The organism is Aureimonas ureilytica (assembly GCF_001475935.1).
GTDB lineage: Bacteria > Pseudomonadota > Alphaproteobacteria > Rhizobiales > Rhizobiaceae > Aureimonas > Aureimonas ureilytica_A.
Window position 1 is genome coordinate 115,344 of record NZ_LDQA01000001.1, and the last position, 115,003, is coordinate 230,346.

At 60.8% G+C, this 115,003-nt stretch carries 106 protein-coding genes and 1 tRNA gene (2 of these 107 only partly in view); 46 read left to right on the plus strand and 61 right to left on the minus strand.

Annotated features, from left to right (window positions below; translation table 11 throughout):
• The 7 genes from NS365_RS00510 to sufA form a co-directional block, all read left to right on the plus strand.
• Window positions 1–668, plus strand: partial view of a cysteine desulfurase family protein gene (locus NS365_RS00510; protein ID WP_058598316.1) — the 3' portion only. 505 nt of this gene lie to the left of the window's left edge; only the last 668 of its 1,173 coding nucleotides appear in the window; its start codon lies off the left edge, out of view; it ends in the stop codon at window positions 666–668.
• Between the two features lie 141 nt (window positions 669–809).
• On the plus strand, window positions 810–2,348 hold the full coding sequence (gene sufB / locus NS365_RS00515) for a Fe-S cluster assembly protein SufB (RefSeq protein WP_058598317.1): 1,539 nt from the start codon (window positions 810–812) through the stop codon (window positions 2,346–2,348).
• Between the two features lie 75 nt (window positions 2,349–2,423).
• Window positions 2,424–3,179, plus strand: coding sequence for a Fe-S cluster assembly ATPase SufC (gene sufC, locus NS365_RS00520; protein WP_058598318.1), 756 nt, complete (start codon window positions 2,424–2,426; stop codon window positions 3,177–3,179).
• Window positions 3,179–4,426 carry a Fe-S cluster assembly protein SufD gene (sufD, locus tag NS365_RS00525; protein ID WP_058598319.1) on the plus strand — a complete coding sequence of 416 codons (1,248 nt, stop codon included), beginning with the start codon at window positions 3,179–3,181 and terminating at the stop codon, window positions 4,424–4,426. The genes sufC and sufD overlap by 1 nt, the downstream gene beginning before the upstream one ends.
• 56 nt (window positions 4,427–4,482) lie before the next feature.
• Window positions 4,483–5,736, plus strand: a complete 1,254-nt coding sequence (locus tag NS365_RS00530; RefSeq protein WP_058598320.1) for a cysteine desulfurase — start codon at window positions 4,483–4,485, stop codon at window positions 5,734–5,736.
• An 11-nt stretch (window positions 5,737–5,747) separates the two neighbouring features.
• A complete protein-coding gene (locus NS365_RS00535) occupies window positions 5,748–6,173 on the plus strand; it encodes an SUF system Fe-S cluster assembly protein (RefSeq protein ID WP_082684342.1) in 426 nt (141 codons plus the stop codon).
• Between the two features lie 68 nt (window positions 6,174–6,241).
• The gene (sufA, locus tag NS365_RS00540) at window positions 6,242–6,613 is read left to right on the plus strand and encodes a Fe-S cluster assembly scaffold SufA (protein ID WP_058598321.1); all 372 of its coding nucleotides are present in this window, start codon (window positions 6,242–6,244) and stop codon (window positions 6,611–6,613) included.
• A gap of 83 nt (window positions 6,614–6,696) precedes the next feature.
• Here sufA and NS365_RS00545 read toward each other — a convergent pair whose 3' ends face one another.
• The 3 genes from NS365_RS00545 to parE form a co-directional block, all read right to left on the minus strand.
• Window positions 6,697–8,283, minus strand: coding sequence for a DEAD/DEAH box helicase (locus NS365_RS00545; protein WP_153003603.1), 1,587 nt, complete (start codon window positions 8,281–8,283; stop codon window positions 6,697–6,699).
• A 185-nt stretch (window positions 8,284–8,468) separates the two neighbouring features.
• Entirely contained in the window at window positions 8,469–8,750 is a 282-nt protein-coding gene (locus tag NS365_RS00550) for a hypothetical protein (RefSeq protein ID WP_058598323.1), read from the minus strand.
• 317 nt (window positions 8,751–9,067) lie between these two features.
• The gene (parE, locus tag NS365_RS00555; RefSeq protein WP_058598324.1) at window positions 9,068–11,110 is read right to left on the minus strand and encodes a DNA topoisomerase IV subunit B; all 2,043 of its coding nucleotides are present in this window, start codon (window positions 11,108–11,110) and stop codon (window positions 9,068–9,070) included.
• A gap of 67 nt (window positions 11,111–11,177) precedes the next feature.
• On the opposite strand from parE, the gene NS365_RS00560 reads away from it, so the two are divergent.
• Entirely contained in the window at window positions 11,178–12,200 is a 1,023-nt protein-coding gene (locus NS365_RS00560) for an alpha/beta hydrolase (protein WP_153003589.1), read from the plus strand.
• Between the two features lie 142 nt (window positions 12,201–12,342).
• On the opposite strand, the gene glnA is transcribed toward NS365_RS00560, so the two are convergent.
• Window positions 12,343–13,752 carry a type I glutamate--ammonia ligase gene (glnA, locus tag NS365_RS00565; protein ID WP_058598326.1) on the minus strand — a complete coding sequence of 470 codons (1,410 nt, stop codon included), beginning with the start codon at window positions 13,750–13,752 and terminating at the stop codon, window positions 12,343–12,345.
• A gap of 55 nt (window positions 13,753–13,807) precedes the next feature.
• The gene (locus NS365_RS00570; RefSeq protein ID WP_058598327.1) at window positions 13,808–14,146 is read right to left on the minus strand and encodes a P-II family nitrogen regulator; all 339 of its coding nucleotides are present in this window, start codon (window positions 14,144–14,146) and stop codon (window positions 13,808–13,810) included.
• Window positions 14,147–14,367: 221 nt separating this feature from the next.
• Between NS365_RS00570 and NS365_RS00575 the strand changes: the two genes are divergently transcribed.
• Window positions 14,368–15,870, plus strand: coding sequence for an NAD(P)H-hydrate dehydratase (locus tag NS365_RS00575; RefSeq protein WP_082684327.1), 1,503 nt, complete (start codon window positions 14,368–14,370; stop codon window positions 15,868–15,870).
• Between the two features lies 1 nt (window position 15,871).
• Here NS365_RS00575 and uvrA read toward each other — a convergent pair whose 3' ends face one another.
• Window positions 15,872–18,748, minus strand: coding sequence for an excinuclease ABC subunit UvrA (uvrA, locus tag NS365_RS00580; RefSeq protein WP_058598457.1), 2,877 nt, complete (start codon window positions 18,746–18,748; stop codon window positions 15,872–15,874).
• 324 nt (window positions 18,749–19,072) lie between these two features.
• Between uvrA and ssb the strand changes: the two genes are divergently transcribed.
• Window positions 19,073–19,633, plus strand: a complete 561-nt coding sequence (ssb, locus tag NS365_RS00585) for a single-stranded DNA-binding protein (protein WP_058598329.1) — start codon at window positions 19,073–19,075, stop codon at window positions 19,631–19,633.
• Between the two features lie 58 nt (window positions 19,634–19,691).
• Here the strand turns inward: ssb and NS365_RS00590 are convergent, their stop codons facing one another.
• Entirely contained in the window at window positions 19,692–20,330 is a 639-nt protein-coding gene (locus NS365_RS00590) for a MarC family protein (RefSeq protein WP_058598330.1), read from the minus strand.
• A 320-nt stretch (window positions 20,331–20,650) separates the two neighbouring features.
• Here NS365_RS00590 and gyrA point away from each other — a divergent pair, with 320 nt between their 5' ends.
• Window positions 20,651–23,416, plus strand: a complete 2,766-nt coding sequence (gyrA, locus tag NS365_RS00595; protein WP_058598331.1) for a DNA gyrase subunit A — start codon at window positions 20,651–20,653, stop codon at window positions 23,414–23,416.
• A gap of 26 nt (window positions 23,417–23,442) precedes the next feature.
• Here the strand turns inward: gyrA and NS365_RS25175 are convergent, their stop codons facing one another.
• A complete protein-coding gene (locus NS365_RS25175; RefSeq protein WP_275477498.1) occupies window positions 23,443–23,571 on the minus strand; it encodes a hypothetical protein in 129 nt (42 codons plus the stop codon).
• Window positions 23,572–23,774: 203 nt separating this feature from the next.
• Between NS365_RS25175 and coaD the strand changes: the two genes are divergently transcribed.
• The 13 genes from coaD to mazG all read left to right on the plus strand — a co-directional run bounded on the left by coaD (window position 23,775) and on the right by mazG (window position 36,360).
• Window positions 23,775–24,269 carry a pantetheine-phosphate adenylyltransferase gene (gene coaD, locus NS365_RS00600; protein WP_058598332.1) on the plus strand — a complete coding sequence of 165 codons (495 nt, stop codon included), beginning with the start codon at window positions 23,775–23,777 and terminating at the stop codon, window positions 24,267–24,269.
• Between the two features lie 19 nt (window positions 24,270–24,288).
• Window positions 24,289–24,831: a peptidylprolyl isomerase gene (locus NS365_RS00605; RefSeq protein ID WP_058598333.1), complete on the plus strand. Its 543-nt coding sequence runs from the start codon at window positions 24,289–24,291 to the stop codon at window positions 24,829–24,831.
• 100 nt (window positions 24,832–24,931) lie between these two features.
• A complete protein-coding gene (locus NS365_RS00610) occupies window positions 24,932–25,402 on the plus strand; it encodes a peptidylprolyl isomerase (RefSeq protein ID WP_058598334.1) in 471 nt (156 codons plus the stop codon).
• A gap of 12 nt (window positions 25,403–25,414) precedes the next feature.
• Window positions 25,415–26,497, plus strand: coding sequence for a tRNA preQ1(34) S-adenosylmethionine ribosyltransferase-isomerase QueA (gene queA, locus NS365_RS00615; RefSeq protein ID WP_058598335.1), 1,083 nt, complete (start codon window positions 25,415–25,417; stop codon window positions 26,495–26,497).
• Entirely contained in the window at window positions 26,494–27,633 is a 1,140-nt protein-coding gene (tgt, locus tag NS365_RS00620) for a tRNA guanosine(34) transglycosylase Tgt (protein WP_058598336.1), read from the plus strand. The genes queA and tgt overlap by 4 nt, the downstream gene beginning before the upstream one ends.
• A 217-nt stretch (window positions 27,634–27,850) precedes the next feature.
• Window positions 27,851–29,056 (plus strand): septal ring lytic transglycosylase RlpA family protein, encoded by a 1,206-nt coding sequence (locus NS365_RS25180; RefSeq protein WP_058598337.1) that lies wholly within the window; start codon window positions 27,851–27,853, stop codon window positions 29,054–29,056.
• A 118-nt stretch (window positions 29,057–29,174) separates the two neighbouring features.
• Window positions 29,175–30,332 (plus strand): D-alanyl-D-alanine carboxypeptidase family protein, encoded by a 1,158-nt coding sequence (locus tag NS365_RS00630; protein WP_058598458.1) that lies wholly within the window; start codon window positions 29,175–29,177, stop codon window positions 30,330–30,332.
• Window positions 30,329–31,024: a dTMP kinase gene (gene tmk / locus NS365_RS00635; protein WP_058598338.1), complete on the plus strand. Its 696-nt coding sequence runs from the start codon at window positions 30,329–30,331 to the stop codon at window positions 31,022–31,024. Before NS365_RS00630 ends, tmk begins: the two co-directional genes overlap by 4 nt.
• On the plus strand, window positions 31,024–32,073 hold the full coding sequence (locus NS365_RS00640) for a DNA polymerase III subunit delta' (protein ID WP_058598339.1): 1,050 nt from the start codon (window positions 31,024–31,026) through the stop codon (window positions 32,071–32,073). Before tmk ends, NS365_RS00640 begins: the two co-directional genes overlap by 1 nt.
• Before the next feature lie 87 nt (window positions 32,074–32,160).
• Complete coding sequence (gene metG / locus NS365_RS00645) at window positions 32,161–33,708, plus strand: methionine--tRNA ligase (RefSeq protein WP_058598340.1); 1,548 nt, start codon at window positions 32,161–32,163, stop codon at window positions 33,706–33,708.
• On the plus strand, window positions 33,708–34,505 hold the full coding sequence (locus tag NS365_RS00650) for a TatD family hydrolase (protein ID WP_058598341.1): 798 nt from the start codon (window positions 33,708–33,710) through the stop codon (window positions 34,503–34,505). The genes metG and NS365_RS00650 overlap by 1 nt, the downstream gene beginning before the upstream one ends.
• Before the next feature lie 8 nt (window positions 34,506–34,513).
• Complete coding sequence (locus NS365_RS00655; protein ID WP_058598342.1) at window positions 34,514–35,323, plus strand: MBL fold metallo-hydrolase; 810 nt, start codon at window positions 34,514–34,516, stop codon at window positions 35,321–35,323.
• A gap of 173 nt (window positions 35,324–35,496) precedes the next feature.
• The gene (gene mazG / locus NS365_RS00660) at window positions 35,497–36,360 is read left to right on the plus strand and encodes a nucleoside triphosphate pyrophosphohydrolase (RefSeq protein WP_058598343.1); all 864 of its coding nucleotides are present in this window, start codon (window positions 35,497–35,499) and stop codon (window positions 36,358–36,360) included.
• 75 nt (window positions 36,361–36,435) lie between these two features.
• Here the strand turns inward: mazG and hflX are convergent, their stop codons facing one another.
• The 8 genes from hflX to NS365_RS00700 all read right to left on the minus strand — a co-directional run bounded on the left by hflX (window position 36,436) and on the right by NS365_RS00700 (window position 46,989).
• Window positions 36,436–37,761, minus strand: coding sequence for a GTPase HflX (gene hflX / locus NS365_RS00665; RefSeq protein ID WP_058598459.1), 1,326 nt, complete (start codon window positions 37,759–37,761; stop codon window positions 36,436–36,438).
• A 54-nt stretch (window positions 37,762–37,815) separates the two neighbouring features.
• Entirely contained in the window at window positions 37,816–38,064 is a 249-nt protein-coding gene (hfq, locus tag NS365_RS00670) for an RNA chaperone Hfq (RefSeq protein WP_058598344.1), read from the minus strand.
• A gap of 178 nt (window positions 38,065–38,242) precedes the next feature.
• Window positions 38,243–39,619, minus strand: coding sequence for a Trk system potassium transporter TrkA (trkA, locus tag NS365_RS00675; protein ID WP_058598345.1), 1,377 nt, complete (start codon window positions 39,617–39,619; stop codon window positions 38,243–38,245).
• Between the two features lie 19 nt (window positions 39,620–39,638).
• Window positions 39,639–41,000, minus strand: a complete 1,362-nt coding sequence (locus NS365_RS00680) for a sigma-54-dependent transcriptional regulator (RefSeq protein ID WP_058598346.1) — start codon at window positions 40,998–41,000, stop codon at window positions 39,639–39,641.
• On the minus strand, window positions 41,000–43,252 hold the full coding sequence (locus tag NS365_RS00685; RefSeq protein WP_058598347.1) for a sensor histidine kinase NtrY-like: 2,253 nt from the start codon (window positions 43,250–43,252) through the stop codon (window positions 41,000–41,002). The genes NS365_RS00680 and NS365_RS00685 overlap by 1 nt, the downstream gene beginning before the upstream one ends.
• A 73-nt stretch (window positions 43,253–43,325) precedes the next feature.
• Entirely contained in the window at window positions 43,326–44,774 is a 1,449-nt protein-coding gene (gene ntrC / locus NS365_RS00690) for a nitrogen regulation protein NR(I) (RefSeq protein WP_058598348.1), read from the minus strand.
• On the minus strand, window positions 44,774–45,919 hold the full coding sequence (locus NS365_RS00695; protein ID WP_058598349.1) for a two-component system sensor histidine kinase NtrB: 1,146 nt from the start codon (window positions 45,917–45,919) through the stop codon (window positions 44,774–44,776). Before NS365_RS00695 ends, ntrC begins: the two co-directional genes overlap by 1 nt.
• Window positions 45,920–45,921: 2 nt before the next feature.
• Entirely contained in the window at window positions 45,922–46,989 is a 1,068-nt protein-coding gene (locus tag NS365_RS00700) for a tRNA dihydrouridine synthase (RefSeq protein ID WP_082684328.1), read from the minus strand.
• 151 nt (window positions 46,990–47,140) lie between these two features.
• On the opposite strand from NS365_RS00700, the gene NS365_RS00705 reads away from it, so the two are divergent.
• Complete coding sequence (locus NS365_RS00705; protein ID WP_058598350.1) at window positions 47,141–48,343, plus strand: bifunctional 2-C-methyl-D-erythritol 4-phosphate cytidylyltransferase/2-C-methyl-D-erythritol 2,4-cyclodiphosphate synthase; 1,203 nt, start codon at window positions 47,141–47,143, stop codon at window positions 48,341–48,343.
• Complete coding sequence (locus tag NS365_RS00710; RefSeq protein ID WP_058598351.1) at window positions 48,340–48,852, plus strand: CinA family protein; 513 nt, start codon at window positions 48,340–48,342, stop codon at window positions 48,850–48,852. Before NS365_RS00705 ends, NS365_RS00710 begins: the two co-directional genes overlap by 4 nt.
• Here NS365_RS00710 and NS365_RS00715 read toward each other — a convergent pair.
• From NS365_RS00715 to tpiA, 14 genes are all read right to left on the minus strand, one after another.
• On the minus strand, window positions 48,840–49,313 hold the full coding sequence (locus tag NS365_RS00715; protein WP_058598352.1) for a type II toxin-antitoxin system RatA family toxin: 474 nt from the start codon (window positions 49,311–49,313) through the stop codon (window positions 48,840–48,842). The two genes, NS365_RS00710 and NS365_RS00715, sit on opposite strands and share 13 nt — an antisense overlap.
• A gap of 5 nt (window positions 49,314–49,318) precedes the next feature.
• Window positions 49,319–50,290: a lipoyl synthase gene (lipA, locus tag NS365_RS00720; RefSeq protein WP_058598353.1), complete on the minus strand. Its 972-nt coding sequence runs from the start codon at window positions 50,288–50,290 to the stop codon at window positions 49,319–49,321.
• 42 nt (window positions 50,291–50,332) lie between these two features.
• Window positions 50,333–50,587: a GlsB/YeaQ/YmgE family stress response membrane protein gene (locus NS365_RS00725; protein ID WP_058598354.1), complete on the minus strand. Its 255-nt coding sequence runs from the start codon at window positions 50,585–50,587 to the stop codon at window positions 50,333–50,335.
• A gap of 111 nt (window positions 50,588–50,698) precedes the next feature.
• On the minus strand, window positions 50,699–52,150 hold the full coding sequence (gene lpdA, locus NS365_RS00730) for a dihydrolipoyl dehydrogenase (protein ID WP_058598355.1): 1,452 nt from the start codon (window positions 52,148–52,150) through the stop codon (window positions 50,699–50,701).
• 56 nt (window positions 52,151–52,206) lie between these two features.
• The gene (locus tag NS365_RS00735; RefSeq protein WP_058598356.1) at window positions 52,207–52,842 is read right to left on the minus strand and encodes an SGNH/GDSL hydrolase family protein; all 636 of its coding nucleotides are present in this window, start codon (window positions 52,840–52,842) and stop codon (window positions 52,207–52,209) included.
• A gap of 31 nt (window positions 52,843–52,873) precedes the next feature.
• On the minus strand, window positions 52,874–54,283 hold the full coding sequence (locus NS365_RS00740; protein ID WP_058598357.1) for a pyruvate dehydrogenase complex dihydrolipoamide acetyltransferase: 1,410 nt from the start codon (window positions 54,281–54,283) through the stop codon (window positions 52,874–52,876).
• A 176-nt stretch (window positions 54,284–54,459) separates the two neighbouring features.
• A complete protein-coding gene (locus NS365_RS00745) occupies window positions 54,460–55,869 on the minus strand; it encodes a pyruvate dehydrogenase complex E1 component subunit beta (protein WP_058598358.1) in 1,410 nt (469 codons plus the stop codon).
• Between the two features lie 9 nt (window positions 55,870–55,878).
• Complete coding sequence (gene pdhA, locus NS365_RS00750) at window positions 55,879–56,928, minus strand: pyruvate dehydrogenase (acetyl-transferring) E1 component subunit alpha (RefSeq protein WP_306302761.1); 1,050 nt, start codon at window positions 56,926–56,928, stop codon at window positions 55,879–55,881.
• Window positions 56,929–57,117: 189 nt separating this feature from the next.
• Window positions 57,118–57,438 (minus strand): FtsB family cell division protein, encoded by a 321-nt coding sequence (locus NS365_RS00755; RefSeq protein WP_058598359.1) that lies wholly within the window; start codon window positions 57,436–57,438, stop codon window positions 57,118–57,120.
• Between the two features lie 159 nt (window positions 57,439–57,597).
• Window positions 57,598–58,878 carry a phosphopyruvate hydratase gene (gene eno, locus NS365_RS00760; RefSeq protein ID WP_058598360.1) on the minus strand — a complete coding sequence of 427 codons (1,281 nt, stop codon included), beginning with the start codon at window positions 58,876–58,878 and terminating at the stop codon, window positions 57,598–57,600.
• Window positions 58,879–58,953: 75 nt separating this feature from the next.
• Entirely contained in the window at window positions 58,954–59,787 is an 834-nt protein-coding gene (kdsA, locus tag NS365_RS00765) for a 3-deoxy-8-phosphooctulonate synthase (protein WP_058598361.1), read from the minus strand.
• A gap of 25 nt (window positions 59,788–59,812) precedes the next feature.
• Window positions 59,813–61,441, minus strand: a complete 1,629-nt coding sequence (locus NS365_RS00770; protein ID WP_058598362.1) for a CTP synthase — start codon at window positions 61,439–61,441, stop codon at window positions 59,813–59,815.
• Window positions 61,442–61,546: 105 nt separating this feature from the next.
• Window positions 61,547–62,146, minus strand: coding sequence for a preprotein translocase subunit SecG (gene secG, locus NS365_RS00775; RefSeq protein ID WP_058598363.1), 600 nt, complete (start codon window positions 62,144–62,146; stop codon window positions 61,547–61,549).
• 77 nt (window positions 62,147–62,223) lie between these two features.
• Window positions 62,224–63,003: a triose-phosphate isomerase gene (tpiA, locus tag NS365_RS00780; protein WP_058598364.1), complete on the minus strand. Its 780-nt coding sequence runs from the start codon at window positions 63,001–63,003 to the stop codon at window positions 62,224–62,226.
• Between the two features lie 161 nt (window positions 63,004–63,164).
• Between tpiA and NS365_RS00785 the strand changes: the two genes are divergently transcribed.
• From NS365_RS00785 to lexA, 6 genes are all read left to right on the plus strand, one after another.
• Window positions 63,165–65,039: a peptidyl-prolyl cis-trans isomerase gene (locus NS365_RS00785; protein WP_193753352.1), complete on the plus strand. Its 1,875-nt coding sequence runs from the start codon at window positions 63,165–63,167 to the stop codon at window positions 65,037–65,039.
• A complete protein-coding gene (gene trpD, locus NS365_RS00790; RefSeq protein WP_058598366.1) occupies window positions 65,036–66,067 on the plus strand; it encodes an anthranilate phosphoribosyltransferase in 1,032 nt (343 codons plus the stop codon). The genes NS365_RS00785 and trpD overlap by 4 nt, the downstream gene beginning before the upstream one ends.
• Window positions 66,064–66,873 (plus strand): indole-3-glycerol phosphate synthase TrpC, encoded by an 810-nt coding sequence (gene trpC / locus NS365_RS00795; protein WP_058598367.1) that lies wholly within the window; start codon window positions 66,064–66,066, stop codon window positions 66,871–66,873. The genes trpD and trpC overlap by 4 nt, the downstream gene beginning before the upstream one ends.
• Window positions 66,870–67,352 carry a cyclic pyranopterin monophosphate synthase MoaC gene (moaC, locus tag NS365_RS00800; protein ID WP_058598368.1) on the plus strand — a complete coding sequence of 161 codons (483 nt, stop codon included), beginning with the start codon at window positions 66,870–66,872 and terminating at the stop codon, window positions 67,350–67,352. Before trpC ends, moaC begins: the two co-directional genes overlap by 4 nt.
• The gene (locus tag NS365_RS00805; RefSeq protein ID WP_058598369.1) at window positions 67,349–68,560 is read left to right on the plus strand and encodes a molybdopterin molybdotransferase MoeA; all 1,212 of its coding nucleotides are present in this window, start codon (window positions 67,349–67,351) and stop codon (window positions 68,558–68,560) included. The genes moaC and NS365_RS00805 overlap by 4 nt, the downstream gene beginning before the upstream one ends.
• Before the next feature lie 71 nt (window positions 68,561–68,631).
• Window positions 68,632–69,366 carry a transcriptional repressor LexA gene (lexA, locus tag NS365_RS00810; protein WP_058598370.1) on the plus strand — a complete coding sequence of 245 codons (735 nt, stop codon included), beginning with the start codon at window positions 68,632–68,634 and terminating at the stop codon, window positions 69,364–69,366.
• Here lexA and NS365_RS00815 read toward each other — a convergent pair.
• Entirely contained in the window at window positions 69,347–71,620 is a 2,274-nt protein-coding gene (locus NS365_RS00815; RefSeq protein WP_153003591.1) for a ComEC/Rec2 family competence protein, read from the minus strand. The genes lexA and NS365_RS00815 overlap by 20 nt on opposite strands.
• A 133-nt stretch (window positions 71,621–71,753) precedes the next feature.
• On the opposite strand from NS365_RS00815, the gene gltX reads away from it, so the two are divergent.
• Window positions 71,754–73,178 carry a glutamate--tRNA ligase gene (gltX, locus tag NS365_RS00820; RefSeq protein ID WP_058598372.1) on the plus strand — a complete coding sequence of 475 codons (1,425 nt, stop codon included), beginning with the start codon at window positions 71,754–71,756 and terminating at the stop codon, window positions 73,176–73,178.
• A 285-nt stretch (window positions 73,179–73,463) separates the two neighbouring features.
• Window positions 73,464–74,750, plus strand: coding sequence for a citrate synthase (gene gltA / locus NS365_RS00825; RefSeq protein WP_058598373.1), 1,287 nt, complete (start codon window positions 73,464–73,466; stop codon window positions 74,748–74,750).
• 47 nt (window positions 74,751–74,797) lie between these two features.
• Here gltA and lpxB read toward each other — a convergent pair whose 3' ends face one another.
• The 14 genes from lpxB to NS365_RS00895 all read right to left on the minus strand — a co-directional run bounded on the left by lpxB (window position 74,798) and on the right by NS365_RS00895 (window position 88,925).
• On the minus strand, window positions 74,798–75,973 hold the full coding sequence (lpxB, locus tag NS365_RS00830) for a lipid-A-disaccharide synthase (RefSeq protein WP_058598374.1): 1,176 nt from the start codon (window positions 75,971–75,973) through the stop codon (window positions 74,798–74,800).
• A complete protein-coding gene (locus tag NS365_RS00835; protein ID WP_244496449.1) occupies window positions 75,970–76,854 on the minus strand; it encodes an LpxI family protein in 885 nt (294 codons plus the stop codon). The genes lpxB and NS365_RS00835 overlap by 4 nt, the downstream gene beginning before the upstream one ends.
• Window positions 76,851–77,660, minus strand: coding sequence for an acyl-ACP--UDP-N-acetylglucosamine O-acyltransferase (gene lpxA, locus NS365_RS00840; protein WP_058598375.1), 810 nt, complete (start codon window positions 77,658–77,660; stop codon window positions 76,851–76,853). The genes NS365_RS00835 and lpxA overlap by 4 nt, the downstream gene beginning before the upstream one ends.
• Window positions 77,661–77,663: 3 nt before the next feature.
• A complete protein-coding gene (gene fabZ, locus NS365_RS00845) occupies window positions 77,664–78,131 on the minus strand; it encodes a 3-hydroxyacyl-ACP dehydratase FabZ (RefSeq protein ID WP_058598463.1) in 468 nt (155 codons plus the stop codon).
• The gene (gene lpxD / locus NS365_RS00850; protein WP_058598376.1) at window positions 78,124–79,182 is read right to left on the minus strand and encodes a UDP-3-O-(3-hydroxymyristoyl)glucosamine N-acyltransferase; all 1,059 of its coding nucleotides are present in this window, start codon (window positions 79,180–79,182) and stop codon (window positions 78,124–78,126) included. Before lpxD ends, fabZ begins: the two co-directional genes overlap by 8 nt.
• A gap of 22 nt (window positions 79,183–79,204) precedes the next feature.
• Entirely contained in the window at window positions 79,205–81,649 is a 2,445-nt protein-coding gene (bamA, locus tag NS365_RS00855) for an outer membrane protein assembly factor BamA (RefSeq protein ID WP_058598377.1), read from the minus strand.
• A gap of 200 nt (window positions 81,650–81,849) precedes the next feature.
• Window positions 81,850–82,989, minus strand: coding sequence for an RIP metalloprotease RseP (rseP, locus tag NS365_RS00860; RefSeq protein ID WP_193753357.1), 1,140 nt, complete (start codon window positions 82,987–82,989; stop codon window positions 81,850–81,852).
• An 84-nt stretch (window positions 82,990–83,073) separates the two neighbouring features.
• Window positions 83,074–83,925 (minus strand): phosphatidate cytidylyltransferase, encoded by an 852-nt coding sequence (locus NS365_RS00865; RefSeq protein WP_058598379.1) that lies wholly within the window; start codon window positions 83,923–83,925, stop codon window positions 83,074–83,076.
• Between the two features lie 3 nt (window positions 83,926–83,928).
• The gene (locus NS365_RS00870) at window positions 83,929–84,615 is read right to left on the minus strand and encodes an isoprenyl transferase (protein ID WP_058598464.1); all 687 of its coding nucleotides are present in this window, start codon (window positions 84,613–84,615) and stop codon (window positions 83,929–83,931) included.
• 84 nt (window positions 84,616–84,699) lie between these two features.
• On the minus strand, window positions 84,700–85,257 hold the full coding sequence (frr, locus tag NS365_RS00875) for a ribosome recycling factor (protein WP_058598380.1): 558 nt from the start codon (window positions 85,255–85,257) through the stop codon (window positions 84,700–84,702).
• 32 nt (window positions 85,258–85,289) lie between these two features.
• Window positions 85,290–86,003, minus strand: coding sequence for a UMP kinase (pyrH, locus tag NS365_RS00880; RefSeq protein ID WP_058598381.1), 714 nt, complete (start codon window positions 86,001–86,003; stop codon window positions 85,290–85,292).
• Between the two features lie 105 nt (window positions 86,004–86,108).
• Complete coding sequence (tsf, locus tag NS365_RS00885) at window positions 86,109–87,035, minus strand: translation elongation factor Ts (protein ID WP_058598382.1); 927 nt, start codon at window positions 87,033–87,035, stop codon at window positions 86,109–86,111.
• A 108-nt stretch (window positions 87,036–87,143) separates the two neighbouring features.
• Window positions 87,144–87,932 (minus strand): 30S ribosomal protein S2, encoded by a 789-nt coding sequence (rpsB, locus tag NS365_RS00890; RefSeq protein ID WP_058598383.1) that lies wholly within the window; start codon window positions 87,930–87,932, stop codon window positions 87,144–87,146.
• A 186-nt stretch (window positions 87,933–88,118) separates the two neighbouring features.
• Window positions 88,119–88,925, minus strand: coding sequence for an EipB family protein (locus tag NS365_RS00895; RefSeq protein WP_058598384.1), 807 nt, complete (start codon window positions 88,923–88,925; stop codon window positions 88,119–88,121).
• A gap of 100 nt (window positions 88,926–89,025) precedes the next feature.
• Here NS365_RS00895 and NS365_RS00900 point away from each other — a divergent pair, with 100 nt between their 5' ends.
• The 4 genes from NS365_RS00900 to NS365_RS00915 are packed head-to-tail and all read left to right on the plus strand — an operon-like array spanning window position 89,026 to window position 91,946.
• Window positions 89,026–89,490: a RidA family protein gene (locus NS365_RS00900; protein WP_058598385.1), complete on the plus strand. Its 465-nt coding sequence runs from the start codon at window positions 89,026–89,028 to the stop codon at window positions 89,488–89,490.
• Window positions 89,491–89,495: 5 nt separating this feature from the next.
• Entirely contained in the window at window positions 89,496–90,221 is a 726-nt protein-coding gene (locus NS365_RS00905; protein ID WP_058598386.1) for a glycerophosphodiester phosphodiesterase, read from the plus strand.
• Between the two features lie 23 nt (window positions 90,222–90,244).
• Window positions 90,245–91,462: a GNAT family N-acetyltransferase gene (locus NS365_RS00910; RefSeq protein ID WP_058598387.1), complete on the plus strand. Its 1,218-nt coding sequence runs from the start codon at window positions 90,245–90,247 to the stop codon at window positions 91,460–91,462.
• Window positions 91,463–91,520: 58 nt separating this feature from the next.
• Window positions 91,521–91,946: an HIT family protein gene (locus tag NS365_RS00915; RefSeq protein WP_058598388.1), complete on the plus strand. Its 426-nt coding sequence runs from the start codon at window positions 91,521–91,523 to the stop codon at window positions 91,944–91,946.
• A 4-nt stretch (window positions 91,947–91,950) separates the two neighbouring features.
• Here the strand turns inward: NS365_RS00915 and NS365_RS00920 are convergent, their stop codons facing one another.
• The 5 genes from NS365_RS00920 to NS365_RS00940 all read right to left on the minus strand — a co-directional run bounded on the left by NS365_RS00920 (window position 91,951) and on the right by NS365_RS00940 (window position 96,614).
• Window positions 91,951–92,322: an AzlD domain-containing protein gene (locus NS365_RS00920; RefSeq protein WP_058598389.1), complete on the minus strand. Its 372-nt coding sequence runs from the start codon at window positions 92,320–92,322 to the stop codon at window positions 91,951–91,953.
• Window positions 92,319–93,056 (minus strand): AzlC family ABC transporter permease, encoded by a 738-nt coding sequence (locus NS365_RS00925; RefSeq protein ID WP_058598390.1) that lies wholly within the window; start codon window positions 93,054–93,056, stop codon window positions 92,319–92,321. The genes NS365_RS00920 and NS365_RS00925 overlap by 4 nt, the downstream gene beginning before the upstream one ends.
• Before the next feature lie 73 nt (window positions 93,057–93,129).
• Window positions 93,130–95,646: an ATP-dependent Clp protease ATP-binding subunit ClpA gene (gene clpA, locus NS365_RS00930; protein ID WP_058598391.1), complete on the minus strand. Its 2,517-nt coding sequence runs from the start codon at window positions 95,644–95,646 to the stop codon at window positions 93,130–93,132.
• An 8-nt stretch (window positions 95,647–95,654) separates the two neighbouring features.
• Entirely contained in the window at window positions 95,655–96,023 is a 369-nt protein-coding gene (gene clpS, locus NS365_RS00935; protein ID WP_058598465.1) for an ATP-dependent Clp protease adapter ClpS, read from the minus strand.
• Between the two features lie 231 nt (window positions 96,024–96,254).
• Window positions 96,255–96,614 carry a phasin family protein gene (locus NS365_RS00940; protein WP_058598392.1) on the minus strand — a complete coding sequence of 120 codons (360 nt, stop codon included), beginning with the start codon at window positions 96,612–96,614 and terminating at the stop codon, window positions 96,255–96,257.
• Window positions 96,615–96,922: 308 nt separating this feature from the next.
• Between NS365_RS00940 and NS365_RS00945 the strand changes: the two genes are divergently transcribed.
• Window positions 96,923–98,374, plus strand: coding sequence for a D-alanyl-D-alanine carboxypeptidase (locus NS365_RS00945; RefSeq protein ID WP_058598393.1), 1,452 nt, complete (start codon window positions 96,923–96,925; stop codon window positions 98,372–98,374).
• Window positions 98,375–98,474: 100 nt separating this feature from the next.
• Window positions 98,475–98,759, plus strand: a complete 285-nt coding sequence (locus tag NS365_RS00950; RefSeq protein ID WP_058598394.1) for a hypothetical protein — start codon at window positions 98,475–98,477, stop codon at window positions 98,757–98,759.
• 58 nt (window positions 98,760–98,817) lie between these two features.
• Here the strand turns inward: NS365_RS00950 and NS365_RS00955 are convergent, their stop codons facing one another.
• A complete protein-coding gene (locus tag NS365_RS00955; RefSeq protein WP_058598395.1) occupies window positions 98,818–99,249 on the minus strand; it encodes a DUF1489 family protein in 432 nt (143 codons plus the stop codon).
• A gap of 109 nt (window positions 99,250–99,358) precedes the next feature.
• Between NS365_RS00955 and NS365_RS00960 the strand changes: the two genes are divergently transcribed.
• Together NS365_RS00960 and NS365_RS00965 are read left to right on the plus strand one after the other, a co-directional pair.
• Window positions 99,359–100,072: a DUF599 domain-containing protein gene (locus tag NS365_RS00960; protein ID WP_058598396.1), complete on the plus strand. Its 714-nt coding sequence runs from the start codon at window positions 99,359–99,361 to the stop codon at window positions 100,070–100,072.
• Window positions 100,069–100,332: a DUF3253 domain-containing protein gene (locus NS365_RS00965; RefSeq protein WP_058598397.1), complete on the plus strand. Its 264-nt coding sequence runs from the start codon at window positions 100,069–100,071 to the stop codon at window positions 100,330–100,332. The genes NS365_RS00960 and NS365_RS00965 overlap by 4 nt, the downstream gene beginning before the upstream one ends.
• Here the strand turns inward: NS365_RS00965 and NS365_RS00970 are convergent.
• A complete protein-coding gene (locus NS365_RS00970; RefSeq protein ID WP_058598466.1) occupies window positions 100,302–101,120 on the minus strand; it encodes a YdcF family protein in 819 nt (272 codons plus the stop codon). The genes NS365_RS00965 and NS365_RS00970 overlap by 31 nt on opposite strands.
• Window positions 101,121–101,200: 80 nt before the next feature.
• A complete protein-coding gene (locus NS365_RS00975; protein ID WP_058598398.1) occupies window positions 101,201–102,031 on the minus strand; it encodes an aldo/keto reductase in 831 nt (276 codons plus the stop codon).
• 97 nt (window positions 102,032–102,128) lie between these two features.
• Between NS365_RS00975 and NS365_RS00980 the strand changes: the two genes are divergently transcribed.
• On the plus strand, window positions 102,129–103,082 hold the full coding sequence (locus NS365_RS00980) for a DUF1624 domain-containing protein (RefSeq protein WP_058598399.1): 954 nt from the start codon (window positions 102,129–102,131) through the stop codon (window positions 103,080–103,082).
• A gap of 34 nt (window positions 103,083–103,116) precedes the next feature.
• Here the strand turns inward: NS365_RS00980 and NS365_RS00985 are convergent, their stop codons facing one another.
• From NS365_RS00985 to pcsA, 6 genes are all read right to left on the minus strand, one after another.
• Window positions 103,117–103,509 carry a MerR family transcriptional regulator gene (locus tag NS365_RS00985; RefSeq protein ID WP_058598400.1) on the minus strand — a complete coding sequence of 131 codons (393 nt, stop codon included), beginning with the start codon at window positions 103,507–103,509 and terminating at the stop codon, window positions 103,117–103,119.
• Window positions 103,510–103,636: 127 nt separating this feature from the next.
• Window positions 103,637–104,284 (minus strand): Crp/Fnr family transcriptional regulator, encoded by a 648-nt coding sequence (locus tag NS365_RS00990; RefSeq protein ID WP_193753353.1) that lies wholly within the window; start codon window positions 104,282–104,284, stop codon window positions 103,637–103,639.
• 1,076 nt (window positions 104,285–105,360) lie between these two features.
• A tRNA-Ser gene (locus NS365_RS01000) sits at window positions 105,361–105,450 on the minus strand.
• Window positions 105,451–105,463: 13 nt separating this feature from the next.
• A complete protein-coding gene (locus NS365_RS01005) occupies window positions 105,464–106,708 on the minus strand; it encodes an acyltransferase family protein (RefSeq protein WP_082684333.1) in 1,245 nt (414 codons plus the stop codon).
• A 36-nt stretch (window positions 106,709–106,744) separates the two neighbouring features.
• Window positions 106,745–107,719 carry a quinone oxidoreductase family protein gene (locus NS365_RS01010; protein WP_058598404.1) on the minus strand — a complete coding sequence of 325 codons (975 nt, stop codon included), beginning with the start codon at window positions 107,717–107,719 and terminating at the stop codon, window positions 106,745–106,747.
• A gap of 2 nt (window positions 107,720–107,721) precedes the next feature.
• The gene (gene pcsA / locus NS365_RS01015) at window positions 107,722–108,468 is read right to left on the minus strand and encodes a phosphatidylcholine synthase (protein ID WP_058598405.1); all 747 of its coding nucleotides are present in this window, start codon (window positions 108,466–108,468) and stop codon (window positions 107,722–107,724) included.
• Between the two features lie 133 nt (window positions 108,469–108,601).
• Between pcsA and NS365_RS01020 the strand changes: the two genes are divergently transcribed.
• Both NS365_RS01020 and hspQ read left to right on the plus strand, forming a co-directional pair.
• Window positions 108,602–109,819, plus strand: coding sequence for a UbiH/UbiF family hydroxylase (locus NS365_RS01020; protein ID WP_058598406.1), 1,218 nt, complete (start codon window positions 108,602–108,604; stop codon window positions 109,817–109,819).
• Window positions 109,820–109,909: 90 nt separating this feature from the next.
• Window positions 109,910–110,248, plus strand: a complete 339-nt coding sequence (hspQ, locus tag NS365_RS01025; RefSeq protein WP_058598407.1) for a heat shock protein HspQ — start codon at window positions 109,910–109,912, stop codon at window positions 110,246–110,248.
• A 96-nt stretch (window positions 110,249–110,344) separates the two neighbouring features.
• Here the strand turns inward: hspQ and NS365_RS01030 are convergent, their stop codons facing one another.
• Window positions 110,345–110,896 (minus strand): invasion associated locus B family protein, encoded by a 552-nt coding sequence (locus NS365_RS01030; RefSeq protein WP_374700784.1) that lies wholly within the window; start codon window positions 110,894–110,896, stop codon window positions 110,345–110,347.
• Window positions 110,897–111,155: 259 nt separating this feature from the next.
• Here NS365_RS01030 and NS365_RS01035 point away from each other — a divergent pair, with 259 nt between their 5' ends.
• Entirely contained in the window at window positions 111,156–113,012 is a 1,857-nt protein-coding gene (locus tag NS365_RS01035; protein WP_058598409.1) for an extracellular solute-binding protein, read from the plus strand.
• A gap of 10 nt (window positions 113,013–113,022) precedes the next feature.
• Here NS365_RS01035 and mfd read toward each other — a convergent pair whose 3' ends face one another.
• Window positions 113,023–115,003 carry the 3' portion of a transcription-repair coupling factor gene (gene mfd / locus NS365_RS01040; RefSeq protein WP_058598410.1) on the minus strand. It continues 1,532 nt past the right edge of the window, so the window shows 1,981 of its 3,513 coding nt (coding positions 1,533–3,513); the start codon falls outside the window, past its right edge — the gene reads right to left on this strand; the stop codon is at window positions 113,023–113,025.

Consider the following 115,003-nt stretch of genomic DNA (forward strand, 5'->3'; position numbering starts at 1 on the left):
GCCGGTTCGCGATCCGTCTCGTGATCGATGCGGTACAGATGGCCGGGCGGCTGTCCATCTCGCATTGCTTGGAACATGCGGATGCGGTGATCCTGTCCGCTCATAAGATCGGCGGCCCGAAGGGAACCGGGGCCTTCGTGTTGCGCAGCGACGGGTTTCGCCCGGCTCCTTTGATTCTTGGAGGCGCCCAAGAAAAGCGCCAGCGTGCAGGAACGGAGGCTCTTCCTCTTATCGTGGGTTTCGGCATGGCAGCCGAATTGGCGACGGTACGGGCGCAACGCCACGAAGAGCTTGCGGTTCTCAAGAGCTATCTCCGAGCGCGTTTGGCAACGTTCGATGAGAGCCTTCTCGTCAATCAGGGCGAATTGGCTTTGCCACAGACCTTGTCGCTGCATCACCCCAAGCTGCGGGCCGAGACCGTGCAGATCGCGCTGGATCTCGAAGGCATCGCCGTATCGGCCGGCTCGGCCTGTTCATCGGGAAAGATCGGCGCGAGCCACGTTCTGACCGCGCTCCATCGAGCCGGCGTTCGCATCGATCCTGATGCAGGAGCGATTCGGGTCAGCTTCGGGCTCGAAACGTCCGAGCGCGACATCGAGACATTCGCCGCTGCCTACGAGCGGATTTGGCGACGAAGCGTGACTGGCGGCAACCCGAAAGCCGCCTGAAAACAAACGACGAATCTAATCTGGCTGGGCATCTTCAACTTTTTCCAGCGGATCACCATTTCAACGGTCGTGCGCAATCGATATATGCCGACCGAATAACCGACCACCGGACTTTGAATCCGGCGAGTATGGAGAACGAGCATGCCAGCAGTCCAGGAGACCATTGATCAGGTCCGCCGGATCGACGTCGACCAGTACAAGTACGGCTTCGAGACGCAGATCGAAATGGACGTCGCTCCCAAAGGTCTGACGGAAGATACGATCCGTCTGATCTCCGGCAAGAAGGGCGAGCCGGAGTGGATGCTGGAATGGCGGCTCCAAGCCTTCGAACGCTGGAAGACGATGGAAAGCCCGTCCTGGGCTCGCCTCGATTACCCCGAGATCGACTTTCAGGACATCCATTACTACGCCGCTCCCAAATCCATGTCGGGTCCGGCCTCGCTGGCCGAGGTCGATCCGGAGATCCTGCGGACCTATGAAAAGCTCGGCATCCCGCTGAAGGAACAGGAAATCCTGGCCGGTGTGCGCCGGGCCGACGAGCCGTCCGCGTTCGAAAGCGATGATGACTCCGGGGTGCCGCCGTCGGAGGGCAGTTATGGCGGGCGCGTCGCCGTCGACGCCGTCTTCGACTCCGTTTCGGTCGCCACGACCTTCAAGAAAGAGCTTCAGAAAGCCGGCGTGATCTTCATGCCGATCTCCGAGGCGATCCGCGATCATCCCGATCTCGTGCGCAAATATCTCGGCACGGTCGTTCCGGTGTCGGACAATTTCTTCGCGACGATGAATTCGGCCGTGTTTACGGACGGCTCCTTCGTCTACATTCCGCCGGGCGTGCGCTGCCCGATGGAACTGTCCACCTATTTCCGCATCAACGAGCGTAACACGGGCCAGTTCGAGCGCACGCTGATCATCGCCGACGCCGGCTCCTACGTGTCCTATCTCGAAGGCTGCACGGCGCCGCAGCGCGACGAGAACCAGCTTCATGCGGCCGTTGTCGAACTCGTCGCGCTTGATGACGCGGAGATCAAATACTCGACCGTCCAGAACTGGTATCCCGGTGACAAGGACGGGAAAGGTGGCATCTACAATTTCGTGACTAAGCGTGGCGATTGCCGGGGCACGAACTCGCGCATTTCTTGGACGCAGGTCGAGACAGGATCGGCCATCACCTGGAAGTACCCGTCCTGCATCCTGCGCGGCGACAATTCGCGCGGCGAGTTCTATTCGATCGCGGTGTCGAACGGACGCCAGCAGATCGATTCCGGCACGAAGATGATCCACATCGGCAAGAATACGTCGAGCCGCATCATCTCCAAGGGCATCTCGGCGGGGCATTCCAACAACACCTATCGCGGTCAGGTCACGGCGATGAAGAAGGCGGCGAACGCACGCAACTTCACGCAGTGCGACTCTCTTCTGATTGGCGAGGAGTGCGGCGCGCATACCGTGCCTTACATCGAGGCGAAGAATTCCTCGGCGCAGTTCGAGCATGAAGCGACCACGTCGAAGATTTCAGAGGATCAGCTGTTCTACTGCATGCAGCGAGGCATTCCCGAGGAGGAAGCTGTCGCGCTGATCGTGAATGGCTTCGTAAAGGACGTGATCCAGCAACTGCCCATGGAATTTGCCGTGGAAGCGCAGAAGCTGATCGGCATCTCGCTGGAAGGCAGCGTGGGCTGAGGCTCACGCGCAGGCGCTAACAATTCGAGACGCTGCGCGCTGCGCGGCTCCTTACCACTCATCAGAAGAACGACGATGCTGGAAATCAAGAACCTTCATGCTCGGGTCGCCGAGACCGGAACCGAAATCCTTCGTGGGCTCGACCTGACTGTCGAGTCGGGCGAAGTCGCCGCGATCATGGGACCGAACGGTTCGGGTAAATCGACGCTCTCCTACATCATCGCGGGTCGCGAGGATTACGAAGTTACCGAGGGCGACATCCTCTATAATGGCGAGTCGATCCTGGAGATGGATGCGGCCGAGCGTGCCGCATCCGGCGTGTTCCTCGCCTTCCAGTATCCGCTGGAAATTCCCGGTGTCGCCACGATGACTTTCCTCAAGACGGCGTTGAACTCTCAGCGCAAGGCGCGCGGCGAAGGCGAGTTGACGACGCCGGACTTCCTGCGCCGGGTGAAGGAGTCGGCCGCTGAATTGAAGATCGACATGGACATGCTCAAGCGTCCTCTGAATGTCGGCTTCTCCGGCGGCGAAAAGAAACGGGCCGAAATTTTGCAGATGGCGCTTCTTCAGCCGCATCTCTGCGTCCTCGACGAGACCGATTCCGGCCTTGACATTGATGCGCTGAAGATCGTGGCGGACGGCGTCAATGCGTTGCGCGGCGCGGATCGCTCCTTCCTCGTCATCACCCATTATCAGCGCCTGCTGGACTATATCGTGCCCGACAAGGTGCATGTTCTCTACAAGGGACGCATCATCAAGTCCGGTGACAAGAACCTTGCGCTTCAACTCGAGAACGAAGGTTATGCGCAGATCATCGGCGAGGCGGCCTGATGTCTCTCAGCAAGACGCAGCCGCGCACGGCGGCTGAACTCACTTTGATCGACCGGGCCGAAACGCGATTGTCCAACGAGACCTCGCGGGAAGCTCTGGAGGTTTTGCGCACGGAAGGTCTTCCGAGCCGCCGTGTGGAAGCTTGGCACTACACGGATCTGCGCGCTTTGCTCGGCCGCGTGAATGTTCAGGATGGAGAGCAGAAGCCTGCTCAGCCGTCCTACCTCACGCCTCTTCTGCCGCATTCGCTGGTCGTGGAACTCGATCGTCCCGCGGCCGGAAACGACGTGGCATCCGGGTTGAAGGTTTCCGAAGGCAAGCGCATTGCACCTTGGAACAAGACGGTCAACCATCTCGATCGCGGCATTGATACGATCCGTGTTCTGAACGAGGCGATGGAAGCCAAGGGCGTCGACATCGAGGTCGCGTCGGGCCTCGTTCTGGCGACGCCTGTCGAACTGCGCCCTGAGTCGAACTCCACGGGTGGGCAGAGCTATGCCAACGTCGTGGCGGGTGCTGGGTCGTCCGCGACCTTCGTGGAGCGCGCGCCTCCCGCCTCGGCCGGTGCCGTGTCGACGGCGGTCTATACGCTCGATATCGGCGATGGCGCGGACGTTCTCTGGATCGTCGTTCAGGAAAAGGGCAGCGACGAGAGCCATTTGGGCCAGCTCAACGTCACGCTTCGGGCCGATGCCAAGCTGCGGCTGTTCGTTCTGAACGCGGGCGGCGCGGTTGTGCGTCAGGAAGTCCATGCGGTGACGGAAGGCGAGGGCGCCGACATCAAGATCCGTGGCGTGAACCTTCTGGATGAAGGCCAGCATATCGACGTGACGACCACCTTGAACCACAATGTCGCGCACACGACCTCGACGGAAATTTTCCGGAACGTGGTGCTGGGCGGTCATGGTGTGTTCCAGGGGATGATCCGTGTCGCCAAAGGCGCGCAGAAGACCGACGCCCGGTTGGCCTGCAACACGCTGCTTCTCTCTGACGATGGCGACTTTTCGGCCAAGCCGGAGTTGGAGATCTTCGCGGACGATGTGCAGTGCGGCCACGGCGCGACGGCGGGCGAGATCAATGCCGATCATCTCTTCTATCTCATGAGCCGAGGTATTCCCGAGGCCCGCGCCCGATCGCTTCTGGTAAAGGCTTTCGTTGGAGAAGTGGTGGAAGAGCTCGAAGACGAGACGATCGTCGAGGCGTTGGAAACGCGGATCGACGCTTGGCTCGATAGCAGGCATTCGTAATCAGACCTTCGCTCCGGACCCTCGGAGCGAACTCGTCTCAGGAAGGATCGGCAGCGATGAACGCCCCGTTCAACTCCCAGGACCTCGACCAGCGGCCCTACGACGTCGAAGCGATCAGACGCGACTTTCCTATCCTGTCACGGACCGTCTACGGCAAACCTCTTGTCTATCTCGACAACGGTGCGTCGGCTCAAAAACCGACTGCGATGCTCGAAGCCGTTCATCGCGCCTATAGCGAAGAGTACGCGAACGTGCATCGCGGCCTTCATTTTCTCTCGAACGCCGCAACGGAGGCGTTCGAAGCCTCGCGCGAGACCGTCCGTCATTTCCTGAACGCCTCGTCGGTCGATGAGATCATCTTCACGCGATCGGCGACCGAAGCGATCAACCTCGTGTCCTACGGGTTCGAGCAGGAAATCGGCGAGGGCGATGAGATCGTCCTGACGATCATGGAGCATCACTCGAATCTCGTTCCATGGCACTTCCTGCGAGAGCGTCGGGGCGCCAAGCTCGTGTTCGTACCGGTCGGCGACGACGGCTCCATCTCGATGGATGAGTTCGAGAAGGCGATCGGGCCGCGTACGAAGCTCGTCGCCATAACTCATATGTCGAACGTCTTGGGGACGGTGACGCCGGTCAAGGACGTCTGTGCACTGGCACAGGCACATGGCATCCCGGTTCTGGTGGATGGCAGCCAAGGTGCTGTGCATCTGAACGTCGATGTTCAGGACATCGGCTGCGATTTTTATATCTTCACCGGCCACAAGGTTTACGGCCCCACCGGGATCGGCGTCCTATACGGTCGTGGCGAGCGATTGGACGCCATGCGCCCGTTCAATGGCGGCGGCGAAATGATCATCGAGGTGACGGAGGACAGTGTCACCTACAACGCGCCTCCGCATCGCTTCGAAGCCGGCACACCACCGATCGTTCAAGCGATCGGTCTGGCGGCATCCTTGAACTACATGATGTCGATCGGTCGAGATCGCATCAGCGCGCATGAGCACGACCTTCTCTCCTACGCGACGGATCGGCTCAGCGCGATCAATTCGCTTCGAATTTACGGGAATGCGCCGGGCAAGGGCGGCATCATTTCCTTCGACCTCGAAGGCATTCACTCTCATGATGTGGCCATGCTCATCGACCGCGAGGGCGTGGCCGTTCGAGCGGGAACGCACTGCGCGCAACCGCTCCTCAAGCGGTTTGGTGCGACTTCGACATGCCGGGCTTCCTTCGCGCTCTATAATACGCGCGCCGAAGTCGATAGTTTGGCAGAAGCTCTAGAAAAGGCTCGGCGGTTTTTCGCCTGAGAAATCGGATGATGGAAAACAATCCTCAAACAGCGGCAGACGCTGGCGAGCAGGCGGTCGAGGACGACCGCGCGGAGGCTAATCGGAGCTTGGCCGATCCTGCCTCCACGTCATCAATCCCGGCCGACGAGTTGTCGCGTCTGACTGACGACATTATCTCTTCGCTCAAGACCGTCTACGACCCTGAGATCCCTGCCGACATTTACGAGTTGGGCCTGATCTACAAGATCGACATCGATGACGATCGCAATGTCGCGATCGACATGACTTTGACCGCTCCCGGATGCCCGGTTGCGGGGGAAATGCCGGGCTGGGTGGAAAACGCTGTTGGGAGCGTTGAAGGAATTCAGGCCGTGAAGGTCGAGTTGGTTTTCGATCCGCCTTGGACGCCGGAGCGGATGAGCGAAGAGGCGCAGGTGGCGGTCGGTTGGTACTGACGAAAGCCTGAAATGGTGAAGGGCGATACGACCCTTCGCCATCCAATGAGAACGAAAAGGAATCTCACATGGCGCGCTTTTCCATCATGACCCTGAGTCCCGCAGCCGCAGAACGGGTTCGCGCGCTGGTAAGTGCTTCATCCTCGCCGGCCGACGGCATTCGTGTCGGAGTGAAGAAGGGCGGCTGTGCCGGCATGGAATACACGATCGCTCTGGCGGATGCCGCCAAGCCGGGCGAAGACGTGGTGGAACAGGACGGAGCGAAGGTCTTCGTGGCCCCTGAGGCCGTGCTCTTTTTGCTGGGCACACGCATGGACTACGAAGAAACGATTCTTCGCTCCGGCTTCGTGTTCAACAACCCCAATCAGACCTCCGCTTGTGGTTGCGGCGAATCGGTCGAACTGAAGCCCGCTGACGCGGCGCGTCTTCAGTCCGCTTAAATCCCGTCGATTTGAGATAAAAAACGCAGCGCTCCTTACGGGGCGCTGCGTTTCACATTTGATGTAGGACCGCTTGCGCCTTTTCAGGCGCTTGCGCTCGTGCGGATCAGCATGAAGGCAGGAATATCGTCCCCGAAGCCGACTGGCGTCGGCTCGTCCGCGTTCGATGCGCGTCCTCCGCCACGACGATCGCTCCCTTGGGATGAACCAAATGTGCGACGGCTGCTATCGCGAGGCGTGCGGTCCCGGTCGCGGCGCGACGACAATCTCTCATCAGCGATCACGTCCATATTGGTCTCCAAGCTCTCCAGTGAACGTTCGGCCGCCTTCTCGATATCGAAGTCCGGTTGTTCGATCGAAGCTTCCGTTGTCTCAACGTCTCGCGTGGATCGGTTTCGGCCGCGACTACGACCGGATTTTCCCCGAGACTCGCCGGCACCCCGTTTGCTGCCGCGACGCTCCGAGCGCTCGCCGTCTTCGTCGCCAGCCGATGGTGCGGGCAGTGAAGCGATATCGCCATCAAGCCATTCGATCGACTGCGCGGTCATGGACAGGATCGCATCGAGATATTTTTGATCCGGTTTCGAAACCAGCGTGAAGGCCTTGCCGGAGCGTCCGGCGCGACCGGTACGGCCAATCCGATGGACATAGTCTTCGGCGTGAATGGGGACGTCGAAATTGAAGACGTGGCTCACCATGGGAATGTCGAGACCTCGCGCCGCCACGTCCGAGGCGACGAGGAAGGTGATCTTTCCGTCGCGAAACGCCTGCAGCGTCATCATGCGCGATCTTTGATCCATATCGCCATGCAGGGCGCCGACGGAGAAGCCATGCTTCTCCATCGACCGGAACAACAAGGAGACATCGCGTTTCCGGTTGCAGAAGATGATGGCGTTGGTCAGCTCCTCGCCTTGGCTGCGGATGATCTGGCGCAACGCCTCGCGCTTGGCGTAATCTTCCTTTCGGGTCGCAACCAGACGCTGCTCGATCGTGTTCGCCGTCGAGGCGGGCTTGGCAACTTCCACCCGAACTGGGTTCTGAAGGAACTGATCGGTCAAGCGCGTGATTTCGGGCGGCATGGTGGCCGAGAAAAACAGCGTTTGCCGGGTGAAGGGGATGAGCTTGCAGATGCGCTCGATGTCCGGGATGAAGCCCATGTCGAGCATACGATCGGCTTCGTCGATGACCAGGATCTCGACGCCGGTCATCAGCAATCGGCCGCGCTCGAAATGGTCGAGAAGGCGACCGGGCGTCGCGATCAGAACATCGACACCCCGTTCGAGTTTCTTGTTCTGATCCTCGAAGGACACGCCGCCGATCAAGAGAGCAACGCTCAAGCGCTGGTTGGCGCCATATTTGACGAAGGATTCTTCGACTTGTGCTGCCAGTTCGCGTGTCGGCTCGACAATCACCGTGCGGGGCATTCGAGCGCGCGCACGGCCCTGCTCCAGTAGGGTGAGCATGGGAAGCACGAAAGACGCGGTCTTTCCGGTCCCGGTCTGCGCGATTCCCAGCACGTCGCGTCGAGCGAGCGCGTGAGGAATGGCCTCTGCCTGAATAGGAGTTGGCTGCGAGTAGCCTGCCGCCTCGACAGCGGAAAGAACTTTCGCGCTCAAGCCTAGTTCTGAGAAGTGCATGAGGTCGCTATGTCTTTCTCTTGGCGAGGACATAGCCGAGGCCAGATCCCCACGCATCGGTTCCTTGCGCCATAGGCGCGAGCGGCCAAGTTGTCAAGCGAAGGGCCGTTGTTGCTTGTGGACAGCGGACGGATCTACCTCAACCGGCGAGCAGAACGGACCTGGCAGATTGACGACCAATCTTCCACGTCCGCTGGAGCGTACCGCTCAGTTTGTTCTCAGTTCGAGGCGGGGCCGAAGCGGTAAGGTGTATTGGGCGCGATGAAGAGCTCATACGTATCGGTGACTTCTCCATCGAGCGGCAGAATGTCGAAGAAAAGTGTCAAGTTGCTTTCCTGACCCTCAGCCGGCGGATCGGCTCGGTACCCGACGACGGCGCCTTTCACGTCCGCAATCTCGGTGATCTCCACGGACGAGGACACTCGCGAGCCCTCGGCGGATTGTTCGATCTGCTGGACGAAAAACCTGTTGCCGCCGTCTTCCTTGGCAGGCTGGGTCATCACGGTTCTCCAGACCCCATGTCGTTCACCATCCGTCCAAGGACCGACGAGTTGCACGTCCCCGATCATAGGGTCGAGAGCCGAGATGGCAGCCAGAGCCTTGATATCGGGTCCAGCCTTGCTTTCGGTCGGGGCAGGGGCTTTCGCGTCCGGTTGACCGTCGCTTTTGGGCGCCGTCGGAGCGCCAGCGGCGGGAGTAGGCGCTTCGGGCAACGCGGGAGCCTGAGCCCATGCAAAGCCACCCAACGAAGCCAGAAGCAAGGCCATCGCGACTGACGGGAGGAGGCTCTGTGTTCTACGCATCGTATCAGCCTTCTCTAGATATCGAGATCGTTTGCAAACGCGGCCCGCTCTTGAATGAACCGAAAGCGAGCCTCAGGCTTGTTGCCCATCAGAGCATCGACGACACCCGCCGTTCCCGCCTCGGGCGCCGGATCAGCTTGGACACGCAGGAGCGTTCTGCGCTTGGGATCCATCGTGGTTTCTTTCAACTGGGACGGCAGCATCTCGCCAAGGCCTTTGAACCGGCTGACTTCCACCTTGCCTTTGCCCTTGAACTCTTTCGAGACGATGCGCTCCCTGTCTCGGTCGTCGCGGGCGTAGATCGTTTTACCGCCCTGGCTGAGCTTGTAGAGCGGCGGGACGGCGAGAAAAAGGTGCCCCTCTTGGATCAGCTCGGGCATCTCCTGGAAGAAGAAGGTGATCAGAAGAGACGCGATATGAGCACCATCGACGTCAGCGTCGGTCATGATGATAACGCGTTCGTAGCGCAGATCCGCTTCGCGATACTTGGTCCGCGTTCCGCACCCTAACGCCTGGATCAGATCCGCCAGCTGCTGATTGGCGCCGAGCTTCTCCCGACCCGCCGACGCGACGTTCAGGATTTTTCCGCGCAGAGGCAGAACGGCCTGTCGTGCCCGGTCGCGCGCTTGCTTGGCGGAGCCACCGGCCGAGTCGCCCTCGACGATGAAGATCTCGGCGTTGGCCGCGCCCGACTGCGAACAGTCCGCCAGCTTGCCCGGCAGCCTGAGCTTGCGTGTCGCGGTCTTGCGACTGACTTCCTTTTCCTGCTTGCGCCGCAAACGTTCGTCGGCCCGTTCCACGACCCAATCGATCAACCGGGCCGCATCTTGTGGCGAGGATGCGAGCCAGATGTCGAATGAGTCTCGCAACGTGCTTTCGACGATGCGCTGAGCCTCGGCCGTGGCCAAGCGATCCTTGGTTTGCCCGACGAATTCCGGCTCGCGAATGAAGACCGAGAGCATGGCCGACGCTGTGATCATGACGTCGTCCGCTGTAATCGCGGCCGCGCGCTTGTTGCCGGACAGTTCGGCGAAGGCCTTCAGGCCGCGCAGCAGAACGTTGCGCAGGCCGGTTTCATGCGTACCGCCTTCAGGCGTCGGGATCGTGTTGCAATAGGATCGGACCGTTCCGTCCCCTGCAGTCCAGCACACCGCCCATTCTACGGCGCCGTGACCGGACGCCCGCTCGGTTCGTCCCGAGAATATCTGGTTGGTGATCCGCTGCTCGCCTTCCAGTGAGGCGTCGAGATAATCCTTGAGGCCGCCGGGGAAGTGAAAGACGGCCTTGGCCGGCGTCTTGCTACTCTCGCCGAGAAGAGAGGCGTCGCAGCTCCAGCGAATTTCGACGCCGCCGAAGAGATAGGCCTTCGAGCGCGCCATCCCGAACAGCCGCGTCGGATCGAAGCGTGCACTCTCGCCGAAGATCGCAGGATCCGGGTGGAATCGAACCTTCGTTCCACGCCGATTCTGAACGTCGCCGATCTCCTGAAGGTCAGTCACGGCATGACCGCGAGAGTAGCTCTGGCGATAGAGCTTTCGATTGCGTGCGATCTCGACATCCAACACGTCGGACAAGGCGTTTACGACCGAGACGCCAACGCCATGAAGCCCGCCGGACGTTTCATACACCTTCGAATCAAACTTTCCGCCCGCGTGAAGCGTCGTCATGATAACTTCCAGCGCCGATTTGTCCCGATACTTGGGATGGGGATCGACCGGAATGCCGCGGCCATTGTCGGCGACCGTGAGAAAGCCATCCGCGTCGAGCGAGACGTCGATCACGCTCGCATGGCCTGCGACCGCTTCGTCCATGGAATTGTCGATCACCTCGGCGAAGAGGTGATGCAAAGCCTTCTCGTCGGTGCCGCCGATATACATGCCCGGCCGCCGGCGGACCGGCTCCAGCCCCTCCAGAACCTCGATGTCTGCAGCAGTGTAGTCCTGCGTGGGCTGCGGAAGCGATATAGGGGCAACAGGCTCGGGCTTCGCGCTCCGCGACGAGACACGCCCCGCGGCGCTTGCCTTTGCGGCCGATCCGGCGAACAAATCCTCGCTCATGGGTGATCGGCCCCTCTCTGTGTCAGGGTTGAAGTCACTGGCGGTAGCATGAAAGGGAGGTATCGATTTGTGCGATGTTCTTCAAGTGTTCTCACGCCTGGTTTACAAGCGCCGACAGAGGGCTTTATGGACAAAAGTGCGTCGGTTGTCGAACGCTGACAGGAGACATGACGTGAAGGACCTTCGGCATACGCTTCGGAAGGGCTTGCAGTTATCGGCCATTCTCGCAGCAATCGCTTGTCCCGTGGGGGCAACCAAGGCCTTGGCCGCGCCGCTGATCGATATCTCACCGTTCAAGGACCCACTTTTCGACTACCCGCAGCCTAGCGGCGCCTCCAGGGACGGCACCGTGTTGGACGTTCCGTATTCGGAGGCGCGCGATATCGACCAAAGGGACGAGATCCCGGAGCGCCGTGTTCGATCGCCTTATGTCGAACTCCTGGCGAGAAATCTCTTCGCGGACGAGACCTTGCCAACGCCCGCAGGCCCGCTGCGCTGGATGCGCGTCGGCCAGATCAGCCGGGCCAAAGCGGTGGTTGTCTTCGTTCATGGCCGCAATGGTGATCGACGTCTTGGAATGAATGACTGGACCTTCGGTGGAAATTTTAACCGACTGAAAAACCTGATGGTTCGCGTGGGCGGCGCTTACGTCACGTTCGATGGCGGTGGGCTGGGTGAAGCCGACGCCGCGCGGGGCGCAGCCTTGGTCCGACATATCCGCTTGACCGCGCCCGAGACGAGGATCGTTCTGGCTTGCGGTTCGATGGGGGGAGAATTGTGCTGGAATCTGATGGCGGACAAGACGCTCGCGCCTATGGTCGCGGGGCTGGTCTATCTTGGCTCGAACGGCGACGAAGCGCGGTTCGAGCGGATGAGAAAGGCCTCTGGCGAACCGATCCCGCTTCTGCTCGCGCACGGAACGAGAGACAAAGTCTATCCCTGGGCGCGTCAGAAGGTTTGGTTCGATCAGGTTCGTAAACGCTATCCATCGTATCCGATCCGCATGGTGCTCTTCGATGATGGAAACCACGGAACGCCGATCCGTATGATCGACTGGCGCGACACGTTGAACTGGATTCTGAAGCGCTGACACCCTGCGCGCCGGCTGAGATAGGCGCGGCGAACGAGCGAGTTGTGCTGGATATCTCGAATTCTCAGACAGTCTCGTTTCAAGCAGCCCAAACGAAAAAGGGCTCCGAAAGGAGCCCTTTTCCCTGTCTGATCGCGAAGGATCAGATCGAGTAGTACATGTCGAACTCGACCGGGTGCGGCGTCATTTCGAAACGCAGCACTTCGGTCATCTTCAGCTCGATGAAGGCATCGATCTGATCGTCATCGAAGACGCCGCCGGCCTTCAGGAAGTCGCGATCGGCGTCGAGAGACTCGAGAGCTTCGCGCAGCGAACGGCACACCGTCGGGATCTGCTTCAGCTCTTCGGGCGGCAGGTCGTAGAGATCCTTGTCCATGGCGGCGCCCGGATGAATCTTGTTCTTGATGCCGTCGAGGCCGGCCATCAGCATCGCCGCGAAGGCGAGGTACGGATTGGCCGTCGGGTCGGGGAAGCGAACTTCCACGCGCTTGGCCTTCGGCGACTGGCCGATCGGAATACGGCAGGAGGCCGAACGGTTGCGCGCGGAGTAGGCGAGCAGAACCGGCGCTTCGTAACCCGGAACCAGACGCTTGAACGAGTTGGTCGACGGGTTGGTGAAGGCGTTGATCGCCTTGGCATGCTTGATGATGCCGCCGATGTAGTACAGCGCGTTCTCGGAAAGACCCGCATACTCGTTGCCGGCGAAGGTCGGCTTGCCGCCCTTCCAGATCGACTGGTGCACGTGCATGCCCGAGCCGTTGTCGCCGAAGATCGGCTTCGGCATGAAGGTCGCCGTCTTGCCGTAGGCGTTCGCGACCTGGTGGGTCACGTACTTGTAGATCTGCATGTTGTCGGCGTTCTTCACGAGCGTGTCGAACTTGACGCCGAGCTCATGCTGAGCGGCCGCCACTTCGTGGTGGTGCTTTTCGACCTTCACGCCCATCTCGGCCATGACGGTCAGCATTTCGGAGCGCATGTCCTGGCAGCTGTCGATCGGCGGAACCGGGAAGTAGCCGCCCTTCACGCGCGGACGATGGCCCAGATTGCCCGTCTCGTATTCGCTGTCGTCGTTGGAGGGCAGTTCCGTCGAGTCGAGCTTGAAGCCCGTGTTGTACGGATCGGCCTTGTAGCGAACGTCGTCGAAGATGAAGAACTCAGCTTCCGGCCCGAAATAGGCTGTGTCGCCGATGCCCGACTGCGCGAGATAGGCTTCTGCCTTCTTCGCGATCGAGCGTGGGTCGCGGTTATAGCTCTCGCCCGAAACCGGATCGAGGATGTCGCAGATGATGACCATCGTGGACTGCGCGAAGAACGGGTCCATGTGCGCGGTCTCGGGGTCCGGCATCAGGATCATGTCGGACTCGTTGATGGCCTTCCAGCCGCCGATCGAGGAGCCGTCGAACATCGTGCCTTCGGAGAAGATGTCCTCGTCGATCATCGTCACGTCCATCGTGACGTGCTGCAGCTTGCCGCGCGGGTCGGTGAAGCGCAGGTCGACGAACTTGACGTCGTTGTCCTTGATCTGCTTCAGAATGTCGTTGGCCGAAGTCATACCGGTCCTTCCTCAATGAACGACTGAACTCTGTGGTCGGAAAGCCGTGCGGCTTTCAGATGGCGTCCGTTCCAACTTCGCCGGTGCGGATGCGAACCGCTTCCTCGATGTTGGACACGAAAATCTTGCCGTCGCCGATGCGGCCGGTCTGGGCGGCCTTGCGGATCGCCTCCACGGCGGCCGCAACGGCGTCGTCCGCCAGGACGATCTCGATCTTCACCTTGGGGAGAAAATCCACGACATACTCGGCGCCGCGATAGAGCTCCGTATGCCCTTTCTGGCGTCCGAAGCCCTTGGCCTCGATGACGGTGATACCTTGGAGGCCGACGTCCTGAAGGGCTTCCTTCACCTCATCCAGCTTGAACGGCTTGATGATCGCTTCGACCTTTTTCAACGTCTCACCCCTCCCGTAAGGCGCGTCCCTCATCGAGCGATGAGAGCGAACGCATCGGTTGAACTGGCAGTGTTACGCCACCCGACTCCACTGGACGGGAGCAACTCCTGCCTTATGCGTTCTCTAGCGAATAGGCCGAACCGACGCCACAGCAAAACAGGCTGAAACTGTGGTCCTTCTAGGCAAGGGACTGTGAAATTTTTGTGCAGGATGCATAAATTATGATCAGACGATATGGCGATCCCGACCAGTGCCGCCTTTGGACGCCCGGAGAAATGCAACGAGCGGACCAGAATGCTCTTCGAGAGGGCATTTCATTGAGGTCTCTTGTCGACGAAGCTGGTCGTGCCGTCGCAGCGGAAATCTCGTCCCGCTTCCCCAATGCCAAGCGAGTGGCTGTTCTCGTTGGGCCCGGCAACAATGGGCGTGACGCATTGGTCGCGGCTAGGTATCTGCGCGAGGAAAAGCGGTCGGCGGACCTGTTCGGCACGGCCAACCGTCATGACGAGATCGCGCCGCTGCAGGTCTTTCATGGAGGCAAATATGACCTCGTGTTGGATGGCCTATGGGGTGCCGGCCTGTCTCGTGACGTGGAGGGGGATGCGGAGGATGTTCTTCGCAAGGCCGAAGATTCCGGTCGCCCTATCGTCTCGATCGATATCCCGAGCGGTGTCGATGGTGGAAACGGACAGATACGAGGCTATGCGCCGAAGGTCGATTTGACGGTCACGTTCGTGCGTCGAAAACCGGGTCACTGCTTACTACCGGGCAGAGACCACTGCGGCACGATCGTCGTTGCGCCGATCGGGCTCTCTGAAACTGCGATGAAAGAGGCGGCAGAGCCTTTCGAGCCCGTTTTCGCGAACGAGCCATCTTTATGGCTTCACCATGCGGCGACGCCTCTAACGGCTCATCACAAATACGACCGGGGTCACGCCGTGGTCTTTTCGGGTGGGATGAGTCGGACGGGGGCGGCGCGTTTGGCGGCGCTGTCCGCCCTGCGAGGTGGTGCCGGCTTGGTCACGGTCTTTTCGCCCGCCTCGGCTCTTCTCGTGAATGCGCAGCATCTCACCGGGATCATGCTGAAACGATGCGAAGACGGCGATCTCGATGTGTTGCTGGAGGATAAGCGTCTGAATGCGTTTGTGCTCGGGCCGGGCTTCGGCATAGGCGATCGGGCAAAAGCGATGGCACTGACGGTCCTGAAAGCAGGACGCCGTCTGGTTCTGGATGCCGATGGACTGACGTCCTTTCGCGATCATGCATCGCGGCTATTCGAGGCGGCACGGCAATGTTCTGATAGCGAGCCTCAACTCGTGCTGACACCGCATGATGGCGAGTTCGCGCGCTTATTTCCCGACCTTGCTGGCGACCTTCGCTTGTCGAAGGTCGATCGCGCCCGTCACGCGAGCAGGCGCTCCAACGCCATCGTCGTTCTCAAGGGAGCTGACACGGTGATCGCGGCGCCGGATGGGCGAGCTGCCATCAACGCAACCGGTACGCCCTGGCTCGCAACGGCTGGCACAGGGGATGTGCTTGCGGGCCTCGTGGCCGCGCAACTGGCGCAGAAGCGGCCGAGCTTCGAAGCGGCGTGTCTAGCCGTGTGGATGCATGGAAAGGCCGCCGAGCATTTTGGACCGGGGCTGATTTCAGAAGACCTGCCCCATTGCCTGCCGGCCGTCCACCGCGAAATCGTATCGCTCGCGATGGACAACGCTCACTGATCTACTCCGCCGCTTCGGCCTTGATCGTCGGCTTTCGATCCAAAAGCTCCTTGAGAAAGCGGCCTGTCCAAGAGCGATCGACTTTCACGATGTCTTCCGGCGTGCCGGTGGCGACGATCTCGCCGCCACCGCTGCCGCCTTCCGGGCCGATGTCGATCACCCAATCGGCGGTTTTGATGACCTCGAGATTATGTTCGATGATCACGACCGTGTTTCCCTGATCCACCAGTTCGTGGAGAACTTCCAGCAGCTTGGCGACATCGTGGAAATGCAGGCCGGTGGTCGGCTCGTCCAAGATATAAAGCGTGCGCCCGGTGGCCTTGCGCGAGAGCTCCTTGGCAAGCTTGACGCGCTGCGCTTCGCCGCCGGACAAGGTCGTCGCCTGCTGCCCGACCTTAATATAGGAAAGGCCGACTTCCTTCAGCGTAGCCAGCTTGTCGCGAACCGCCGGTACGGCTGAAAAGAACTCGACGCCTTCCTCCACCGTCATGTCGAGAACGTCGGCGATCGACTTTCCCTTGAACGTCACGTCCAACGTTTCGCGGTTGTAGCGTTTGCCGTGGCAAACGTCGCAGGTCACATAGACATCGGGCAGGAAGTGCATCTCGATCTTGATGACGCCATCGCCTTGGCAGGCCTCACAGCGCCCACCCTTGACGTTGAAGGAAAAGCGTCCGGGCTGGTAACCCCGCGCCTTCGCTTCCGGTAAGCCGGCAAACCAATCGCGGATCGGTGTAAAGGCCCCGGTATAGGTCGCCGGATTGGAACGCGGCGTGCGACCGATCGGTGATTGGTCGATGTCGATGACCTTGTCGAGAAGCTCCAGCCCGTCGATTCGATCATGGTCGGCGGGAACCTCCCGAGCGCCGGCAATCCGCCGTGCCGCCGCTTTGAAGAGCGTTTCGATCAGGAATGTCGACTTTCCGCCGCCCGACACGCCGGTGACACAGGTCATCACGCCCATCGGGACTTCTGCGGTGACGTTCTTGAGATTGTTGCCGCGCGCGCCCACCACTTTCAGCGCTTTCCCCTTTTGGGGTTTACGACGCTTCGCAGGAACGGGGACACCGCGCTCGCCCGACAGATATTGGCCTGTCAGAGAAGCCGGGTTGGCCATGACCTCTTCGGGGGTGCCCGAGGCGATGACCTGTCCGCCATGCACGCCGGCCGCCGGACCGATATCCACGACGTAGTCGGCCAGCCGGATCGCGTCCTCGTCATGCTCGACGACGATCACTGTGTTGCCGATGTCGCGAAGATGCTTGAGCGTGCCGAGTAGCCGCTCATTGTCTCGCTGATGAAGGCCGATGGAAGGCTCGTCCAAGACATAAAGCACGCCCGTCAACCCGGAGCCGATCTGCGACGCCAAGCGGATGCGCTGCGATTCGCCCCCCGAGAGCGTGCCGGACGAGCGAGACAGGGTGAGATATTCGAGCCCGACATCGTTGAGAAAGCGCAGGCGCTCGCGAATCTCCTTGAGAATGCGAACCGCGATTTCGTTCTGCTTCTGCGTCAGATGCTGCGGTAGTTCTTCGAACCAGTCGCGCGCCAGCCGAATGGAAAGGTCCGTGACCTCGGCGATGTGCTGACCATGAATCTTGACCGCGAGAGCCTCGGGCTTCAGGCGCGCGCCGCCGCAAGCCGGGCAGGGCGTTGCGGACATGAAGCGTTCGATCTCTTCCCGCGACCAGGCGGAGTCTGTTTCTTTCCAGCGCCGTTCGAGATTGGGAATGATCCCTTCGAAGGTCTTGGTCGTCGAATAGGACCGCAGCCCATCATTATAAAGAAATTCGATCTTCCGCGTGCCGGTGCCGTATAGAATGGCTTTGCGCGCCTCGGGCGACAGTGCGGACCAGCGGTCCGTCTGCTTGAAGCCGTACTCGCTGCCGAGCGCCTCCAATGTCTGGCCATAATAGGGTGACGTGGATTTCGCCCAAGGCGAGATGGCACCGTTCTTCAGGGTGCGCGTCTCGTCGGGAACGATCAGCTTGGGATCAATCTGCTGTTGTGCGCCCAAGCCGTCGCAGCGTGGGCACGCGCCGAACGGATTATTGAAAGAAAAGAGGCGAGGCTCGATTTCAGGAATGGTGAAGCCGGAGACGGGGCAGGCGAACTTCTCGGAAAACAGGAGCTGACGCGGCTTGCCGTTCTCGTCGACGCCATCGGCAAACTCCGCGACGGCCAAACCTTCGGCCAAAGACAGCGCGGTTTCTAGCGAATCCGCAAGGCGCGCCTTGATGTCGCCTCGCACGACGATGCGATCCACGACCACATCGATGTCGTGCTTGAACTTCTTATCGAGCGAAGGCGCGTCGGCAATATCGTGAAACTCGCCGTCAATGCGGACGCGCTGAAATCCCTTCTTCTGAAGTTCTGCCAGCTCCTTCTTGAACTCGCCTTTCCGCCCTCGAACCATCGGCGCCAGGAGATAGAGGCGGGTGCCTTCCTCCAAAACCATGATGCGATCGACCATCTGGCTGACGGTTTGGCTTTCGATGGGTAGGCCGGTCGCGGGCGAATAGGGAACGCCGATGCGCGCGAACAAGAGGCGCAGATAGTCGTAGATTTCGGTGACCGTGCCGACGGTCGAGCGCGGGTTCTTCGACGTGGTCTTTTGCTCGATGGAAATGGCCGGAGACAACCCGTCGATCTGATCGACATCGGGCTTCTGCATCATTTCGAGGAACTGGCGCGCATAAGCCGACAGGCTTTCGACATAGCGCCGCTGACCTTCGGCATAGATCGTATCGAAGGCGAGCGAGGATTTGCCCGAACCGGACAGGCCGGTCATGACGATGAGCTTGTCACGGGGAATGTCGAGATCGACATTCTTGAGATTGTGCTCGCGCGCACCGCGAATGGAAATAACGTTCTTCATGACGGTCGCTGCACTCTCTCGAATTTCAAGAGCCTGAATGAAAAACCGGCCGGTTTGGTTCGCGTATGCGAGCGCCGGCTTTCCGTTCAAGCCTTCCGCCCATATCGGCATGGGTGGATCGAAATCAAAGTCCATTGCCATGGCCTTGCAAGTCATGGCGCATGTTCGCAATTTGTTCTAGATAAGATCGTCGTGTCCTGCAATCGCATTCGCGCGGGATGGATGATCGGCCATATGAGTTGGGGATCGAATGGTAGCGTGGTAGCCGCGATCGACCCCAGGCTCTAAGGGTAGAATAAACGTGCATCGTAACGGAGAAGAAGAATGGCGGGCAGCGTCAACAAGGTCATCCTCGTCGGAAATCTGGGCGCAGACCCGGAAATCCGGCGGCTGAACTCCGGCGATGCCGTTGCGAACCTTCGCATCGCGACCTCAGAAACATGGCGCGACAAGGCCAGTGGCGAGCGCAAGGAGCGGACCGAGTGGCACAGCGTCGTCATCTTCAACGATGGCCTGGTCAAGGTTGCCGAGCAGTATCTGAAGAAGGGTGCGAAGGTCTATATCGAGGGGCAGTTGCAGACCCGCGCCTGGGACGATCAACAGTCCGGGCAGAAGCGCTATACAACGGAAATCGTGCTGCAGCGATTCCGCGGTGAATTGCAGATGCTTGACGGACGTGGCGAGGGCGGCGGTGGCGGCTCCTTCGAGGGCGGCGGCGGTGGCGGATATGAGCGCGGCGGCTCCAGTGGGGGGTATGATCGTGGTTCGGGCGGCCGGTCCGGCGGCGGTGGTGGTCGAGGCGGCAGTTCCGGCGGTTCAAGCGGTGGCTTTGGCGGCGGCGGCGGGCGTCCGTCGAACGATATGGACGATGAAATCCCGTTTTGATTCTCTTCGGACTTCACCCATTTCCTGTCGAAGCCTAACCGCTTCGACAGGACGGACTTCAACCAATGAGACCGCTTCCTCGAACGAGCGAAACGATTCCATCGGCAACGAACTGAACGGCTAGGGCCGCCAGAAGAACGCCTAAAAGCCGCGTAACGACGGCGCGCCCAGTCTGACCCATGAAGCGATCGAGACGATTGGCGACGGACAAGGTGGCGTAAGTTGCCGCGATGACCGTCGCGATCACCAGAAGAAGGCTGATCTGGCCGGTCGGCCCCGGTAGAGCGCCCGATAGAAGAATGACGGCAGAGATTGCGCCAGGCCCGGCCATCAAGGGGATGGCGAGGGGGACAGCCGCGATCTCGAAGACTTCATGCTCGGTCATGGCCGCTTCGGCGTCCTTTTCCTTTCGTGTCTTGCGCTTCTCGAAAACGAGTTCGAACGCGATCCAGAACAGGAAGAGCCCGCCCGCGACGCGAAAAGCGCCGAGCGAAACGCCCAGGGTTTGCAGGACGGTCACGCCGGCAAAGGCGAAGATCGCTAGAATGGCGAAAGCGATCAGGCAGGCGCGCAGCGCCAACCGCCGACGGTCCGCCATCGAAAGGCCCGGCGTCAACCCAAGGAAGAGCGGCGCCAGACCCAGCGGGTCGATGATCACGAACAGGGTCGCGAAGCCATTTAGAAGCGTTTCCAGCATAATGTCTTCCTGCGGTCTTGGGCTACCGTCGTAAAAGCAGATCGCGATCCGAAGCAACCTGACGTCGTCCGATCGGGCGATCGGAGGGGCATTCATTGGCTTCTCCAAGTGGCAAGCCAAAAGGGATCGCATGCACTCAAGTGCGCTTCGACGCGCCTGTGCAGGCCGGTTTTCAGACAAGGCCAAAAAGCTTTGTCTGACGCGCGAGCTAAGCCTCTGTATCCTAATAGAAAAATCAAAAGGGCGAATTTGCCAATTCGGGCGGCCTCGCGCTATAAGTCTTGTAGATAGAGTTTGGGATAGTGTCCTTGTCCGATAGCATGCAAGAGCAGCCGCCAGAGCGGCCGAACGGCATCGAGCCTGTTTCCATCGTCGAGGAAATGCAGCGATCTTATCTCGATTACGCCATGAGCGTGATCGTGAGCCGCGCGCTCCCGGACGTTCGAGATGGGTTGAAACCTGTCCACCGCCGCGTTCTCTTTGCGATGCACGAGATGGGGCTTGTTCACAACAAGTCTTATCGCAAGTCCGCCGGCGTCGTCGGCGAGGTGATGGGTAAGTTCCACCCGCATGGCGATGCGTCGATCTACGACGCATTGGTGCGGATGGCGCAGGACTTCTCTCTGCGCGCGCCCTTGATCGACGGGCAGGGCAATTTTGGCTCGATCGACGGCGATCCGCCCGCGGCGATGCGCTATACGGAATGCCGCCTGGAGCGCGTTTCGGACGCGATACTGGAAGATATCGACAAGGAAACCGTCGATTTCCAGGAAAACTACGATGGCCGCGAGATGGAGCCGGTCGTGCTTCCGGCTCGTGTTCCCAATCTTCTGCTGAACGGTTCGGGCGGCATCGCGGTCGGCATGGCCACCAACATTCCGCCGCACAATCTGGGCGAACTGATCGACGGCTGCGTGGCGCTGATCGAGAACCCGGCGCTTCAACTCCACGAGTTGATGGAATTCATTCCCGGCCCCGATTTCCCGACCGGGGCGCTCGTGATCGGGCGGGCGGGCATTCTCTCGGCCTACTCAACCGGTCGCGGTTCGATCCTGATGCGCGGCAAGGTGCATGTGGAGCCGATGCGCGGCGACCGCGAGTCCATCGTCATCACCGAGATCCCGTATCAGGTGAACAAGGCGACGATGATCGAGAAGATGGCCGATCTGGTTCGCGACAAGCGAATCGAGGGCGTTTCGGACATCCGCGACGAAAGCGACCGAGAGGGCTATCGGGTCGTTGTGGAACTGAAGCGGGACGCGTCCTCGGATGTCGTTCTGAATCAGCTCTATCGCTTTACGCCGCTTCAGACCACGTTCGGCGCCAATATGGTGGCCTTGAACGGCGGTAAGCCGGAGCAGCTCAACCTTCTGGATATGCTGTCGGCCTTCGTCGCGTTCCGCGAAGAGGTTATCCAGCGGCGCACGAAATACCTCCTGCGCAAGGCGCGCGAGCGCGCGCATGTCTTGGTCGGCTTGGCGATTGCGGTCGCCAATATCGATGAAATCATCAAGCTGATTCGCCATGCACCCGACCCTGCGACGGCGCGTGAGCAGTTGATGACCCGCGAGTGGGAGGCGAAGGACGTCGCGCCGCTCATTCGCCTGATCGATGATCCGCGCCACCGTATCAGCGACGCCGGCACCTATCGCCTGTCGGAAACGCAGGCCCGGGCCATTCTCGATCTTCGCCTGCAGCGCCTGACCGCGCTCGGCCGGGACGAGATCGCGGACGAGCTGAATCAGATCGGCAGCGAAATCCGTGAATATCTCGAAATTCTGTCGTCCCGTGTTCGAGTGCGCGAGATCATCAAGGAAGAACTCGCGGCGGTTCGCGCCGAGTTCGCGACGCCTCGGCGCACCGAATTGCTGGAGGGGGCGGGCGACCTCGAAGATGAGGACCTGATTCCGCGCGAGGATATGGTGGTCACCGTCAGTCATGGTGGCTACATCAAGCGTGTTCCGCTCGTGACGTATCGCGCGCAAAGGCGGGGCGGAAAAGGACGCTCGGGTATGGCGCTGAAGGGTGACGAAGACTCGGTGACCCGAATCTTCGTAGCCAACACGCACACGCCAGTTCTGTTTTTCTCGTCGCGTGGCATCGTCTACAAAGAGAAAGTCTGGCGGTTGCCTCTGGCCACGCCGCAGTCCCGCGGCAAGGCTCTCGTCAACATGCTTCCGCTCGAGAAGGGCGAACGCATCACGTCGATTCTGCCCCTGCCCAATGACGAGCACACGGCGGCGGAACTGAACGTCATGTTCGCGACGACGAAGGGAACAGTTCGGCGAAACAAGCTCGCCGACTTCCTCCAAGTCAACCGCAACGGCAAGATCGCGATGAAGCTGGAAGAGGCGGAGGATGAAATCCTCGCTGTCGCGACCTGCTCCGAGAGTGATGACGTTCTTCTGACGGCCGCCAGCGGTCAGTGTATTCGCTTTTCGGTGCCGGAAGTGCGTGTGTTCGCGGGTCGAAACTCGATCGGCGTGCGGGGCATGAATCTGGCTGAGGGCGATCGTCTGATCTCCATGGCCATTTTGCGCCATGTCGACGCGACCGCGGCGGAACGGGCAGCCTATTTGCGCATGCGCCGCGCCGTGGAAGGCGAGATCGTTTCCAGCGACGGCGTGGTGGACGAGGAGGCAGTCGAGGAGGTGTCCCTGTCGTCCGAAAGGTACGCTTTCCTCAGTGCATCCGAGGAATTCGTGTTGACGCTCAGCGAATTCGGCTTCGGCAAGCGCTCGTCATCCTATGAGTTCAGAACGAGCGGTCGTGGAGGTAAAGGGATTCGCGCAACGGACGTTTCGCGTCTCAGCGACATCGGCCATCTCGTCGCAGCCTTCCCGGTCGAAACAGGAGATCAGATCTTGCTGATTTCGGATCGCGGTCAAATGATCCGTGTTCCCGTCGAGGGGATTCGTGTGGCTGGTCGCGCCACCAAAGGCGTGACCATCTTCAATACGGCTGAGAACGAGCGTGTTGTCTCGGTCGAGCGTATTCCGGATCAAGGCGGGGACGAGGACATCACCTCACCCGAAGTCGACGAAGGCGCGGCCGATACCACCGATCCAGAGGAAGGCGGCGCGTAAGCGCCGTTTTCTTTCCTACCGCGAGATCAACGCAGAATGCGACGCGACCGCGCGGCCACTTTTACCCGCGACTTGTCGGCCTCGTTATGAACAGCCACTGCTGTTGCGGTGACCAGGGAAGCAATCATCGCGAAAGAGAGTGCGAGAACCAGCATCTTCAAATCTCCGAATTCACTGCAGGAACGTAAGGATTTGTTTATTCGTTCCCAAGGGGTGGTGAGCTTTTATGTCTCACTGTTCCCCTTCAAGAGCGGTGCTGTCCTCATCCTGTGGTCGCAATGGTTGGGGAAGTGCGAAACGAGATTGCCGATCGGGAATTCGCCGCAGGGAGTTTGATGAAATGGTTAGCGGAGGGCGAATGCGCCGGATTGCTTTGTTCGCGGGATCGTTCGATCCGTTGACCAACGGTCATCTGGATGTGCTGACACAGGCGTCACGCCTGTTCGATCGGATCGTCGTCTCGATCGGAATTCATCCGGGAAAGGCGCCTTTGTTTTCGGCCGACGAGCGGGCGGCGCTGGTTCGCCGAGCCTTAGAAGCCGAGCGTCTGGATGCAGAGATCGTCGTCAGCTTTTTTCAGGGTCTGACGGTGGACGAGGCACATCGCCATGGTGCCACCGCGCTCCTTCGGGGCATTCGCGATGGCGGTGACCTCGACTACGAGATGCAGCTTGCCGGAATGAACGCCCGACTTGCGCCGGATGTCGGCACCCTCTTCCTGCCCGCATCGATCGAAACGCGGCCCATAACGGCCACATTGGTTCGTCAGATCGCAAGTCTTGGAGGCGATGTTTCGGCTTTCGTTCCGCCTGTCGTCGCCGAGGCTTTACGTGAGAAATTCGTTCGGCACTGATGCCGACATGGAGTTTGGTATGAAGTTGTTTGCCTCGATCGGTCTGGCCGCGATGATGTTGGCCTCGTCGGCCCTGCCCAGTCTCGCGCAGGGCGCCGAGACGATGGTCATCACCACGGACAAGGGTGAAATCGACATCAAGCTCCGCCCCGATCTGGCTCCCAAGCATGTCGAGCAGATCAAGACCTTGGCCAACCAGGGCTTCTATAATGGCGTGGTCTTCCACCGTGTGATCGACGGCTTCATGGCCCAGACCGGCGACCCGACGGGCACCGGCATGGGCGGCTCCAAGCTTCCGGATTTGAAGGCGGAGTTCTCGAAGGAGCCCTTCAAGCGCGGTACGGTCGGGATGGCGCGGGCTCAGAACCCGAATAGCGCGAACTCGCAATTCTTCATCATGCTGGGCGACGGCGACTTCTTGAACGGCCAATACACCGTTGTCGGCGAGGTGACGAAGGGCATGGACGTCGTCGACAAGATCAAGAAGGGCGACGAGGCTCGCAACGGCCAGGTCTCGAACCCGGACAAGATGGAAACCGTGAAGGTCGTCGCGGCTCAGTGATCGTTCCGTCCCCTTGCCAGCGCGCAGGGGATCGGCCAAGGAAGCGTATTGAAATGGCCTGGCAGGTCCAGGCCATTCTTCGTTTGACCAGGAGGAAGGCATGACCTTCGAAAACCCGGAAGACACCCTCGTCCTCGAAACAACGAAAGGCCGCGTCGTGATCAAGCTCCGGCCTGATCTGGCGCCAGGGCACGTCGCACGCGTGAAGGAACTCGCGCGCGAGAAGTTTTACGACGGTGTGGTCTTCCACCGCGTGATCGACGGATTCATGGCTCAGACGGGCGATCCCACGGGCACCGGCACGGGCGGCTCGTCCAAGCCGGACCTCAAGGCGGAATTCTCGGCCGAGCCGCACAAGCGCGGAACGGTTTCGGCTGCGCGTACGGCCAACCCGAACTCGGCCAACTCGCAGTTCTTCATCTGCTTCGAGCGCGCGCCTTGGCTGGATCGTCAGTATTCGGTCTGGGGTGAAGTGATCGAGGGCATGGAAACGGTCGACCAGATCAAGCGTGGCGAGCCGGTTCGTGATCCCGATTCGATCACGACCATGCGCGTTGCGGCCGACCTGTAAGGTTCGGTTCGAATGCGGGTCGATCTATTCGATTTCGACCTCCCGGAAGAGCGGATCGCCCTGCGACCCGCTCTTCCGCGCGAATCGGCGCGCCTCCTCCTTGTTCCCGAACAGGGTCCGCTGAGCGATAAGCGGGTCGGTGATCTGCCCGGTCTGCTTCGGGCAGGCGACGTTCTGGTGTTCAACGACACCAAGGTCATTCCCGCCCGCCTCAACGGCCTTCGTCGCCGGGACGGACTGCCCGAGGGACAGGGTGTCGCCGAGATCGAGGCCACCCTTCATCTTCGTCTCGATGGCGGGCGCTGGAAGGCATTCGTGCGTCCTGCCAAGCGCGTGGCCGTGAGGGATGTCATCCGCTTTCAGGGCGTTGGGCAGGTGATCCTGTCGGGAATGGTCGAAGAGCGAGGCGAGGGCGGCGAAGTTACCCTTGCGTTCGATCGATCGGGTCCAGATCTCGATGCGGCCATCGCCGAGATCGGTCACCTTCCGCTGCCGCCCTATATCGCATCCAAGCGGGGCGAGGACGAGCAGGACCGTACGGACTATCAAACCATCTATGCTCGCCATGATGGGGCGGTGGCTGCGCCGACAGCCGGCTTGCATTTCACGCCTCAACTTATGGAAGCGCTACGGGCGGCAGGCGTTGAGTTCGAGTATGTGACGCTTCATGTCGGGGCAGGGACGTTTCTCCCGGTGAAGGCCGATGATACGTCGGCGCATCGGATGCACCATGAATTCGGTTCGATCGACATCGCCACCGCCGAACGGCTGGCCCGTGCCAAAGCGGAAGGTCGACGGGTTGTGGCTGTCGGTACGACTTCCCTTCGCGTTCTGGAGAGCGCGGCCCAAGGCGGCGTCATCGCGCCCTTCCACGCGACGACAGATATCTTCATTACGCCAGGCTATGCGTTTCGCGCCGTTGATGCGCTTCTGACGAATTTCCACCTCCCGCGATCGACGCTTTTCATGCTCGTGTCCGCTTTCAGTGGTTTGGATCGCATGCGCGATGCCTACCGCCACGCGATCGAGACGGGCTACCGCTTCTATTCCTATGGGGACGCCTGCCTTCTGGAGCGTTCCGAGGCCACCTCATGACCGTCACTGAATTTGGTTTCCGTCTTCTCGCCAAGGACGGCAAGGCGCGTCGCGGCGAGATCAGCATGCCGCGTGGCACGATTCGGACGCCGGCCTTCATGCCCGTCGGCACCGCTGCGACCGTAAAGGCGATGTATCTCGATCAGGTCCGGGAACTCGGCTCGGACATCATCCTCGGCAATACCTATCATCTCATGCTGAGACCGGGTGCGGAGCGCGTGGCTCGGCTGGGTGGCCTGCATGAATTCGCGCGCTGGCCCTATCCGATCCTGACCGACTCCGGCGGCTTCCAGATCATGTCGCTGGCTAGCCTTCGAAAGATGAGTGAGCAAGGCGTGACCTTCCGCTCGCATGTGGACGGTTCGGTCCACGAGCTTAGCCCCGAGCGGTCGATCGAGATCCAGGGGCTTCTCGACGCCGACATTCAGATGCAGCTTGACGAGTGCATCCGTCTACCCGCCGATCGCAACGAGATCGAGCGTGCGATGGAGCTCTCGCTGCGCTGGGCGGAGCGTTCGGCCATCGCCTTCGGCACTCAACCCGGCAAGGCCATGTTCGGCATCGTGCAGGGCGGTGACCAGCCCGATCTTCGAATCCGCTCGGCCGAACGGCTTACGGCCATGAACCTCAAAGGCTACGCGGTTGGTGGGCTGGCGGTCGGCGAGCCGCAGTCGGTGATGTTGGAGACGCTGGACGAGACGCTTCCTTCCTTGCCTGTGGAGAAGCCTCGTTATCTCATGGGCGTGGGCACGCCCGACGATATTCTCCAATCGGTCGCCCGTGGCATCGACATGTTCGACTGCGTCATGCCGACGCGGGCCGGGCGGCATGGTCTGGCTTTCACGAAGGACGGGCGTGTCAATCTCAAGAACGCGCGTCATGCCGAAGACCCAAAGCCGTTGGACGAAACATCGGATTGCCCGGCCACGCGAGACTATTCGCGAGCCTATCTGCACCACCTCGTGCGAGCTGACGAAGCTCTGGCGGGTATGCTCCTGACTTGGAACAATCTTGCCTATTATCAGCGTCTTATGGCCGAGATGCGTGAGGCGATCGAACTGGGCCGCTTCCAGGATTTCGCTGCGGAAACCACGGCAAGATGGTCTCGCGGCGAAGCCGCCCGGAAAGCGGCCTGATCTCTCAGCGATCGAAAATCCGGTTTCGCGTCAGCTCCGCGCTTCACAAAGAGTGGGGATAAGTGGCCCATGCCTGGGGAAAGACGCTACGATTCGCGCCTGGGTATTTTCGACAACTTGATCCTGCTCTTAAATTCTTCGTAAGTTTTTAGCGCGAGGGAATGAAGGACGACACTGGATGCGGCGCGGCGCATCCTTTCGGGGGACACGATATCTGATGGTCAAAGCCGAAGCCACGTCACGCGGCCGACAGGTCTTGTTCGTATCGACGCTTTGCATTTTCGGCCTCGGCCTGTCCGGCTGCCAGTCGACGTCCTCTTCGACGCATTCCACGCAGGAGGAACTGGCGCCCGAGGACGACGCGCCGATCTTCAGTTCGAGCATCTTCGGCGTGAAAGCGAGCCCGCGCGTCACCCGGTCGAAAACCGTTCGCAAGGGTGGTGGGCGCGACCAGACGGGCAAGCCCTACATGGTGAAGGGCAAGTGGTACTACCCGAAGGAAGAGCCGGGCTATTCGAAGTCGGGAACGGCGTCTTGGTACGGCGCCAACTTCCATGGCCGTCTGACGGCCAATGGCGAAGTCTACGACATGTATCATTTGTCGGCGGCTCATCCGACCTTCCCGCTGCCGTCCTATGCCCGCGTCACGAACCGAAAGACGGGGGCGTCCGTCATGGTCCGCGTCAACGATCGCGGTCCTTATGTCCATGATCGCGTAATGGACGTGTCGTCGCGTGCCGCTCAACTGCTCGGCTTCCAGCATGATGGCGTTGCTGATGTGAAGGTCGAATATGTCGGGCGGGCGCCGCTCGAAGGTGACGATACGCCCTATCTCATGGCGTCCTACCATCCTGGAACCGTCAAGCCCGAGGACGCAGGTCTTTCGTCGGGCGTGATGGTCGCGTCGAAAACCGAAAGCTCGATCTGGCCGTCCTTCCTGACCGCGGCTTTCAGCCCTCAAAAAACCGAAGCGCCCCTTGTCGCGTCGACACGCAGCTTGGCGCGCCCTGCCGTCCGCGTCACGCCTAAGGCTGGCGCGCGGGTTTCGACCCCTAAGCCGTCTTCGATCGAGGATCTGATCGATACATACGATTCGAGCACGCCGCCGAGTGTTACACTGCCCAAGATCGCCTTGTCCTACGCCGCCGGCGCCGCTACGGGCTCACGGGCATTGGACGCGATTTCGCATATGACGTCGAAGGTCTCGGCTGCTAACCGTATCGAAATCGGCCGCGTCGATGATATCTCGCAGCTCTTGACGCTCGAGAATGCGGCAGCAGGATATGGCGAGATTGTCGAACAGAAAAGCGCCGAAGGATCGTCCTTCACGATGGTCATGGCCGAAGGGCAGAATGTCGAGATCGGTCTTCGCCGCCTGTGGAGCGCCGGCTTCGAGGATGCCTTCGCTCTGCGAGACGAGTGACATCAGCCGATCGGATCGTAGCGACCGGGTATTGGTTCGGTACATGAGGCAACTCGTGGCCGTTCGCAGGCGGGTTTCGGCATTGAGCCTCTCTCACTCATGCCTGCCGACTCGCTGGATGGGCATATCCCTCGCATTGAGCCTCTTCGGCGCGCCAGCTCAAGCGCAAACCCAGGACGCGCCGTTCTTTACGGATACGGTGGCACGTGGCGCGCTGATCATGGATGTGGAAACGGGCGGCATTCTTCTGGAGAAGAACGCCGATGAGCCGTTTGCGCCCGCGTCCCTTGTCAAGCTCATGACAGCCGACGTAGCTTTGTCAGCGCTCGCGAGCGGTCGGATCAATCCCACTGACGCTTATCCTGTCAGCGATCATGCTTGGCGGACCGGAGGTGCGCCTTCACGCACGGCCACCATGTTTGCCGCCGTGCGATCGAGCGTGCCGGTCGACGCGCTTGTCAAAGGTCTTGTTATCCAAAGCGCGAACGATGCCGCCATCATCCTGGCAGAGGGAATGGACGGCTCGGAAGCGGCCTTCGCTCAGCATATGAACCGTCGGGCCGCCGAATTGGGGCTTTCGAACTCGTACTTCGTCAATGCGACAGGTCTGCCGCAGGAGGGGCAAAAGACGACGACCCGCGACATGGCGCTTTTAGCTCGAAACATTCAGATCAGCTATCCGGAGCCTTACAAGCTCTATGCGCAACCCGAATTCGAATGGAATCGCATCCTTCAGCGCAACCGAAATCCGCTCCTACGCCTCAATATGGGTGCGACCGGTCTGGCGACGGGGTTTGCCGAAGATGAGGGATATTCCATCGTCGCGGCGACGGAGAAGGACGGTCGCAAAACGATCGTCGTCTTGTCGGGTTTAGAAAGTGATGCGGCCCGCACCAAGGAGGCGGCACGTCTTTTCGAATGGACGGCGACGAATTTCGAGCGTCGGTCATTGTTTTCCGCCGGGCAGGTGTTGGGTCAGGCTCAGGTCTTCGGCGGAACGACTGGGTATGTGAATGCCGTTCTGGAGAGCGGCGTAGATCTCTACGTGCCGAGAAAGCGCACCGATCTGGTGACGGCTCGAATCGTCTATGATGCCCCGCTCATGGCACCGCTTTCGAAAGGAACCAGGATCGGCAGCCTGAAGATTTCCATTCAGGGGCGGCAAGTTCTGGAGCGGGACGTGTTTGTGGGGGACGGTGTTGCAGAGGGCGCCTTCAGCGCGCGGGCTGCCAGCGCCGTCAGGGAACTGGCGTTCGGTTGGGTCCGCAGACTATGATGGAGGCCTCCAACGCGATTGGCCGGCAGCCGGGTTTCTTCGTGACATTCGAGGGCGGCGAAGGAAGTGGCAAGACGACCCAGATCTCCCGCTTGGCGGCCTATCTTCGATCGCAAGGCGAGTCCGTTTGCCAGACACGCGAACCGGGCGGAACGCCGGCCGCCGATGTCTTGCGCGACATCATTCTGTCGGGGAGAGTGAAGGAACTCGGTGTCGAGACCGAAGCTCTCCTCTTCGCAGCGGCGCGTCGGGACCATATCGAAGGCGTCATCCTGCCCGCTCTGTCTCGCCAGGAGGTGGTGCTGTGCGATCGATTTCATGACTCCACGCGCGTTTACCAAGGCAGCAAGGCGGGCCTTGAGGCATCGACGCTCAGCGTGATCGAGGCTGCGACGCTGGACGGCGTTCTCCCTGATATGACGGTGATTCTCGACATCCCCGCTGTGAAAGGCTTGGAACGCGCTGCCTTGCGGCGTGGGCAGGAGAAGGCGGACCGGTTCGAGAGCGAGGGAATCGAACTCCACGAGCAAAGGCGCGCCGCGTTTCTCGCGATCGCCGCGCGCGAACCCCATCGCTGCATGGTGGTCGATGCGACGCGGGATATGAACTCGATCGAAGCGGAGATCCGAGCCATCGTCTTAGAACGCCTAGCTCGCAAGCGGCGCGGCTCGACGGCAGGCGGGCCCGTCTGATGTCATTTGCTCCGGTTCCCGGCCATGACGACATCGACGATGTGCCGACGCCCGCCGAGCGTATGAAGCTTCTGGGCCGGCAATCCGAGTGGAAGGAACTGGAAGCCGCCTTGGCATCCGGCCGCATGCATCATGCCTGGCTGTTTCAAGGGCCGGAGGGGGTGGGAAAAGCGACCACGGCTCTCGCCTTCGCCCGCCGCCTGTTGGGCGGGCCGGAGGTCCTATCGGGTCGGTTCGAAGGTGAACCCGAGTTTCTCCCGAACCACCCGATCGTGCGGCAGATCGGGCAGGGTAGCCATCCCAATTTCCTCCATATTCGCCGACCCTCGAACGACAAAGGCGACGGCTTTCGCACCCAAATCACGGTGGATGAGATCCGTCGGCTCAACCATTTTTTTCGCAGCACGGCGGCCGATAGCTGGCGGATCGCTTTGGTCGACCCGGCGGACGACATGAACCGAAATGCCGCCAACGCGCTGCTTAAGATCTTGGAAGAACCACCGGAGCGGTCGATCTTTCTGATCGTCAATCACGTGCCGGGGCGACTTCTGCCGACCATTCGTTCGCGAGCCAGAACCCTTCGCTTCTCGCCTTTGGCGGAAGATGCGGTCCTGCAAGGCCTCTCCGAGACTCTGACGGGCGAAGATGCCTCGTCTCTGGCAACCGCCGCACGGCTTTCCGGTGGCAGTCTTCGAACCGCCTTTCATCAAGTCTTATCGGGCGGCCTCGAGATCGCGGGCGAGATCGATCGACTATACGGGGCGGCTCGCCCCGATTGGCGCCATGTTCAGTCGCTTGCCGAAGCGCTGACGCAGAAGGGGCGCGAAGAAGCGTGGGCTCTAGTGCGGAACGGCTTGTTCGACCGCGTTGCGGCTGAGGCCCGACAGGCTCAGGAATCCGGCGACAGCGGACGGGCCACGGCTCTGGCTGCCTTTTGGCAGAGCGAGTCCGCGCGCTGGCTGGAGGCGGCAGCCTTCAATTTGGATCGCAAGCAAATTTTGATCACGTTCGCTTCGAAATTGGCAGAGGTTCGCGTGCCGAACCGCTGAGGACGCATCACCGTTTTGTTGAGAGGTGGGGCGGGATGGGTTATTGCCCGTTGAGTTTGACCGATTCCAGCAGGCAAGACGATCGATATGGCTGAGACCTTTTATCTGACCACCGCGATCTCTTACCCGAACGGACGTCCGCATATCGGACATGCCTACGAGCTGATCGCAACGGACACGATCGCCAGGTTCAAGCGGCTCGACGGCTACGATGTCCTGTTTCTGACGGGGACGGACGAGCACGGTATCAAGATGCTCCAGACGGCCCGCAATCTGGGAATCGAACCGATCGAACTGGCCACCCGCAATTCGGGCGAGTTTCAGGAGATGGGTCGCCGTGTCGGCAGCTCCAATGACGACTTCATTCGCACGACGGAAGCGCGTCATCGCAAGGCCAGTCAGGCGATCTGGAACCGCATGGTCGATGCGGGGGACATCTACAAGAGTTCCTATGCGGGTTGGTATTCCGTCCGCGACGAAGCCTATTACGCCGAAGACGAAACGCGTCTGACCGAGAGCGGCACGCGCATCGGACCTCAGGGAACGCCGGTCGAATGGGTGGAGGAAGAAAGCTATTTCTTCCGCTTGTCCTCTTTCGGGGATCGTCTGCTGGCGCATTACGACGCGCATCCAGATTTCATTGCTCCCGTGGAGCGGCGCAACGAGATCGTCTCTTTCGTGAAGTCAGGCCTGCGCGATCTCTCGATTTCGCGGACGACGTTCGATTGGGGCATTCCCGTGCCGGGCGACGAGCGGCATGTAATGTATGTGTGGGTCGATGCGCTCACCAACTATCTCACAGCGACCGGCTATCCGGACGAGGGAGAGCGGAGCCGCTTCTGGCCGGCTGACCTCCATGTGATCGGCAAGGATATCGTCCGATTCCATGCGGTTTACTGGCCGGCCTTCCTGATGTCCGCAGGAATCGAACTGCCGAAGCGGATTTTCGTCCACGGCTTCCTGTTCAATCGCGGGGAGAAAATGTCTAAGTCGGTCGGAAACGTCATCGATCCGATCGCTCTGGTCGATGTCTATGGCCTGGACCCGTTCCGCTACTTCCTGCTGCGCGAGGTTCCATTCGGCCAGGACGGCAATTATTCGCACGAGGCGATTGTCGGACGGATGAACTCCGAACTCGCCAACGATCTCGGAAATCTCGCTCAACGCTCGTTGTCGATGATTGCCAAGAATTGCGAGGGTAGGGTGCCCGAGCCTGGCTCGTTCACGGAAGCCGATCACGCCATCCTCAATCAAAGCGGTCAACTGCTTCAGCAATGTCGCGCGGCGGTCGATCGGCAGGAACTGCATACGATGCTGGCGACGATCGTCGCGACCGTTTCGGAAACCAATCGCTATTTCGCCGCGCAAGAGCCGTGGGTCCTGCGCAAGACCGATCCCGCCCGCATGGGAACCGTTCTGTATGTGACGGCCGAAGTGGTGCGTCGCGTCGCCATTCTTCTGCAGCCCGTGATGCCGGACTCCTGTTCCAAGCTTCTCGACCTTCTTGCGGTCGACGCGAAGGAGCGTGGTTTCGAAGCGCTGGATCACGGGACAACCTTGCAAGCTGGGCTGGCCTTGCCGGCCCCCGTCGGCGTTTTCCCTCGGTTCGTCGACGCGGAAGCGGGCATGGCCTGATGTCGCTTCCCTTCCTGGTCGATAGTCACTGCCATCTGGATTTCCCCGAGTTCGAGCCCGAGCGTGATGACATCGTTGCGCGAGCTGGCGCGCAAGGGGTTGGGCTGATGGTGACGATCTCGACTTATATCTCCAAGCTTCCGTCAATCCTTGCCATCGCCGAGCGCTATTCCAACGTGTTCGCATCCGTTGGCACGCATCCTCTCAATGCGGGGAGCGAGCCCGATGTTCCGACGCAGCACATTGTTCGTCTGAGTCAGCATCCCAAAATCGTGGCCATAGGCGAGGCGGGTCTCGACTATTTCTACGATCGCGCGCCTCCTGAAGTTCAGAAGCGGGTTTTCATCCGACATATCGAAGCCGCACGCGAGACTGGTTTGCCGCTCGTGATCCACGCGCGAGACGCCGATGCCGATATGGAAGCGATCCTTTCGCAGCAGAGCGCGATCGGACCGTTTCCCTTCGTCCTCCATTGCTTTTCGTCCACGCGCCGTTTGGCGGAAGTCGGCGTGGACCTCGGAGGATATGTCTCGTTTTCCGGTATCCTGACTTTCAACAAGTCGGACGAAATTCGAGCCATTGCGGCAGATGTTCCGTTGGATCGTCTTTTGGTCGAGACGGATGCGCCATATCTCGCGCCCCCGCCGCACCGCGGTCAGCGCAATGAGCCGGCTTATGTCGCTCACACCGCCCGCAAACTGGCTGATGTGAAAGGCGTATCGGTGGACGACGTGGCGAAGCAGACGACGGATAACTTCTTTCGCTTGTTCAGCCGCGCGCCGGACCTCCGGTCCTAGGAGGCCTCATGTCGGACCTCCTGCGCCTCACCATCCTGGGATGCGGCAGTTCGCCGGGGACACCGCGCATCACCGGGGATTGGGGGGCGTGCGATCCGAGCGAGCCGAGGAACCGGCGGACCCGTTGCGCAGCCATGATCGAGCGGATCGCTCCCAATGGGCGCACGGTCGTGGTGATCGATTGCGGCCCGGATTTTCGCGAGCAGATGCTCCGAGAAAAGGTCCAACGCCTCGACGCGGTGCTCGTCACGCATCCTCATGCCGACCATTTTCATGGCATCGACGATATACGAGGTTTTTTCCTCGATACGGGTCGCCCAATCGATCTTTACGCTGACAAGGCCACTTTCGTCCGACTGAATGAGGCCTTCGGATATTGCTTCCGGACCCCGGACGGGAGCGCTTATCCGCCCATCGTCCAGCATCGAACCATCACCGCACTGGAAGCTTTCTCGGTGCACGGTCCCGGCGGCTCGATCGAATTTCTGCCGTTCGACCAAGAGCATGGTTCGATCACGTCGCTCGGGTTTCGGATCGGTCCGATATCCTATTGCAGCGATGTCAGCCATTTCTCCACAAGCGCCTGCCATGCGATCGAAGGCTCGACACTGCTGGTGATCGACGCGTTGCAATACAAACGGCACCCCAGCCATCTATCGCTCGATCAGGCCCTGGAGTGGGTTCGGCGCCTTGAAGTCGATACGGCGCTGCTGACCCATATGCATACGCCGCTCGATTATCAGACTCTTGTGCGCAACTTGCCGTCGCATGTGAAGCCGGCTTACGACGGGATGCGGCTCGAATTCGCCTTGGATTGATGGGCCCTTGCATCCCATCCGTCCAAGCAGCGAACATGGCTGAAATAGTTCCATAATCCATATTATGAGAACATACTCATGCGCTGTCAGACCGGCCGCGGTGCAAGGTCTGCCCTTGACCTGCGATGTGCTGGAGTTCACCACCCGATCCGAATGTGCCAAGGAGTTGGGGAATGCAGCCGTCACGTGACACGATGCGTCTCGTTGAGATCATGAAGGCTCTGAGGCATCCGGAAACCGGATGCCCGTGGGACATCGAGCAGAGCTTCGACTCGATCATTCCTTATACGATCGAAGAGACATACGAGGTGGTCGATGCGATCGAGCGGCGCGATCCCGACGATTTGAAGGAAGAACTGGGCGACCTCCTGCTTCAGGTCATCTACTACAGCCAATTGGCTGATGAGGCTGGTCTCTTCTCCTACGAGGACGTGGTGGATGGGATCACCCGCAAGATGATCCGCCGGCATCCTCACGTCTTCGGCGATGCCTCGGCGCGCAACGCGCGCTCGGCCAAAGGGCAATGGGAGCGGATCAAGGCCGAGGAGAAGCAGGAGCGCGCCGAGGCTCGCATGCGCCGTCGCGACACCAGGGCCGACACTGAAGCCACATCACAGGATTGGTCGGGAACCGATGAGATCGGCGCCGGTCTTTTATCGAGTATCCCCGGCGCACTGCCATCACTGACCTTGGCGAGAAAGATCCAGGAAAAAGCTGCCACCGTCGGGTTCGACTGGACCACGCCGGAGCCGATCATCGCGAAGCTCCGCGAGGAGACGGCTGAGTTTGAAGCGGCTGCCAATCTGGACGAGAAGCGCGACGAACTGGGCGATCTCCTGTTCACGCTCGTCAATCTGGGCCGACGCTATGACATTGATCCCGACGCAGCTCTGCGTGGCACGGTGTCGAAGTTCCGGTCGAGATTTCGAGTCATGGAACGGGCTGCGGCGAGTCGTGGGATGAGCCTCAGCGACATGTCGCTTAATGAACTGGAGGCGCATTGGGTGGCCGCGAAGGCTGAAGCACACTCTTCGTAGCCATGTCGTAAGTGGAAGATTCGTCGGGATCGACCTTTCAAAACTCGATCCCGACGCTGAGAAAGCGCGATAGCTTCAGTCGATCCGAATGTTGGGATAGCGCGATCCCAGCCGATGAAGGTCGGAACGGGCTTGCCGCGTCAGGTCCAGAACGAGATGAACGCCGCCGTCCTCCAAATCTTCGCGCGCGCGAACAATGGAGTTCTCATAGACCCAAGGCAGAACATTCATGCTGTCCGAGGGAACGTCGAGTTCCAGCACCTCAGCCTTGCCGGCAATACGCCGCTCGATCTCCGCCAAGAGCTGTTCAACGCCCTCGCCCGAAAGCGCCGACACCATATGGATCGACGGGCCTTGTGAATGCGACGTTGCTGTCTGCGTCAGGTGGACGCGAGCCGACTCGTCGAGCCGATCGATCTTGTTCCAGACCTCGATCACGTGATCGGGGTCGTCGGTATCGACATCGAGATCCTTCAGGATTTTCTTGACGTCGCCTGACTGAGCCAGACTGTCGGGGTCGGACATATCGCGGATATGAAGAATGATGTCCGCTTCGATCACCTCTTCCAAGGTCGCTCGAAAGGCCGCCACGAGATGCGTCGGCAGGTCGGAAATGAAACCCACCGTGTCGGACATGATGACTTCCGTTCCATGCGGAAGCGTGATGCGACGAAGCGTTGGGTCCAATGTGGCGAAGAGCAAGTCCTTGGCTAGAACGTCCGCACCCGTGACCTTATTGAACAAGGTCGATTTGCCCGCATTCGTGTAGCCCACCAGGGCGATCACCGGATGCGGTGTCTTCTTGCGCTTGGCACGGTGCAGGGTCCGCGTTTTACGAACCTGCTCCAATTCCTTCTCGAGCTTCTTGATCTTGTCCTGAAGCTGCCGACGATCGGCCTCGATCTGGGTTTCGCCGGGTCCACCGAGAAAGCCGGCACCGCCTCGCTGACGCTCAAGGTGGGTCCAGCTTCGAACGAGCCGCCCACGCTGATAATTCAAATGAGCGAGTTCGACCTGAAGCCGGCCTTCCTTCGTGCGTGCGCGCCGGCCGAAGATCTCGAGGATAAGCCCCGTGCGGTCGAGAACCTTGGCATTCAGTTCTTTCTCGAGATTGCGCTGCTGAACCGGGGTCAGCGGATGATCGACGATCACCAGACCGATCTCCTCGGCGGCGACGAGCCCCTTCAACTCCTCGACCTTGCCTGAGCCGATCAAGGTTGCGGGCTGGGCCTTCGCGACAGGGATGATCCCGCGCGCGACGATCTCAAGATCGATGGCAGCCGCCAAACCTTCCGCTTCGATCAGACGATCCTCGTCCGACCGGCGAATGATGTCGGCGCCTTCCTCAGGCCTGCCCCGCTCCTTGAGCACGGGTACGAACACCCCTGCCCTGGTTGCCACCTGCTTGTGTTCGATCGGCGCCTTGGCGCCCGCCGCTTTGTCGAATTCAGTCAATCAGATCTTCCCGCCGTCTTCGTTGCCATCGTTCATGTTCACTGGCTGCGATGGCATGATCGTAGATATGGCGTGCTTGTAGACGAGTTGCGAGTGCCCATCCCGCCGGAGAAGCACGCAGAAATTATCGAAGGAGGTCACGACACCCGTGAGCTTGACGCCATTCACGAGGAAGATGGTGAGAGAAATCTTTTGTTTGCGAACCGTATTGAGGAAAAGGTCCTGCAAGTTCGGGAGACGTTCTGCCATGAGGTTGATCGCTCTTCTTGGCTTGTCCGATGCTTTGGCGCACCGAAACGTGCTTGTTATCGTTTGACGAACGCGATTGCTGCTACGCGGTCAGTCACTGTCGAACATTCACCTGATTCGTTTCAAGCACATGACAGGACTCCGCGTCGGGAAAGCAGCTGGGAAACGAGATAGCCCACTAAAAAAACTCGAGGCTGACTCGGAAAAACTGCTCCACCTGTCGAACGGCGGTGGATTTGACGAAGATGACGACATGGTCCTTCGCCTGAATTCTCGTTTGGGCGTTCGGTCTGATGAAAATCCCGTTGCGCGACACCGCGCCGATACGCAGTCCATCGGGAAGTTGCAGTTCGTAGAGCGGTCGCCCGACCAGAGGTGAGGTATCGAGCGCTTCTACTTCGATCACCTCCGCCACGCCATTCTGAACCGAATGAACGGCACGAATACGCCCGCGACGCACATGCTGGAGAACGCGGGAGATAGTGACCGATTTCGGGTCGATGACGGCGTCCACGCCAAAGCTTCGGGACAATTCGTGATAGGTGCGCCCGTTCAGAAGAACGAGATTGGACTTGGCACCGAGACGCTTGGCAAGCGCGCTCGACAGGATATTCACCTGATCGTCGTTTGTCAGAGCCACCATCAGGTCCGCATCGGAAATGTCGGCTTCCTGCAGGATGGCTGGATCGAGAGCGCTTCCGTGGAGGACCGTAACGCGTTTGAGTTCGTCGGCCAATCGATGCGCTCGCGTGGCGTCGGCTTCGATCACCCGCAGCCGTTTGGACGTCTTCTGGCGTTCCATGGCGCGCGTGAGCGCAAGCCCGACATTGCCCCCGCCCGCGATGACGATGCGGCCGGCCTCCGGCTCTTCATGCCCGAACAACACGAGTGTTCTTGCCACATTCGCCTGTTCGACCACGACATAAGCCAGATCGCTGGCATACAGCTGGTCGGCCGAGTTCGGAATGAAGAGGTCGCCGTCGCGAAAGATGCCGACCACGGTGGCGCCGAGATCGGGAAAGAGCGCCGAAAGCTGGCCGAGCGGCATGTTGAGGATTGGGCACTCCTCCCGGCATTCGATCGCGAGGAGCGCGACCGTGCCGCTGGCAAAGCGTACGGAATCGAGCGCACCGGGAAGGGCGATGCGGCGCATCACCATCTCGGCGACTTCGATCTCCGGTGAGATGACGACGTCGATCGGCAGCTGGTCGGTCGCAAACAGCGTCTGCCAATGCGGCTGGAGGTAGGGCTGGGATCGGATACGGGCGATCTTGAGCGGCACGTTGAAGATCGAATGCGCCACCTGACAGGCGATCATGTTCACTTCGTCATGCAGCGTCACGGCGATCAGCATATCGGCTTCCGCCGCCCCGGCTTCGGCCAAGACGTCCGGGTAAGCGCCGTGCCCGACAATGCCGCGCGCGTCGATCCGCTCACGCAAAGCATTCACCAGAGTGGGCGACGTGTCGATGACCGACACGTCGTTCTGCTCGGCGGCCAAGCGCTCGGCTATGCCGTATCCGACCTGCCCTGCCCCGCAAATAACGATCCGCACGGTGTGGATGACCCTTGGTTCAGATCCCGAGGGACTTCAGCTTGCGATGGAGAGCCGAGCGTTCCATGCCCACGAACTCCGCCGTGCGTGAGATATTGCCCCCGAAGCGATTGATCTGAGCGACGAGATATTCCTTCTCGAAGACTTCGCGGGCGTCGCGCAGAGGAAGCGCGAGGATGCGTCCATCCGACTGACTGGGGGTTCGCGGCAGCATGTCGCTGACCTCGCGCGGCAGCATATCGGCGGAGATATGATCCGAGTCGTCCTGGCGCGACAGGATCATCAGCCGTTCGATATTGTTGCGCAGCTGGCGGATATTGCCGGGCCAGTCGCTCGACTGGAGCACGGCCAGCGCTTCCGGGCTGAGAGCCTTCGGCTTGATGCCGGTCTGCTCACCGATCTGCTTCATAAAGGCTTCGATCAGCATCGGAATGTCGGCGCGCCGCTCCGCCAGCGGCGGTACCATGATCGGCACGACGGCGAGACGATGAAACAGGTCTTCGCGGAACGAACCCTCGGCGATCAACGACTCGAGATTCTGGGCGGTCGATGAGATGATGCGCACATCGACCTTCACCTTCTTGGTGCCGCCGACGCGCTCGAATGTCTGGTCGGTCAGAACCCGCAGAATCTTGTTCTGCGTCTCGCGCGGCATATCGCCGATCTCGTCCAGGTAGAGAACGCCGTTATGCGCCTCCTCCAGCGCCCCGATCTTGCGCTCGACACCCGGCGGTGTGTCCGTGCCGAACAGCTCGATTTCCATCCGCTCCGGCGTGATCGCCGCCGCGTTCAAAACCACGAAGGGGCCCTTGGCCCGGCTGCTGGCAGCGTGAATGGCGCGCGCCACCATCTCCTTGCCGGAACCGGAAGACCCCAGAATCATGACGCGACTATTGGTCGGGGCGACGCGGTCGATGGTCTGCCGCAACTGGTTCATGGGTTGCGACTTGCCGATCAGTTCCGCCGAGTCGGACGAGCGACGCCGCAATTCCAGAATTTCCCGCTTCAGCTTCGAGGTTTCGAGCGCGCGTTCGGCCACGAGAACCAGACGGTCTGCTTTGAACGGCTTTTCGATATAGTCGTAGGCGCCCCGACGAATAGCGGACACGGCGGTTTCAATATTGCCATGGCCCGAAATCATCACGACCGGAATCTCGGGATGCTGAGCTTTGATCGCATCCAGCATGTCGAGCCCGTCGAGCCGGCTGCCCTGAAGCCAGATATCGAGGAAGATGAGACGCGGAGCACGGTCGGCGATGGCTTGGAGCGCCATGTCGGAATTGCTAGCCGTGCGCGTCTCGTGCCCTTCGTCTTCCAGAATACCGGCGACGAGTTCGCGGATATCGGCTTCGTCATCAACGACCAGGATGTCCGATGCCATCAGTGTTCACCATTCGTCTGATTGGATGGGAGGCCAGATCGCGTGTCCTGGCCATTGTTTGGTGTATGGGAGGAAGCCGGAAGGCGGATGCGAACCAAGGCGCCCTGCCGGTCGTCCGGCAGGTCATCCAGATCGATCGTACCGCCGTGCTCCTCGATGATCTTTCGAACGATCGCGAGGCCGAGGCCGGTGCCCTTTTCTCGCGTCGTCATATAGGGCTCCAAAAGCCGTTCTCGATTCTCTTTCGGGAAACCTTTCCCGTTGTCCTCGATCTCGATCACATGCATCTCGCCGCCCGGCGTTGCGCGAATTTCGATCCGGCCTCGATGGTTCTCCAGAGTCTCCATGGCTTCGACCGCATTCTTCACGAGATTGCCGAAGGCCTGCGAGAGAAGGCGCACATCGAAGGAACCTAGGAGCGGCTGATCGCCAAAACGGTTCTCGAAGACAATCCCGTGCTCACCCATTTCACGCATGAAGACGGCTTCGCGCAACGCCTCGCGCAGATCCTTGTCCTCCAGCTTGGGCTTCGGCATCCGAGCGAAGGTCGAGAATTCATCCACCATGCGCCCGATGTCGGACACCTGACGGATGATCGTGTCGATGCAACGATCGAACACTTCACGATCGCCTTCGATCGTCTTTCCGTAGCGCCGTCGAATACGCTCGGCCGAGAGCTGAATCGGCGTCAGCGGGTTCTTGATCTCGTGCGCGATCCGGCGCGCCACATCGGCCCACGCCGAGGAGCGCTGAGCATCCACGAGATCGGTGATGTCATCCAGAGTCACGACGCTGCGCTGACTTCCCTCGCCGCTTTCCTCCGACGTAACGCGGATGGTGAGAACACGCTCGCGATCCTTGGCGCGAAGCGTCACCTGCTCTTGGTGCTCGCGATGGCGCGAATGCTTGGCTGCTTCGTACACCGCATGGATCATCGGAAAGCGAGCCGCCAGAGACGTCCCGACCGCCTCGGCCGAAGACGTAGCGAGGATGCGCTCTGCGGACGGGTTCAACATGCTGATCGATCCGTCCGCGTCCACGCCCAGGACGCCAGCCGTGACGCCGGACAGAACGGCTTCCGTGAACCGGCGGCGCTCGTCGATCACATCCTTGGCGCTGAGCAGTTCGCTCCGCTGGCTTCGAAGCTGGCGGATCATATTGTTGAACGTGTTCGACAGGGAGCCGACATCGCCGTCCGAGGTTCGAACCGGCACCGAAACCTCGAGATTGCCTTCGCTGACCTCGTCCGCCGCGCCGATCAAGAGTCTGATCGGGCGCACGAGGCGATCCGCGACGCCGATGCCGGTCCAAATGGCCGATAACAAGACGATCAGCGTGATGCCGAGATAAAGCAGCGCGAAAGCGATCTGTAGGTTGAAGCGATTTTTCTCCAGGCCGGAATATTCGGCGGTGCGTTCTTCCATGAGACGCAGAGCGGCGATCACATCCGGGTCCACCACGCGAACCGTATAAAGGAAGACGTCCCCGAAGCCGCGCAGCCGCGTCACGGCCCCGACGAGGTTCGTGACGCCAGGAGGAATGAACACGAGGCTGCCTTGCGCTGCCTGTTCCAGCGCGTCGGTCGGTGGCACCGGCAGCGGCCGCTCGACGGGAATGTCGGCTCTCAGAAACGGCGTTCCGTCGGCATGGAGAAGCTGCGCGCCGAGAAGCGAGCGCCCTCGTGCCTGCTCGGTCATGAGATCGGCAAATCCCCTGCGATCGAGATCGAAGAGTTGTCGCTGAGCGCCGAGATCATAGGCCATCGAGAGCGTCGAGCCCTGCAGATTGCGGGCGTTCTCGTTGACATAGGCTCGCGCCACGCTGGTGGAGGACTCCACGATGGTGCGGGTTCGAATCTCGAACCAGCGGTCGAGACCGAGATCCAACGTAATGCCCGCGACGATCGCAACGAGTAGCGCAGGGATCGCCGCGACGATCGAAAACAGGATGACGATGCGCACATGGAGGCGCGAGGCGGCTTTTCCGGTGCGCCGGGCTCGCGTCATGCGCAGAACCTCCCGCCCGATCAACCCGCACAGAAGCAGCACGAAGAGGCCGTTCACGAGCGAGGCGATGCGGACCACCGTGTCCGTCGGCGCGATCGATGTCAGCCCCATCAGGACAACGAACGAGATCGCGCCGGTGATCAGCGCACCGGCTACGGCCAGGATGCCGGGGATCAGCATGAAGCGCCGACGCTCGCCGAGCGCCGGCAGCTCCACGTCATTGGGGATCGGATATGCCGCCATCATGCCACCACCTTAAACGGAAGTGACGGAGTTGCAACATATTGTGGCCGAAATGCAACGAAATTTCGATGGAATTTTAACGAATGGATCGAACGATCGAGATGTCGAGGTCGCGGATCTTCTTCCGCAGCGTGTTTCGATTGACGCCGAGGAGGTCCGCCGCCTTCACCTGATTGCCCCTTGTCGCAGCGAGCGCGGCCGCAATCAAGGGATACTCGACCTCTCGCAAGATCCGCCCGTGAAGCCCTGGCGGCGGGAGATCGTTGCCATAGGACGAGAAATAGTCGGCCAAGTATTTTTCGACCGACGCCGACAGGTCGATGGGTTTGCTGGCATCCGCGTCGCCGCCGAGAGACTTGGCGTGATCGTTCGAAAGCTCATGCTCGATCAGTTCGGCCGTGATTTCGTCCTGCGGATAAAGCGCGCAAAGACGGCGAACGAGGTTTTCCAGCTCGCGCACGTTGCCTGGCCAGGAGTAACGCCGCATCACATCGAGCGCGCCGGAGGTCAGCGTCTTTCGAGCCAGCCCCTCCTTCTGCACCATGGCAAAGAAATGGTTGGCCAGATCGCTGAGATCCTCGATCCGCTCGCGCAGCGGCGGCAGGCGAAGCGGAACGACATTGAGGCGATAGAACAGATCTTCGCGGAACAGGCCACGTTGGATGAGCTGCCTCAAATCCTTGTTGGTAGCGGCGACGATCCGAACATCGGTCGCGATCGGCGTGCGCCCGCCCACCACGGTATATTCGCCCTGTTGGAGGACGCGCAGAAGCCGCGTCTGCGCCTCCATCGGCATGTCGCCGATTTCGTCCAGAAACAGCGTGCCGCCTTCTGCCTGTTCGAAGCGGCCGCTGGTGCGGGTCTGCGCGCCGGTGAACGCGCCCTTCTCGTGGCCGAAGAGCTCGGACTCGATGAGGTCGCGTGGGATGGCCGCCATGTTGATGGCGACAAACGGGCCTTTCCTGCGACGGCCGTAGTCGTGAAGCGCGCGCGCCACCAGTTCCTTGCCGGTGCCGGATTCGCCCGTGATCGTCACAGTCAGATCCGTCTGCATCATGCGAGCGAGCGCACGGTAGATTTCCTGCATGGCGGGCGAGCGGCCGACGAGCGGGATGGTTTCGCCATTGTCGTCCGGGTTCGCCATTCGGGCCGGGTTCTTCGGCTCGGCCAAGGCACGTCGAACGATCGAGATGAGTTCCGTCAGATCGAAGGGTTTGGGAATGTAATCATAGGCCCCTTTCTCCGAGGCCTTGATGGCGGTCATGAACGTGTTCTGTGCACTCATGACGATGACCGGCAGGTCCGGCCGCGTGTTCTTCATCTTCGGAAGAGCATCGAAGACGCTGCCGTCCGGCATGAGAACGTCGGTGATCACGAGATCGCCGTCGCCGGCGCTGACCCAGCGCCAGAGGGTCGCGATGTTCGAGGTGACGCGGACCTCGAACCCGGCACGCATCAAGGCTTGGGAGATCACGGTTCGGATTGCGGCATCGTCATCCGCAACGAGAATTTGCGAGGTGGCCATTATCGCGTCCGTCTTCCCGTGGTCCGATTTGATGAGCTGTCAGTGATGTTCGAGTCGATCCAGGCAGGCATCAAAATTCGAAAGCTCGTATGCCCCGTATGGGATTCGCATTCGATAACGCCGCCATGATCACCGACGATCTTGGCGACCAATGCGAGCCCGAGGCCTGTTCCGCTTGGTTTGGTCGTCACGAACGGATCGAAAATGTGCTCGCGAATATCGTCGGGCACGCCGACACCATTGTCTTCGACGATGAATTCCAGCGGCAGGGTCACCCGCGACTTCGTGCCCGGCACCGAGAGACGCACGCCTGGCCGGAACGCGGTGGACAGCTTGATCTCGCCCCCTTCTCGGCCCGCCACGGCTTCGCTGGCATTTTTCAGTAGGTTGATGAAAACCTGAATCAGCTGGTCGCGATTAGCGTAAACCGGAGGCAGCGACGGATCGTAGGTCTCTTGGATTCGAATGCCGCGTGCGAACCCGCTTTTGGCCAGCGTTTTGACGTGTTCCAACACCGAATGGATGTTGACCGCTGACCGCTCGATCGGCCTTTGATCCGAGAAGACCTCCATCCGATCCACAAGTTTGACGATCCGGTCGCTTTCTTCTTGGATCAGACGCGTCAGGACGCGATCGTCGTCATTGGCGGAGGATTCGAGAAGCTGCGCCGCTCCCTTGATGCCTGACAAGGGATTGCGAATTTCGTGCGCCAGCATGGCTGCAAGCCCCGTCACCGTCCGCGCCGCCGAGCGATGTGTCAGTTGTCTGTCCATCTTGTCGGCGATCGATCGAAGCTGGACCATCACCACGACATGCCCTGGCTTCTCGCCGAGGCTCGAAACATAGACATCCACCAGCCGCTCGCCGCCCAGGCGAGGCGAGGAAACGTCCACACGGTATTCGCTGATGCGGGAATCGTGCTCGCGGACCTGATCGATCAATCCGAAAATCGGGCTGTCGTGCGGGATGAAGTGTCCGAGATCGCGCTTGGTCAGACTTGCCGAACTGGCCGAGAAGAACTGTTCGGCGTCCGAATTGACGAAGACGAATCCATTCGTCGGTCCCAGCACGAACACAGGATGCGGCAGGGCATTCAGAATGCCCATCTCGTTGGAGGAGAACGACGCACTCGCGTTGGTGGTCATGGTCACGCCGCTTTCCGCAGGGTACGAAGATCCGGGTCGGCATCGCCGATCGTGAGGCCGGCCAATAAATGTTGCAGTCCGCTGAGCACATGAGAGGGTTCGGTCTCGCGCAGCAGTAGGGCCTTTTGCGCATCGAAGGTTCCTATACGATCCAGATACCAGCCCAGATGCTTGCGGGCGTGGCGTAGCCCCGCCGCTGCGCCGTAATGCGAAAGCATCGCTTCGTAGTGGCTGCAGATAAGATCAGCCAAGCCGTGGCTCGCCAAGTCGGCCGGCGCACAACCAGCTAGATAGGCGGGGAACCAAGGGCGTCCGCAGACACCGCGTCCGATCATGACGGCATCCGCTCCGCTCTGCGCCAGCATGATGGGATGATCCATGCGGCTGACGAGATCGCCATTGGCGATGACGGGAATTGTCACAGCCTCTTTCACCTCGGAAATGGCGAACCAGTCGGCTCGGCCCTCGTAGAACTGATCCCGCGTCCGCCCATGGACCGTTACCCATGCAACACCCGCCATTTGAGCGCGCGCGGCGAGTTCCGGCGCGTTCAGAGACTGCCGATCCCATCCCAGACGCATCTTGAGACTGACCGGCACCCGCCCTGCCCCTTCCAACGTCGCCTCGATCAGGCGAAGAGCATGGTCGAGATCGCGCATCAAGGCCGAGCCTGACGCACCGCCGACCACCTTTTTGGCCGGACATCCCATATTGATGTCGATCAGTTCGGCACCCTCTGCGGCTGCAAGTTGTGCAGCCAGACGCATGGCATTCGCCTCACGCCCCGCCAGTTGGATGGCATGGCACCCTTCACCATCCGGGGCCATGCGCAGACGGCTATCTTCGTGCCCTTTGATCAGTTCCCCGCTCGCGATCATTTCGGAGAAGGCCAGCTTCAACCCGAACGATCGAACGAGACGGCGGAACGGCATGTCCGTGATGCCGGACAAAGGCGCTAGAACGACACGCGTGAATGCATCCGCCCCGCCGGAAAGGCGCGCGAGGAGGTGAGAATGAGCGGCATCGCTGTCATAAGCGGCAGCCGCAACGTTTGGCGCGTTTTCCATCATTGTTTCTGTACCATATCCGGGCATGCTTAAAAGACAAGCACACCTACGTTGACATGCACATATAATGTTGCGCTGCACGTATGCGCGGAGCGCACCCCCCTTGCAACTTGTCCTTCTTGCGATAATCCCCTTACGAGGTAGGGGGTCTTTGATGGATCAGAGCAAGACGGCCGTGGTGATCGTGGCCGCTGGCAGGGGTGAGCGAGCCGGACAGTCGGCCGAGGGCCCCAAGCAATATCGGCGGATCGGCGGCCGGCCGGTCCTGCAATGGACCGTGGAAGCCTTCCTACGATTCCCGATGTTTCAGCACATCGTGGTTCTGATCCACCCGGACGATGTGGATCGAGCTCGGGATTGTCTTGCGTCTTACGGGGATCGGGTCCGTCTCGTAGAAGGCAGCATCACACGGCAAGCCTCCGTGTTGAAAGGCTTGGAAGCTCTACGCGAGGCGGCGCCGCACGTCGTTTTGGTTCATGATGGGGTGCGCCCTTTCGTATCTGAGCGCGTGATTGCCTCCGTTCTGGATGCCGTCACGGAACGAGGCGGAGCGATCCCCTCGGTTCCGGTCACAGATACGATCAAGCGGATGGGCGATCGCGGCTTGATCGCCAACACGGTCGATCGGCGCGAACTTTTCGCCGCGCAGACGCCGCAGGGCTTTCCCTTCGGCCTGATCCTGGGCGCGCATGAGGCGGCGGTTCAGCAGACGGCTCTTTCCTTCACCGACGATGCCTCGCTGTTCGAATGGCTTGGCCATCCCGTGGCGCTGGTGCCCGGCGAGATCGGAAATGTGAAACTGACCCTGGCGGAAGACATCGTCGCGGCCGACAACAAGCTTAAAGGAACTTCCGGCATGATCGATGTCCGCACCGGTAATGGCTACGACGTGCATCAACTCGTCGAAGGCGATCACGTCACCCTCTGCGGCGTCCGTATTCCGCACGATCAGTCGCTTCTAGGACATTCCGATGCGGATGTCGGTTTGCATGCCTTGACGGATGCGCTGCTTGCGACCTGCGGAGCGGGTGACATCGGCACCCATTTCCCGCCGAGCGATCCCCAATGGAAAGGCGCTGCTTCGACGCTGTTCCTCCAGCACGCGGTCGAGATCGTCCGCGCCAAGGGCGGCCGTGTCTGCAACGTCGATATCACCTTGATCGCGGAAGCACCAAAGGTCGGTCCGCATCGCGCCGCCATGGTCGCCTGCATTTCGGAGGTCACCGGATTGGATAATGAGCGCGTTTCGATCAAGGCGACGACGAACGAGATGCTAGGCTTTATCGGCCGGCGCGAAGGCATCGCGGCGATCGCGACAGCCAGCGTCGTTTACGGCGAGGCAGAGGAACGGTCATGATCGATGACGCCGTTCGCCACCGCGCCGTTGCCGTCATCGAACAGGCCACGGCTCGGTCATGGACTGTGACTGCAGCCGAGTCATGCACCGGCGGCCTCGTAGCGTCCGCTCTCACGTCAATCCCGGGATCGTCGGAAGCTTTCGGCTGGGGTTTCGTCACCTATTCCAATCTCGCGAAGCAAAAGCTTCTTGGCGTATCGGCGCTGGATCTCGAACGCTACGGCGCGGTGTCGGAGGTGGTGGCACGGGCGATGGCCGAAGGCGCGCTGTCTGCCTCAAGCGCTGATCTGGCTGTCGCCATCACAGGGATTGCGGGGCCGGGCGGTGGTTCTCCGAACAAAGCCGTTGGGCTCGTACATTTCGCGGTCTCGACGCAAGCTCGAACCCGTCATCATGTCGAGCAGTTCGGTGATCTAGGACGCGACCGAGTGCGCGACGGCGCTGTCATCGTCGCGCTCGATCTTCTTCTCGAGGCTCTTTCCCGCACCGAGCGCGATCAAGCGGGTTGATCGCTCGCTGCGGGATTCGACTTGTAAATCTCGTCCGCGCGTTCTTTGAAGGCCGACGAAAACCGCCGAAAGGCGAAATCGAACATGGAACCCATCAGGAGTCCGAGCGTGCGGCTCTTGAACTCGTAATCGATGAAGAAGACGACCTCGCAGCCATCAGGATGGTCTCGAAACATCCAGCGGTTTTCGAGATACCGAAATGGCCCATCGACATATTTCACGTCGATTTCACGCTCCGCCGGCTTCAGCAGAACCTGCGACGTAAACGTCTCGCGGACCATCTTGTACGCGACCGTCATATCCGCGATCAGCAACATCTTCTCATCACGCTCTTTTCTGGAGCGCACGACAAGGCGTTGGCAGAGCGGCAGAAACTCGGGATAGCGCTCGACATCCGACACGAGGTCGAACATCTGGCGAGGCGTATGCCGGACGATCTGGCTGTTTTCGAACTTAGGCATGAAATTTAAGCTGCGGCCTGCTTGGCCAAGCGCGCCGCCTTCAGCCTTTCGAAATCCTCACCCGCATGGTGAGAGGACCGCGTCAGAGGGCTGGACGCCACCAGAAGGAAGCCTTTCGTTTTCCCAACGGTCTCGAACGAGGTGAATTCCTCCGGCGTGACATAGCGGATCACGGGATGATGCTTGCGTGTCGGCTGGAGATATTGGCCAATCGTCATGAAATCGACGTCCGCCGTCCTAAGATCGTCCATCAGCTGAAGAATTTCGTTCCGCTCTTCGCCCAGCCCGACCATGATGCCCGATTTCGTGAAGATCGTCGGATCGAGTTCCTTGACGCGCTGCAGCAGGCGGATCGAATGGAAATAGCGAGCGCCCGGACGCACAGTCAGATAATTGCGCGGCACCGTTTCGAGGTTGTGGTTGAAGACATCGGGCTTCGCCTCGACCACGCGCTCCAGCGCTCCCGGCTTTCTTAAAAAATCGGGAGTCAGGATTTCGATTGTCGTGCCCGGTGCCGCCGCGCGGATTGCGCGAATGGTCTGCACGAAATGCTCGGCGCCGCCATCGGGAAGATCGTCGCGATCCACCGACGTGATCACAACATGGGAGAGCCCCATTTTCGCCACGGCGCGTCCGACACTTGCCGGCTCCTCCGGGTCGAGAGCGTGCGGAAGTCCGGTAGCGACGTTGCAGAAGGAACACGCTCGCGTGCAAATTCCGCCCATGATCATGAAGGTGGCGTGCTTCTTCTCCCAACATCCACCGATATTGGGGCACCCCGCTTCCTCGCAGACGGTGACGAGTCTGTTGGATTTGACGAGTTCGCGCGTCTCGAAATAGCCGGGGGAAACGGGCGCCTTGACGCGAATCCAATCGGGCTTCGGCAGCACCTCCGTATCGGGACGGTGGGCCTTTTCGGGGTGTCGTGGCCGAGGCGCCGCCTCAGCCACTGTGCGCGTGTCGAGAATGGTGACCATGAGCCTTATCTAAGACAGGCCACCTTCGGACGCAACGAGACCTTAGGCTCGGCCGCGGATCGCGCGCCAGAGGAAGATCAGGATGCAGGCGCCGACGATGGCGACGATGAGCTGCGTGAGCCAGTTCGGATTGGTGTAGACGCCGAGCAGGCCAAGGATGAAGTTGAGGAACAGGGCACCCACGATACCCAGAATGATGTTGGTCAGAAGGCCGACATTGGCCTTCATGATTTTTTCCGCGATCCACCCCGCCAAACCGCCGAGGATGATCGACATGATGATTCCAACGCCGTTCATACAGAAACTCCTTCCAAGCCTGCGGCCATCTGGCTCGCCCAAAGTGTAGATGGGCGAAATTGTGGCTGGTCAAGGCGGGATGGAGTTTCAAAACGGCGTCGGAGCGACCGATCACATGTGGATGACGCGTCCATAAGCGTCGAGAACGCTCTCATGCATCATTTCCGAGAGCGTGGGATGCGGGAACACCGTATGCATCAGGTCTTCTTCGGTGGTCTCCAGACCCATGGCGACAACGAACCCCTGGATCAGTTCCGTCACTTCCGCTCCCACCATGTGCGCGCCGAGAAGCTCGCCGGTCTTGGCGTCGAAAACGGTTTTGACCATGCCTTCCGGCTCGCCCAGAGCAATGGCCTTGCCGTTGGCGATGAACCGGAATCGACCGACCTTTACCTCGCGGCCGTTTTCCTTGGCTTTGGCTTCTGTCAGCCCCACCGACGCGACCTGTGGCTGGCAGTAGGTGCAGCCGGGGATCTGCTCACGCTTCATCGGATGGACATGGAGCCCCTTGATCGCTTCGACGCAGATCGTGCCTTCATGCTCGGCCTTGTGCGCCAGCATCGGCGCACCTGCGACGTCGCCGATCGCGTAAACGCCTTCGATATTGGTTCGGCCGACCGCATCGATCTTGATGATGCCGCGCTCCACGGCAACGCCGATCGCTTCGAGGTTCAGACCTTCGGTATTCCCCTGAACACCAACGGCCGAAATCAGCCGCTCGGCCTTCAGCACCTGGCTCTTGCCGCCCTGCTCGACCGTCACTTCCACGCCGTCGCCGGTCTTGGCGACCTTCGCGACCTTCGCATCGGACAGAATCTTCAGACCCTGCTTCTCGAACTGCTTGCGCGCGACCGCTGCGATCTCCGCGTCTTCAACGGGCAGAATCTGCGGAAGCAGTTCGACCACCGTCACGTCCGCTCCCATGGTCCGGTAGAAGGACGCGAACTCGATCCCGATCGCACCGGATCCCATCACGATCAGCGATTTCGGCATGGAAGCCGGCTTCATCGCCTCGAAATAGGTCCAGATGCGGTCGCCATCCGGCTCAATGCCCGGAAGCACGCGCGGGCGCGCGCCGGTCGCGATGATCACATGTTTGGCCTTGTACGTCCCATGGCCGAGCACGCCCTTCGGAACCGGGTTCTGCGGCTGGACAGCCGGCTTGGTCGGCTCGCCGACCTCGACCTCGACCGGACCACCCTTCCCGGCCTTGCTGATCTTGGCCTGACCCCAGATGATGTCGATCTTGTTCTTCTTCATGAGCATGGCGACGCCGCCGTTCAATTGGGCGGACACGCCCCGCGAACGCTTCACCACGGCATCCATTTCGAAGGTCGGCTTTTCGATCTTCAGGCCGTAGTTCGAGCCATGCTCGGCATAGTGGAAGATTTCGGCGGAGCGCAGGAGCGCTTTGGTCGGGATACAACCCCAGTTCAGGCAGATGCCGCCCATATGTTCGCGCTCGACAACGGCCGTCTTGAAGCCGAGTTGCGCGGCACGAATGGCTGCAACGTAGCCGCCCGGACCACCACCGATAATGAGGATGTCGTAGCTCTCGGCCATCGGAACGGCTCCTTCTGAGACAAGGACGACGCGCCCGAAATGGCGCGAGACTATTTCTAGAAACGGGACTTCAAGGCTGATGCCAAGGCAAAGCCTAGTGTGCGGGTGTTTTCTGCGTCGAGATGAACGCCATCCAAGGGGGTGGCCATGCAATGATCTGAAGCTGCCAGATGAGCGCATTGCTCCTGCTGCGCAACGCGAGCATAGGCGGATTTGAGCTGCCTCGACTCTTCGATCGCGCCGCCGAACATCTGATGAAAGTCCGGGTCCTGCGTTGGCACCAAGGCTGGTGGGGAGACGATCAACACATCGGGGATAGCGAAGCCCATCGTCGATCGGAACTCACGAACCACAGCGATGAGGCGCTGGATACCGGCGGCAGCCTGAAAAGCCGTTCCGCCGCCGGTGTGACGCTTCAGATCATTGGTGCCCAGCGCGAGAATCACGACGTCGATCGGCTCATGGGAGGCCAGCATGGTCGGTAAAATTCGCGCGCCGTTGCGATCCGCAGCCGCTAGATGGTCGTCATACGCCGTGGTTCGGCCGTTCAGGCCTTCGGGAATGATCCTGACGTCATCGCCCAATTGGTGGGCGATGACGGATGGCCAGCGATCAGCATAGGCATGGCGGCCAGGCCCCTCGGCGTCATAGCCCCATGTGAGGGAGTCGCCGTAGCATAGAATCGTCTTCATGCCTGCGCGTATCCCTCCCGAAGCTAAGTCGTTAGACCAACATGCTCATCGGGTTTTCGATGAACTGCTTGAACGCCGAAATCAATTCGGCGCCGAGCGCACCATCCACAGCCCGATGATCCGTGGAGAGAGTCACCGTCATGACGTTGGCGACCGAGATCGCCCCGTTCTTCACCACAGCGCGCTCCTCGCCCGCACCGACCGCGAGGATCGTGGCATGAGGCGGGTTGATGACGGCGGAAAATTCCTTGATTCCGAACATACCAAGATTCGACACGGCGGTCGTGCCGCCCTGATACTCTTCCGGCTTGAGCTTGCGGCTGCGAGCGCGCTTGGCGAGATCCTTCATCTCGTTGGAGATGGCGGACAAGGTCTTTTCCTCGGCGCGACGAATGATCGGCGTGATCAGACCGCCATCGATGGATACGGCCACACCGACATCGGCGTGCTTGTGCTTTAGCATCGCGCTATCGGTCCAGGACACGTTGGCGTCCGGCACCGCTGTCAGCGCGCAGGCCATGGCCTTGATGACCATGTCGTTGACCGAGAGCTTATAGGCCGGGCGCTCGCCCGCCTCACCCTTGATGGTCGGGGCTGCCGTATTGAGCTGCTTGCGCAGCGCGAGCAGCGCGTCGAGTTCGCAATCCACCGAAAGGTAGAAATGCGGCACCGTCTGCTTGGATTCCACGAGGCGCTTGGCGATGGTCTTACGCATTCCGTCATGCGGAATCTTCTCGTAAGAGCCTTCTGCGAAGAGCTTGAGCGTGGCGTCGTCGTTGGGGGCTTTCGCAGCCGGGGCCGGCGCGGCGACGGAAGCGCCGGCAATGGCCTGCGCCTGCGGCTTGTTCTCGGCGGCCGGCTTGGGGCTTTGCGCCGCGCGTTCGACGTCGAGCTTGATGATGCGGCCATGCGGGCCCGAACCGGAGACAGCTCCAAGATCGACGCCCTGCTCCTTTGCGATACGGCGGGCCAAAGGTGAAGCTAACACACGTGTTCCCTTCGAGGCCGAAGCCGAACCGGCCTGACCGCCTTCGCTCGATGTCGCGGTTTCTGGTGCGCGCTCATAGCCGCGCTGGGAGGCATCCTTCGCGGACGCTTCCGAACCTACCGCGACATTGTCGGCCGCTGGCGACGATGCTGCCGGCTTGGAGGCGGAGGCGGCAGCACCGTTGCCGGTCTCGGCTGCCGACGCGTCCTCGCCGTCCGCTGTCAGAATGGCAATGATCGCGTTGACCTTGACGCCTTCCGTGCCGGCAGGAACGAGGATCTTGGTCACCGTGCCTTCGTCCACAGCCTCGACTTCCATCGTGGCCTTATCGGTCTCGATTTCGGCGATGACGTCTCCGGACGAGACCTTATCGCCTTCCTTGACCAGCCACTTGGCGAGATTGCCTTCTTCCATGGTCGGCGAGAGCGCCGGCATCGTCACGTTGATCGGCATCTGCCCGGATCTCCTCAATCGCCCTCATGGTGGGGCTTCGAATTCGTCTTACGCTGTGCGGGCGGCGAGCGATCTCAAGCCTTGCACGACCCGCGCCGCGCGGCAGGAGACAGCGCGGACGCTGTCTCCTCTTTTTTCGAAAGGCTTCCTCGAAATGGAGGAAGCTCAGCTTGATGTCAGCGGTAGCAGACGGCCTTGACCGCCTCGACGACGTCCTTTGCCGAGGGAAGCGCGAGCTTTTCCAGATTGGCGGCGTAAGGCATCGGAACGTCCTTGCCGCAGACCTTGAGCACCGGCGCGTCGAGATAGTCGAAGGCGCGGACCATCAGCTGCGAGGCGATCTCGGAGCCGATCGAGCTCTGCGGCCAGCCTTCTTCGACGGTCACGCAACGGTTTGTCTTCTTCACCGAGCGGACGATCGCATCGACATCCATCGGACGAATGGTGCGAAGGTCGATGACCTCAGCGTCGATCCCTTCCTTCGCCAACTGCTCGGCGGCCGCGACCGCATAGGTCATGCCAATACCGAAGGAGACGATCGTGACGTCTTTGCCCTTGCGGTGGATGCGAGCCTTGCCGATCGGGACAGTCCAATCCTCGACCTGCGGCACTTCGAAGGAGTGGCCGTAGAGAATCTCGTTCTCGAGGAAGATGACGGGATTGGGATCGCGGATGGCCGACTTCAGAAGCCCCTTCGCGTCCGCCGCTGAATAGGGCTGCACGACCTTGAGGCCCGGAATATGGCTGTACCAGGCGGCGTAGTCCTGGCTGTGCTGCGCGGCGACGCGCGCCGCCGCGCCGTTCGGCCCACGGAACACGATCGGGCAGCCCATCTGACCGCCGGCCATATAGAGCGTCTTGGCCGCCGAGTTGATGATCTGGTCGATCGCCTGCATGGCAAAGTTGAACGTCATGAACTCGACGATCGGACGCAGACCTGCCATGCCCGCACCCACGGCCATGCCCGCAAAGCCATGTTCCGTGATCGGCGTGTCGACTACGCGACGCGCGCCGAACTCGTCGAGAAGACCTTGGCTGATCTTGTAGGCGCCTTGATATTCCGCGACTTCCTCACCTAGGAGGAAGACGGTCTCGTCGCGGCGCATTTCTTCTGCCATGGCCTCGCGGAGCGCTTCGCGCACCGTCTTGGTTTCCATGGTCGTTCCGACCGGAACTTCTTCCGCGAAGTCGCCATCGGCGTCTTCGGCCGTGGGGTGCGACAGGCTCTGGGCCGGAACGGCAGCCGGCTTCGACTTCTCGGCGTCGGTCGCCTCGGGCTTGGCTTCCTGCGGCGCGCTGGCAGCGGCTGGGGCCGAAGCCTTGCCGATGTCGGATGCGCTTTCGCCTTCACCCAGTAGGATCGCGATCGGCGCGTTCACCTTCACGCCTTCCGTGCCGGCGGCGACGAGGATCTTGCCGATCGTCCCCTCGTCCACGGCCTCGACTTCCATCGTGGCTTTGTCGGTTTCGATCTCGGCGATCACGTCGCCCGGAGAGACGCTGTCGCCCTCCTGCTTGACCCACTTCGAGAGAGTGCCCTCTTCCATGGTCGGCGAAAGGGCGGGCATCAGAATTTCGGTCGGCATGGCGCCCTCTTACTTCGCGGCCTGCGGAATTTCGTCGGCGTAAATATCGGTCCAGAGTTCCGACACATCGGGCTCGGGATCGTTCTGTGCGAAATCCGCCGCGTCCGCCACGATGTCGCGAACGTCCTTGTCGATCGCCTTCAGCTCGTCTTCGCTCGCATTGTGCGCTTCCAGAAGACGCTGGCGAACCTGCTCGATCGGATCGCGCTCGGCGCGCATCTTCTGAACTTCATCGCGCGTGCGATACTTCGCGGGGTCCGACATCGAATGGCCGCGATAGCGATAGGTCAGCATTTCGAGAATGATCGGACCCTTGCCCGAACGGCAATGCTCCATGGCGAGGTCCGCTGCGGCCTTGACCGCGCGCACGTCCATGCCATCCACCTGGATGCCCGGAATCTTGAACGAAATGCCGCGATGAGCGAAATTTGTTTCGGCCGACGCGCGATTGACCGACGTGCCCATCGCATAACGATTGTTCTCGATGATGTAGATTACCGGCAGCTTCCACAGCGAGGCCATGTTGAAGCTCTCGTAGACCTGCCCCTGATTGGCAGCGCCGTCGCCAAAATAAGTGATCGAAACGGAGTCGTTGCCGCGATAGCGGTTGGCGAAGGCGAGACCTGTTCCCAGAGACACCTGCGCGCCGACGATGCCATGGCCGCCGTAGAAATGCTTCTCCTTCGAGAACATGTGCATGGAGCCGCCCTTGCCCTTCGAGTAGCCGGAACGGCGACCCGTAAGCTCGGCCATGACGCCGCGCGATTCCATACCCGTGGCCAACATGTGGCCATGATCGCGGTAACCGGTGATGACCTGATCACCCTCTTTCATCGACATCTGCATGCCGATGACCACGGCCTCCTGGCCGATGTAAAGGTGACAGAAGCCGCCGATGAGACCCATGCCGTAAAGCTGGCCGGCCTTTTCTTCGAAGCGACGGATCAGGAGCATGTCCCGATAGGCGCGAAGGTCGTCTTCGCGCGAAAAGTCCAAGGGGGCCGGAGGCTCGAAACTTTCGAGCGTCTTGACGATTTCGGCAGAGGACTGAGCGTCCATTTCGGCCACGTCGACTGAGGCGGCCTTCTGCTTACCGGTTGCCATTCGTGATTCCTCGTCCTCGACGCCCGCAGGAGCGGACCGATCGCGCGCAGTATAGCGATGCGCCCTATCGGAGCAAGAGACCGAACCAACTTAACTCGAATAAGATTAAATGCTGCAATGCAGCATATATTAACTCGAAGAGGGTTAACTCTTCCAGCGTTCGAGAATCGTAATCTCGTCTTCGTTGGACATGTTCAACGAACGGCGTGCCCGCTCGTCGATCATATCGCGTTCTAACGTTCCGTCACTCAGAAGTTTTACGCGCTGTTCCAGAGCTTTGCGCGAGCGGACGAGATCGTCATAGATCTTCGTCTTTGCCGCCAATTCTCCCTGCATTTCCTGCCCCGCCTCCAATCCATAGCGACCGGTCTGAGACTGCATCGCGAAATAGGCGAGGCACGGCAGTGTGATTGCCGGGACGATGAGCGGTGTGAACCAGGACTTGCGTTTTTGCTTCGTGCGCATGAGCTTCTCCTCTTCGGAGGATAGCCGGTATGAGCTTAAGGCGGTGTTAAGGCTGATAAAGCCTTTCCATTACGTATCGGCGTGCTTTGAACGTTTGATATGAAAAAGGCCCGCCATCGGAGGCGGGCCCTTCTGTCGATTAAGCGATATGCGCGAAACTCAGCCGCGCGTACGCAGAATGCTGCGGCCGGCATAGATTGCCTGATCGCCCAACTCTTCCTCAATGCGCAGGAGCTGGTTGTACTTGGCGAGCCGATCGGAGCGAGCGAGCGAGCCGGTCTTGATTTGACCGCAGTTCGTCGCAACTGCGAGATCGGCGATGGTCGAGTCTTCGGTTTCCCCGGAGCGGTGCGACATCACGGCCGTATAACCGGCACGATGCGCCACATTGACGGCATCCAAGGTTTCGCTGAGCGTGCCGATCTGATTGACCTTCACGAGAATGGAGTTGGCGACGCCCTTCTCGATGCCCTCACGCAGGCGGGCTGAATTCGTGACGAACAGATCGTCGCCGACCAGCTGAACCTTGTTTCCGACGCGATCGGTCAGGCTCTTCCATCCGGCCCAATCGTCCTCGGCCATGCCGTCTTCGATCGAGATGATCGGGTAAGCGGCCGCCAGCTCGGCGAGGTAGGCCGCCATCTCGTCAGCCGAGAGCTTGCGCTTCTCGCCTTCGAGATCGTAGACGCCACCCTTGAAGAACTCGGTCGAAGCGCAATCAAGTGCCAAGAAGACGTCCTCGCCGGGACGATAGCCTGCCTTCTCGATCGAACGGACGACGAAATCGAGACCATCCTTCGCCGATGCTAGATTGGGGGCGAAGCCACCTTCGTCACCGACATTGGTATTGTGGCCAGCGTCTTTCAGCGCCTTCTTCAGCGTGTGAAAGATTTCAGCGCCCATGCGCAAGCCTTCGCGGAAGCTTTCCGCGCCGACCGGCATGATCATGAATTCCTGGAAATCGATCGGATTGTCGGCATGGGCGCCGCCATTGATGATGTTCATCATCGGCACCGGCAGGACGCTGGCGCTCGCGCCGCCGACATAGCGATACAGAGGAAGACCAGCGGACTCGGCGGCAGCCTTCGCGACCGCCAGCGAAACACCCAGAATGGCGTTGGCACCCAGGCGGCTCTTGTTGGCCGTGCCATCGAGTGAGCGCATGACGGAATCGATGCGAATCTGGTTCTCGGCCTCGAAGCCGACCAAGGCTTCGAGCAGATCGTTGTTCACGGCTTGAACTGCCTGCTGAACGCCCTTGCCGCCGTAACGGTCGTCACCATCGCGAAGCTCGACGGCTTCGTGCGCGCCCGTGGAGGCACCGGAGGGAACCGCAGCGCGCCCCATGGAGCCGTCTTCCAGCACCACATCGACCTCGACGGTCGGGTTGCCCCGGCTGTCCAGAATTTCCCGTGCGATGATATCGATAATCGCCGTCATGCTCGTTCCCTCATTCGACTGGGGCTGGGGTCGGCGCCTTGTAGGCTGGATTGGCCCTGGGACGCCAGAGACAGTTCAAAAGGCTTTGGCCGCTGCGTCGAGCGCCTTCAGGCGGCGTAGCAGTTCCGGCATGTCATCAAGACGAACCATGTTCGGGCCGTCTGACGGCGCGGAATCCGGGTCTTCGTGGGTTTCGATGAAAAGACCGGAGACGCCCACCGCAACGGCGGCTTTGGCCAGGGTTTCCACGAAGCGGCGCTCGCCGCCCGATGAGCCGCCCTGCCCGCCCGGCTGCTGCACCGAATGCGTCGCGTCGAACACCACGGGCGCACCGATCTCGGCCATGATCGGCAGGGCACGGAAATCGGACACCAGCGTGTTGTAGCCGAAGGACGCGCCGCGCTCGGTCAAAAGAATATTCGGGTTGCCGCTTTCGAGAACCTTGGCGGCAACATTGCGCATGTCCCACGGCGCCAGAAACTGACCTTTCTTGATATTCACAATGCGACCCGTGCGGGCTGCGGCGATCAGAAGGTCCGTCTGGCGGCAGAGGAAAGCTGGGATTTGCAGAACGTCGCAGACTTCCCCGGCCACAGCGCACTGTTCTTCCGTGTGCACGTCGGTGAGAACTGGAATATCGAAGGTCCGTTGGACCTCATCGAACACCGGCAGCGCGCCGCTGAGCCCGATACCACGACGCCCGGACAAGCTGGTTCGATTGGCTTTGTCGAAGCTGGCCTTGAAGACAAAGCCGATCCCGAGATCTGCCGTGATGCGCTTCATGCGCTCCGCGATCATCAGGGCGTGATCGCGGCTTTCCATCTGGCAGGGGCCAGCGATCAGGGCGAAGGGTCGGTCTTGGGCGAAGGTGACGCCGCGAAGATTGACGGAAGCATGGGGGCTGATCATCGCGGGATCGGTCTTTCTGGCAGGCTCAAACGAGGCGGGAGCGTTCCACCGCTGCGCCGATGAACGAGGCGAAAAGCGGGTGAGGCTCGAACGGGCGGGATTTCAGTTCGGGATGATACTGGACGCCGATGAACCAGGGATGATTCGGGAGCTCGACGGTTTCCGGCAGGAGACCATCCGGTGACATGCCGGCGAAGCGAAGACCGGCCTCTTCCAGCCGAGCCCGATAGGTCCGGTTCACCTCATAGCGGTGGCGATGACGCTCCTCGGCAAGCGTGTCGCCGTAGATTTGCGCGATGCGCGAATCCGGGGCAAAGCATGCCTTATAGGCGCCCAGACGCATGGTCCCACCGAGATCACCCTCGACGGCCCGCTGCTCAAGCTCGTTGCCCTTCATCCATTCGGTCATGATGCCGACGACGGGCTCGTTCGTCGGGCCGAACTCCGTCGAGGCGGCGTCTTCGATCCCAGCCAGGGATCGAGCGGCTTCGATCACCGCCATCTGCATACCGAAGCAGATGCCGAAGTAAGGCACATTGTGCTCGCGGGCGAACTTGGCGGCGAGGATCTTGCCCTCCGATCCACGTTCGCCGAAACCACCTGGCACAAGAATTCCGCTAACCCGCTCCAGATACGGCGTCGGATCTTCCTTTTCGAAAACCTCCGACTCGATCCAATCGAGCTTGACGCGAACCTTGTTGGCGATGCCGCCATGCTGCAAGGCTTCGATCAGCGACTTATAGGCATCCTTCAGGCCGGTGTATTTGCCGACCACGGCGATCGTCACCTCGCCCTCGGGATGGGCGATGCCCTCGACAACCTGATGCCAGCGGTCAAGCTTGGGCTTCGGTGCTGGGTCGATACCGAAAGCAGCAAGCACTTCGGTGTCGAGGCCTTCCTGGTGGTAGGCGATCGGGACATCGTAAATAGTCGCGACGTCGAGCGCCTGAATCACGGCGCTTTCGCGAACATTGCAGAACAGGCTCATCTTGCGCCGCTCTTCGCGCGGGATAGGTCGATCGGCCCGCACGAGCAAAATGTCCGGCTGGATGCCGATGGAGCGAAGCTCCTTGACCGAATGCTGCGTCGGCTTGGTCTTCAACTCGCCGGCTGTCGGGATATACGGCATCAAGGTCAGATGCACGTAGACCGCGCCGCCTCGAGGCAGATCATTGCCGAGCTGACGGATGGCTTCCATGAAGGGCATGGCTTCGATGTCGCCAGCCGTTCCGCCAATCTCGCAGAGAACGAAATCGTAGTCTTCGTTGCCTTCGACCACAAAGGCCTTGATGGCATCGGTTACATGGGGAATCACCTGCACCGTCGCGCCGAGAAAGTCTCCGCGACGTTCCTTGGCGATCAGTTCCTGGTAGATCCGCCCGGTGGTGACGTTGTCCATCCGGTTCGCCGAGCGACCTGTGAAGCGCTCGTAGTGACCAAGGTCCAGATCCGTTTCCGCGCCGTCGTCGGTCACGAAGACCTCGCCGTGCTGCGTCGGACTCATCGTGCCCGGATCGACATTCAGATAAGGGTCGAGCTTACGAAGCCGCACGCGATAGCCGCGTGCTTGCAGAAGTGCGCCGAGGGCTGCCGAAGCAATGCCCTTTCCCAAAGAGGAAACCACGCCGCCGGTGATGAAGATATATCGCGCCATGGGCCTTCCCGATACGCTTTCGATGAGGATTCGGCCAGTCGAAAAATTGGCCTGAAACGAAATGGGGCGCCGAAGCGCCCCAACGATTTGATTGAGCGAGCGAGCTTACTGAGCCGGTGCGTTGGAGGTGCCGCTCGAAGCCGCGCCGTCTGTGGCGACCGAAGACGGAGCCTCGACCGGGGGAACGGTTGGCTGGGAGCTTGCATTCGGGGCCTGCGGCGCCGGATTGGCCGGAATTTGCTGGACGGGCGCCGAGCCTGCGCCCGTCGGCACGCCACCGCTATTCTGCGGAACGGCTGCAGGCGTTGCCGCTGGTGCGGTCGATCCCGCAGCCGAGCCTCCGGTGGGGACGCCCGAGTTGCTATTGTTGGTCTGATCCGGAAGGCCGCCCAGCTGGTCTAGAAGCGAGCCATTTGCCGCGGGTGCAGCGCCCGGCGCCGTCTGGCCGGCTGGAACGCGGTTCAGAATATCCAGCGGATCACTTCCGTAGCGAGCCATGATGGCGAGCGCCATGGATGTGATGAAAAACAGTGTCGCCAGAATGGCCGTGGTGCGCGTCAGCATGTTGGCGGCACCGCGTGCCGTCATCAAGCCGCCGCCACCCCCGCCCATTCCGAGCGCGCCGCCTTCGGAGCGTTGAAGAAGAACGACCACCACGAGCGCGAGGACGATCAAGAGATGGATGACGATCAAGACAGTCTGCATGGGCTTCGCGCAATCGTTCAGGAGTTGGGCGCCTTCTATAGGACGCCCCCATATATTCCAACCCTATTCCGCAACGCCTATCGGCAGTTGCGGGCCGCCTCGCAGATGGCAAGAAAATCCTGCGCTTTCAAGCTGGCACCACCCACAAGCGCCCCATCCACATCTGCGACGGACAGAAGCGATGCCGCGTTGGTGGGCTGAACCGAGCCGCCATAGAGAAGTCGCAGGCTGGTTCCGGTCTCCTGGCCGAACCGCTCCACCAAGCGACGACGCAGATGCGAGTGGACCTCTGCGACATCTTCGGCCGATGCGGTCTTGCCGGTCCCGATCGCCCAGATCGGCTCGTAGGCAATGATGGTGTTCCCTGCGGTGACGTCGTCATGAAGCGAGTTTTCAAGCTGGCTCTCAAGGACGCGCAGCGCTTCCCCCGCTTCGCGTTCCTCCAGCGTTTCGCCAATACAGACGATGGCGACCAGCCCCGCGCGGTGCGCGGCCACCAACTTGCTTCGAACGGTCGCGCAGCATTCGCTGTGATCGGCACGGCGTTCCGAATGGCCGACGATCACATGCGAAGCACCGGCGTCGCGCAGCATCTCGGCCGAGATGTCGCCAGTATGAGCACCCTTCTCCTTGGCATGACAATTTTGCGCGCCGACCAGAAGATCGGAATGGGCTGCGTCTCGAACGGTTCGCAGGAGCGTTGCCGGCGGACACACCAGAATATCGACCTCCCCCATGGTGGCGCTGCAGCCTTCGGAAATCTTGCGGACTTCTTCGAGCTGGCCCGACAAGCCATTCATCTTCCAGTTTCCCGCGATCAAAATCTTGCGAGCCAAGTTGTTCTCCTCCCGTCTCATTGTGGATTTTTTCTCCATCCCATTTCGACAGCTATCGGCCGAGATCGGGAAAATCAAACCGGCGCTTCGGCAGGATCGACTTTTCTTCTCCGTTCGGAATGCCTATTCGGGACATCGATGAGACTAGGAAGATCGGGAGTTCGCAGCGGATGCTGAACCAGATGCGTCGCGGTGCCTCGGGTTGGGTCGCCAAACTTTTGCTGGGTGGCCTCGCCGTCAGCTTCGTGGTGTGGGGTATCGCGGATGGGCTGCGATCCCACGGCTCGGGATCGACCGTTCTGCAAGCCGGTGACGTCCGGGTTTCGGTGGTGGAATACCAGCAGGCCTATCAGCAGGGGCTCAATCGCCTCGCACAGCAGCTGCAGCGTCGCCCGACGTCCGAACAAGCCGAAATGTTCGGCGTTGACCAGACCGTTCTGGCGCAATTGCGAGCCGGCGCGTTGGTCGATCTGAAAGCCGAGCACGATGGCATCGCCGTTTCCGATGAGGGATTGATCACGCTGATTCAGCGCGAGAAAGCCTTTCAAGACGCAAGCGGCCGCTTTTCGCGTGACACCATGCGGGCGGTGTTGGCAAATGCCGGTCTCAGCGAAGCCGCTTATCTCACGGATCTCAGGCGCTCGGCGGTGCGAGGGCAATTGCTCGGCGCCGTGGCGGACGACGTCGTGATCCCCAACGCCTTTGTCGATGCCTTGGGGATCTACAATGGAGAGCGGCGCACCGTTCAATATGCGGTTCTCCAGCCCCAGCCCGCTGACAGCGTGTCCGATCCATCGGACGATGATCTCAGCACCTATTACACCGAGCATCAGGACACGTATCGCGCGCCCGAATATCGAGGGTTCTCCTATGTGGCTCTGACGCCGGCCACCATGGCTGAGACGGACAAGGTGACGGACGAGGAGATCGCGCGCTACTACGAGGCCAACCGCGCCCAGTTCACGACTCCCGAGCGCCGCGCCGTTCAGCAGGTCGTTTTCCCCGACCGCGCAACTGCCGACGCCGCTGCGCAAGCGATCGCATCCGGCCGTTCCCTAGCCGATGCCGCCAAGCAGGCAGGGCGCGAAGTGGCCGATCTCGGAACGATCGATCGCGCGGCTCTCGGCAACGCGACGCTCGCGGATGCCGCCTTCGGCGCTCAGGTGGGTGTCCCGACCGGGGTCGTGGAGGGTCCGTTCGGACCCGTGATTCTGAACGTCACGGCGGTCGAGCCGGAGGTCGTGCGTCCGCTGGATGATGTCAGAGCGGACATCCGCCAGAGTCTCGCCCGCGATGCGACCAATGCGCGTATCACAAGCGCCTACAACACGATGTCGGATTCTCTGCAGAGCGGTGCTCCGCTCGCTGAGGCCGCCGAGCAGGCGGGCTTGAAGGTGGTGTCGGTGCCGCCCGTATCGCGGGAAGGGGTGACGCAGGACGGCACGAAGGTCGAAACGATCCCTGGCTCCCAGCAAGTCTTGGGTGCTGTCTTCACGGGTGACGAAGGCAACGATATTCCGCCGGTCAATTTCGATGGAAACAGCTACGTCTTTCTGGCACCAGGCGAAGTCATCCCTTCGCGCGAGCGTCCGCTGGATGAAGTTCGCGCTCGCGTAACAGCGGACTGGAAGCAGGACGAGGCGGTCCAGATGGCGGTCGATCGCGGCCAGTCTCTGGCCGAGCGCGTTCGCAAGGGCCAGTCCTTCGCCGACATGGCGGAAGTCGAAGGACTGTCTCTTCAGACGGCCTCGGCCGTGACGCGGCAGTCCGCCCTCCCCGTTCTGGGCGAAGCGGGGATGCGCGCAGCCTTCTCCGGGCCGCAGGGGCTCGTTGCCTCCACACCTGCGAAGGATTCTGGGCAAGTTCTGGTTCTCCAGGTGTCCGAAGTGGCGCCGCCGGCTGACCCCGCGGCCTCCGTCGCGCAGACCACGAAGACCGGATTGAGCCAAGCGCTTCGGGGCGATCTTGAACAAAGCTACATTGCCTCGCTCCAGAGCGGGGTCGATGTGACCTATAACCAGGCCGTGATCCAGCAGGCGAAGGCGAGCGTTCGATGAGCGCAGGAATGAAGCCGCTTCTGACCAAGGTCGCAGCCGGTGAGGCGCTCAACCGGGCGGAAGCGCGGGAGGCCTTCTCGATCTTGATGTCGGGCGAAGCGACGCCCTCGCAGATCGGTGGTTTCCTGATGGCGCTGCGGGTGCGTGGCGAGGTCGTGGACGAGATCGCCGGCGCGGTGGACGTCATGCGCGCCAACATGCTCCCGGTGGAGGCCCCTGGCGATGCGATCGACATCGTGGGGACGGGTGGCGATCAAGCGGGAACCTACAATGTCTCGACCTGTGCGGCCTTCGTCGTTGCAGGTTGCGGCCTGACGGTCGCCAAACATGGCAACCGGGCGCTGTCCTCGAGGTCGGGTTCGGCGGATGTGCTGGCGGCGCTGGGCGTCAATGTCGATCTCTCGCCGGATCAGATCGGAGAGGTCATTTCGACCGCCGGCTTGGGCTTCATGTTTGCGCCGACGCATCATGCGGCTATGCGCTTTGTGGGCCCCAGCCGTGTGGAACTCGGAACCCGTACGATCTTCAACCTGCTAGGTCCTCTGGCGAATCCGGCCGGCGTTAAGAGGCTCCTGTTGGGGGTCTATTCCCGTGAATGGGTTCGCCCTCTTGCGGAGGCCTTGAACGCGTTGGGGGCCGAGAAAGCCTGGGTCGTCCACGGGGAGGGTCTGGATGAGATGACGGTGTGCGGTCGCACGCATGTCGCCAGTCTGGAACATGGCTCGATCCGCGAATGGGAACTGACGCCCGAAGAGGCGGGGCTCGCGCTCCATCCCACCTCGGACCTCATCGGCGGTGATGCGGCACATAATGCCGAAGCACTTCGCCGTGTTCTGGCCAACGAGCCCAGCGCCTATCGGGACATCGTGCTGCTCAATGCTGCCGGTGCTCTGATCGTCGCCGATAAGGCGTCAAGTCTGGACCAGGGGGTCGCAATGGCGAAAGCCTCACTCGCCGAAGGACGAGCGGCTGAAGCGCTGGCCCGGCTCGTGACAACATCACAAGAGATCGGGAGAAGACCGTCGTGACCGACATTCTCGAAAAGATCGAAACCTACAAGCGCGAAGAAATCGCCGACGCGAAGCGCGAGATGTCTCTGTCCGCTCTTGAAAGCGTCATTCGTGACCTGCCGCCGACTCGGGGCTTTGCCGATGCGCTGCGGCGCAAGCATTCGCTCGGTCAGTTCGCGCTGATCGCGGAAGTGAAAAAGGCGAGCCCGTCCAAGGGGCTCATCCGACCTGATTTCGAGCCGGTATCGATCGCGCAGGCGTATGAGCGCGCGGGCGCCGCGTGTCTCAGTGTTTTGACCGACGCTCCGTCCTTTCAGGGTGCCCCGGAATATCTGACGGCGGCACGAGGGGCGACCGCCCTGCCCGCGCTTCGCAAGGACTTTCTGTTCGACACCTATCAGGTGGCGCAGGCTCGCGCTTGGGGAGCGGACGCTATTCTGATCATACTCGCCGCCGTGGACGATGCGCTGGCCAACGAACTGGAGTGCGCCGCGATCGAACTCGGTCTCGATGTGTTGCTGGAAGTGCATGACGAGGCAGAGGCCGAACGGGCGCTCAAGCTTCAATCTTCTCTGTTTGGCGTCAACAATCGCAATCTGCGAACCTTCGAAACCGATATCGGGACGAGCGAGCGACTGGCGCGCATCGTTCCCGCTGACCGGATCGTCGTCGGTGAAAGCGCGATCAATGGTCATGAGGACTGCGTTCGGCTGGCCGCGTCCGGCATTCGGACCTTCCTCGTGGGCGAGAGCCTGATGCGGCAGGACGATGTCGAGGCGGCGACACGCAGTTTGCTGTTTGGCGGACAGGCTCATCTCGCATGAGCGAAACATCCCTGACGCATCTCGCCGCCGATGGCTCGGCCCATATGGTCGATGTCGGCGAGAAGGCTGAAACGATCCGAACGGCTCGCGCCGAAGGGCTCGTGCTGATGAAGGCCGAAACGCTCGATCTGATTCGAGAAGGCAGCCTCAAGAAGGGCGATGTCACGGCGATCGCGCGTATCGCCGGAATCATGGGCGCGAAGAAAACTCATGATCTGATCCCTCTTTGCCATCCTCTGATGTTGGAGAAGGTTTCGGTCGAACTGGAGTTCGAACCGGCCCTTCCCGGCATTCGCGTCACCGCGACTTGCCGCGTGAGTGGCAAGACCGGAATCGAGATGGAGGCGTTGACAGCCGTTTCGGTGGCTTGCCTCACGATCTACGATATGGCGAAGGCGGTGGATCGCAGCATGACCATTAGCGCTATCCGGTTGTTGGAAAAAGCCGGCGGCCGATCGGGTGCGTGGAGCGCCGAGTGAGCCTCCTTCCAGTCGAAGAGGCTTTGGCGAGGTTGCTGACGGACGCCGAACCCGTTCGGCGTATCGAGCAGGTCGGGCTCGACGCTCTGGCCGGTCGGCGTCTGGCGGGCGATCTCGTGGCTCGGCTGACGCAACCGGCCTTCGATGCCTCCGCCATGGATGGATACGCCGTTCGTGCCGACGATCTGCGCTCTGCGGCAACGGAACTTCGCGTTATTGGCGAAGCGGCTGCCGGCGCGGCCTTCGAGGGGACGGTCTCGGCAAATCAGGCCGTACGGATCTTTACCGGTGCTCCTGTACCCGCAGGGGCAGATGCCGTCGTGATCCAGGAAAACACAGAACGTCCCGACCCATCGACTGTCATCGTGCTGGAGCCTGTGCAGCCGGGACGCCATATCCGCCCTGCCGGCAATGACTTCCAAGCAGGTAAGCCCGTTCTAGCGGATGGGGTCGTTTTGAGCCCTGCTTCCATCGCTCTCGCGGCAAGCGCCGGATACGATTTTGTGCCCGTGCGCGCTCGCCCCGGGATCGCGATCGTCATGACGGGCAGCGAACTGGTCTGGCCTGGTACGCGCCCTGGTCCCTCGCAGATCGTCGCGTCAAACGGTTTCGGTATCGCAGCGATCGTGGAAGCGGCGGGTGGCGACGCCATCTCCTATGGCATCGTCCCCGACGATCGAGCGGCCTTGCGACAGGTTTTCGAGAATGCCAGAGCCGAGGGAATCGACGTTTTCGTGACCATCGGCGGAGCTTCGGTCGGTGAGCATGATCTTGTTGCGCCGGTCCTGCGGGAGTGCGGTGTCGAACTGGATTTCTGGAAGGTCGCCATGCGACCGGGAAAACCCCTGATGGCAGGTCGCCATGAGGCGATGCGATTCCTGGGCCTGCCCGGCAACCCGGCGTCGAGCCTCGTAACGGCGGAATTGTTTCTCCGGCCGCTCGTAGAACGTCTCGCCGGGCGCCCGTCTCGCCCCCGATACGAAACCGGAACACTCGGTGCGGCCGTTTCCGAGAATGACCATCGGGCGGACTTCATGCGCGCAACGATCCAACAAGACGACGACGGACGAACGGTCCTCATGCCGCTTGCTCGGCAAGACTCCTCGCTTCTGAGCGTCTTCGCGACCGCCGATGCCCTCTTGGTTCGTCCCCCTCATGCCGCCGCCGGTCAGCCGGGAGAAACCTGCGAGTTCGTTCGATTGGCGTGATGGAGTTCCTTGCAGAACACAAACAGAACAGATAGGGTTTGTTCAGGTTTTGTTTTGTCCGGATTCGCGCGATGTTGACCCGCAAGCAGCATGAATTGCTTCTCTTCATTCATGACCGTTTGCAATCGGTCGGAATTCCTCCCTCCTTCGACGAGATGAAGGAGGCCCTGGATCTGAAATCCAAATCAGGAATCCATCGTCTCATCACCGCCTTGGAGGAACGGGGCTTTATCCGGCGTCTCCCCAATCGGGCTCGGGCTTTGGAAGTCCTGCGCCTGCCGGACTCCTTGAGTGGAAAGGATTCGAGTAGCAGTTTGGCGGTGCCGACGGCGTCCGATGCGCCGATCTCGCGGCAAGTCATCCCTCTTCCGAAGCGTGCCGAAATCGAGCCGGTCGTGGCGAGAGGGGAACCGGCCAATGATTCGATGCCCGTGCCGGTCATGGGACGGATTGCGGCGGGCGTTCCGATTTCGGCGATTCAACAGAACAGCCGTTCCATCGCCCTCCCGGTCGAGATGTTCGGCGCCGGTGAACATTACGCCTTGGACGTCAAAGGCGATTCGATGGTCGATGCCGGCATTCTGGACGGAGACACGGTTCTGATCCAGCGTTCGGAGACGGCGACAGCGGGCGAGATCGTCGTGGCTCTGATCGACGACGAAGAGGCGACGCTCAAGCGCTTTCGTCGGCGAGGCTCCGTCGTGGAACTGGAAGCCGCCAACCCTGCCTATGAGACGCGGATTTTGGAAGCGGGCCGGGTCAAGGTTCAAGGGCGTCTTGTCGGGCTCATTCGGCGCTATCACTAGAACGATGAGGTGACCCGACCTGCCCGGGCTCGGAGCGCTGGTTTCGCCTTTCGCTCTCCGGCCATGGGGCCGATCGATGCACGTTCCATTCGTTGAAGGGCTGAGCGATCGAGGGTTGAAGGGCCCACTGCGTTCCCTTTACGGAGGGAAGCAAAAGAGCGCCGGTCTGCCGGAGAGTGCGAAGCGTGACGAGCTTCGCGCCGGAACGGCACGACGTCATTCGAGGCGCTCGCGCCATCACGGCGATGTCGGCACTGTCGCAAAGCTCTCCCATACGTTCCAGCTTGTCGCTCCATGCGATGCGGAGGCCCGACCGCGATGTCGCACGGCAGATATCGCCAGAACACTCGAACTGCTTCCGAGGGGTACGAGACTGTGGCAACCGAAGTTGAAACGCGCGTTGCCACTGATCGTGAGTGAAGCGATTGGGCCGCTTGCGCAAATCGATAGTCGATCCATCCTGGCCGATCACCGCGATATCTCGAGCATCCTCCGCAATCAGAAGCTCGGGTCGATTGGTCGATGGGATCGAGACCCAGCCGAGCGTCAATGGCAAAATGAAGAGCCAGCGCATCGCGCTCTGGCAAAATGACAGGACGAGCAAAGCCATAGTGAGGCTGAGAAGGCTTGCGAGGCCGATCTGGCCCACGGCGTAGTCCGGTAATTCTTCAGCCAGGCGTTTCGCCAGCCAGAATACGACGTCCAGCCCCCAACCGATGGGATGCAGCGCTAGGCTCTCCCAACCAAAGGGCATCAGGCAGACCGAAGCCAGAGCGAGCGGCATGATCCAGAACGAAAAGATCGGCGTCGCCAGAACATTGGCCACGAGGCCGAATGGAGCGGCCCGCTGAAAGTGATAGACGGCATAGGGTGCGGTCGCCGCACCCGCGATCAGGGATGACAGAAACGCGCCGAGAAGCAAAAGTGCGAGTGTTCGAAAGCGAGCGTGATCGCCTGCCTTACCGTCGGACTGGTTCGACCAGCGAGAGTATGCGCCGTATGCACCCACCAGAGCGGCGGTTGCTGCGAAGGACATTTGGAACGTAGCGGTCATCAAGGCGTGCGGAGAGATCAACATCACCGCCATCGCTGCCATACCGACGTTGCGGATTGTCAGTGCAGGTCGATCCACCAGAACCGCGCCCAGCATGATGGCGATCATGATGAAGGAGCGTTCGGTGGCGGCATTGTCTCCAGCTAGTAGGAAGTAAAAGCCGGTGACCCCCAAGGCCAGGACCGCGCCGATCTTCCTCGTCTGCCATCGAAGGGCGATGGCCGGAAAAGCGGCAGCCGCGCCTCGCACAACGACCATGGTCATGCCCGCGACTAGTGCCATGTGGAACCCGGAAATCGAGAGGACATGGGCAAGACCCGTCGCACGCAGCGCATCTTCGATATCCTTGGGAATGCCGGCCCGTTCGCCATTGATCAAGGCCGCCGCGACGGCTCCTCGTTCGCCAGGTAGAACAGTTCGAATGCGTTCGCCGATCGCAAGACGAAGGCTTGCGACTTGGCCCATCAGGCCGCTGGGTACCACCTCCTCCTCTTCGGAGACCTTGGGAGGGCCCAAGGAATAGCCGAACGCACTCGTACCATCGAAAAACGGCGTGAAGGCAAAATCATAAGCGCCGGGAAAGGCTGGCCCTGCTGGCGGACTTAGCCGCACGAGCCCGGCGTAGCGGGCCCCGATGGGCAAGGGCTCGTGTCGGCTCGACACGAGAACGCGAACGCGTTGCGGCGGACGCGAGAGGGTCGGCCGCTCCGTTCGCTCGACATCGATCGTGTATCGATAGCGCCCGCGATCGTTCTGTTCCCGCAGAGTCACCACGCCGATGATGCGTGTCGTGGCATTCCCGGACAACATGACCGTTTGTGTCGTGGTCAGTTCCACCCATCCCGCACCCAGACCCAAACCGAAGCCAAGAGGCAGGAGAAGCAGCGACCGCATGAAAGGCTTAGCCTCGAAGAACCTTGAAGCAAGCCAGCACAGCGCAAGATGGGCGGGCGCGAGCCAGACAAAGGGGCGCCAGCCGCATCCATAGATCAAACCAATCGCCAGCATGGTCCCGATCGGAAGGAACGCGAAAGACGAGCGCTGCTCTTGCTCGATCTGGATTTGATCGGCCAGCCAGGCTTTCAGGCGCAACAAAGAATTGCGGCTGCGCCCCCATCTTTGCTCGGAGCGCCCACCCGGCTTGTCGATCCGCAGATCCGATGTCGATGGCATCGGTGCATCAGGCGTTGAAGCCGGCACGGGCGCTCCGCCTTGAGTCCTTCTAGGCGTATGTTACACACCGGAGCACGAAAGCGCAGCCCGGTCTGTCCGGACAGGCGCATCCCAACCGGGGCCTGCGGCGAGGTCGCGCCCCGCTTTCAAAGGCAGACGAATGACCGACCGCGTGGTGACACGTTTCGCCCCCTCGCCGACAGGCTTCCTTCACATCGGCGGCGCGAGAACGGCCCTGTTCAACTGGCTCTATGCCCGGCGCATGGGCGGCACGATGCTGCTGCGGATCGAGGATACGGACCGCGAACGCTCCACTGACGCGGCGGTTCAGGCGATCATCGAAGGTCTCGACTGGCTCGGCCTGAAAGCCGATGGTGAGCCTGTGTCGCAGTTTGCTCGCGCTGCCCGGCATCGCGAGGTGGCGGAAGAACTGGTCGCCGCTGGCAAGGCTTATTATTGTTACGCTTCCCCGGCCGAGCTCGATGAAATGCGCGAGAAGGCGAAAGCTGAAAAGCGCCCACCGCGCTACGATGGCCGCTGGCGCGACCGCGACCCCTCGGAAGCCCCTGCCGGCGTTGCTCCTGTGATCCGCATCAAGGCGCCGCAAGAGGGCGAGACCTTGGTTCGCGATGTGGTTCAGGGAGACGTTCGTTTTCCGAACAAGGATCTGGATGATTTCATCCTGCTCCGCTCGGACGGTACGCCCACCTATATGCACGCCGTCGTCGTCGATGATCACGATATGGGTGTGACGCACATCATTCGAGGCGACGATCACCTGACGAATGCCGGACGTCAGACCTTGATCTATCAGGCGATGGGCTGGGACGTGCCCGTCATGGCGCATATCCCGCTCATTCATGGTGCGGACGGCGCCAAGCTCTCGAAGCGGCACGGCGCCTTGGGTGTCGATGCCTATCGCGGGATGGGCTACCTGCCGAAAGCGCTTCTCAATTATCTCGTGCGCCTCGGCTGGAGCCATGGCGACGATGAGGTCATGTCGATCGAGAACATGATCTCGTGGTTCGATACGGCCGACATCAACAAGGGCGCCGCTCGCTTTGATTTCGCCAAGCTGGATGCGATCAACGGCCATTGGATTCGTGGCTCGTCGGACGATGATCTCGTCGAGACATTGATGGTGGAACGCGACCATCTGCCGAATGGCGATATTCTGCGTCAGCAGGACGATGCGACCGTTCGCGCGCGGCTCGGCGCGGCCATGGCCGGGCTGAAGGAGCGAGCCAAGACGCTGGTGGAGCTGACCGAAAGTTCGGCCTACCTCTTTGCCCAGCGCCCGCTTTCGCTGGATGAGAAGGCAGCCGACATTCTTGCCAATGGCGGGCGCGACATTCTGCGTGATCTCGTGCCTGTCTTGAATGAGGTGACCGACTGGTCCGCTGGCCCGTTGGAAGTCGCGATCAAAGGATTTGCCGAATCGTCGGGACTGAAACTTGGAAAGATCGCCCAGCCCCTCCGCGCCGCCCTCACGGGCCGTTCCACATCCCCGGGCGTGTATGACGTCCTGGCCGTCCTCGGGCGTGAGGAAACGCTCGGACGACTTCAGGACCAGATGTCGGCGTAAGGCGATTATAACAGGGCGCTAAAGGCCTGCCTCTGAAAGAGATGAACGCCGAAGCTCCTCTTTCAAACCGCTTTTGACGCGAGGACGAACTGAATCGTTCGTCTTCGCGAGGCCTCTTCGAAGGCGTGGACGTTCGACGTCGAGCTGGAGCGGGTGTTGCGCCGCAAAAATGCTTCCCGCCAGAAACTTGTTCCTTAACCACCTTTCCGATACGCATTCGCACGAAGCTGGCGTTCGCCGCAGGAGCGGCCATGGGCGCCCGAGCTCGTGCAGAAGGGGTAACGCATGAATCAATCGGCGAAACTGGCCCTTGGAGACAAGAGCGCGGAGCTGACGCTCCGATCAGGAACCATCGGACCCGATGTGGTCGACATCGCGTCCCTCTATAAAAACACGGGCCTGTTCACTTACGATCCGGGCTTCACTTCGACGGCGTCCTGCGAGTCGAAGATCACCTACATTGATGGTGACGAAGGCGTGCTTCTGCATCGCGGCTATCCGATCGATCAGCTCGCGGAACGCGGTGACTTCCTGGAGACTTGCTATCTCCTTCTCTACGGCGAACTGCCGACCGCGAGCGAGCGAGCCGACTTCGTCTACCACGTGACGCGCCACACCATGGTGCACGAGCAGATGTCCCGCTTCTACACGGGCTTCCGCCGCGACGCGCATCCGATGGCCGTCATGGTCGGTTCGGTTGGCGCTCTCTCCGCCTTCTATCACGACTCGACCGACATCACCGATCCGCATCAGCGGATGGTCGCGTCGATCCGCATGATCGCGAAGACCCCGACGCTCGCCGCCATGGCCTACAAGTACCATATCGGCCAGCCGTTCGTTTATCCGCGCAACGATCTGTCCTACGCGGAAAACTTCCTTCACATGTGCTTCGCGGTTCCCTGCGAGCCGTATCAGATCAACCCGGTTCTCGCGAAAGCGATGGATCGCATCTTCATCCTGCACGCCGACCACGAGCAGAACGCATCGACCTCGACGGTTCGCCTCGCGGGCTCGTCGGGTGCCAATCCGTTCGCCTGCATCGCAGCTGGCATCGCCTGCCTTTGGGGGCCCGCTCACGGCGGCGCCAACGAAGCCGCGCTCAACATGCTGGCGGAGATCGGCTCCAAGGATCGCATTCCCGAGTTCATCGCTCGCGCGAAGGACAAGAACGATCCGTTCCGCCTCATGGGTTTCGGTCACCGGGTCTACAAGAATTACGATCCGCGCGCCAAGATCATGCAGCAGACGTGCCACGAAGTTCTGAACGAACTCGGCATCAAGGATGATCCGCTGCTCGAAGTCGCCATGGAACTCGAGCATATCGCGTTGCATGACGAGTATTTCATCGAGAAGAAGCTCTACCCGAACGTCGATTTCTATTCGGGCATCACGCTCAAAGCGCTCGGCTTCCCGACCACGATGTTCACCGTCCTGTTCGCTGTTGCGCGCACGGTCGGCTGGATCGCGCAGTGGAAGGAAATGATCGAGGATCCGCATCAGCGCATCGGCCGCCCGCGTCAGCTCTACACGGGTGCGCCCCAGCGCGACTACCTCTCGGTCGGCGATCGCTGATCGAAGTATCAAATATGGAAACAGGCGCTTCAGGCGCCTGTTTTTTTTCAGGCGCCTGTTTTTTTGCCGGTCTTGCGGGTTTCGATCTCGCGAACAATAAGATCAGCGATGGTCTGGGCGGGCGGATGTTCGACCCTTATCAGCTCGCGAATTTGCCTCAGACCATCGAGTTGTGCAGCCCGCTCAGGCGTTGGCTTCATCAGCCGTTCCAGCCGTCGGGCGAGCGCTTCCGGACGAACGAACTCATGAAAATGTTCGGGCACCAGCGGGTGGCCCGCCAAGAAATTCGGTAATGCCGCCGTCCAGCCGGTGACGAGATGGCGCAGCAGATAAGACACGGGGTCCAGCCTATACGCCAGGACCATAGGCACGCCTGCCAAGGCGAGTTCGAGCGATACGGTACCGCTGGCCGCCAAAGCCGCGTCAGCTGTCCCGAAAGCAGCCCATTTCGCCTCGTTGCCCTCGAGGAGCTCGGGGCGGACAGGCCAAGTCTTGAGCCGTTGCTCGATCAGATTTCTGACCCGCGGCACAACCGGAAGACTCGCGCGCAGACCGGGCATCCGCTCATGGAGTAGCTGGTAGGTCCGCCCGAAATCATCCATCAGACGATGAATCTCGCCGCGCCTCGAGCCTGGCAGGATCAGGAGATGCGCTGGCTCGGAGGGCGGGCGCATCCCTGAGAAGCGTTCGCGCTCCAGGATCGCGTCCAGGCCGGGATGGTCGAGAAGCGGATGGCCGACATAGGTCGCCGGCGGACCACCGTGTTCGGCGAGATAACGCGGCTCGAAGGGAAATAAGCTTGCAACATGATCGACAGCTTGGCCGAGGGCCTGCGCCCGGCCCGGCTTGTAGGCCCAGATCGCCGGCGGCACGACGTTGACGATGGTGGCCTCTGGCCAACGCTGTCGAACTCTGAGGGCGACGCGATTGGTGAACGTGAAGCTGTCGATCGTGATGATCGCATCTGGCTTCTCCGCCACAAGGAACTCGACCGTCTGTCGAAGCCGGAATAGAAGTCGCGGCAGGCGAGCCAGGATGGCGCCGACACCGATGATCGAAAGTTCCTCGACATCGAAAAGGCTTTCGAGACCTTCCTTCTCGAGAGCTTTACCGCCCAGCCCCACGAGTTGCAGCGATGGGCCCAATTGCGTGCGCAAGGCCCGCGCCACCTCGCTTCCGATGCGGTCAGCCGATTCCTCGCCGAGCACGAAGGCTATCTTCATAGCCGACCGTCTTCCATGTCTCGCACCCCCAGAACGAAGAGGCCAGCGGCCTGCGCAGCGTCCGCTACCTTCTGTGGCTCAATGACCAGCGATCGTTTGGCAGTCATGGCGATGCCGGCAATGCCCGCCGCATCGGCCTGAGCGATGGTTTCGACGCCGATACTGGGGAGGTCGAAGCGCATATCCTGCTGCGGCTTGAAGGCTTTGAACAGGACGCAAGCCTCCCCACGGCCGATCCGCTTCCGACTTCGCAAATCCGCGACGCGAAGCAGCAGTTCCCGTGTACCCTCGATTCCCTCAAGCGCGATGATGCGATCTTGCGAGGCAACCACGGCCTGACCGATATCGAGAAGGCCGAGACGAACGGCAGCGATTTCGGCCCGGTCGATGGCGGCTTCGTGATTGGCCACAACCGCCACATTGGTCAAGTTTCCGAGCGGAAGAAGCAGATTCGGCATGATGGTCTGAACGCTCAGCACCTCCACTCCGCGTCGTTCAAAAACCTGCGCGACGGCGCGGAGCAGACTGTCGTCTCCGCCTTGGGTCATCCGAAAGAGCTCGGGTAGCATCTTGAGCGTCGGCCAGCTTGGCAACATCGAGCGATAATCCGGACGAACCGAGATCGTGCCGGAGAAAACGATCTTGCTCACATTCCTTCGGCGAAGGTGATCGAACACATTCCCCGTGCGGCTCCACGGCAGAGAGATGTGATCCCACCCCTCCCAGCTCCGTTGGCGTCCATCCGCTATGGCGACAATGAAGGGCTGCCAACCCAGATCCTTCGCCTCCTGCGCGATCAGCAGAGGAAGCATGCCGCCGCCGGCGACGATTCCAAGTCGCTCGAGAGGCTGGCTGGGGCGCAAGCCACGGAGTGTGGTCAAGCCGGTCGTGTGCTGCGAGGAAAGCACAAGGCCCGATCTCCCCCCGATTTGATGAACCCAAGAAGATCCTGAACCAACGGGTCGTCGGGATATTCCGCCTCGACCTCCTCCATGTTTTCGCGGAAGGTCAGATCGTCCGAGAACAGCATACGGTAGGCCTTACGCACGTTTCGGATCGCCTCGCGACCAAACCCGGCCCGTTTCATGCCGATGACATTCAGCCCCGACAGATAGGCTCGGTTGCCGAGAACCATGCCGAAGGGAATGACGTCACCCTCCACGGCCGCCAGCCCGCCGACATAGGCGTGATGGCCCACTCGCGTGAACTGATGGATACCCGATCCGCCGGCGATGGTCGCGTAATCGCCCACGACGCAATGGCCCGCGAGCATGACGTGGTTGATCAACGTCACGTTCGATCCAACGACGCAGTCATGCGCGACATGCGAACCCGTGAAGAATGCGCAATTGTCTCCGACCGTCGTTTCCGAGCGCCCTTGGACCGTGCCAGGATTCAATGTCACATGTTCGCGAATCAGGCAATTCGCGCCGATGACGAGCCGGGTCTCCTCACCCTGATACTTTAAATGTTGGGGGTCATGCCCGATGGAAGCGAAAGGATAAATTTTCGCACCATCACCGATTTGCGTATGCCCGGCGATCACGACATGGGAACGCAGCGTCGAACCGGCGCCCAGAACGACATTCGGCCCGATATGGCAAAACGGTCCGATCGAGCATCCGACACCGATGGTTGCGCCATCTTCGACAACCGCCGTCGGATGAATGAACGTCTCATGTGCCATCGTCTAGTTCGAACCTTCCGGCACCAGCATGGCGCTGATGGTCGCCTCGGCAACCTTGGCGCCATCGACCAGAGCGACGCAATCGAATTTCCAAATATTTCCGCGCTTCTTCGACTGCGTGACGTGGTATTCGAGACGGTCTCCAGGCACCACAGGCTTGCGGAACTTGGCGTTATCGATCGTCATGAAATAGACGATCGAGCTGGCCGTTCCACCCGTCGCGAGCTGGCAAATGGCTCCGGCCGTCTGCGCCATACCCTCAATGATCAGAACGCCTGGCATGACGGGGTAATGAGGGAAATGCCCCTGAAAATGCGGCTCGTTCGCCGTTACGTTCTTGATACCGACAGCTCGGCGATCGGCATCAATTTCAACAATACGGTCCACCAAGAGAAACGGATAGCGATGCGGCAAAAGCTGCATCAGCTTGAGGATATCGGCGCTGTCCAAGGCAGCCGGCGTCTCACCCATCGTCACGTTCATCTCTCCGAGCCGTCTTTCCCAATTTTTTCAACTGCGCCATTTCGCGAATCCAGTCGCGCACAGGCCGGGCCGGTGTCCCGCCCCATCGCGCACCGGCGGGCACATCGCCTGCCACAACGCTGACGGCTGCGATCTGGGCTCCATCGCCGATTGTGACATGGCCGTTGACGCCGGACTGGCCGCCGATAGCCACGCCGTTTCCGATCGTCACGCTTCCCGCGACGCCGACCTGGCCGACGATCACGCAGTTTCGACCGATTGTGACGTTGTGTGCGATCTGCACAAGATTGTCGATTTTCGTGTTTTCACCAATGACCGTATCACGCACGGCCCCACGATCGATCGTCGTGTTGGCACCAATCTCGACGCCATCCTGAATGATGACCCGACCGATCTGTACGACCTTTTCAAGCCCGGCCGGTCCCGGAACATAACCGAAGCCGTCCTGCCCGATCCGCACACCAGGGTGGAGGACCACGGAGTTGCCGATCAGGGCGTGCTGGACGGATACATGTGGACCGATATAGCTATACCGCCCGATCTGACAGCCCTCGCCGATCACCACGCCCGAGGCAAGAACCGTTCCCGTTCCAATGTGAGCTCTCGCGCCGACTATTGCGAAAGGTTCGATGGTCACGCCAGGCTCAAGGAATGCCGACGGATGGACCGACGCCAAGGACGAGATCTCGCCAGCGGTCAGGAGTGATGCAGGTTTCGTCGCGGTCGGAAATAAAGACCGCCCGATCTGACCGAACGCCGTTTGCGGGTGCCGGGCGACCAACACCGGGAAATGCTCGGGAATAGAGGCGGCGTGGCGCTTGGACGTAACGATCAGACCCGCGCGAGAGACTGCGAGATCCGGTGAGTAGCTGGGATTCTCATACAGCGCGACGTCGTCGGGTCCGGCCTCTTTCAAAGCCGCAACGCCCGTCACACGCCGATCGGCTATGGCGCTATTTAAGAGTTCACCGCCACATAAAGAGGCCAGCGCGGCGAGGGTATATCCCTCGCCGCGCTGAAAAAAGGAGCGTTCAATCATTTGAGACGCGAAACCCTCGCCGTTAGAACCGCGACGAGAAACCGAAGGAGAATTCCTGCACCTTGTCGTAGTTCTCCTTAGCCAACGGCACCGCGTAGTTGACGCGGAGAGGACCGAACGGCGACGCCCAGATCAGGCCGACACCGGCCGATGCGCGCAGCGCGAATTCCTCGCCCTGAATTCCGAGCTGCCCGTCCGTATTGTCCAGGCCCCAGAGAGAGCCGGCATCGGCAAAGGCCGCACCACGGAAGCCGAGGTCGCGCGAGATCAGCGGCAGCGGGAACGTCATTTCAGCCGAGGCATTGGCATAATTTGTGCCACCAATCGCGACGCCATTCTGACGCGGACCGATGCCCTGGTACTTGAAGCCGCGAACGATGTCCTGACCCTTGAAGAAGTTGTCGAAGACGCGCAGATCGTCCCCGATAGCGCTGACATTGCCCGCGCCACCGCTCAACTGACCGATGACATCATATTCTTCGGAGAGAAGGCTGAAGTAGGAGGCGCGACCCGTCGTACGGATGAACCGCGCATCGCCGCCGAGACCCGCCACTTCCTGCCCGACCTGCGCGAACACGCCGTTGCGCGGGTCGCGCTGGTTGTCCAGCGTATTGTAGGTCAGCGCGTAGGACACCGACGAGGTCGAATAGGGGCTGTCGCAGATCGCCTTGTTGATGATCGGCGAGAGCGTGTAGAGAGGCGCGCTCAGTCCCGGCAGACGACCACCAATGGTCGGATCGCCGCACGTGCTGGCGAGAGCCTGGCCATTGACGAAGGCGTAGGGGAAACCGGTGAACGGGTTCGTCGTCAGACCCCTGTTGTCCCCGAATGTCTCTTCCTTGTAGTTGTACGCAATCTGCGCCGTGAGGTTCTCCGTGATCGGAGCGGCGATACGTAGCGTTCCACCCGTCCGCTTGATGTCGTAGGCGCTCGAAGACGAGTTCTCGGTGCGATACAGATCGAAGCCGGCTGCGAGGCGGCGACCCAAGAAATAGGGCTCGGTGAACGAGAGGTTGTAGTTGCGCGTGTTCTCGCCGAAACCGGCCGACACCTTCACGAACTGACCGCGACCGAGGAAGTTGCGCTCGGTGATGCCGACTTCAGCGACGGGACCGGAATTCTCGCCGCTCGTCGTGTAGCCACCGCCGACCGAGAACTCACCGGTGGACTGCTCGTCGACCTGAACCACCAGGACTACGCGATCCGGCTGGCTTCCCGGGGCCGTGGAGACATTGACCGTCTTGAAGAAACGAAGAGCTTCCAGACGCTTCTTGGCGCGCTGGACCAGAACCTGGTTGAACGCGTCACCTTCGGACACGTCGAACTCGCGACGGATGACGTAGTCGCGGGTCTTCGTGTTGCCACGAATTTCGATACGCTCGACATAGGCCCTCGGGCCTTGGTCGATCACGTAGTCGATCGAAATCGTATTATTGGCGAAATCGCGATTGCCGCGCGGCGTCACCTGCGCGAATGCGTATCCCTGATTGGCAACGGCGTTCGTCAGATCGACAAGCGTTTCTTCGACCTTCTCGGCGCTATAGGTGTCGCCCGGCTTGGTCTTCAATTGAGACTGAAGCGCCTGAGCGTCGATACCCGGAACGGTCGAGTCGATATTCACCGTCCCGTAAGTGTAGCGCTCACCTTCATCCACAGTGATCGTGATGAAGTACTTGTTCTGCGTCGGCTCCAGCTCGGCAACCGATGAAACGATCCGGAAATCGGCGAAGCCGCGGTTGAAATAGAAGCGACGCAGCGCCTCCTCGTCGGCGCGCAGACGATCTTCCGCATAAATATCGTTGCGCTGAAGGAAGCTGAAAAGACCAGATTCACGAAGGGCGATGACTTCCTTCAGGCGGGAATCACCGAAGGCGTTGTTCCCAACGAAGTTGATCCCGCCGATCCGGGTGCGGTCACCTTCTTGGATGTCGAAAACAACGTTGACCCGATTGCCCTCGGCTGGAGCCGTGCGCACGGAAACCGTCGCGTCGGACCGACCGATCCGGACATAGGCAGCCTTGATCGCCTCGACATCAGCCTGCGCCGTTGCCGCGTTGTAGGGCGCGCGAGTCGCCGTCTGTACCGTAGCGACAAGCTGCTCGTTCTTGATCTTGTCGTTGCCTTGGAAAATGACGTCGCCGACGATCTGATTCTCGGACACATCGACGATCAGCACCCCACCCTGTTGACGGGCGCGCACATCGGAGAACAAGCCGGTCGAGAACAGCTTCGTCACGGCCGCATCGACATCCGCGTCGCTCGCATTCCGGCCAGGCTTTATGTCGATCAGATTGCGGACCGTATCAGCATCGACGCGCTGATTGCCACGCACTTCGATGCGATTCACGGTCGCCGCTTCAGCTTCAGACAGGGTCACAAGCCCCATAGTGACGGCTGACGCAGTGAGCACGGTAGACGAAAGAGCTGCTGCAGACAGTGCGCTCAGAAGCTTCGAACCAGCCGCCATTGGCCTCGTACCCTTTTTATGTCGCCGACAACGCCGAAACCGATACGTCGGCAGGCCGTGTGTTTGTATCGGCTTTGCAGACGCATTCAACCAAACTGATCCGATTCTCTTTATGAAACGGAAAAGAGTTGCACGACCGCCACGTGGACGATCGTGATGGTGAATAGTCGACTAACCCTCTCCAAGTCGCCGATCGATCTTCAAGTTCGCCCCGAAAGATCGTTCCAGAAAGCGAATACCATAAGGAGCATCACGAGCGCGAGGCCAATCCGGAAACCGAATTCCTGGACGCGCTCGCTCAGGGGTTTTCCACGCGCTGCCTCGAACGCATAAAACAGGAGATGTCCACCATCCAGCATGGGAATGGGGAGCAGATTCAGAAGGCCGATGGAGATCGAAAGAAGGGCGGCGAGGTTCAGCAAGGGCGCGAAGCCCAGTGTAGCAACCTGGCTGGAAACCTGGGCAATCTTGATCGGTCCGCCGATCTGGTCAGCTTTCTCGGCGCCACGGAAAATCCCACCAATAAACGCGACCGTCCTCTCGATCACGAACCATGTCTGTGAAACACCGTAATTGAGGGCTTCAACCGGGCTGAGGTTCTCATGGCGAAACGCCGCCTGCTCGCTATTGGCAACGATCCCGATAACGGCGACCTGGTAGCTGTTGCCAAATCCATCGGTTTGGGTCTGAAGATCCGGCGTGACACTGACCGTCTTGTTCGCGCCCCCTCGTTCCAGGCCAAGCTGAATGGGTTCGCCTGCCCTCGTCGAGACGTAGCGCTGAAGGTCGCTGAAGTAACGGATGCGCTCCCCGTCGGCTGATGTTACCCGATCCCCTGGCTGGATGCCCGCGACGGCCGCCGGCGAGTTCGGGCGCACTTCCGATACGATCGGATCGCCGACGACGATGCCACTTGCGTAAGCAGTAGCTGCGAAGATCGCGATGGCGAGTATGAAGTTCGCGATGGGACCGGCCGCAACCGTTGCGGCGCGCTTTCCCACGCTGGCGCTCTGAAACGCACGGGCCCGGTCTTCGGCCGACGCTTCGCGCAGGGCGGCGTCACTCGGCATACTGGCCGCGTTCTCATCTCCGAAAAACTTGACGTAGCCACCGAGAGGAATGGCACAAAGCTTCCATCTCGTCCCATGGCGATCCGTCACGCCGACAAGCTCCGGACCGAACCCGATCGAGAAGGCCATAATCTTGATGCCGGACCAGCGGCCGATCAAGTAATGGCCGAGTTCGTGAAAGAAGACGATGACCGTCAGCACGAAAAGGAAAGGCACGATCTTGATCAGCGCCATGTTCCAGATGGCGTCAGGCAAACTCGCGAGATCCATGTCCATGCCCTTTGTTCATCTCGTCAGGCGACGGACATAGCACCCGCCGGTTAGCGATGTTCGCCCAACATTCTCATTTTTATGTCAGAAATCGAAGACCGCGCGAGCTGGATGCGCCAATCCGGAGCCCAGGATGCCGACCAGAAGCAGGACGCCCGTCGAAATGATCAGGGCGTCGATCCGATCCATGAGGCCGCCATGCCCCGGGATCAAACGCCCGGAATCCTTCACGCCGAAGCGGCGCTTGATCCAGGATTCATAAAGGTCGCCCGCCTGCCCAACGATGGAAAGAACGGCGCACAGGACAGCGACTTTCAGACTGATATCGTCGGTGAGCCAATATTCGAAGCCCAACCCGAAAAGTGTTCCGGCCAACAGACCGCCCAGCGCCCCGGACATGGTCTTTTTCGGTGAAACCATGGGCATGAGTTTGGGGCCGCCGAAGGTGCGCCCTGTAAAATAGGCAAAAATATCGGTCGCCCATACGACGCAGATGACAAGCCCGAGCGCGGCCAATCCTTCCGGGCCGCTGTCTCGCAGAATGCCCGGTGCCATGCCTGCGGCTCCGCCGTAGACGAGGCCTCCCATGACCCAATTGGCCTTGCGCTCCCCTTGATCCACGATCCCGATAAACGCGGTGGACCCCAGAAGGACCGTCAATGACCAGCCATGAAGCCCGAAGAAGAAAAGCGCCAAGCTCACATACAGGGAGCGGCGGGCGAAGATATAGATATCCCCAGCCCGCTTGGCCCGCGTCATTCGCGACCACTCATCGAAGACTATGACGGAGGCTGCGCAGCAGAGGAGGCGAAACGCGACGCCTCCCATGAACGTCAGAAGCAGGACGGTGATTCCCAGCACGATCGCCGAGATCAAACGCGACCGGAGGTCCGTCCAAGATTGCGTTGCGGCGAGGCGTCCGAGACCAAGTCCCATTCGTCAGGATGCAATTTCATGCGACAAGCCGCCGAATCGGCGGTCGCGCATCGTGTAGTCGTCAAGGGCGGCACGGAAAGCAGCTCGGTCGAAATCGGGCCAAAGGCACGGCAGGAAGGCGAATTCGGAATAGGCAGCCTGCCAGAGAAGGAAATTGCTCAAGCGCAATTCGCCGCTCGTGCGAATGATCAGGTCTGGGTCGGGAATGCCAGCGGTGTCCAGATGCTCGTCCACGAGCGTTGGCGAGATCGCATCGAGCGAAAGTTCGCCAGACTGGATTTTGGAGCCGATCCGCTTCATCGCGCGAGCCATCTCGTCTCGCGCGCCGTAGTTGAAAGCAATGATCAGTGTGTTGCGATCATTGCCAACCGTTAGACTTTCAGCTTCTTCCAAAAGTCCGCGAATGTCGCGCGGCAAGCTTTGTCGCTCGCCAATAACGCGAACGCGAACGCCCTCCCGGTGCAGGTCGGCAAGATCGCGCCGGATGAAGACTTTGAGAAGACGCAGAAGCTCGCCGACCTCTTCGACCGGCCGCTTCCAGTTTTCGGACGAGAAAGCGAAGAGCGTGAGATAGCGCACACCGAATTCGCGCGCCGCACGCACGGCCTCGCGCACGGCCTCGACGCCGCGTCGATGCCCAAGCGTGCGCGGCAGGCCACGCGCCTTCGCCCAGCGTCCATTGCCATCCATGATGATGGCGACGTGTTGGGGCTGCCGCACCTGTTCCACCGCGCTCTCCGCTCTGCCGTCTAGATTATTGGGATCGACCGAAAACTAGACCTGCATGATTTCAGCTTCCTTTACGGAAAGCGCCTTATCGATCTCGGAAATGGTTTCATCCGTCATCTTCTGAATGCGGTCAGACGTGACGCGGCTATCGTCCTGGCTGACGTCGCCGTCCTTTTCCGCCTTTTTCAAGGTGTCCATTCCGTCGCGGCGAACATGGCGCGCGGCAACACGCGCATTCTCGGCATAGGTATGGGCAACCTTGGCGAGTTCACGGCGGCGCTGTTCATTGAGTTCGGGAAGCGGAATGCGCAGGGTGGAACCGTCCGTGATTGGATTGAGGCCGAGGCTGCTTTCGCGAATAGCACGCTCGACGGCACCCACCATGCCCTTGTCCCAGACGGACACGGCAACCATACGCGGTTCGGGAACCGTTACGTTGGCCACCTGATTGAGCGGCATGGTCGAACCGTAGGCCGTCACGACGATCGGGTCCAGGAGGTTTGCCGAAGCGCGGCCCGTCCGAAGCCCTGCAAGATCGCCCTTGAACGAGGTGACCGCGCCATCCATGCGACGCTTCAATTCATTCAGATCCGGAGCAGCCATGGGATTTCCTCTAATTATTCGTACGCTGAACTTTAGTCGGACACGATTGTGGAGCGGCCACCGCCCGTCAGGATCCGGGTGAATTCGCCCTGTTCGTGGATCGAGAACACGACGATCGGAATATGGTTCTCACGCGCCAGCGCCACGGCCGTCACATCCATGACAGCAAGGCCGCGACTCAACACGTCGTCGTGCGTCAGCTGGTCGAAGCGCGTCGCGTCCGGCACGAACTTGGGATCGGCGGAATAGATACCATCGACCTGCGTCCCCTTGAACAGGGCGTGCGCGCCCATCTCGGCGGCTCTGAGGGCGGCGGCGGAGTCGGTCGTGAAGAAAGGATTGCCTGTGCCGCCTGCAAAGATCACCACCCTGCCCGCTTCCGCATGAGCCAAAGCGGCGCGCTGGGAGAAGCTTTCGCAGATTTCCGGCATCGCAATGGCCGAAAGAACAATCGCGTCGACGCCAATCTTGGTGAGCGAGGTGCGCAGCGCCAGTGCGTTGATGACGGTCGCCAACATGCCCATATGGTCGCCGGTGACGCGATCTCCGCCTTTGGACGCGACTGCCACGCCGCGGAAGATATTGCCGCCGCCGATCACGACCGAAATCTCGACGCCGAGTTCGCGCGCTTCGCGAATGTCACCTGCGATGCGGTCGGCCACGGCAACATCGATGCCGAAACCTTGCTGGCCCATCAACGCCTCGCCCGACACTTTCAGAAGAACGCGTTTGAAACGGAGGGTCATGCAAGTGTCCTGATTGAGGTGCCGGCTTGCGATACAGGAAGGGCGCCCGCTTCTCAAGCGGGCGCCCCGAATATCGAACAAGAAGAAAGAAAGGCGGCTTCCCGCTTACTTCTTGCCAGCTGCCGCCGCAACTTCGGCGGCGAAGTCGCTCTGCTCGCGCTCAATGCCTTCGCCCAGCGCGAAGCGGACGAAACCGGTGATCTTCGCGGGAGCGCCGGCTTCCTTGGCGACGGCTTCAAGAGCCTTCTCGACCGTGAGGTCAGGATTGATCACGAAAGCCTGCTTGAGGAGAACGACTTCCTCGTAGAACTTGCGCAGACGACCCTCGACCATCTTTTCGACGATCGCGTCCGGCTTGCCGGACTGACGGGCCTGCTCCGAGAACACGGCCTTCTCGCGCTCGACCGTCGCGGCGTCGATTTCCGTCTCGACCAGAGCGAGCGGGTTGGTGGCGGCCACATGCATGGCAACCTGACGACCGAACGCGTTCAGCGCCGCCTTATCGCCGTCCGACTCGATCGCAACCAGAACGCCCATCTTGCCGAGGCCTTCAACGACCTGATTGTGGATGTAGGTCGCCACGACGCCGTTGGACACGCTGAGCTGCGCCGAACGACGCAGGTTCATGTTCTCGCCGATCGTGCCGATCGCGTCCTTGATTGTGTCGGCAACCGACTTCTCGGATGCGGGATAGGTTCCGGCTGCAACCGCGTCGACCGTGCCGTCCGTCGCCAGAGCGACCTGGGCGACGTTGCGAACCAGCGTCTGGAACGCATCGTTACGAGCAACGAAGTCGGTTTCGGAGTTCACTTCGACGACGACGGCCTTGTTGTCGCCGGCCGCGACGCCGACGAGGCCTTCAGCCGCGGTGCGACCCGACTTCTTGTCTGCCTTGGCAATGCCCTTGGCGCGCAGCCAGTCGATCGCGGCTTCAATGTCGCCATTGGTTTCGGCCAGCGCGGTCTTGCAGTCCATCATACCTGCGCCGGTCTTCTCGCGCAGGTCCTTCACCATCGAAGCGGAGATCGTCATGAATTGGCCTCTGTCTTAAAAAATTGGCGCACCAAACCTCTGAGGAAGGGTGCGCCGTTTGGTTCGGCGGCGCGCAGGCACCGCCGGGATGCTCGTTCGTTCGGTCGATCAGGCCGCAGCGGAAGCTTCGGTCTCGGCCGAAGCCTCTTCGAGCGCGGGCTCGATCGGCGCTTCTTCCATCGCGCCGATATCGACGCCCATCGAGCCCTGCTGACGGGCGATGCCGTCGACCGCTGCGCGAGCGATCAGATCGCAGTAAAGCGAGATGGCGCGCGCGGCGTCGTCATTGCCCGGGATCGGGAAGTCGATGCGGGAAGGATCGCAGTTCGAATCGACCACGGCGACGACCGGAATGCCCAGACGCTTGGCCTCGTCGATCGCGATCGACTCCTTGTTGGTGTCGATGATGAAGATCATGTCCGGCACGCCGCCCATGTCCTTGATGCCGCCCAGAGCGCGGTCGAGCTTGTCGCGCTCGCGCTGCAGGTTGAGGCGCTCCTTCTTGGTGAAGCCCTGGGCTTCGCCGGACAGAAGCTCATCGAGCTTGCGAAGACGCTGGATCGAGTTCGAGATCGTCTTCCAGTTCGTCAGCATACCGCCGAGCCAGCGGGCGTTGACGTAGTACTGAGCCGAACGGTTCGCCGCATCGGCAATGATCTCGGAAGCCTGACGCTTGGTGCCGACGAACAGAACGCGGCCGCCGCGCGAGACGGTGTCCGACACCGCCTGGAGCGCGCGGTGCAGCATCGGCACGGTCTGCGCGAGATCGATGATGTGGATGTTGTTGCGTGCGCCGAAGATGAAGGGCGACATCTTCGGGTTCCAGCGATGAGTCTGGTGTCCGAAGTGGACGCCCGCCTCGAGGAGCTGACGCATGGAATAATCAGGCAGAGCCATGGAATTGTCCTTTGACCGGTTGAACCTCCACGGACAGAAGCAGGGAAACACCTGCCACCGGCGAGAAAGAATGGTCGCTTGGGACCGTCGATCCTCGAAATCCGTGTGTGGAATAGGCGGGCGCTTACACCATCCCGCCCTGCTGAGCAAGATAGGAAGGCCGAAGCCGGATTGCGAGAGCCTCTGTCATCGCGTCGTTGGACAGGAAGCGTCCATCAGGCTGAGGTGCGAAAGGTGCCCTTTGAGCGCATAGCTGCCGAAGTCGAGCTTCAGGTCGTCGGACACCCCGTTTTCATAAAGCCGGTAGCGCGTCTCGAAGATCGGCATTCCGTCCTTATCGCTATCCTTGTTGTAGTAGGACTCGATGATTAGCCAGGATTTCAGGCCTGCCAACTGGGTGGCGACCGCCTCGCTGGGCTTGTCCGCCGGCTTCTCCACGAAGGGGGCGATGAGGGCCGTTGTCGTCAGACCTTTGTCGGCTTCGTTGTCGCCGTCGAACAGGCGTGTTTCGAAGATGCGTTGGCCCATTTGGGCCTTCTCGATAATCTGAGCTGTATGATGCAAAGGGAAGGTCGCGTGTTCGATCTCGACCTCCCGCGCCACGGGCTTTTCGTAGGCGATACGGGTTCCGCCCGGGCCGTTCTCCGCTTTCCCCTGCACCGTCTCCTGCTCGGCTCCGTCGATCGTGCTCCGCGTTTCGAACTCGAACCGATCGCCGTTCACCGTCTCCCGCGACAGCGTGCGTTGATCAGTCATGGTCGTCTCGGTTTCCTGCTGGAAGCGCACCAGAAACCGGTAGTCGAGGCTCAGCGCTCCGCAGGCATCCTGCTTCAATTGCAAGGCGATCCGTCCCTGCGCTCCGCTGATGTCCGAGTCCGAGCGATCGAGTATCAGATCGTAGACCGCCTCATGAGGACGCAAAGCAGCGGCTGTCGCCGGCAGGAGCGCAGCCGTCTGGAGGACGGCGCCGAGGATGAGGGGACGGATCCACATACGGTTCGAACTTTCGCTAGAGATTGCCTTCGGCGCGTATCGAAGGCTCGGCCAAAACCTGCTAGCGGTCGCTTCGAGGCATCAACCGATGAGGATTCGCATGACCAGCACGATCGCCAGCCGCTTGGCCGACGCAGGTGTCCAACTGCCGCAGGCCGCCGCACCGGCTGCCAATTATGTGTCCTGGGTTCGGTTTGGCAACCTGCTCCAGACATCGGGTCAGTTGCCCCTGTCGGACGGCAAGATCGCGGTTGCGGGCAAGCTCGGCGCCGGCGTTTCCGTGGAGGAAGGCCAAGCTGCCGCGCGCTACTGCGCAATCAATATCCTGGCGCAGGCGCAGGCCGCCCTCGGAGAGCTCGAATCGATCGGCCGCCTCCTAAAGCTCACGGTCTTCGTGGCGAGCGATGCGGCTTTCACCGATCAGCATAAGGTCGCCAACGGAGCGTCGGATTTCCTCGTTCAGATCCTGGGCGATCGCGGCCGTCATGCGCGCTCGGCGGTTGGTGTTCCCGCGCTTCCGATGGATGCGGCCGTCGAGATCGAAGCCTTGTTCGAGATCGCGTGAGCGACATGGCCGGGCTAACCGCAGACTGGCTGAAGGAGCGCCCGATCGCGCATCGGGGGTTGCATGACGGGAATGCTGCCGTCTTCGAGAACTCGATGTCGGCGTTTCAGGCCGCGATCGACGCCGGATACGCCATTGAGTGCGACGTGCATCTCTCGGCCGATCGTGTGCCGGTCGTGTTTCATGACGAAAATCTCGAGCGGCTGACGGGTAGCGCGGGATCGATCCGCGCTCGCTCGGCCGATGCCCTATCGGCGTTGCGTCTGGGATCCAGCTCCGACACGATCCCGAGTCTTGCGGACCTGTTGGCCCTCGTGCGCGGCCAGGTTCCCCTCATCGTGGAGCTGAAGGGCATCGATCCAGCCAGTGACCAAGGGTTCGTCGGGACGGTCGCAGCGGTGGCCCAAGATTATAACGGCCCCCTCGCCTTCATGTCCTTTGATCATTGGCTGCTGGAGCAGTCCGATGATCTAAGGGGGCTCTATCCCCTCGGCTTGACCGCCGAAGGGATCCGCCCGGAGATCCTGGACGCGCATCGGCGGATTTTCGACGGTCGATGCGACTTCACGTCCTATAACGTTCATCATCTTCCGAACGCATTCGTGGATTGGGTTCGTACGGAACGCGGCGCGCCGGTCATCAGTTGGACGGTGCGCACACCGGACGAGGTGGAGCGCAGTTCGCTCCATGCGGATCAGATGACATTCGAGGGATTTACGCCGCCGCGCTGACTTCCTTCAAACGTGGAGGTCCTATGGACGATGGCAGCGACGGCGTCGATCCGACGCAAGGCACCATGACGCTGAGCGTGATCGACGCCATATCGAGCGTCGATCCAGAGCTGTGGGACGGGTTGGCCAAGGTCGACTCAGCCCGCACGATCAACCCATTCGTCTCTCATGCATTCTTGTCTTGCCTCGAGGATGCCGGCTGCGTCGGGCCGCGCTCTGGGTGGCAAGTGCAGCACCTTGCCCTGTCCGATGACTCGGGGCGGATCGTCGCGGTCGCGCCCGCCTATCTCAAGAGCCATAGTCAGGGCGAATATGTCTTCGATCATGGCTGGGCCGACGCCTTCGAGCGGGCGGGTGGGCGATATTATCCCAAGCTCCAGATCAGCGCACCCTTTTCTCCGGTGACCGGCCCAAGGCTTCTGGTCGGCAGCGGCGACGAGACAGGACTTTGCCGGCATATGATGGCGCAAGCCATCAAGGGCTATGTCGCGGCGGCGGGAGTCTCGTCGGCTCATGCCACCTTCCTGACGCCGGACGATCTCGCCGCGCTGTCGGACGACGAGTTTCTGCATCGGACCGACCAGCAGTTCCACTTCGTCAATCGCGGCTATGACAGTTACGACGAGTTTCTGGAGACCCTGGCGTCCCGCAAGCGCAAGGGCCTGCGCAAGGAACGCCGGGACGCGCTGGACAACGGCATTAGCATCGAGCGCCTGAGCGGACGAGAGCTGACCGAAAGTGCGTGGGACGCGTTCTTCTCGTTCTACATGGACACGGGAAGCCGGAAGTGGGGTCGGCCCTACCTCAACCGTCGCTTCTTCTCGCTTCTTGGCGAGCGCATGGGCCCAAGCGTCGTTCTGGTGATGGCGAAGCGCGAAGGGCGGTATATCGCCGGTGCGCTCAATCTTGTCGGCGCCGGTCGCATCTTCGGTCGCTATTGGGGATGCATCGAAGAGCATCCCTTCCTGCATTTCGAAGTCTGCTACCATCAGGCGATCGATTACGCGATCGAGCACAAGCTGGAGGTCGTGGAAGCGGGCGCGCAGGGCGAGCATAAGCTCGCGCGGGGCTATGAGCCCGTCACCACGCATTCTGCGCATTACATCGCCCATTCCGGTTTGCGCGCCGCTGTCGAACAATATCTCCGGCGCGAACGACGGGATGTCGAGCGAATGCACGAGCTTCTCTCAGATCATACGCCCTTCCGCAAAAACGACGATGGCGAGCACGGCGGCAGCTAGACCTGCTACGCCTCGCAATTAAGATCGGCGGATCATAACCGGAGGATTCGAGCTGGCCATGATGCCTTATGACGACACTAATATTTTCGCGAAGATTCTACGCGGAGAGATTCCCAGCACGAAGATCTACGAAACGGATGCCGTTCTTGCGATCATGGACATCATGCCGCAATCCGAGGGGCATTGCCTCGTCATCCCGAAGTCAGCGTCCCGCAATCTCCTCGACGCCGAAGATGCAGCGCTTCAGTCCGCGATGGTCGAGGTCGCTCGTCTCGCACGCGCCACGAAGTCAGCCTTCGGTGCGGACGGTGTTTCGGTGATGCAGTTCAATGAAGCGGCCGGCGGGCAGACCGTCTATCACCTGCATTTCCATGTGATCCCGCGCTACGAAGGTTTGGTGCTCAAGGGGCACGGCGCATCCGGGATGGCGGACCCGTCCGCTCTCGCCGAACAAGCCGAACGGATTCGCCAACATCTGGCTTAAGAGATCAGATGATACCCATCATCCAGGGCACACCAAGGAGGATGATCTCGGCGACGAGGATGGCGACGAGCGTCTGACGCCCGAGCCAGAGGTAGGCACAGAATCCTCCTCCCAGAGCCGCGATCCGGATCCAATCCGGGATCGCGGCCAGCGACGACCCACCGGGAAATAGCACGAGCCGAGCGATCACGGCGGCGACCAGCCCCGTCGCAACAGCCCTTGCGCCGATGATCAGCGGCGATGATTCGCTGATCCGTCCCGACGACAGGACACCCAGCCAACGCCAGATGTCGGTCGGCAACCATCCCGCCAGAAGAATGAACACAAAGGGCCACCATGGGGCGGCCATGGCGCCGTAATTGAGATCGAGGCTCATTCAGGGGACCTCGACGCCACGAGACGACCGATCACAAGGGACGCAAGCCCGGCCGCAATCCCGGCGATCAGAATGTCGAAATCGGGAGCAAGCCGATTGGCTGGAACGATGGCGACCATCCCGAGAAACAAGGCCAACCGGCCGGTCACGTCACGCGCGGAGCCGTAGAGCGATGTGAGAAAATAAACGGGCGTCAAGAAAGCCAGGGCGCCAGTGACGAGCGCTGGAAACTGACCCATCAGATTGAAGGCGAACGCGACGATCAACGTGTTGATGACAGTCAGCGTGATGCCGAACCCCGCGAAAAACGCTGTTCGGTAGCGGCGTGGAATATCGGGAAGGCGCTCCATCGCCACGACCCAGGCGGTGACCGCCACAAAATGGGACAGGACAAGAAGTGTGCTCGTTCGTGTTCGCTTCGCGCGAAGGTCCGGCATCAAGGACATGACCATCGGCATCAGCCGCAGGGAAGACAACCCGACAGCAAAAGCCGTCGCCACTAACGACAGGCCTGCGGTGATCGAACCGAGAAGGATGAGATTGGCCGGCAGCGCCCAGATCGAAAAGACCATAAACGAGGCCTCGAACCAGTTAAGCCCGGCATCGCGCGCCAGACCGGCGAAACCCAGATGTGCCGTCACCAGAATCAGCGCCGGCGCAGAAACGATCTGACGAATTCCTCGCCGGACCCAAAGCCGCGTCTCGTCCTGTTCGTGTTCTTGCAAAGGGTCCATGCCATCGCCCGATTGAATCAACAGGGCGGCGACATGAAAAAGGCCGCCCGGAAGGCGGCCTTTCTTTAACCCATCAATTTGGCTTGCGGGGAATTTTCGGGACGGTTCCGGTCCTTTTGCTACTGCGAGACGAGGGCTCGTCAGCTGGACGAACGGTCTCCTGTGCCTCGCCGGACTCTGTAACATCCTGATTGTCGTCGAGTTCGAACTCTTCGTCCTCGTCCTCTTCGATGACGTCTTCGCCGTTCGGTCCGACCTTGGCTCGCTTTGCGCTGGCCTTGCGAGGTTTGGTGAAGGATTCGTCCGCAATGGCTTCGAGCGCGAGCTTCTTGGCACCCGCCTCGTCCGTCACCACCGTGACCTTGACCGTTCCGCCGCGCTTGAGCTTGCCGAACAGAACCTCGTCAGCCAGAGGCTTCTTGACATATTCCTGAATGACACGACCGAGCGGCCGTGCACCCATGTGCTCGTCATAGCCCTTCTCCGCCAGCCATGCGATGGCATCGGGATGAAGTTCGAAGGTCACGCCGCGCTCCGAAAGCTGCGCTTCCAGCTGCATCACGAATTTCTGGACGACTTCGTGGATCACCGGCGTGGGCAGCGGGCCGAACGGAATGATCGCATCGAGGCGGTTGCGGAATTCGGGTGTGAACAGGCGGTTGATCGCCTCCACATCGTCGCCCGTCCGTCTGGTCGAGCCGAAGCCGATCGCGGCCTTTTGGGACTCTGACGCGCCCGCGTTGGTCGTCATGATCAGGATCACATTGCGGAAGTCGATCTTCTTGCCGTTGTGATCCGTCAGTTTCCCGTGATCCATGACCTGCAACAGGATGTTGAAGAGATCCGGATGCGCCTTCTCGATTTCATCGAGCAGCAACACGCAATGCGGATGCTGGTCGACGCCGTCCGTCAGCAGGCCGCCCTGATCGAAGCCGACATAGCCCGGAGGCGCGCCGATCAACCGCGAGACCGTGTGGCGCTCCATATATTCGGACATATCGAAGCGCAGGAGCTCGATTCCGAGTGCTGACGCCAGTTGTTTGGCGACTTCCGTCTTGCCGACGCCGGTCGGGCCCGAGAAGAGGTAGGAGCCGATCGGCTTCTCCGGTTCGCGCAGGCCCGCGCGCGCCAGCTTGATCGCCGTCGTCAGGCTCTCGATGGCGGCGTCCTGACCGTAGACGACGCGCTTCAGCTGCTCGGTGAGGTTCGAGAGAACCTCTTCGTCATCCTTGGAAACCGATTTCGGCGGAATGCGCGCCATCGTCGCGACGGTCGCCTCGATCTCCTTGACCCCGATGCTCTTCTTGCGCTTGGGCTCGGGCAGCAGCATCTGCGAAGCGCCTGTCTCGTCGATCACGTCGATCGCCTTGTCCGGCAGCTTCCGATCGTTGATGTAGCGGGCCGACAATTCCACGGCCGAACGGATGGCCTCGTTTGAAAATTTCACATGGTGGAAATCTTCGAAGTAAGGCTTCAATCCCTTCAGAATGGCCACCGCATCCTCGACGGAGGGCTCGGCCACGTCGATCTTCTGGAAGCGACGGACGAGCGCCCGGTCCTTCTCGAAGAACTGCCGGTATTCCTTATAGGTGGTCGAGCCGATGCAGCGGATCGCCCCCGAAGACAGCGCAGGTTTGAGAAGATTGGACGCGTCCATCGCGCCGCCGGAGGTTGCCCCCGCCCCGATCACCGTGTGGATCTCGTCGATGAAAAGAACCGCGCCTGGAAACTCCTCGAGTTCCTTGACGACCTGCTTCAACCGCTCCTCGAAATCGCCACGATAGCGCGTGCCGGCCAAGAGCGTTCCCATATCGAGAGAGAAGATCGTGGCATCCGCCAGGACTTCCGGGACGTCGCCTTCGACGATTCGCTTGGCCAGACCTTCCGCGATCGCCGTCTTTCCGACGCCGGGGTCGCCGACATAGAGCGGGTTGTTCTTGGAACGGCGGCAGAGAACCTGAATGGTGCGGTTGATCTCGTTGGCGCGTCCAATCAGCGGATCGATCCGCCCGGTTTTCGCCTTCTCGTTGAGATTGACGCAATACGCCGTCAGAGCGTCCTGCGTCGACTTGCGACGCCCCTCGTCCTCATTCCCCATGACCGACTGCTCGTCCTCCGTTCCGCGCACGGTGCGGCCTTCGGACGCGCCAGGACGCTTGGAAATTCCATGCGAAATGAAATTCACGGCATCGTATCGCGTCATCTCCTGCTCCTGCAGGAAGAAGGCGGCGTGGCTTTCACGCTCGGCGAAGATCGCGACGAGAACATTCGCGCCCGTCACTTCGTCCCGGCCAGAGGACTGAACGTGAATCACGGCGCGCTGGATCACACGATGGAAGCCGGCGGTCGGCTTGGAATCGTCGTCGCTGCCGTTCACCAGATTGGCGAGTTCGGTATCGATATATTCGATCAGGGACGAGCGCAGAGCGTCAAGATCGACACTGCACCCGCGCATGACATTGGCCGCGTCCTTATCGTCCAGAAGGGCCAGGAGGAGATGTTCGAGAGTGGCAAATTCCTGATGGCGTTCGTTTGCGTAGGTCAGCGCTTGATGCAGCGACTTTTCGAGGCTTTGAGAAAATGTCGGCAAGCTTCACCTCAATTCTTTTCCATCACGCATTGAAGCGGATGCTGATGCTGACGGGCGAAATCCATGACCTGCGTCACCTTCGTTTCCGCGACCTCGTAGGTGTAGACGCCGCACTCGCCCACCCCATGCTTGTGAACATGGAGCATGATGCGCGTGGCCGCCTCCCGGTCCTTCTGAAAGAACCGCTCGAGAACGTGGATGACGAACTCCATCGGAGTGTAATCGTCATTGAGAAGAAGCACTCTGTAAAGATTGGGTCGTTTGGTTTTCGGCTTCGTACGCGTAATGACGGACGTGCCCCGGTCGTTGCCGACGCCGTCGTCATCACCCGCCTGTAGGCGGACCTTCGATGTCGGAGTCCTTGTCCTCAAGACCATATCGTTCAATGCCGTCACCTTCGCCTTCGGCTGATATGTATGTGCACTCTGGCTCATTTTAAGACGCCATCCCGCCGCAGCCGAAATTCTCAACGCCACCCTTGCGATCCCAGACACCACAAGATTCGGTCTGTCGCCGCAAGAGGCGGTATCGCTCTACACCGAAGAACATAAAAAAAGCCCGGCTGGCGCCGGGCTTCGTGCATTCTCGCTCGTTGTTGGAAGGAGGTTTCAGGCCGCCTGATACGAAGCGTCCTGAGCGAAATTCGCCGCCTTGTTCAGGTTGTTCTCGAACGGCTTGAAGGTCTCGCGAGCGACGCCGGCGTAGATCTCGTTGATCTTCGAAGCCTGCGAGACCCAAGCCTCGTAGCAGGACTTCATGTAATTCGTCTGGACTTCGATCGCTTTGTCGGGCGTCCGGGTCTGAGCGAGCTCTTCCAACATCTTGGTCGAGGTCTCGTAATTGCGCTTGGTGAAGTCACCGGTCTCGGCGGCGATCTGCTGGAAGCCCTTTGTCATCGCGGAGATCGACTTGAGGACGTTGTCCATGGCTTCCTTGCTGGCCTGACCAGCGTCCGCATACATGTTCATTGCAATGCTCCCGTTTCCAACCCGTCACCGCAGTTCGCTGCAGCGCATCCGAATATATTGCATCGCACAATGAATGCAAGCTGCAATCGGAGGTTTTGAGGAAAAAGGTGAAGCCTTCCGATTTCACATAAACTTTGAAGCGAATGCCCTCATGCGATCACAAGGTTCCGGCAACCATAAACGGATTGGTAAGGCCCTCGGGCGTATCTTTCCTCCAGATGAGATCGCTACGCCACACTGTTGGTAAGGGCTCGACTGCGAAGTCGAGTCGCGGCATCTCGACAATTGCAGAGACGAGAGAGCTGCCCATGCTCAAGGCCCCTTCCCGGATCGATGTCTTCGCCAAGTCGATTGGCTTGACGGCTGGATCCCTTCTCGTTGGCGCCACGCTCGTTCTACAGGCGCCCGCGGCGCACGCTCAGGCCAAGGACGACCGCTATTCGGCGATCGTGATCGACGCCAACAACGGCAAGGTTCTCTTCTCCAAGAGCAGCGACGAACGCCGTTATCCCGCTTCGCTCACGAAGATGATGACCCTCTATATGCTGTTCGATGCGTTGGAGAGTGGACGCGCGACGCTTTCCACCCCGATGAAGGTCTCGGCTTACGCCTCCGCTCGCCCGCCATCCAAGCTCGGGTTGAAGCCCGGAACCACGATCTCGGTGGAGGAAGGCATTCTGGGTCTCGTCACGCGATCGGCCAATGACGCGGCCGTGGTGATCGGCGAGTTTCTCGGTGGCACGGAGAGCCAGTTCGCGGAGATGATGACGTCGAAGGCTCGCAAGCTGGGCATGACGCGGACGAATTTTCAGAACGCCAACGGCCTTCCCAATCCCGGCCAGATGACGACCGCGCGCGACATGGCGACGCTCGGCATCGCCCTTCGTGAGCATTTCCCGCAATATTACAGCTACTTCAGCCGCCGTTCCTTCAACTTCCGTGGCCAGGTGATCGGCAATCACAACCGGCTTCTCGGGCGTGTTCAAGGTGTCGACGGCATTAAAACCGGCTATATCAACGCATCCGGCTTCAACCTCGTCACCTCGGTCGTTCGCGGCAACAAGAAGCTGGTGGCGGTGGTCATGGGCGGGCGCACGGCCCGCTCGCGCGACGATCACATGGTCGAGCTCGTCAACAAATATCTTCCTGACGTGAGCACGCGTGGCAGCGAGCCCTTGATCGCGGCCTATTCGCCGGCTGTTCGCGGTCCATCCGTATCGTCACACGTCGCCGAAGTCCCGCAGAGCGTCCCGTTGCCGACGCGCCGGGCCTCGTCCATCAACGAGCGCGTCGCGCAGGCTTACGGCTCCAACGCGGCCGGGGCGATGAACGCCATTACGGCGCCCGAACGATCCGCGATTGGCCGGGATGCGCTGCGAGCGGCCATGGGGCAGAAAGGTCAGGACAGTCTCGAAATTCCGACCTCGAATGCCTTGGCGGGGGCGCCGCGTCCGCGCGTGGCTGTTCCGGGAGCGTCCGTACCACCTGTGGCGACGGCATCCCTCGCCTCTTCGGGCTGGATCGTTCAGATCGCGGCCACGCCGGCCGAGTCGACCGCGTTGGATATTCTCGCCGAAGCCAAGCAGCGTGGCGGGTCGGCGCTCGCCCGCGCCAAGCCGTTCACGGAAGCGGTCGCCAGCGGTTCGCAGACCCTCTACCGAGCGCGCTTTGCGGGCTTCGACACGAAAGCCGCCGCCAACGCGGCCTGTGACGTTCTGAAGGCTCGCTCCTACGCCTGCTATGCAATCGGCGCTGATTGATCAACGCTGAACCGGCTCGGCCGCGATCCGTATTGGTTTCGCAGTCGATCGCTCACCTTATTTCGCCCGCCAGTTTGTTACGAGTCAGTTCGAGGTTCCCATGTCGGTTGAGCAGGAAATCCTTGGTTACACGTCCGCCGGGGAAAAGGCCTCGAACGTGTCTTCGATCGGTCTTCACCCGCTCCAGCAAGCCGCCTCGCGTCTGGGCGACTATCGCGACGGCAAGACGCGGGTTCGCGCGAAGGACTTGGTGGGGCTACTTCTGTGCCATGGCGCTCGGGCTTGGCGCGCCGCGCAGCCCGAAGGCCTAATCTACCTCAAGGTCGACGGACCTGCCGGCACTCCAGCGGTGCGCATCTCCTGTGGGCGCAGCCCGCGCGGTTGAGATCTGGTAAACGAAGCTTCCAGTTGATCCCGCGCGGATTTGGCATCGGCTCTTCCCCTCAGAGCAGGCCGAGATCGGCCAACTCGCGTTGAAGCTGCTGGGGAAGACCTACGCCCTCCTCGGCCTCTCGGTCGGCCGGCGCATCGTCCGAGACGAGATAGCGCCAGCCCTGAAAGGCGCGCCTGGGCTGCCATTGCGTGGCGATGAACTCGGGCCTGAGAACGATCCGGCAACGCTCGATCCCGTCCTCGGCGGTGAATGGGTCGAACCGCAAGACGGGCTGACGAACCTGAACCTGCCCGCGAATGACCCAGTATAGGGAGCCGCCCGCGACAATGTCATCGGCGCGTTTGGGCATAACTCGGGTGACGTGGAATTGCTCTTCTGGCTGGCCAGCGAGACGCTGAGCCAGCAGACGATGTTCGACATGCGTCTGGAGGTCCTCGATTGTCTCGACCCCGACGCAGAGCTTGATCATATGAAGCGGCATGAAACCTCCATCCGCCTGACAATCGATCAGGTCAAGACCGCCTGACGTCGCTCCCACAACATGCTAGGGGGCAAGCGCTGCCACCCTTCTTCAGCGTCGGATCTCCGCCATGCCGTTCCAGCAGATCTTCGATGTCGAGAATCTCCTGGCGCTCGTCACCTTCAGTCTGGGCTGGGCCATCTACTCTTTCGCGGTGGACGGCACCGCTCTCTCCAGCCATGGCCTCAGCCGCCGGATGAACAGCCAGCGCGAGATCTGGATGTGGACGATGCTGAAGCGCGATCTGCGCATGATCGACACGGCCATCATGACCGGGCTCCAGCAAGGCACGGGCTTTTTCGCTTCGGCCTGTATTTTCGCCATTGGCGGATGTTTCGCTTTGATCGGTGCGGCCGATCATATCGCCTCTGTCGTCACAGACCTTCCGCTGGAAGGCAATTTCGACCGGGCGCTTCTGGAAACGAAGCTTCTCGGCCTCGTCACGATCTTCATCTTCGCCTTCTTCAAATTCGGCTGGGCCTATCGCCTGTTCAATTACTGCACGATCCTGATCGGCGCCGTTCCGATGGCGCGGGAGGCCGAGGCGGATCAGGACGCGGCCGAGCGGGCTGTGCGTCGCGCGATCCGCATGAACCAGATCGCGGCTCGCCACTTCAATTCCGGACTCAGGGCGATCTTTTTTGGCATGGCCTATCTTGGCTGGTTTCTAGGCCCGAAAGTGCTGATGGTAACGACGACGATCGTCATCCTGATTCTAGCCCGACGCCAGTTCTTCTCGGAAGCGAACGATTGCCTCGCCCCTGACTCGGAGGAACCTCGATGATTTCGAAAGAAGCCATCCAACAGGCCATCGCGTCGGCGGTGATGGAGCGAGGCGCAGGCAAGACCGTCTGCCCCTCGGAAATCGCGCGCAGCCTCGCAGGATCGGATGAAAAGGTCTGGCGTCTGATGATGAACCCGATCCGGGCGGAGGCGGTCAGAATGGCGAAGGCCGGCGACGTTCGCATCCTGCGTAAGGGACGGCCGGTGGATCCAGACGATTTCAAGGGGATCTACAGATTGGCCTTACCGGATGGCGCGTGAGGCGCTGGGATCCAGGCATCTGTCTTCCCCGTCAGATAATAGGCGAATAGGCCCAGATATTCGCGTATCGCAAAATGCACCTTTTCCAAATTGCGGACCGTGGCTGTAGAAGGCCGGTAGATCATGTCGCCGCCCGGTGTCTGGTAGTCAGTCGGATATGGGATGATGTCGAAGCCGGCTGTGCGGAAACAGCCAACCGACCGAGGCATATGAGCCGCCGAGGTGACGAGCAACCAGGTCTCACCTGGCTGCGGCGAGGCCAACTCCTTTGAAAAGCGCGCATTCTCGATCGTGTTGCGGGAACGGTCCTCCAGAATGAGGCGTTCGGGCGCAAGCCCGAGTTGGGAAAACAGTTTATGGGCAACCGAGGACTCGGTCACATCCTCCTCGAACATCGCCGCGGCCCCGCCGCTGAAGATCACTTTGGCGTCCGGGTAGAGGCGAGATAGAGCGAGTGTCGTCGTGATGCGGTCAGCCGCGTCGTTGAGCTCCGGCTCGCCGCGTGTTCGGGCGACGAGCGTATCGAACGAGCCGCCGAGAACCACGATGCCGGTCACGCGCTCGGGCAATACCGGCTTGGGAAATCGGTTCTCAAGCGGAGCCAGCATGAGGAGCCCGAGTGGCGACAGGCTGAAAATCGCGAGACTCGCGAATCCGATCGCCAGAAGCGTGATGCCGGTTCGCGGCAGCTTCAGAGCGAGACAGAGAAAGCCGACACCGAAAGCCAGCAGGATGGCGACAAGGGGCTGGACGAGATACCAGCCCAGTTTGGAAACCGCGAAGAACATGGGTCGGTTGAAACCTTTCAGCGTCAACGCAAGGACGGCATAGGCATCGACGCGCCGCCCGCGATGCGATCCTGCGCGTGTCAGATCCGATCCCAAGCCGGTGCGAAGCTGGGATTCACCAATCGCTTGCGCTGCTGCGTCATCGCGTTCAAGGATTGGCGGTCGGTATCGGACAGCTCGAATGAGAAGACGTCGAAATTTTCTTGTAGGCGCTCTTCATTCGATGTTCGAGGAATGGCCCCCACGCGAGGCTGATCGAGTTCCCAACGCAAGATGACTTGAGCAGGGGTCCGCCCGAGCCTGTTCGCGATACCCGTGACGGTCGGATGCTGGAGCAACTCGCCTCCTTGGCCGATCGGCGAGTAGGCTATCAGCGCCATGTCATTGCGTTCGCAGGCGTGCAGGATCGCCTCCTGGGACAGGAGCGGATGATATTCGACCTGATTGCAGACGAGCGGAGCCGAGCTCATCGCCGCGGCATCATCCATCAGGGTGCTGGGGAAGTTCGCGACGCCGATATGACGCGTCAGTCCCTTCTCCTTCGCCTCGTTCAGCGCGCCGATGGAATCCTCCAGCGGGATGGCTGCGTTCGGCCAGTGGATCAGCAGGAGATCGACGGGCCCGACATCCAGCGCTTCGACAGCCTCGGCGGCCGACTGCGCGAGTCGATCCGCGCCAATATCTTCGAACCAGACCTTCGTGGTCACGAACGCTTCGCTGCGCGCGAGACCGCTGTTTCGAATGCCCTGCCCGACCTCGCGCTCGTTGCCATACATTCGCGCGGTATCGATATGCCGATAACCGGCTTCGATCGCTTTCTCCACCATTCGGACGCAAAGATCGCCGGTGAGTTTGTAGGTTCCAAATCCCAGGGCGGGAATACGAGCGCCCGATGCTTCGATCATCTTCATGCGTGGATCTCTTTCGGCGTCAGGCTGTCCCCTATGCGGGTCGCCTTTGATCTTGGATTGAGATAGGCGAAACGGGCAGCGAACCAGTGGAAGCGTCATGACGACATCGCAAAACAGAGCGATCGGCCGGATCGAATGTCTCGACGTGGCGCGCGGCTGCGCGCTCATCGCGATGCTCGTGTACCATTTCACGTGGGATCTGGAGTTTTTCGGTTATCTGCCGCCAGGCTATGCTCAGGTGGGGGGCTGGAAGCTTTTCGCCCGAGCGATCGCCTCCAGCTTCCTGATCCTCGTTGGCGTCGGTCTCGTGCTGGCCCATGGCGAGGGCATTCGCTGGCCATCGTTTCGCAAACGCTGTCTTCAGATCGCTGCGGGTGCAGCCGCCATCACAGCGGCCACGCTGGCCTTCACGCCGCAAGGCTTCGTGTTTTTCGGCATCCTTCATCTCATCGCGTTAGGAAGCCTGCTGGCGCTCGCCTTTCTGCGTCTGCCCTTCTGGCTGACAGCAGCCTCAGCCGCACTTGTCATCGCCGTCTCATTCGCTTTCACGACGCCTTGGACGGACAGTCGATGGTTGGCGTGGATCGGCTTCTCCGAGCATCCCCCGCTTTCCAACGATTTCGTTCCTCTGTTTCCCTGGTTCGGGCCGATCCTGATCGGCATGGCGATCGCGCAGGCTTTCGCTCGGTTCGGCATCTGGAAGAAGCTGGGAGGCTTGAATGGCGTGTTTCGCCCCTTATGGCCCCTTTCGACGCTCGGGCGACATTCCCTTCTGTTCTATCTCCTGCACCAGCCGATTTCGATCGGTGTGGTCGCTGCCGCTGCTTTCATCGCCCCGCCGGATCAGACGGCGGCCTTTCAGCAAAGCTGCCGCCAGACCTGCGAGAGAGACCGGGATGCCAGTTTCTGTGTGGCTTATTGCGGATGCGTGCAAAAAAAGCTCGAAGAAGCCGAACTGCTGGATCGTCTTCTCCGGAGCCAGTTGACTGAAGTGGAAACGGGGCGCGTCAGCGAAACCGTCAATTATTGCTCGTTCAACGCTCAGCCATAGCGCGCAACGCCCGCAGCCGCGCGGGTGCACAAACTCAGCTGGAGGGAGAAATGCCGAGTTCGGCCATACGCGTCAGGCAGGCTTCTTCCGCATGATCCAGTTCGGCCAGCAAATCATCGATGTCGCGTCGCTTCTGTTCGAGTTCCGAGCGCTTGTCTGCCACACGCTTGACGATCGCCCGCAACTGTCCCGCTTCGCCGGGCGGCGTCTTGTACATCCCCATGATCTCGCGGATCTCCGCGATCGAAAATCCGAGGCGCTTTCCGCGCAGGATCATGCGCAAAAGATGACGATCCGAATGGCGAAACAGACGCGTGCGCCCGCGCCGGATCGGCGCGATCAGCCCTTCGTCCTCGTAGAAACGGATCGTCCTCGTCGAGATGTCGAACTCGCGAGTCAGCTCCGTGATCGTATAATAATCGCGCATGAAAATCGTCCGAATGAACTCCTTGTCTGACGTGGGGACGCGGCCGAGTCAATCCGCAGGCCCCGTGTCAAGCCGCTGTGTTCGGCCCGATTGAGCGCACTTCCGTTAGAGACGTCTTGCGGTCCGATCAATCGTCGAGATGAAGGAAGGTCGGGTCGAACTGACCGAGACCGGCCAGCCGATCCCAATCCAGAATGTCGATGCGACCACGATCCCAGACCACAAGACCCTCCGCACGAAGCAGTTGCATGGATCGGTTCACGCTCACGATGCTGAGCCCGAGAACTTGACCCACCATTTCCTGTGTCATCGCAAAGGGAAAGCCGGAAGCGTCGGTCAGCCCAACCGCATCGAAGCGGCACCACATCTCGCAGATGAAATGTGCCAGCCGCTCGGTCGATCCAAGGCGCGCGTTGCGCACGATGATGGCGCGATAGAGAGCCGCGTCGATCAGCGTCTCACGCCAAAACCGAGCAGTCAGATCCTTGGATCGTTCAAGCGTGCGCAAAATGGCATCGTGGCTGATGAACGCCACCCTACAAGGGGAGACGGTTCCGATATAGTGATCCATCTGCTTGAGATGGAGACTTTGGAGGTCCGGCATATCACCGGGAATATGAACGGACTGGATCTGCCGTTCGCCGCCCTGCGTGAAGTTGGAGCGAATGATCAGACCATCGATCAGCAGGCAGCATCGGTTCGGCCGATCTCCCTCTTTGAGGAAGTCGGTCTTTGCGGGAATGTCGACAACATCCCAATGCAAACGCGACAGCATCACCTCGTCCATCGTGCTGAGGGAGCCTGCGGCGCGCAACCGTCTCGCCAGCATATCATTGGCATCATCGGATCGACTGATTACGGTACTCACGTTCTCGCCCCCATCTGATTTTCTCCGCTCTCGCGGCGAGCTGGTAGCAGAGGACTCGCCCTGCCAGATCCGTTTGCCGGAGCATCTAGGAACATCGTCTGGCCTCTAAACGGCAGACGTGTCCCGTAGGCGACACGTCCGCTATTCCAACGGATTACATGTCCGCTCGAAACCCAAATGGAAGGCAGGTGACATGGAGTTTCGTAAAGCGACCTATATGATAGGCAGGCCGAACAGATAATTTCTAATGTCCGGAACGACCTGACAGGATCAGGGGGCTTGTCGGGCCGCAATGAACTCGCGCGGTGAGAGAGTACCGAGCGACGTTTGCGGGTGAGCGGTACGGTAGAGTTCGCACCACATCGGCAGCACGTCGATAACGGTTCGAGCATTCAGAAGGCACGAGACGGGGACATGGTCGCGCTTGATCATGCGCGCGAGGGCTCTGGCCATGCCGTTGAACTGCAAGTTCTCCAAGGGCGTGATCCCAAGGTCCAGTTCGACGTTGCGCGCCGGCCGCTTTGTTTCGCCGTCGATAGGGTCCGAGCCGTCGCCGCTGAGCCATTCGAATCGTCTGTGGTAGGTGGTTCAAGCGGCCGAAGCGCGCTTTCACGGCTCAAAGCATGAGATCCCGGATGTCCTCGCCGGTGATGCCTTCCATGGTGGCGACGAAGCCGATGCTTTCGCGGTTGCAGCAGTCCAATGCCAAAGTCCACGCGAGCCCTCTCTTCCTTGTCGCAGCCGATTTCGAAGTCATCCGAGCAGTGAGACAGCGAAGGCGCCACCAGTTCGAGCCCGCCGGGAAACGAAGGTTTAAGTGGTCCAAGGTCATGCGCCCACCGTGACGGCATCCGTCGGGATTGCCTGAGTCAACCACCAGACCTCTCGGCTCCGTCAAAGATGAGTCGTCGCGATGCCCGCCGCCTGTAACATCAGGCGGGTCTTGAACCATAAAATACGCAACAAAATTAATGGCTCAGTAGTGGCGGATGGGGTGAGATTCGAACTCACGGTACGGTTCGCCGCACGGCGGTTTTCAAGACCGCTGCCTTAAACCACTCGGCCACCCATCCGATGCTGGCTTGTTTAAGGGAGAGGGGGCGGAGGCGCAAGCGTTTGTGATGATGGCGGGAGCTGACCGGTTGGAGATGTTTCGTCGGCGGTTGGGATCGGCACCGTGATGGCTGTAGAAGAGCGGCTGTGAGCTTGGGGGTGGGGGCTGACACCGATCCAAGCCGCCCATCCGGCGAGCAAAAGAAAGATTAGAGTATAAAGACCAGAGAGGCTTACTCTCACAATTCGAGAGGTCTGATCCGCCCATAACTTCAGTCGCTTGTACAGGAAGAGATCGAGCATTCCGAAGGGGGCGGCCACAGTGAGCGGCACCAGGATCGCCAGCATCCAAAGCACACCGTTCGGGAGCGGCGGGGACTTGAGATAGATCGCGACCATGAGAGGTACGTGACAAAGATAGAGAGCGTAGCTCCAATCCCCATAGCGATCGGCCAACCTCGCCAAGCGGCCGTTCACTTCAGCTTCCGTGGAATTGTCGGAGATCACCAATCCGACGAGAAGAAACGCGCCGACAGAGGCAACCCAGCGGTTGATGCCGAATGGGAAGACGTCGCAAACCAGGATGAGGCCGGCAGCGAGCATAGCCGTAGCCGGCTGAAACAACCCGCGCTCGCGCAAGGCGGGAACGAGAAGTCCGAAAGCAAACGCGGAATTGACGGCCATGAGGGGCAGCCAGTCGATGGTTGGTGTCAGCTCGGCCTGGATTTGCGGGTAGAAGAGCGTTGCCGCTCCGATGATCAGCAACCAGATGGAAGCGATCCAGGAGAGACGGTTCTTCAGGCCTGCCAAGCTGCAAAGGAAGAGAAAGACGTAGAAGCACGTCTCGAAGAGCAGCGTCCACTCCACGCCGAGATAATAAACACGTCCCTCTCCGGCCGGAACCAAAGTCGCTGCCCAAATATCGACTTCGCCCGGTCGCCGCCGAGCCAGGAGAACACTCGCGAGAACGATCAGGAAGATCGGATAGATCCGCAGGATCCGATGCAGCAGAAAACGCCAAGGGTCCGCTTTCGGCAGGATTTCCGCCATCAGGTAGCCCGAGATAGCGAAGAAGACTGCAACGCCCAACAAGCCGAAGCGCCCGTCGAAAACGTGGAAAAATGTATCGTCGCCGGTGATCTGCTTAAGGTAAACGCTCCCGTGATACAGGAGCACGAACAAGGCTGCGATGGCACGGAGCCATTGCAAATTCCTGTTGCGGGACCCGCCGTTTTGCAAAGGCGGATTTGCTGTGATCGCTTCTGAGTGTTTCGGCATCTGTACCACGATCTGAAATGCTTATGCGCCGTGCGATCAGATCGTCAGAATGGACGCCCCTGTCGTGCTTCGTGACTCCAGTGCGCGGTGCGCGTCGGCGGCCTGAGCGAGTGGGAATGTCTGCTGGATTCGAATGGACACAGCGCCGCTCGCGACGACATCGAACAAGGCTGCGGCGCTCTGTTCGAGTTCCGCACGGGTCGCCGTATAGCCGTTCAGGCTCGGACGGGTCATGAAGAGCGAACCCTTCTGGTTGAGAATCCCGATATCGAAACCGGGGATTTTTCCGGAGGATTGTCCGAAGCTCACAAACAGACCACGCCGCTTGAGGCAGTCGAGACTGTTCGGAAACGTGTCGCGGCCCACGGAATCGTAAACCACATCGCATTTTTGCCCGTCGGTGAGGTCGCGCACGGCAGCGACGAAATCCTCGGACTTGTAGTCGATGACGTGATCGTAACCATGCTCGAGAGCCAAGGCGCATTTCTCCGGGCCGCCGGCGGTTCCGATCACGCGAGCGCCCAGATGTTTGGCCCATTGTCCGGCGATCAGACCGACCCCTCCGGCCGCCGCGTGGATCAGAACCGTGTGGCCGGGACCGACGGGGAACGTCTGCCGAAGCAGATACTCGGCCGTCATTCCCTTGAGCATCATGGCGGCTGCGGTCTGAGTGTCGATCCTGTCGGGCAGGGTCAGGCATTGATCGGCTTGAACCACCACCTCTTCGCAATAGGCGCCATCCACGCCGCAATAGGCCACACGATCGCCGACGCGCAGTCCATGAACCTCCGGGCCGAGTTCGACCACGACCCCTGCCCCTTCCTTCCCCGGAACGAAGGGAAGATGGGGTGCCTTGTAAGTCCCGTTGCGAAAATAGACGTCGATGAAGTTGAGGCCGGCCGCCTCCTGCTGAACGCGAACCTCGCCACCCTTCAGAGCCCGACGCTCCACATCGCGCCAGACCATCACGTCCGGTCCGCCGATTTCATTGACGACAATCGCGTGGGGCATGGTCAGTCCTCGAAGCTGGACGAGACGTCGGATCGTCCCTGAAGTCGATCGATGAATTGCAGGATCCCGCCGATGCAGAACAGGTAGAGAGCCGAGAGGAGCACGCCGGTGCGAACCCAAATCGGGGCCTCGAACGCGTAGCCGATCGCGATCAGTCCGAAGATCGACCAGATCGCGAAAATCGCCAGATTGATGGGACGTAGGCGCGCCACGCGGACCGGGTGAAGGAACTTGATGGGAAGAAATGTCGCGACCGAGCAGAACACGACGAAGGCGAAGGCGGCCCAATCATCCGGCTGCACAACGAAAAAAGTAAAGACCACCATGTTCCAGGTCACCGGAAAACCGCGGAAATGGTTGTCCTTCGTCTTCATCCGCATGTCGGCGTAATAGACGGCGCTGGTCACGACGATCAGCGCGGCAGCGACGAAGGACCACGGGCGGCCGATGATGCCGGATTGGTAAAGTCCGAAGGCCGGAATGAGGACATAGGTCGAATAGTCGATGATGGCGTCTAGCATGTCGCCGGACCAGTTCGGCAGGACGTGCTTGATGTCCACGCGCCGCGCGATGGGTCCGTCGATCCCGTCCACGAACAGGGCAAGACCCAGCCACGCGAACATATGAACCCAGTTCTGCTCGGCAGCGGCGATGATGGAGAGGAACGCCCAGAAAGCACCGCTCGCCGTCAGCAGATGAACCGAAAAGGCGCGCCATTGCTTCAAATTCGCTGTCACGTCTTCCGCCAACCGTTAATTCGCTGCCCGCTGCCTAACGCAGGCGATATGCGGTTGTCATCCGTTCCGCAGGCCGTATCTCGCTTAAACACTGAAAAGAGATACAGTGAACCACGCGTTTGACCATTCGAAAGGCTCGGAATCGATGACCGAAATCCGTCGTGAAGTGGCTGTGATCGGTGGTGGCTTGGTTGGATACGGCGCGGCGCTGGGTCTGGCAAAGGCCGGCTTCGAGACGATCCTGATCGCCCCGCAGGCGCCGGACGACAGGCGCTCCACGGCGCTGATCGGCTCGTCTTTGGACTTTCTCGCGACGTGCGGACTGATAGGCGAGATCGAGCGCGCGGGAGAACCACTTCGGGTCATGCGCATCATCGACGACACCATGCGACTTTTTCGCGCGCCCAATATCGAGTTCCACGCGAGTGAAATCGATCGGGATGCGTTCGGCATCAACATTCTGAACGCCGATCTGATGCGGATCTTTCGCGCGGCTGCGTCGGCGATGACGGATCGTTTGACCGTCATAAGCGACGCGGTGACATCGATCGATGCGAAAGAGGACCACGCTCATCTGACGCTGTCGTCGGGCGAGATGGTCAGAACCGGGCTCGTGGTTGGCGCTGACGGCCGGCGCTCGCGGGTTCGCGAAAGCGCTGGCATTTCGGTGCGGAACTGGTCCTATCCACAGAGCGCGATCGTTCTGAACTTCGGCCATCAACGCGATCATGACGGCGTATCGACCGAATTTCATACCCGCACCGGCCCTTTCACCCAGGTTCCGCTGCCGGGTCGCCGTTCGTCTCTTGTTTGGGTTGAGCGGCCCGAAACCGCCGATCTCATCGTTTCCGCGCGGCCGGATCGCTTGTCACGCATGATCGAGGATCGATTGCATTCGATCCTCGGCGCGGTGGAGGTCGAGGGCGAGCCGCAGTCGTTCCCGCTATCGGGCGCTGCCGCCTCGCGCTTCGGCGCCGAGCGCCGCGTGCTCGTGGGCGAGGCCGCTCATGTATTCCCTCCGATCGGCGCTCAGGGACTTAATCTCGGCTTGCGGGACGTCATCGATCTCATCAAGGCGGCCGAGCGTCACCGGGACGATCTGGGAGGGCGGCGGATGACCGCCGATTACGACCGTGCTCGGGGCGCCGATATTGCGACGCGGACCGCAGCGGTCGACCTTCTCAACCGATCGCTTTTGTCCGGCCTTCTGCCAGTGCAATTGGCGCGAAGTGCGGGGGTCAGCCTCCTCTCTCGGCTTCCGCTTCTGCGCCGAACGCTCATGCGGGAAGGCGTGGAGCCCGGTTCGTCGTTCCGGTTGCCGGCTCGATCTGCGCGGCGGGACGATAGGCCGAGTTCGGTTTGACCGGGCAAACGATCAGTTTGATCGGGCAAACGGTCTGTGATCGTGCAGGCCTCCTTGCGGTCATGCCCTGCCGGAGCTAAATCGCGCCGGATGAAAGACAGTTCAACTCAGAGCGCGCGGTTCTTTATCGGTCAGATCGTTCGTCACCGGATCTTTCCGTTTCGTGGCGTGATCTTCGATGTCGACCCCGAATTCAGCAATACGGAAGAATGGTATCAATCCATTCCGGCCGAGGTACGGCCTCGGAAGGATCAGCCCTTCTACCATCTTTTCGCGGAGAACGCGGAGAGCGAGTATGTTGCTTATGTGTCTGAGCAGAACCTCGTCCCGGACGATACCGGCCAGAAGGTTCGTCATCCTCAGGTCGCCGATATGTTCGATGGTCCCTTTGACGGCGCTTATCGCCTGAAGGAACTGCACCGGAACTGATCCCACGCGATTGTCGGGAGAGGATCGCGTTCTTCACATGAAACGAAAACGGCGGCCTTTCGGGCCGCCGTTTTCGTTGGGAAGGGTCCGCGCGGGTTATTGCGTGGCCTTGGCCTTGTTCTGAGCGTCTTCGAAGCGCTGGCGGCGAGCTTCCGCCTGACCCTGGAGAGCCTTGTCCAACTCCTGCTGGCGCTGGGCGAGCTCGGGCTGCGCCTTGGCCGGGCCGTCATAGGCGCCCGTGAAGCCGGATAGCGTGATCGAGATCGGGTTCGGCTGACGCTGGAAATTGGTCGACGTGATTTTGAGCGCCTTGCCCTTCTTCATCGACGCGATGATGGCGTCCGACAGTTCGACCTCGGCGATGCAGCGATCGGGGAAGCAAACGGAGTAGTTCAGCGTCTGGGGCTTGTTCTCGTCGATCTGGACCTGCACGCCAGCGGGGATCACGCGGCCGGTCGGCACGACGGCCTGCAGAACCTTCTGGTTCACCTTGCCGGAAACGTTGATCAAGTTCACGGCGGTGATCAGCTGACGGGTGTCGGCAATCATCGTGTACTGCGTGTTGCAGATGTTGTTCTCGCCCTGCGGCGAGCAGACCTTGAACCACTCTGCCGGGACCTGCTGCGCCGAAGCGCCCGCAACCGGCATGGCCAGTCCGGCGACAGCGGCCAGACCTGCCAGAGCCAGCGCCTGCTGAATGTTCTTGGTAAGGGTTCTCACGGTCTGTTCTTCCTTCTTTGGCGTGAGCCTCGATCCGGGTCGCGGCCTGCATAGCCCCGTCTGCGGTCTTCTGCAAATGAGGCCGTTTGAAGACATGCCCCAAGCTTGCGGCAGGCTGGCCGGGTGTAGGCAAGCCGCTGCAAAGCCGGTAGTTTCCGGCCCGAAATGCCACGGAGTTTCGGGCCTGATGTCATCGCGTAGCCTCGTCCATATCCTGCGACCGCTTGCGCTGTCAGCCGCTCTTTCGGTCGGAACGGTGCTTTCTGTCTCAGCGAGCGCTTGGGCAGCGTACGGCATTGCAATGCAGGGTGAACCGGGCCTTCCCGCCGGCTTCACCCATTTTCCCTATGCCAATCCCGATGCGCCCAAGGGCGGACGCATGGTCTACGGGGTCTTCGGCGATTTCGACAATTTGAACCCGGTCAGCGTTCGCGGCGCTCTGACGACAGCGCGTGGCATCTTTGCCGACCCCGAATTCGGCAATCTCGTGTTCGAGCCCTTGATGCAGCGCTCGGCGGACGAGCCATTCACCTATTATGGGCTGATCGCGGAGAGTGTCGAAACGGACGAGGAACGCAGCTTCGTCGAGTTCCAGCTGAACCCGGCCGCCCGCTTCTCGGATGGCAGACCCGTTCGCCCGCAGGACGTCCTGGCGACGGTCGAGCTTCTGCGCCAGCAGGGATCGGTTCGCCCGCAATATTCCAGCTGGCTGTCGAAGGTCGCCAAGGTGGAAGCGGTCGGCGAACGCGGCGTCCGCTTCACCTTCAATGAAAAGGCGGATCGCGAGCTTCCCCTCCTTCTGGCGGGTCTTCCCGTGCTACCGGCGGGCGATTTCAACGCGGAGACCATCGCGCAGACAACCCTGAAGCCACCCGTCGGATCGGGGCCTTATATCATCGACCGCGTCGAGCCGGGTCAGCGCATCACCTATCGCCGCAACCCGAACTATTGGGCCAAGGACCTCCCGACCAAGCGCGGGCTCGACAATTACGACGAGATCACCGTCGAATATTACCGCGATCAGAACGCGCAGTTCGAGGCCTTCAAGAAGGGGCTGTCCTACGTCTATCTCTACCAGCAGCCCAACCCGCGCCATTGGCAAACGGCCTACGACTTCCCGGCTGTAAAGGACGGGCGCGTTATCAAGGAGGTCTTCCTGACGGGCCGCCCCGCCAATCTGAACGCCTTCTTCTTCAACACACGTCGCGCGCCGTTCAGCGATCCGAAGGTTCGCGAAGCCCTGTCACTTCTGTTCGATTTCGAATGGGCGAATGCCAATCTTTTCTACGGTGCCTATTCGCGGCTGACGAGCTTCTTCGACAATTCGACTCTCTCCAGCGTCGGACACCCGGCCGACGCCAAGGAGCGCGCGCTACTGGCGCCGTTCGAAGCCGATGTGTCACCCGCCGCCATGCGCGGCGAAGACAAGCCGCCCGTCAGCGATGGGTCCGGCAGCGATCGGGCGCTCCTGCGCCAGGCGGTCGATCTCTTGCAGGCCGACGGCTATCGTTTCGAGAATGGCCGAATGGTCGACGCCAAGGGTGTGCCGCTACGCTTCGAAATCCTCGTCCAATATAGCGATCAACAGAAGATCGCCCTCGCCTATGCCCGGACGCTGGCGCGGATCGGCGTTCAGGCCGATGTCAGGCAGGTGGACGACGCGCAGTATCAAAAGCGCAAACAGGGTTTCGACTATGACGTAACGGTCGCCGCCTTCTCGGGCACGCTGTCACCCGGCGCGGAGCAGGTGAACCGATGGGGCTCGGCGGCGCGCGATCGCCCCGGTTCCTTCAACTATGCCGGCGTCGCCAGCCCAGCCGTCGATGCGATGATCAACGCCATCGTGACCGCGCGCTCACGCGAGGATTTCGTGGCGGCGACGCGCGCTTATGACCGCGTCCTGATCAGCGGTCACTATGTCGTGCCGCTCTATTATATTGGCGAGCAATGGCTGGCGCGCTGGTCCTTCATTCAACACCCGGAGGTCACGCCGCTGACGGGCTTCTACCTTCCCAGCTTCTGGCGCGACCCCAAGAGCGAATAGCGAAGGCGGCTCAAGCCGCCTTCTTCTGCCCCTCTTCCGCAAAGCGCGCGAGCTGGGTGGCGATCGTCGCCGCGCCGTTGAGCCGTTGTTCCGGCTTGTCCCAGATACGTGACAGAACGATCGACTGATCCGGTCGGATCTTTGCGGCAGGTCCCTGTTCGCCGATATAGCGCACGAGCGCTGCCGGATTGGCGAAGGTCTTCTCGCGGAACTGGATGACGAGACCTTTCGGACCGGCATCGAGCTTCTCGATATTGGCTTTGCGGCACAGAGCCTTGATGAACACGACCTTCAACAGATGCTCGACCTCAACCGGCAGCTTGCCGAAACGGTCGATCATTTCCGCGCCGAACGCATCGATCTCGCGCGCATCCTCCAGTTCGGCCAAGCGGCGATAGAGCGTCATGCGAAGCTGGAGATCGGGCACGTAGCTTTCGGGGATCATGACGGCGGTGCCGAGCGAGATCTGCGGCGACCACGTGCCATCAGTCTCGACCTCGACGCCCTTCATTTCGGCGACGGCCTCCTCCAGCATCTGCTGATAGAGCTCAAAGCCGACTTCCTTGATATGACCGCTCTGCTCGTCTCCGAGGAGATTGCCGGCGCCGCGCTGATCGAGGTCGTGGCTCGCCAGCTGGAAGCCCGCGCCGAGCGTGTCGAGAGACTGAAGCACCTTGAGGCGACGATCCGCCCCCGCCGTCGGCGTCTTGTTGGCGGGAATGGTCAGGAGCGCATAGGCGCGCTGCTTCGAGCGCCCGACGCGGCCACGCAGCTGATAGAGCTGCGCCAGACCGAACATATCCGCACGATGAACGATCATCGTGTTGGCAGACGGAATATCGAGCCCGGACTCCACGATGGTCGTGGAGAGAAGGACATCGTAGCGGCCTTCATAAAAGGCGTTCATAATATCATCGAGCTCGCCAGCCGGCATCTGGCCATGCGCCACCGCCACCTTCAACTCCGGCACCTGTTCGTCCAGGAACTCCTTGATGCCGGCAAGATCCGCAAGCCGCGGCGCGACATAGAAACTCTGGCCGCCCCGATAGCGCTCGCGCAGCAGTGTCTCGCGCACCACCAGAGGGTCGAAGGGCGTGACGAAAGTGCGCACCGCCATGCGGTCCACGGGCGGCGTGGTAATCAGCGAGAGTTCGCGAACGCCGGTCAGCGCCAATTGCAGCGTGCGGGGGATCGGCGTGGCGGAGAGCGTCAGGACGTGAATGTCCGACTTCAGCTCCTTCAGCCGCTCCTTGTGCTTGACGCCGAAATGCTGCTCCTCGTCGATGATGAGAAGGCCGAGGTTCTTGAAGCTCATGCCTTTGCCGAGAACGGCGTGGGTCCCGACCACGATGTCCACCGTGCCGGCTGTTAGACCCTTCTTGGTCTCGTTGAGGTCTTTGGCGGTGACGAGCCGGGACGCTTGCGCGAGGTTCAGCGGCAGGCCCCGGAAACGCTCAGAGAACGTCTTGAAATGCTGGCGCGCCAGAAGCGTCGTCGGAACCACGACCGCCACCTGCAACCCGTTCATGGCGGCCACGAAGGCCGCGCGCAGCGCGACCTCCGTCTTGCCGAAGCCGACATCGCCGCACACCAAACGATCCATCGGCCGGCCCTGACCGAGATCGTCGGTCACCGCTTCGATGGCGTTCATCTGGTCTTCGGTTTCCTCATAGGGGAAACGTGCCTGGAATTCGGCCCAGAGGCCTTCGGGCGGCAGAAGCCTCGGCGCGCCGCGCATCTCGCGTTCGGCGGCGATGCGGATGAGGCCGCCCGCCATGTCCAGAAGCCGCTTCTTGAGCTTGGCCTTGCGCGCCTGCCACGCGCCTCCACCCAGCTTGTCGAGGATCGTCTCCGTGCCCTCGCCGCCATAACGCGAGAGCAGTTCGATGTTTTCGACTGGCAGGAACAGCCGGTCGTCATTGGCATAACGCAGTTCGAGACAGTCGTGCGGCGCGCCCATCGCTTCGATGGTGCGCAGGCCGACAAAGCGC

Excerpts from the sequence above, each read along its gene's own strand:
- NS365_RS00870 (WP_058598464.1), bottom strand. The coding sequence starts at position 84,615 with ATGGATGGCAATGGACGCTGGGCGAAGGCGCGTGGCCTGCCGCGCACG.
- NS365_RS00915 (WP_058598388.1), top strand. The coding sequence starts at position 91,521 with ATGATGCCTTATGACGACACTAATATTTTCGCGAAGATTCTACGCGGA.
- NS365_RS00895 (WP_058598384.1), bottom strand. The coding sequence starts at position 88,925 with ATGTGGATCCGTCCCCTCATCCTCGGCGCCGTCCTCCAGACGGCTGCG.
- NS365_RS00695 (WP_058598349.1), bottom strand. The coding sequence starts at position 45,919 with ATGACCACCAACGCGAGTGCGTCGTTCTCCTCCAACGAGATGGGCATT.
- lexA (WP_058598370.1), top strand. The coding sequence starts at position 68,632 with ATGTTGACCCGCAAGCAGCATGAATTGCTTCTCTTCATTCATGACCGT.
- ntrC (WP_058598348.1), bottom strand. The coding sequence starts at position 44,774 with ATGGCCACCTCGCAAATTCTCGTTGCGGATGACGATGCCGCAATCCGA.
- tpiA (WP_058598364.1), bottom strand. The coding sequence starts at position 63,003 with ATGAGACGGGAGGAGAACAACTTGGCTCGCAAGATTTTGATCGCGGGA.
- NS365_RS00785 (WP_193753352.1), top strand. The coding sequence starts at position 63,165 with ATGCGTCGCGGTGCCTCGGGTTGGGTCGCCAAACTTTTGCTGGGTGGC.
- NS365_RS00630 (WP_058598458.1), top strand. The coding sequence starts at position 29,175 with ATGGGCATATCCCTCGCATTGAGCCTCTTCGGCGCGCCAGCTCAAGCG.
- NS365_RS01005 (WP_082684333.1), bottom strand. The coding sequence starts at position 106,708 with ATGCCGAAACACTCAGAAGCGATCACAGCAAATCCGCCTTTGCAAAAC.
- eno (WP_058598360.1), bottom strand. The coding sequence starts at position 58,878 with ATGACGGCGATTATCGATATCATCGCACGGGAAATTCTGGACAGCCGG.
- uvrA (WP_058598457.1), bottom strand. The coding sequence starts at position 18,748 with ATGAAGAACGTTATTTCCATTCGCGGTGCGCGCGAGCACAATCTCAAG.
- pdhA (WP_306302761.1), bottom strand. The coding sequence starts at position 56,928 with ATGGACGCTCAGTCCTCTGCCGAAATCGTCAAGACGCTCGAAAGTTTC.
- NS365_RS00715 (WP_058598352.1), bottom strand. The coding sequence starts at position 49,313 with ATGCCTAAGTTCGAAAACAGCCAGATCGTCCGGCATACGCCTCGCCAG.
- NS365_RS00755 (WP_058598359.1), bottom strand. The coding sequence starts at position 57,438 with ATGCGCACGAAGCAAAAACGCAAGTCCTGGTTCACACCGCTCATCGTC.
- metG (WP_058598340.1), top strand. The coding sequence starts at position 32,161 with ATGGCTGAGACCTTTTATCTGACCACCGCGATCTCTTACCCGAACGGA.
- moaC (WP_058598368.1), top strand. The coding sequence starts at position 66,870 with ATGAGCGAAACATCCCTGACGCATCTCGCCGCCGATGGCTCGGCCCAT.
- lpxA (WP_058598375.1), bottom strand. The coding sequence starts at position 77,660 with ATGGCACATGAGACGTTCATTCATCCGACGGCGGTTGTCGAAGATGGC.
- NS365_RS00680 (WP_058598346.1), bottom strand. The coding sequence starts at position 41,000 with ATGGCATCGGACATCCTGGTCGTTGATGACGAAGCCGATATCCGCGAA.
- NS365_RS00770 (WP_058598362.1), bottom strand. The coding sequence starts at position 61,441 with ATGGCGCGATATATCTTCATCACCGGCGGCGTGGTTTCCTCTTTGGGA.
- NS365_RS00990 (WP_193753353.1), bottom strand. The coding sequence starts at position 104,284 with ATGCTGTCGCGTTTGCATTGGGATGTTGTCGACATTCCCGCAAAGACC.
- gltA (WP_058598373.1), top strand. The coding sequence starts at position 73,464 with ATGAATCAATCGGCGAAACTGGCCCTTGGAGACAAGAGCGCGGAGCTG.
- tgt (WP_058598336.1), top strand. The coding sequence starts at position 26,494 with ATGACCGTCACTGAATTTGGTTTCCGTCTTCTCGCCAAGGACGGCAAG.
- secG (WP_058598363.1), bottom strand. The coding sequence starts at position 62,146 with ATGCAGACTGTCTTGATCGTCATCCATCTCTTGATCGTCCTCGCGCTC.
- NS365_RS00740 (WP_058598357.1), bottom strand. The coding sequence starts at position 54,283 with ATGCCGATCAACGTGACGATGCCGGCGCTCTCGCCGACCATGGAAGAA.
- NS365_RS00745 (WP_058598358.1), bottom strand. The coding sequence starts at position 55,869 with ATGCCGACCGAAATTCTGATGCCCGCCCTTTCGCCGACCATGGAAGAG.
- NS365_RS01020 (WP_058598406.1), top strand. The coding sequence starts at position 108,602 with ATGACCGAAATCCGTCGTGAAGTGGCTGTGATCGGTGGTGGCTTGGTT.
- sufD (WP_058598319.1), top strand. The coding sequence starts at position 3,179 with ATGTCTCTCAGCAAGACGCAGCCGCGCACGGCGGCTGAACTCACTTTG.
- NS365_RS00610 (WP_058598334.1), top strand. The coding sequence starts at position 24,932 with ATGACCTTCGAAAACCCGGAAGACACCCTCGTCCTCGAAACAACGAAA.
- lpxD (WP_058598376.1), bottom strand. The coding sequence starts at position 79,182 with ATGATTGAACGCTCCTTTTTTCAGCGCGGCGAGGGATATACCCTCGCC.
- NS365_RS00985 (WP_058598400.1), bottom strand. The coding sequence starts at position 103,509 with ATGCGCGATTATTATACGATCACGGAGCTGACTCGCGAGTTCGACATC.
- ssb (WP_058598329.1), top strand. The coding sequence starts at position 19,073 with ATGGCGGGCAGCGTCAACAAGGTCATCCTCGTCGGAAATCTGGGCGCA.
- sufC (WP_058598318.1), top strand. The coding sequence starts at position 2,424 with ATGCTGGAAATCAAGAACCTTCATGCTCGGGTCGCCGAGACCGGAACC.
- sufB (WP_058598317.1), top strand. The coding sequence starts at position 810 with ATGCCAGCAGTCCAGGAGACCATTGATCAGGTCCGCCGGATCGACGTC.
- NS365_RS00925 (WP_058598390.1), bottom strand. The coding sequence starts at position 93,056 with ATGGACCCTTTGCAAGAACACGAACAGGACGAGACGCGGCTTTGGGTC.
- NS365_RS00955 (WP_058598395.1), bottom strand. The coding sequence starts at position 99,249 with ATGCCGCTTCATATGATCAAGCTCTGCGTCGGGGTCGAGACAATCGAG.
- NS365_RS00965 (WP_058598397.1), top strand. The coding sequence starts at position 100,069 with ATGATTTCGAAAGAAGCCATCCAACAGGCCATCGCGTCGGCGGTGATG.
- NS365_RS00710 (WP_058598351.1), top strand. The coding sequence starts at position 48,340 with ATGATCGATGACGCCGTTCGCCACCGCGCCGTTGCCGTCATCGAACAG.
- lpdA (WP_058598355.1), bottom strand. The coding sequence starts at position 52,150 with ATGGCCGAGAGCTACGACATCCTCATTATCGGTGGTGGTCCGGGCGGC.
- NS365_RS00920 (WP_058598389.1), bottom strand. The coding sequence starts at position 92,322 with ATGAGCCTCGATCTCAATTACGGCGCCATGGCCGCCCCATGGTGGCCC.
- lipA (WP_058598353.1), bottom strand. The coding sequence starts at position 50,290 with ATGGTCACCATTCTCGACACGCGCACAGTGGCTGAGGCGGCGCCTCGG.
- clpS (WP_058598465.1), bottom strand. The coding sequence starts at position 96,023 with ATGGTCTTGAGGACAAGGACTCCGACATCGAAGGTCCGCCTACAGGCG.
- gyrA (WP_058598331.1), top strand. The coding sequence starts at position 20,651 with ATGCAAGAGCAGCCGCCAGAGCGGCCGAACGGCATCGAGCCTGTTTCC.
- NS365_RS00655 (WP_058598342.1), top strand. The coding sequence starts at position 34,514 with ATGTCGGACCTCCTGCGCCTCACCATCCTGGGATGCGGCAGTTCGCCG.
- hspQ (WP_058598407.1), top strand. The coding sequence starts at position 109,910 with ATGAAAGACAGTTCAACTCAGAGCGCGCGGTTCTTTATCGGTCAGATC.
- pyrH (WP_058598381.1), bottom strand. The coding sequence starts at position 86,003 with ATGACCCTCCGTTTCAAACGCGTTCTTCTGAAAGTGTCGGGCGAGGCG.
- bamA (WP_058598377.1), bottom strand. The coding sequence starts at position 81,649 with ATGGCGGCTGGTTCGAAGCTTCTGAGCGCACTGTCTGCAGCAGCTCTT.
- trpD (WP_058598366.1), top strand. The coding sequence starts at position 65,036 with ATGAGCGCAGGAATGAAGCCGCTTCTGACCAAGGTCGCAGCCGGTGAG.
- NS365_RS00725 (WP_058598354.1), bottom strand. The coding sequence starts at position 50,587 with ATGAACGGCGTTGGAATCATCATGTCGATCATCCTCGGCGGTTTGGCG.
- NS365_RS00975 (WP_058598398.1), bottom strand. The coding sequence starts at position 102,031 with ATGAAGATGATCGAAGCATCGGGCGCTCGTATTCCCGCCCTGGGATTT.
- hfq (WP_058598344.1), bottom strand. The coding sequence starts at position 38,064 with ATGGCAGAACGTCTCCCGAACTTGCAGGACCTTTTCCTCAATACGGTT.
- NS365_RS00900 (WP_058598385.1), top strand. The coding sequence starts at position 89,026 with ATGACCAGCACGATCGCCAGCCGCTTGGCCGACGCAGGTGTCCAACTG.
- NS365_RS01010 (WP_058598404.1), bottom strand. The coding sequence starts at position 107,719 with ATGCCCCACGCGATTGTCGTCAATGAAATCGGCGGACCGGACGTGATG.
- NS365_RS00605 (WP_058598333.1), top strand. The coding sequence starts at position 24,289 with ATGAAGTTGTTTGCCTCGATCGGTCTGGCCGCGATGATGTTGGCCTCG.
- frr (WP_058598380.1), bottom strand. The coding sequence starts at position 85,257 with ATGGCTGCTCCGGATCTGAATGAATTGAAGCGTCGCATGGATGGCGCG.
- NS365_RS00980 (WP_058598399.1), top strand. The coding sequence starts at position 102,129 with ATGACGACATCGCAAAACAGAGCGATCGGCCGGATCGAATGTCTCGAC.
- NS365_RS00735 (WP_058598356.1), bottom strand. The coding sequence starts at position 52,842 with ATGAAGACGATTCTATGCTACGGCGACTCCCTCACATGGGGCTATGAC.
- NS365_RS00945 (WP_058598393.1), top strand. The coding sequence starts at position 96,923 with ATGCTCAAGGCCCCTTCCCGGATCGATGTCTTCGCCAAGTCGATTGGC.
- sufA (WP_058598321.1), top strand. The coding sequence starts at position 6,242 with ATGGCGCGCTTTTCCATCATGACCCTGAGTCCCGCAGCCGCAGAACGG.
- glnA (WP_058598326.1), bottom strand. The coding sequence starts at position 13,752 with ATGACTTCGGCCAACGACATTCTGAAGCAGATCAAGGACAACGACGTC.
- tsf (WP_058598382.1), bottom strand. The coding sequence starts at position 87,035 with ATGACGATCTCCGCTTCGATGGTGAAGGACCTGCGCGAGAAGACCGGC.
- NS365_RS00950 (WP_058598394.1), top strand. The coding sequence starts at position 98,475 with ATGTCGGTTGAGCAGGAAATCCTTGGTTACACGTCCGCCGGGGAAAAG.
- NS365_RS00905 (WP_058598386.1), top strand. The coding sequence starts at position 89,496 with ATGGCCGGGCTAACCGCAGACTGGCTGAAGGAGCGCCCGATCGCGCAT.
- NS365_RS00865 (WP_058598379.1), bottom strand. The coding sequence starts at position 83,925 with ATGGGACTTGGTCTCGGACGCCTCGCCGCAACGCAATCTTGGACGGAC.
- NS365_RS00590 (WP_058598330.1), bottom strand. The coding sequence starts at position 20,330 with ATGCTGGAAACGCTTCTAAATGGCTTCGCGACCCTGTTCGTGATCATC.
- NS365_RS00685 (WP_058598347.1), bottom strand. The coding sequence starts at position 43,252 with ATGATGGCGGCATATCCGATCCCCAATGACGTGGAGCTGCCGGCGCTC.
- fabZ (WP_058598463.1), bottom strand. The coding sequence starts at position 78,131 with ATGGGTGAGACGCCGGCTGCCTTGGACAGCGCCGATATCCTCAAGCTG.
- NS365_RS25175 (WP_275477498.1), bottom strand. The coding sequence starts at position 23,571 with ATGCTGGTTCTCGCACTCTCTTTCGCGATGATTGCTTCCCTGGTCACC.
- NS365_RS00545 (WP_153003603.1), bottom strand. The coding sequence starts at position 8,283 with ATGTCCTCGCCAAGAGAAAGACATAGCGACCTCATGCACTTCTCAGAA.
- gltX (WP_058598372.1), top strand. The coding sequence starts at position 71,754 with ATGACCGACCGCGTGGTGACACGTTTCGCCCCCTCGCCGACAGGCTTC.
- mazG (WP_058598343.1), top strand. The coding sequence starts at position 35,497 with ATGCAGCCGTCACGTGACACGATGCGTCTCGTTGAGATCATGAAGGCT.
- NS365_RS00640 (WP_058598339.1), top strand. The coding sequence starts at position 31,024 with ATGTCATTTGCTCCGGTTCCCGGCCATGACGACATCGACGATGTGCCG.
- NS365_RS00575 (WP_082684327.1), top strand. The coding sequence starts at position 14,368 with ATGATCAGACGATATGGCGATCCCGACCAGTGCCGCCTTTGGACGCCC.
- queA (WP_058598335.1), top strand. The coding sequence starts at position 25,415 with ATGCGGGTCGATCTATTCGATTTCGACCTCCCGGAAGAGCGGATCGCC.
- NS365_RS00910 (WP_058598387.1), top strand. The coding sequence starts at position 90,245 with ATGGACGATGGCAGCGACGGCGTCGATCCGACGCAAGGCACCATGACG.
- tmk (WP_058598338.1), top strand. The coding sequence starts at position 30,329 with ATGATGGAGGCCTCCAACGCGATTGGCCGGCAGCCGGGTTTCTTCGTG.
- kdsA (WP_058598361.1), bottom strand. The coding sequence starts at position 59,787 with ATGATCAGCCCCCATGCTTCCGTCAATCTTCGCGGCGTCACCTTCGCC.
- NS365_RS00970 (WP_058598466.1), bottom strand. The coding sequence starts at position 101,120 with ATGTTCTTCGCGGTTTCCAAACTGGGCTGGTATCTCGTCCAGCCCCTT.
- NS365_RS00550 (WP_058598323.1), bottom strand. The coding sequence starts at position 8,750 with ATGACCCAGCCTGCCAAGGAAGACGGCGGCAACAGGTTTTTCGTCCAG.
- NS365_RS25180 (WP_058598337.1), top strand. The coding sequence starts at position 27,851 with ATGGTCAAAGCCGAAGCCACGTCACGCGGCCGACAGGTCTTGTTCGTA.
- NS365_RS01035 (WP_058598409.1), top strand. The coding sequence starts at position 111,156 with ATGTCATCGCGTAGCCTCGTCCATATCCTGCGACCGCTTGCGCTGTCA.
- parE (WP_058598324.1), bottom strand. The coding sequence starts at position 11,110 with ATGAGCGAGGATTTGTTCGCCGGATCGGCCGCAAAGGCAAGCGCCGCG.
- rpsB (WP_058598383.1), bottom strand. The coding sequence starts at position 87,932 with ATGGCTCTGCCTGATTATTCCATGCGTCAGCTCCTCGAGGCGGGCGTC.
- NS365_RS00535 (WP_082684342.1), top strand. The coding sequence starts at position 5,748 with ATGGAAAACAATCCTCAAACAGCGGCAGACGCTGGCGAGCAGGCGGTC.
- NS365_RS00700 (WP_082684328.1), bottom strand. The coding sequence starts at position 46,989 with ATGATGGAAAACGCGCCAAACGTTGCGGCTGCCGCTTATGACAGCGAT.
- NS365_RS00940 (WP_058598392.1), bottom strand. The coding sequence starts at position 96,614 with ATGAACATGTATGCGGACGCTGGTCAGGCCAGCAAGGAAGCCATGGAC.
- NS365_RS00705 (WP_058598350.1), top strand. The coding sequence starts at position 47,141 with ATGGATCAGAGCAAGACGGCCGTGGTGATCGTGGCCGCTGGCAGGGGT.
- rseP (WP_193753357.1), bottom strand. The coding sequence starts at position 82,989 with ATGGATCTCGCGAGTTTGCCTGACGCCATCTGGAACATGGCGCTGATC.
- NS365_RS00960 (WP_058598396.1), top strand. The coding sequence starts at position 99,359 with ATGCCGTTCCAGCAGATCTTCGATGTCGAGAATCTCCTGGCGCTCGTC.
- NS365_RS00530 (WP_058598320.1), top strand. The coding sequence starts at position 4,483 with ATGAACGCCCCGTTCAACTCCCAGGACCTCGACCAGCGGCCCTACGAC.
- lpxB (WP_058598374.1), bottom strand. The coding sequence starts at position 75,973 with ATGAAGATAGCCTTCGTGCTCGGCGAGGAATCGGCTGACCGCATCGGA.
- NS365_RS00650 (WP_058598341.1), top strand. The coding sequence starts at position 33,708 with ATGTCGCTTCCCTTCCTGGTCGATAGTCACTGCCATCTGGATTTCCCC.
- coaD (WP_058598332.1), top strand. The coding sequence starts at position 23,775 with ATGCGCCGGATTGCTTTGTTCGCGGGATCGTTCGATCCGTTGACCAAC.
- NS365_RS01030 (WP_374700784.1), bottom strand. The coding sequence starts at position 110,896 with ATGCCGGTTGCGGGCGCTTCGGCGCAGCAGGTCCCGGCAGAGTGGTTC.